Below are 91,285 nucleotides of genomic sequence, written 5' to 3' on the forward strand. Positions count from 1 at the left end.
GGCATACGAGATTTCTGCCTGTCTCGTGGGCTCGGAGATGTGTATAAGAGACAGGGTGGAGGGGTTGCGGTACCTGGCATGAGGGCGCTCCGACATGAGGGAAGGACCCGCCCGCGACCACTGTCGACGCTACGCCCCGGCCACGGCATCAGCGCGCGCAGGCCCGGCTGCGGCAGGCGGCCAGGGCTTGCTCAGCCGGCCGTCCAGGGCGCCTCCGGGAGCTTGGCGCCGCCGTCGTGCCCGGAGAACTCCACCGTGGTCGGGGTGCCCAGGCCCGCCATCCGCATCGTCACCCGCCGCAGCGCGCCGTCGCCGTCGACCCAGTACGTCAGCGGCGACCGGCCGCCGTCGGGCGCCGCGCCCTGGGCGCGCGGGCCGGCGAACCGGTCGTAGCTCCGGCCGTCGATCCGGTCGCGGCCCAGCCAGCGGGCCCCGGACTGGGCGAGCAGCAGCGGGTTGTCGGGGCGGTCGGCGCCGAGCTGGACCAGCAGGCTGAGCCCGGCGTCCAGTGGGTCCGCGGTGTACGAGCGCGGCGACCAGCCGGCCCGCGGCACGTGCTCGGCCTGCTGCCACGCCGGGCCGTCGACGCCGGCCGGCTCGGGGGCCAGCCCGAGGCCGCCGGTGTCCCAGACGATCAGCCCGTGGTCCAGCGGCCCGCTCGCCCCGGTGGTCTGGTAGCGGCCCACGCCCCGGTGGCTGCGGTAGTCCACGACGCCCTCGACGCGGATGGTGACGCCCCCGCCCTCGGCGGCCGTGAGCGTCACCCCCACCGGGCTGGCCTGGTGGAGGTTCAGCCGCGACAGGGCCAGCCGGGACGCCTCGTCCGTGGTCACCGGCCGTTCGGCGGCCTCGTCGGAGACCGTCCGGTAGACGGCCAGGCCGCCCGCCGCGGTGCCGCACACCACGATCGCGACCAGCGCCCGGAGCCAACGGCCCCGGCGCGGCCTGCGGGTGTCGGTCCTCGGCTTGCGGGCCATGCGGGTGCCTTCTCTCGTCAATCGGTCGTCGGACGGTCGGTCGTCGGCCGGTCAGTCGGTGGATCGGTCAGTCGGTCGGTCATGGCGGTCACAGCAGTCGGGCGGGCCCGGGGACCGTCGGTCCTCGAACCCGCCCGACCCGGCACCGGCGCACGGGGCGGCCGGTGCCGGAGTGCCCGGCTCAGACCCTAGTCCTGCCGGACGGCCCTGCGCCTACGGGCCAGCAGCACCAGCGCCGCGCCGAGGGTGAACAGCGCCACCGCGCCCACCGCGGCGTACGGGATCGCCTGGCTCGCACCGGTGTTGGGCAGGTGCCCGGGTGCGGGGCCCGGCGGGGCCGGGGGTGCCGGGGGTGCCGGCACCGGGGTCGACGTCGTCGGCGGCGGTGTCGGCGTCGGCGTCTCGGTCGGCGTCGGGGTCGGGGTCGGGATCAGCCGGTTGACGGCCGTCACCTCGACGCCGGCATCGAGGTTGTCGGAGGTGAGGACCAGCGGCCCGAACACCGTGACGTCGGGGGCCGAGTAGCCTGCGGGCGGGCTCAGCTCCTGCCAGTAGTACGTCCCCGGCACGCCGCTGCCGCCGCAGAGCCCGTCGGCGCCGGTCGTGCAGGGTTCGCCGACCTTGCTGTCGGACCTGTCGCCGGTCGGCTGCAGCCCGTCGGTGCCGTTGGTCTCGTGCCACAGCTGGAACTTGGCGCCCGCCAGCGGCTTGCCGTCCTGGTCGTGTTTGACCAGCCGCAGCGCGCCTTCCTGTTGGCGGAAGCCGAAGTCGTAGGTGTGGTCGTTCTCGCCGGGCCCGCCGGTGGTCAGCGCCCGTTCCGGGTACTTCCCGCCCGTCGGGACGATGCCCTTGGAGTCGACGAAGTGGTTGTCACCGACGTCGTGTTCGGTGGCCACCCACTGGAACAGCGGCCCGCCCTTGGCGTAGTCGGCCGGATTGTCCAGCTTGATCGTGTACTTGGTCCTCGGCTTGAGGCCGCCCTCGACGTTGCTGTCGTCGAAGTAGTACTCGCCGCGCGCCGTCGTCTTCGCCGTACCGACCGCCTTCCCCGACTCGTCGTACAGGTGGACGGTGGCGCCCGGCACCGGGCGCTGGCCCGGCAGTTGGAGGCCGCTGCGCTCCGGGTCGTACCAGACCCGGTTGCCGATCTGCAGCGGTGCCTGGTCGCAGAGCACTTCGAGGTCGCCCATCGCGGCGCCCTTGCCGAACGGCGGGACCTGCCCGACGGGGTTGAGGCGCAGGCCTCCGTCGGCCTTGCCGTCGCGCTTCTCGAAGGCCGCGCCGTAGCCGAAGGCCATGCCGTTGGTGTCGTAGCCCGACGTCGCGATGGAGTTCTCGGCCTTCGAGAACGCCATTCCGGCGTTCAGGGCGTTGTTGTGGCCGATGCGGTTGTTGTCGAAGAACCGGGTGCCCCGGGTCGTGGCCCCGCAGCCGTTGTTGGTGTCCAGCACGTAGGTGCCGTTCACCGGGCAGGCCTTGTTGAGGTCACCGCCGGGCAGGACGTTGGCCGTCGTGCCGGCCGTCGGTCCGGCCGCCGACTGGTCGCCGAAGCGGTCCCGGAAGGCGAGCAGCATCGAGCCGTCGGTCTCGAACGCGATCTCGGCCAACGCAGGCTCGGGGTTGGCCATGTAGCCGGTGCAGGTACGGCCGTTCTGCGTGGCCGGGAAGGCGTCCTGCCACGGGAACCAGCCGGCGCCGGGGCAGGGGCCGCCGACCGTGCTGCCGCGCGGGTAGTCGAGCGGCTGGTCCAGCACGGCGTTCTTGAACACGCCGGTGGCGGGGTCGAAGGGCAGCACCACGGCCCGCAGGTCCGAGGTCCTGCCGGTCGACTCGCCGGAGCAGACACCGCCGAGGTAGCCGGTGCCGTCCTGCAGGCCGAGGCCGTACGGACGCCAGTCCCCGGCGGCCGGGCAGCCCGGGTCGGGGATCGGGTAGGCGGCCTTGGGCTCGGCGGCCGTCGGCGCTGTGGCGTCGTAGCGGTAGAGCTTGCGGTCGTGGAGGTTGACGACGAACAGGTCCTTGCCGTCGTCGCTGATCTTGATGCCGCCCAGGCTCTCCTTGCCCACCGCGGGCAGGAAGGCGTCGTCGTTGCCCGGGCCGTGCGGCGTGCTGCCGGCGTCCGGGACGGTGGCGAACAGGGTGGTCTTCTTCTGCGCGGGGTCGGTCACGTAGATCGCGCCCGCACCGCCGGGGCCGTACGCGGTGGTGCGCTTGGCCGAGGCCGCGGAGAAGAGCCGCTTGTCGGTCCTGTTCCACGCGATGCCGTAGAGGTTGCCGGTCTGCTCGGCGGTGGCCAGATCGGTCACGGTCGCGTCGGTACCGGCCACGCCCCGGGCACTGTACGGGAAAGAGGCCAGCGTGTGCGCCGATTCGCCTTCCCTGGGCGCGGGTTGACAGGTCGTCACCAGCGGCGCGTTCTTCTGGCAGTAGTCACCCGGGCTCCACAGCCCGGTGGTGACCTCCGCCTTCTTGCCGCCGGAGAGGTCGACGAACTCCTCGTTGCTGCTCAGCTGGTTGGGCGCACCGGTCAGGCCCTGGCGCGAGGCGAAGGCCGGGAACAGCACACCCGGCTTCGGATTCACCACCTGGACGCGGTACTTGCCGCCGGTCACCTTGCTCGTCGCCGGCGCCAGCGTCACCGTGCCGTCCGCCGCCGTGGTGCCCTCGATCCCGGCGCCCGCGTCGTCGGTGAGCGTCACCTTCACGCCCGCCATGCCCGGTTCCAGTGCGGGCGTCCACACCCCGCTGGTGTCCACGGCCCGGATCACCCGGACCGTCACCGTCCCGTCGCCGGTCTGCGGGAAGGCCGACGGGGCCGCCGCCAGCGAGCAGGCGCCGATCGCGACGGCCAGCGCCACCGCCCCGCCGAGCGTGCGGCCGCCGAGGTCACCCGGCCGCCGCCGGGCCGGGCCGCGCGCGGCGCCGGCCGTTCGTTCACTTGTCGTCGTCATCCCTGCTCTCATCGTCACGTTGGGCACTTTCCGGTGGGGCCTGCCGACCGACCTCGCGAGGGAGTTCGTGAGTGGCGGAAAGCCGCCATTGTTAACGGGAGCTTAAAGCGCCACCACACAAGTTCGCAGGAAAACAAGGAACTCTGACGGATCACCAGTCGTTTCGACGGCCGTCGCGGCACTGCGTCCCACGCCCGGCATCGGGCCGCTGACCTGCGAAGGAACGCCACCCCTGCCCCGACCGCACCCCCGGGCACCGCAGGAACCCGTCATCCGTCGAACACATTTCCCGCCGAATCTGCACACGCCGCGGCCCAACCCACTCGCCCCACCGGCGACTTCCGCCTCGGCCTCACCCCGCCTCAGCCCCGCCTCAGCCCCGTCTCAGCCCGCGAGCGGCGGGTTGAGGCGGGCGAAGGCCTCCTGCCGCCGGTACGGGAAGTACGGGTACGGCGCGGTGCGGGCGCTCGCCGCGTCGAGACGGGCCACCTGGTCGTCCGTCAGCGACCAGCCGACCGCGCCGAGGTTCTGGCGCAGCTGCTCCTCGTTGCGGGCGCCGATGATGACCGAGGAGACGGTCGGACGGCGCAGCAGCCAGTTGATCGCGATCTGCGGGACGGTGCGGCCGGTCTCGGCGGCGACCTCGTCCAGGGCGTCGACCACCCGGTGGAGCAGCTCGTCCTCGACCGGCGGGCCGTAGTCGGCGGTGTCGTGCAGTCGGCTGCCGGCCGGGAGCGGCTGCCCGCGCCGGATGCGGCCGGTGAGGCGGCCCCAGCCGAGCGGGCTCCAGACCAGGGCGCCGACGCCCTCCTCCTGCGCGAGCGGCATCAGCTCCCACTCGTAGTCGCGCCCGACGAGGGAGTAGTAGACCTGGTGGGAGGCGTAGCGGGGGCGACCGTGGCGGTCAGCGAGGGCGAGGGACTTCATCAGCTGCCAGCCGGAGAAGTTGGAGACCCCGGTGTAGCGGATCTTCCCGGCCCGGACCAGGTCCTCCAGGGTGGCCAGCACCTCCTCGATCGGGGTGCCCGCGTCGTAGGCGTGCAGCTGGAAGAGGTCCAGGTAGTCGGTGCCGAGGCGGCGCAGCGCGTCGTCGACGGCCCGGGTGAGTCGGGCCCGGGAGGTGCCGGCGTCCTGCGGGCCGGTGCCGGTGGGCAGGCCGGCCTTGGTGGAGATCAGGACCTGGCCGCGGCGGCCGCGGACGGCTCGGCCGAGCACTTCCTCGGACGCGCCGTCGGAGTAGACGTCGGCGGTGTCGAAGAGGGTGACCCCGGCGTCGATGGAGATGTCGAGGAGACGGCGGGCCTCCTGGACGTCGGTGGTGCCCCAGGCACCGAACAGCGGGCCGCGGCCGCCGAAGGTGCCGGTGCCGAGGCTGAGCGCGGGGACCTTGAGTCCGGACGCGCCGAGGCGGCGGTATTCCATGTCGGCGACGGACATTCCCATGGCTGCTCTCCCCTCGAAGCCCCTAATGGGACTCTCGTTCCGTTAGGATGCTCCGAACCTAGCAGACTCCACTCATCTAATGGAACAGGAATCCCGTTAATGGCTGCCGAACCCGCCGAGCCCTCCACTCCGGGCACCCTCCGCCCCGGCGGCCGGACCGCCCGGGTCCGCGCCGCCGTCCTGCGGGCCGCCGAGGACGCCCTGGTCGAGCACGGCTTCAGCGGCCTCGACCTCGGCGACATCGCCCAGCGGGCCGAGGTCGGCCGCACCACCGTCTACCGCCGCTGGGGCAGCACCACCGCGCTGGTCGCCGACCTGCTCGCGGACATGGCCGAACAGTCCCTGCCGCGCACGCACAGCGGCTCCCTCGCCGAGGACCTGCGGGCCAACGCCCGGCTCGTCCAGCGCACCCTGGCCGACCCCCGCCAGGGCGCGCTGTTCCGCGCGGTCATCGTGGCGGCGAACTGCGACGCGGACGCCGCCGAGGCGCTGCGGCACTTCTACCGGCGCCGGGTCGAGGAGTGGGCGCCGTGCGTCACCGAGGCCGTCGAGCGCGGCGAACTCCCGCCGGACACCGACGCGCCGGAGGTCGTCCGGGCCGTCTCCGCGCCGCTCTACTACCGGATGCTCACCACCGCCGAACCGCTGGACGAGGCCGCCGCCGACCGCGCCGCCGAGGCCGCCGAGGCCGGCGCCCGCGCCGGGGCGTACCGGCGAGAAGGCTGACCGCCGACAGCTCGGCCGCGGCGGCGCGGTCGGCGGCGCTCCCCCGGTCGGAGTCGAAGCCGGCCGCACCGACAGCGAGGGCCGCCGGGGTCACCCCCGACGGCCCTCACCCGGCTGCGGCCTGACGATCTAGAAGAAGCCGTCGTCCTCGTAGTAGTTGTTGACGACGACCTCGGGCCCGTCGTCGTCGAACGCCTCGTTGAGCAGCGCACCGCCGACCAGACCCGCCGCGCCCGCGCCGATCAGGGCGCCGGTGCCGAAGCGGCGGCCGCCGCCCTGGGCCTGCTGGCCGGGCGCCTGTGGGTAGCCCTGCTGCGGGTAGCCCTGCTGGGGAACCGGCTGCGGGTAGCCCTGCTGCGGGGTGTAGAACGGCGGGGCGGTGGTCTGCACCCGCTGGGCGCAGGCGGCGCAGGTCTCGATCTGGCGCGGCACGCCCCACTGCGGCGACCACAGCACCGCCGTCGTGCCGGCGCCGTGCGAGGGGTCGAAGAAACACGTCACGGGGGAACTCCCTGCTCCTGGCTGGGTCTGCGGAACGGCGGGCGCGGCGGCGGGCACCACCGGCGCGGGTACCGGTGGCGCGGGCGGCGCGGCCGGTACTGCCGGCACGGCGGGCTTCACCGGAGCCGGCGCGGGCGCCGGCGCGGGCTGCAGGACGTCCACGCCGAAGTCCGCGGCGATGCCCGCGAGCCCCGTCGCGTACCCCTGCCCGACCGCCCGGAACTTCCAGTCCGTGCCGTGCCGGTACAGCTCGCCGAACACCATCGCCGTCTCGCTGCCGGCCTCGGACGCCACGTCGTAGCGGGCCACCTCGACGCCGCCGTCCGGGTCGGTGATCCGGACGTACGCGCCGCGCACCTGCCCGAAGCTCTGGCGCCGCTGCGCCGCGTCGTAGATCGCCACCGCGAAAGCGATCTTCTCCACGTCGGCGGAGACCTCCGCGAGCCCGACCTCGATCTGCTCGCGGTCGGCGCCGCCGCCGGAGCTGCCCTGGTGGCGGACCGAGCCGTCCGGGCTCCGCAGGTTGTTGAAGAAGACGAAGTTCCGGTCCGAGCCGACCTTCCCGTCCGCCCCGCACAGCAGCGCGCTGGCGTCCAGGTCGTACCCGGCCCCGGCCGTCCAGCCGAGGCCGACCCGGACCACCCGGAGACCGGGGGCCTGCTTGCCCAGGGAGACGTTGCCGCCCTTCGTCAGGGCCACACTCATGGGCTTCCTCCACCACCGTACGAGTACCGCTGTAACCTCTGTCCGACCACGACAACGCTGTAGAAGTCGCGCCGGTTCCCGGCCCGGCGCTCAGGAACGCGTCACCGCCGGACGGGCGGGACCGGCGCCGGACGGGCCGGGATCAGTACCGGACGGGCAGTTCCAGCAGCCCGCGGGCCCGCAGGGTGGGGCGGTGGCGCAGCCGCTCGACCGGGACGTCGAGGGCGAGCGCGGGGAAGCGGCGCAGCAGGGCGGTCAGGGCGATCGCGGTCTCCATCCGGGCCAGCGGCGCGCCGAGGCAGTAGTGGATGCCGTGGCCGAGGGCGAGGTGGCCGTTCTCGCGGCGGCGCAGGTTGAGCCGGTCGGGGTCGGTGAACTGCCCGGGGTCGCGGTTGGCGGAGCCGAGCGCGAGCAGCACGGTCTCCCCCGCCGGGACGGTGACGCCGCCGATGGTGACGTCCTCGCGCGGGAAGCGGCGGATGGCCAGCGGGGCGGGGCCGTCGAAGCGGACGAACTCCTCGACGGCGCCGTCGATCAGCTCCGGTTCGGCGCGCAGGGCGGCGAGCTGCTCGGGGTGGGTGAGCAGGGCCAGGACGGCGTTGGCGATGAGGTGGACGGTGTTCTCGTAGCCGGCGAAGAGGATGAGGAAGGCGAGCGAGGTCAGTTCGTCCTCGCTGAGCCCGCCGCCGCCGTCCTGCTCGTCGCGGACGGCGATCAGGTCGGAGAGCAGGTCGTCGCCGGGCTCGGTGCGCTTGCGCTCGATCAGGCCGGTGAAGAAGCCGAGCATCGCCTTGACGGCGGCTCGGGCCGCCTCCGGCTGCTGGGGATCGGGCGTGATGAGGGTGTCCGTCCAGGCGCGGAAGTCGTGCCGGTCGTCCTCGGGGACGCCGAGCAGGTCGCAGATGACGGTGATCGGCAGCGGTGCGGCGTACGCGGCGAGCAGGTCGGCGCGGCCCGACGGGGCCATGGCGTCGAGCAGTTGACCGGCGACCTGCTCGATCGGGGCGTGCAGGGCGGCGATCCGGCGCGGGGTGAAGGCCCGCACGACCAGCCGGCGGATCCGGGTGTGGTCGGGCGGGTCCATGTTGAGCAGGTTGGCGTCCAGCGCGGGCGGCAGCGCGAAGCCGCGGTAGTTTCCGGGCGCGGCGTGCGCCTTGTCGAGGGCGAGCCGCGGGTCGGCGAGGGCCTGGCGCACGTCGGGGTAGCGGGTCACCAGCCAGAAGGGCAGGCCGTCCGGGCCGACGACCCGGTGGACGGGGGCGTCGGCGCGCAGTCGGGTGTAGCCGCCGTACGGGTCGGCGATCAGGGACGTCAGGGTGAGGTCGGGCGCTGTCACCGGCCCAGCCTACGGGGGTGGCGGCGGCACTCTGGCGGGGCGTCAGGACCGGACTTATTGTCAGGTGACATGACACTTATTCGTCGGACCGCCGCACTGGCCGCCGCCCTCGCCGGAACCCTCGCCGCGCTGCTCGCCCCCGCAGCCGCCCAGGCCGACCCGACCGGCTGCCGCACCACCGCCGCCGCCCCGACGGATGCCGAGCAGGCCCGCCTCCAGGACGCCCGCACCGCCGCCTTCACCGAGCGCTCCGGCCTGCGCGACCTCCTCCACCGCTTCCCCGCCGCCCTGTGCGCCGCCCACGACGCCCGCCGCGCCGAGCGGGTCGTGGACGCCTGGGGCCGGGCCCTGTGGCAGGCCGGCGTGGACCGCGCCCAGGGCCGGCGGCCCAGCGGCGAACTGCCCGCCCGCGACGACCGCCCGCTGTACTGGACCAGGCTCGCCATGACCGTCCAACTGGCGCACTGGCAGCCCGGGTTCGAGGTCGACCGCACCGAGCTCCGGGCCCGGTTCGAGGACGCCTCGCGCGGCCTCGACAGCGGCTTCAGCTCCGCGCACGGCATCCGCCGGATCTTCGTCAGCGGCTTCGACCCGTACGGGCTGGACGCCGAGCCGCGCCGCGCCAACCCCTCCGGCGCGGCCGTCCTGCAACTGAACGGTCAGCGGATCACCCTCGCCGACGGCAGCACCGCCGAGGTGCGGGCCGTCGTCCTGCCGGTCCGTTACGGCGACTTCGACCGGGGGATCGTGGAGCGCGCCTTCGGCCCGCATCTGCGCCCCGGCCCGCAGTCCGCCGACCTGATCACCAGCATCAGCCAGGGCTACCCCGGCGAGTTCACCCTGGAGGCCTGGGCCGGCCGGGCCCGCTCCGCGGACCCGTTCACCGACAACGTCCGCGCGCTCTCCGGCGGCACCACCGCGCACCCGGTCGACGCCCCCGGCCTGGCCCCCGGGCCCCAGTTCATCCGGACCACCCTGCCCACCGACGCCATGACGGCCGTCCAGCAGCCCTACCCGGTACTGCTCAACACCCCCGTCACCGAGATCCCGGCGGGCGCCACCGACCCCGTGGTCCCGTCCGACGGCCCCACCCCCGGCTCCCGCGCCGTCGCCGGCGGAGGCGGGGGCTACCTCTCCAACGAAGTCGCCTACCGCTCCAACCGCCTGCGCCTCGACCTCGCCCCCGACCTCCCCGGCGGCCACCTCCACACCCCGGTCCTCACCGGCCTGCCCACGGACCAGGACCGCCTCACCGCACCGGAGTTCGAGCAGAACGAGGCCGCCATCGCCGACCAGGTCCGCGCCATCCTGAGCAGCGCCCGGCTCTGAGCAGCCACCGGGGCGGGCCGCTGTCCACCGGGCCCGCCCCGCGCCGCGACGCCCCGCGCTACGCCGGCCGCCTGCCGCCCGCCGGGGCGGCGAAGCGCGTCCCCGCCGCCCGGGCACGCGAGGCGGCGATCTCCGCGTGGGCGGCCTCGCGGCCGGCCCAGTGGGAGCCCTCGACGGACTTGCCGCGCTCCAGGTCCTTGTACACGCGGAAGAAGTGGGTGATCTCCAGCAGGTCGAACTCCGGCAGGTCGCCGATGTCCCGCAGCGCCGCGTACCGCGGGTCGCGGGCCGGGACGCAGAGCACCTTCTGGTCCGGGCCGCGCTCGTCTCGCATCACCCACACGCCCACTGCCCGGCAGGTGAGCACGCACCCGGGGACGGCCGGTTCGCCGCCGAGCACCAGGGCGTCCAGCGGCTCACCGTCGCCGCTGAGGGTGCCCTCGACGTAGCCGTAGTCGGTGGGGTAGCGGGTGGCCGTGAACAGGGTGCGGTCGAGACGGATCCGGCCCGCCGCGAAGTCCATCACGTACTTGTTGCGCGACCCCTGCGGGATCTCGATCATCACCTCGAACTCCACCGCGGCCTCCTCCTCGGCTCCTGGGGAGCACCCCGGACTCCCGGAACGATTGTCGGCCGTTCGGGCACCGGCCGAAACCGCCTCCGCCGTTCGGCGGAGTCCACCGGGGCACCGCCGCGGCCGCTGCGGTGAGCGCGCGGCGCAGCGGCCCGCGCCTCATCGGAGGGTCGGTTTCCAGGGGCCTTCCTCGGGGCGGGCCTCGCTGTCCGTCCCGGGCCAGGGCGGCATGGTGACGGCCGTGATGCGCAGCGGCCCGTCGGAGTCCTCGTCCGCCCGGAACTGGAAGGAGGTGCCGAGCGGTATCGACGCCGCGGTGCCGGGTACGAGCCGTACGGTCTCCTCCCGTTCGCCCTGGCGGCGCCAGAGCTCGCCGCTGCCCGAGGTGACGTGCCACAGCTCCTGCACGGTGGCGTGCGACACGGCGTGGGTGACCTGCCCGGGGGCGAGCACGAACACCGCGAGGCTCCCCTGCCCGTCCACCACCAGCAGCGGGCGGACCTCCGCCCCGTCCGGGGCGGTCACCGCGGGTGCCCCGCCCGCGTCCGCGGTCCGGAACGGCTGCTGCCCTGACCGATTGCTCATCCGACGACCTGGCCTCTCCCGTGTGCCCGAGTAGCGTGGTCCCGTCCCCCACCGCCGATGGGACCACGGCCACGGGCCCGCCCGCCAGAGCGCCCTATCCGGGGATCACCCTGCTCTCCGTCCCGAAGTCGCGCACCGCCTCGGTGACGATCGCCTCCAGGCGGGCGTGGTGGGCGCCGCGCCAGTAGGCCTGGCCGCAGTCGGTGCACTGGGCGAAGGCGTCGTAGGAGCGTTCGGTGCCGTCCCGCAGTTGCTCGCGCACCGAGGTCTTGGTGACGGCGCGCAGCGTGCCGTTGCAGGTGGTGCAGCGGCTCCAGGGGGCGAGCGGCGGTGCGAAGCGGGAGAGCACGTCGCGCAGTTGCTCGGCGGGGCGGTGGCTGTAGACGTAGGCGCCGGCCCAGAGCTCGCGGCGGCGCAGCAGGCCGCGGTCGCGCGAGAGCAGGACGCGCTGTTCGGCGGCGGAGCGGGCGGCCAGGGCGGCGTCGCCGATGTCGGGGTTCTCGTAGGCGGCGTCCACGCCGAGCAGGCGCAGTCGGCGGGTGAGGGTGCCGAGGTGGACGTCCAGGAGGAAGCGCGGCGGGGTGGGCGAGGGCTGCGGCCTGGTCACGGCGTGCACGGCGACGTGTTCGCCGTCGGCCGGGACGTGTGCTTCGGGCACGGCCTGCCCGTCCACCAGCAGGGCGCCGACCTCGGTGAGCGGGACGCCCAGGGACTCGACGACGTGGCCGAGCGTGGAGGTGCCGTCGGTGCGCAGCGAGGTTCGGCCGGCCCGCCGGGGCGCGGAGACGAAGAGGTGCAGCTCGGGGGCGAAGTCGAGCCAGATCTGGGGTCGGTCCACGCGGCCAGCATGCCAGCGTGCGGCGGGCGGGGGCCACCGGTTTCCCGGCCCCCGCCGATCACCGGGCCACCGCGGCGGTGTCAGGCCCCCGGCGCGGCGGCGTCCGCCGGCACCGGCGAGGGGGGTGCCGTGTGCCGGTCGCGGTCGCACTCCGCCCACCGGGCGACCGGCCCCATCGCGTAGCCGGCCGCGAGGAAGACCGCGCCCAGGACCAGCCAGCCCGCGAGGCCGCCGTCCAGCAGCAGCGTGGTGAGCAGCAGCGGCCCGAGGGTGCGGGCGACGGCGACGCCGGTGCCGAAGAAGCCCTGGTACTGGCCGATCCGCTCCGGCGGTGCGAGGTCGAAGCCGATCTGCCAGGAGCCGGCCGACTGCCGCATCTCGCCGGCCACCTGCAGCACGGACGCCGCGACGAGCAGCGCGCCGACCGCCCACACCGGCACGTCCAGCGCGGACAGGCCGAAGACAGCGCAGCAGCCGAGCAGCAGCACCCCGGCCGAGCGGACGGCGCGCGCGGCCGAGTCCAGCCCGGTGACGTCGCGTGCCGCCCGGACCTGGAAGGCGAGCACCGCCAGGGTGTTGAGCACGAACAGCGCCGATCCGAGCCAGCCGATCCCGGGGGCGCGCTGGGCGATCCACAGCGGGATGATCAGGCTGAGCAGCGGCATCCGCAGCAGCAGGACGGCGTTGACCAGGGTGACGGCGGCGTAGCGCCGGTCGCGCAGTACGGCCAGGCGCGGTCCGGTGCCCGACTCCTGTGGGGCGGGCGGGACTTCGGGCAGGCGCCGGAGGACGAGCGCGCCGATCAGCAGGCCGATCGTGGTGATGACGAAGGCGCCCAGGTACGCGTCCCGGGTGCCGACGCTCAGGGCGATGCCACCGACGGCGGCGCCGACGGCCAGGCCCCCGTTGAGGGTTGACTGGAGGTGGGCGAGCAGGCCGGTGCGTTCGGCGGGCGGAACGAGTCCGGCGACGAGTGCCTGCCGGGCGGCGGTGAGCCCGGACTGCGCGGTGGCGTAGAGGCAGACCGCGAGCAGGAACAGCGGGTAGGAGCGGATGACCAGGAAGGCGGCGACGACGGCCGCCGCGGCGAGCCCGAGCGCCACCGCGGTCCGGCGCGGGCCGCGGCGGTCGGCGAGGTGGCCGAGCGGGACTCCGGCGACGGAGCCGAGCGCCCAGGCGACGGCGAGGCCGATTCCGAGGGCGGTCGGTGACATGCCGACGACGCGGGTGAAGTAGAGCGCGGAGCAGGTGTAGTACGCGCCGTCGCCCACGGCGCTCGCCAACTGGGCTGCGGCCAGGGTCCGCTGGGGCCCTGCGGGTGGGAGGGCGCCCCACCGGGCGGCTCGGTCGGTCGGCACGGCTCTCCTTCGTGGTGACGGACCGTCACCGATCCCCCGAGAGCCCCCGTCGGCCGGCCACCCTCGGACGGGCGACAGCAGCAACGCACGGACGGGCGGCGCGCGGCCCGGGGGTTCACAACCGTCGGCAACGGTGCGCCACCACCCTAGGCAGAAACTGGCCCAACCGACAGGTCCAGTGATCAAGGAATTTCCTGGGCCACTTCCGACCGCCGCCGCAACGCCGACCGAGCGCTGAACCCGCGTGCGACAGCGGCTCGTTGGGCCCTCCGGCCGCTTTGGGGGCGTCCCATCGGAGCCTCGCCCGCGCGGCCGAAGCGCCGTCCGTACCCGCTCCGAATCCGCTCCCGCCGAGCGTTGCAAAAGCCCGACCACCCAATTCAGGGGCCAACTTTGACCGTGTTGACCCGTCAGTAGCGCCCTCTTATGCTCAACGGCGTTCGCGATCCGGCAGCGGAGTCAGGGCCGTCGTGCCCCTCCGATCCCGGCGCCGCTCCGGCTCGAAGGATGCCTCCCATCAGTACCTCCATCGCCTCCTCGGACCCCACCGGGCGCACCGGCGAGGCCCCCGCAGCGGAACCCACCGGTCGTCGACGCTTCCTCACCTACCTGCTGGCCGCGCCCACCCTCACCGTCGCCACCCGCGTCGGCCTCGACGCCGCCGCACCCGCGGCCGCGCGGGCCGCCGAACGCGCGGCGCAGGCCCGGGCCGCCGACGCGCCGCCGCAACTGCTCGGCCTGCCCGGCGTTCCGGACATCCTCGACCTCGGCGACGCGATGATCCTCGCCGGGCTGCCGACCTCCCACCTGCTGGTGCTGGAGGTCACCCCCGCCGGGCGGGCCCTGCTGTACCTTCCCCGGCTGGAGGTCGGCCAGGGCCTCACCACCGCGATGGCCATGCTGGTCGCCGAGGAGTTGGACGCCAAGCTCACCGACGTGGACGTCCCGCTGTCCGACGGGCGCCCGGAGCTGCTCTTCAACCAGCTGACCGGCGGCTCCAACTCGGTGCGCTCGCTGTACGACCCGGTGCGCGGCGCGGCCGCCGCCGCCCGGGCCCGGCTGGTGACCGCCGCCGCCAGGCGCTGGAACGTTCCCGCAAGCTCCCTGCGCACCGCCGACTCCGCCGTGCTCGCCCCCGACGGCCGCCGGGCCGGCTACGGCGAACTCGCCGCCGAGGCCGCCGCCGTGGTCCTGCCCGCCGTCCCGGTCACGCCCAAGCCGGCCGACCAGCTCCGCCTGGTGGGCCGGCCGACCGGCCGGATCGACGCCCGCGACATCGTCACCGGCCGCACCAAGTACGCCGGGGACCTGCAGATCCCGGGCGCCGTGCCCACCGTGGTCGCCCGCCCCACCACCGTCAACGGCACCCTCAAGTCCCTGGACGCCTCCGCCGCCCGCACCATGCCCGGCGTGCTCGGCGTGGTCCGGATCCCCAGCGGCGTCGCCGTCCTCGCCGAGACCTTCGACCAGGCGCTCAAGGCCCGCGACGCGCTGCGCACCACCTGGAACCCCGGCCCGGCCGCGGACCTCTCCACCGAGGACGTCCGCGCCCGGCTGCGCGCCGCCCACCTGCCGTTCCTCGTCCCGCCGCTGCTGACCCAGCACCTGGACGGAGAGTTCGACTTCGCCTTCGTCAACCACGCCCCGATGGAGGTGCTCACCGCCGTCGCCGACGTCCGGCCCAACCGGGCCGAACTGTGGTTCGCCGCACAGAGCCCGATCCTCGCCCAACAGACCATAGCCGCCGAACTCGGCCTGCCGCAGAACGCCGTCACCGTCCACGTGGTGCGCGGCGGCGGCTCCTTCGGCCGCAGGCTGTTCTTCGACGCCGCGCTGGAGGCCGCCCAGATCTCCAAGGCCGCCGGCCGACCGGTCAAGCTCATGTGGACGCGCAACGACGACATGCGCCACGGCCGGATGCGCCCGGCCAGCCACCACCGGATCCGGGCCACCTACGGCCTCGGCCAGGTACTCACCTGGGAACACCGCGCCGCCACCGTCAAGACCGACCTCGGCCACGGCCTCGGCGAGACGCTCACCGCCGCCGGGTTCAACCTCTCGCTCGCCGGGCTCAGCCTCGCCCAGGCGTTCTTCCTCCTCACCGAGAAGAACCCGTACAACGTCGGCATCCCCACCCAACTGCTCGCCGAACTGCCGCTGGACCTGCACACCGGCAGCTGGCGCTCGGTCTACTCGGGCACCGTCCGGGTGGCCGACGAGATCATGATGGACGAACTCGCCCGCCGGATGGGCCAGGACGAGCTCGCCTTCCGCCGCGCCCGGCTGCGCAGCGCCGCCGGACGGGCCGTACTGGACACCGTCGCCGCGAAGGGGAACTGGGGGCGCCCGATGCCCCCCGGCCAGGCGCAGGGGATCGGCTACCACGACGAGAACGGCGGCATCGCGGCCTACCTGGTCGAGCTGGACGCCACCGACCGCGCCAACCCCAGGGTCACCAAGGCCGTCGTGGCCGCCGACGTCGGCCGGGTCATCAACCCCACCGGCCTGGAGGCCCAGCTGACCGGCGCGCTGGTCGACGGCATCTCGGTGATCCTGCAGGCCGGCAACCACCTCGACAACGGCGCCTTCCGGGAGGGCAGTTACGGCGACTTCCACTACGCGCGGCAGCGGCACACCCCGCCGGTGGTCGAGATCCACCTGATGCCGCCGAGCGGCGCGCCCGGCGGCGCCGGCGAGCTGGGCGTCCCGGCGGCCTCCGCCGCGGTCGCCAACGCGTACGCCCGCGCGACCGGCACCAGCCCGCGCTCCTTCCCCGTCAACTTCTGACCCCGCTCGCCTTCCGAGCCCGTTCGCCTCCCGACCCCGTTCGCCGTCCGCAGCTTCCGACCGTCCAGAGCCGAGGATCCCGACTCCCCATGCCCACCCACACCTTCGTCCTCAACGGGCAGCCCGTCACCGTCGAGGCCCCGGACGACATGCCACTGCTCTGGGTGCTGCGCGACAAGCTCGGCGTCACCGGCCCCAAGTACGGCTGCGGGGTGGGCGTCTGCCGCGCCTGCACCAGCCACCTCGACGGCCAGGAGTTCCAGCCCTGCACCCGGTCCGTCAAGGACTGCGCCGGACACGCCGTCACCACCATCGAGGGCCTCGCCGACGGCGACACCCTGCACCCCGTCCAGGAGGCCTGGCTCACCTGCGACGTCGCCCAGTGCGGCTTCTGCCAGCCGGGCCAGATCATGGCGGCGGTCGCCCTGCTGCGCCGGACGCCGAACCCGACGGACGCCGACATCGACCAGATCCAGAACGTCTGCCGCTGCGGCACCTACCCGCGCATCCGCGAGGCGATCAAGCAGGCGGCCGCCCGACAGGCCACGACGCCGTAACACCGCACCGGCCGCCCTGCCCTGCCCTGCTCCGCTCCCGGACGGGCCGCTCGTTGTTTCAGCAGGATCCCGCCGCTACCCGACGACCGGCGCCGCCGGGTCGCGCCCGAAGAACGCGGCGAGCCGGTCGTACGGCGGGGCGTCCTCGGGGACGTCGACGGCGGGGCCGAAGGCGTGCTGCTCCTCCTCGGCGCCCCGGTACTCGGGCTTGAGCGCGCCGCCGGCCCAGTCGAGCGCGGCGAGCGCGACCTCGTGGTCCAGCCCCTCGGTGGACTGGCCGGTGGCTCGGGCCAAGTCCCATCCGTGGACGGCGAATTCGGCGATCTGCTGGTCCACCGGGAAGCGGGCCGGCAGGGTGCCGACGCCGGGCACCTCCAGAGTGCCGTCGAGATCCCCGGCCGCACGCCAGGCGTCGACCAGTTCCTCGGCCCCGGCCTCGAAGGCGTGCAGCCAGTCCTCCTCGACCCGTCCGAAGGGCTGCGACCAGTCCGGCCGGCCGCCCTTCGCCCGAACGGTGAACTGCCGCAGGTCGTAGAGCAGATGGCTGACCAGGTCGCCGACGTCCCAGGAACGGCAGGGGGTCGGGTGGCCGGCCAGTTCGATGCCGGTGCCGTCGATCAGCCCGGCGGTCTGCGCGAGGGCCCGGGCGAGCAGGCCGATCGGGTCGTCCGCTGCGGTCATGGCACACCTCTCGGTCGGGGCACGGGTCGTGCCGGGCGATCGTAAGCGCGAGCGCCGACCACCGCCCGGCACGACACCGCACGCGTTCCCGTTCCCGTTCCCCTGCCCGTTCCCGTTCCCCTGCCCGGCGGGTGTCGGGGCTCAGGCCGGCGGACCGTCAGGCCGCGAAGCCGCCGTCGACCGCCAGCTCCGCGCCCGTCACGTACCGGCCGTCCTCGCCCACCAGGTAGGCGACGGCGGCCGCGACCTCCGCGCCGGTGCCGAAGCGGCCGAGCGCGGTGAGCCCGCTCTGGAACTCCGCCGACGGGCCGTCGGCCGGGTTCATCTCGGTGTCGATCGGGCCCGGGTGGACCAGGTTCGCGGTGATCCCGCGCGGGCCGAGCTCCCGGGCCAGCGCCTTGGTCAGGCCGATCAGAGCGGCCTTGCTGGTCGCGTACAGCGTGGCGCCGGGGAAGGCGACCCGCTTGGCGATGCAGCTGCCGATGGTGACGATCCGTGCGCCGTCGGCCAGGTGCGCGGAGGCCGCCTGGGCGAACAGGAACGGCGCCCGGACGTTCACCTCCAGCACCCGGTCGACGTCGGCCGCCGCCAGCTCGCCGATCGGGCCGAGGACGCCGACGCCCGCGTTGTTCACCAGGACATCCAGCCGCCCGAACCGCTCGGCCACCGCCGCCACCACGCCGTGCACCGCCTGCGGGTCGGCGCTGTCCGCCCGGAGGGCCAGCCCGGTCCGCCCCATCGCGGTGATCTTCGCGACGACCTCCTCGGCCCGCTGCGCCTCGCCGTGGTAGGTCAGGACCACATCGGCCCCGTCCTCGGCCAGCCGGAGCGCGATCGCCGCCCCGATCCCCCGGCTGCCGCCGGTCACCAGGGCCACCTTGCCGTCGAGCTGGGCCGCGCCGTTCACGCCGTCCACGCCGTTCATCGTCATATCTCCAGAACTCCTCGTTCCGATCTCGGACATGACTCGATCCTGGCCCGTGGCGCTTCAAACCTCCGGCGGCATTCGGACGTCGCGTTCAACGTTCAACAATGCCTCGACACGCCCCCACACCCCCGCGCACGCCGCCTGCCGGTCGTACGAGTCCACCGCCGGCCGCCCCGTACAGTTCGGCAACGCGAGCCGGTCCGAACTGCCGCGGAACGCACCGCGCCGAGCGGCTGCCCCAGGCAGGGGGCAGCCGCTCGGCCGGGTTGCGGGGCTGCGTCGGAGGGCCGGGTCCTGCGCTCCGCCGCAGGCTCGCCGAAAGGATCCGCGGGACGATCAGGGCCCGTCAGGCGGTCGGGGCTGTCAGACCGTCAGGGTCTGGCCCGGGAAGATCAGGTCCGGGTCGCCGCCGATGGTGCCCACGTTCCTGCCGTACAGGCTGTCGGTGTCGGTGCCGAACTTGGCCGCGATCTCGCTGAGGGTGTCACCGCTCTTGACGGTGTAGCTGCCACCGTCGGCGGTGTTCTTCGGCGCGACCGGCGCGGACTGCACCGGCTTGGCCGACGGCCGGCCCTTCGTCGCGTCCGCGGCCTGGGGCGCCTGCTGCGGCTTGGCGGCGGGCTTGGCCGCCTTGGTGGCCGGCTTGGCCGCCTTGGTGGCCGGCTTGGCGGGCTTGGCCGCCGGGGCGCCGGAGCCCTCCGAGGTGTCGACGGCGGGGGCGCCGCCCTTGCTCAGACCCGCCTTCTGGGAGCAGACCGGCCAGGCGCCCGGACCCTGCGAGGCGAGGACCTTCTCGGCGACCGCGATCTGCTGGTCCTTGGTCGCCTGGTTGGCCTGGGGGGCGTACGCGGTGCCGCCGTACGCCTTCCAGGTGCCGGGGGTGAACTGCAGTCCGCCGGCGAAGCCGTTGCCGGTGCTGATGCTCCAGTTCCCGCCGCTCTCGCACTGGGCGACGGAGTCCCAGGCCGAGGCGGTAGCGGCGGAGGCCGAGGTGGCCGTGACGAGGCCGGCCACCGGCAGGGCCGCGACGGCGGCTCCCGCGATGACCGCCATCCGCACGCGGTGGCGCTTGGTGGCGGTGGTGTCGGTGGCAGCGGCGGTCTCGTGACGGGGATTCATACAAGTCCTCTCGACAAGTCCCGGGCGGGCAGACGGAACCAGGCCCGGGACATGGGCCGGTCGTTACGCTCACCTCACTCGACGGGCGGCCGCGCACGTGTCGGACGTGCCGTGCCGCCCCGGTCACCTCCGCTCGCCGACGGCTCGTTCGAGCCGGTCTGATCGGCGGTCACCGCCCTTGCGCCGTGGGTCAGTCGGCGGGCGGTGCGTCGGGGTGAACCCGGGTGGCGCTCGTTGCGCCGCCAATGAAGCTAGGGGCATCCCCGGGGCGCGGCAAGCAATTCTTGGACTTCGCAGGTCAGTTGACTGTTACCGGCGGTATCGATCAAGAAACCTTGCCCGGTTTGACCAGGTTTGACCGCATTTTCAAGATCAGATGATCGATATCCGTGCTTGCGCTCACACCTGTCCGTTCGCGACACCGGGTACACCATCAACCCGCCGCGACTATGTGCTGACGCACCGTCACTGCCGTAGCCGGAGTTCCCGACTCCGCCCGGCCGTCGAGTGGCATCCACCACACCCGACACCGTCCGTCATCGAACGGATACGTTCAGCTCCGGCCGCCGAGCTCCGCATCCCGCGCCAACAGCGCCGCCTGGACCCGGTTCTCGCAGCCCAGCTTGGCCAGGATCCGGCTCACGTACGTCTTCACCGTCGCCTCGCTCATGTGGATCCGTGCCCCCGCATCGGCGTTGGACAGGCCCTCGCCGAGCAGCGCCAACACCTCCAGCTCACGCCCGGTGAGCACCTCCAGCCGGCGCCGGGCCGCGGCACTGCGGGCGGCCAACGAGCCGCCGGGCCCGGCGGCCAGCGAGTCGACGATGTGCCGGGTGGCGGCCGGGGAGAGGAAGGCGTTGCCGCCCGCCGCCGCCCGGACGGCCTGGATCAGCTCGTTCGGCGCGGTGTCCTTGAGCAGGAAGCCGGCTCCGCCCTCGGTCACGGCGCGCAGGACGTTCTCGCGCTCCCCGAAGGTGGTGAGGATCAGCGCCCGCGCCCCGGGCGCGACCCTCGACAGCTCCCCGAGCGCCGTGAGCCCGTCCATCACCGGCATCTGGATGTCCAGCAGCACCACGTCCACCCGGTGCGACCGCGCCAGCTCCAGCGCCTCCCGACCGTCGGCCGCCTCCGCGACCACCTCGATGTCGTCGGCGGAGCCCAGGATCATCCTGATCCCGGCCCGGATCAGCGGCTCGTCGTCGGCGACGAGGACTCGGATCACGCTGGTCATTCCCCTCGAACGGTGCTTCGACTTCGGCACCATCCTCACATCTCCGCCGAGCCGGTCCGCCCCGACCCCCGCCCCGACCCCGATCCCGGGCCGACGGCCCTCAGTTCTTGGTGACGTACTCCTGCTTCTCCGCCAGCGCCCCGTCCTTGAAGCAGAACCGCGCCACGTGGTCCTCGTCCCAGGCGACGTCCGACTGGTCCGCCAGGAGGAACCACCGGCAGTTCGAGCCCTCCGGCGGGGTCGGCCCGGTGCCCTTGTACTGGTCGCTGAAGAAGCTGCTGCCGGGCGGCAGCTCACGCGCCACCTCGGCCTCCGGCGCACCGACCCGGATCCGCTCGTACGCCGTCTCGCTCACCGTCGCGTCCCGGGCGCCGCCGACGAAGGCCACCACGCCCCAGATCATCAGCCCCAGCACGGTCAGCCCGACCGCCACCACACCGACCGCGCAGCCCAGCGCCGGGCTGCGCCGCCTGCCCTCCGCCGCACCGGCCGGCGACAGGCCCTCGAACACCCAGTCGTCCGCGCCGGCGGCGGCCGCGGCGCCCTCCCCGGCGCCCTCCGCCGCCTCGTACGGCAACACGGCGGCCAGCCGGAAGCCCTGCTCGGGCGTCGGCCCGGCGTGCACCATGCCGCCGACCAGCCGGGCGCGCTCCCGCAACCCGGTCAGCCCCTGACCGCCGCTGACGGCCGGGCCCGCACCGGCGCGCACGCCCACGAGCTCCGGCGTGCGTGCGTTGGTCACCTCCACCACCAGCGCGTCCGGCTCGTACCGGAGCGCGACGCCGATCGGTGCGCCGGGGGCGTGCTTGTGCGCGTTGGTGAGCGCCTCCTGCACGATCCGGTACGCCGCGTGGTCGACCGCGGCCGGCAGCGGGCGCCGCTCGCCCTCCCGGGAGAGCGCGATCTCCGCCCCGGCCGCCCGCGAGGACTCCACCAGAGCGTCGATCCCGTCCACCCCGCCCCGGGCGGGCCCCGCGGCCGCCGCCCCCGGCGTCGGCGGCAGCGCCGTCGACTCGTCGTGCAGCACCCCGACCACCTCGCGCAGCTCGCGCATCGCCGCGACCGCCGCCTGCCGCAGCACACCGACCGCCTCCCGCTGCCGGTCGGTGAGCGTGCGGTCCACCTCCAGCGCGCCGGAGTGCACGGAGATCAGCGCCAGCTGGTGGCCCAGGCTGTCGTGCATGTCCTGGGCGATCCGGTGCCGCTCGCGCAGCCGCGCCTGGTGCACCACCATGACCCGCTCGCGCAGCAGCTGGTCGTTGCGCTCGCGCAGCGCGTCCAGCAGGGCGCGCCGCTGCGCGCGGTAGCGGCCGTAGAGCGCGGGCAGGACGGCGAGCACCAGGAAGCCGCCGAGCGACAGCCCGAGGACCAGCTTCGGCGAGGTCGTGGCGGCGTCCTTCAACACGCCCGTCACGGTGAACAGCAGCCAGCCCAGCACGAAGGTGCCGACCAGCGTCCAGACCCGGCGGATCCGCGCCCCGGCCGTCCAGCCCGCGCAGATCATCAGCAGCACCGGCCCGCCCGACCAGCCGGTGGCGGCCGCGGCGGCGAGCAGCACGGTGGCCGGAAGGCCCCGCCGCAGCACCCACAGCACCGCGACGCCGACACCGAAGGGCACGGCCAGGCCGCTGCCGGCGGCGAGCTCCAGCAGGGCGGCGAATCCGCCCATCAGCAGGGCGAGCGCGGCCTCGCCCACCACCCGCCGGGGCCGCCAGGGCCCGGGCAGTGCCGTCCGTACCGCCTTCTTCCAGGCCCGCGTGATCGCATCCACCCGTCGAGGCTAACCAGCCGACCGGAGCCCGCGCCGTCCACCTTCGTCGCCGCCGGCACCGACGAAAGTCGCCTGGTCGCACCACGACGGTCGCGCATGCCGACGGCCGCACACACCGACAACCGCGTGCACCCGGCGCCGGCTCAGCCGAAGGCCGTCAGCAGCAGCGCCACGTCGTCCACCCGGCCGGTCGAGCCGACCTCCCGCAGCAGCCGATCGGCCGCCTCCTCCAGCCCCTCCCCCGCCGCGCCCCGGGCCAGCGCGGCCCGCAGCCGCTCCACGCCCTGGTCGATCGCCACCGCCGGGTCCTCGACCAGGCCGTCCGTGTAGAGGGCCAGCAGCGCGCCCGGCCGCAGCCGCAGCTCGCTGACCGGGTAGACGGCCCGCTCGTCCACCCCGAGCAGCGGCCCGCCCGCCACGTACAGCGCCTCCGCCCGCCCGTCCGGGTGGCGCAGCACCGGCGGCATGTGCCCGGCCCGGGCGATCCGGGCGGTGCCGTCGGCGGGGGTGAGCCGGACCAGGCAGCAGCTGGCGAGCAGCCCGGGGTCGAGGTCGAGCAGCAGCCGGTTGGTGCGGGCGAGCACCTGGTCGGGCGGCTCACCGCCGGTCGCGAAGGCGCGGACGGCGCTGCGCAGCTGGCCCATCGTGGCGGCGGCGGCGACGCTGTGGCCCTCGACGTCGCCGATCACCAGGGTGACGTCCCCGCCGGTGACGATCGCGTCGTACCAGTCGCCGCCGATCTCCATGCCCTGGGTGCCGGGCAGGTAGCGGGCGGTGATCCGGATGCCGGGCACCTCGGGGAGCCGGTGCGGCAGCAGCGCCTGTTGCAGGCCGCGGGCGAGCGCGAACTCGGCGTCGTACAGCCGGGCGCGCTCCAGGGCCTGGGCGATGAAGCCGCCCAGGGCGGTGAGCAGGCCGCGGTCCTCGGCGCTGAACGGGCGCGGGCGGTCGAAGCCGAGGATGCAGCTGCCGACCGGGCGGCCGGAGGCGATCAGCGGCAGGAAGGCCCAGGCGCCCATCTCGTCCAGGGCGAGGCCGGGGTAGGCGGCGGTGAGGTCGCGCACCGACTCGAAGAAGATCGGGGTGCCGGTGCTGAGCGTCTCCGCGCCGGGGACCCTGGCGTCGATCGAGGTGCCCTCGAAGCTGTCCAGGAAGCCGTCCGGGTAGCCGGCCTGGGAGACCAGGTGCAGGTGCTGGTCGCGCACCGCGTAGATGGCGAGCTCCTGGCCGCCGAAGGCCGGCAGGATCTCGTCGGACACCGCCCGGCAGACGTCGCGTACGGTCACGGCCTCGGTGAGCGCGCTGGCGAGCTGGAGCAGGTGGTGGGTGGCGCTGAGGCCGGTGCGGGCGCCGGGCGGCGGGGTGGCCGGCGGCTCGGCGCCCCCGGGCGCGGACCCGAGCGCGGGCCCGGGCCCGGGCCCGGGCCCGGACTCGAACCCCGACTCGGACTCGGACTCGGCGGAGACCACCCGGCCGGTGACGCCGTGCGCGTCGGGGTACAGCGAGAAGGCGAGCCAGCCGCCCGGCGGGCGGGCGGCCAGGAAGACGGTGGGCCGCTGGGAGATCAGGGCGGCGCGGTAGCGGTGCTCGTAGAAGGGGTCGGCGAGCCAGGGCAGCACCTCCCAGGGGTGGTGGCCGATCAGGTCCTCGCGGCGGGCGCGGAACAGCGGCTCGGTGGCGCGGTTGGCGTAGGTGATCCGGCCGTCCAGGTCGAGCGAGAACACGCCCTCGCGCAGCCGCTCGACGGCGGCCGCGGCGGCGGTCAGGCTCCGCACGTCCAGTACGGCGCCGACCAGGTGGGTCCGGCCGTCGGAGATCGCCGCGGGCACCCGCGCCCACAGCTCCACCGGGTACGGCACACCGTCCGGCCCGAGCACCCGCACCCGCACCGCCAGCACCTCGCCCTGCTCCAGGGCGGTGCGCGCGGCGGCCCGGAAGGACGGCAGGTCGCCGGGCGCGACCCGGCGGTTCAGGGCGGCCACCGTGCCGTCGAACTCCCCCGGCCCGAAGCCGAAGATCTCCCGGAACTGCGCGTCGGCGGCGAGCGCCCCGGTGGCCGTGTTCCAGTCGAACAACCCGACCCGGGTGGCCGGCACCGACGGCGGCGGCAACTCGACCACCGCCGCCTCGCCACCCCACTCCACCGACTGCCCAGCCGCCTCCAACTCCGCCAGCCCGCCGCCCAGTTCGTCCGCGACGGCGGCGAGCTGCGGGCTCGCCGACTCCGGCACCCCGTCGTCCGAGGCGGGCCACAGCGCGCTCAGCACCCCGAACCGCTCGCGGCCGTGCGAGACCGCCACGCAGGCGGAGGCGAAGTCGTACGGCAGGCCGACCGCGAGCTGCGGGAAGCGCCGCATGGTGTCCTCGCTGTCGGACAGCACGATCCCGTGCCCGGTCCGGAAGCAGACCGCGACCGGCAGCGGCCCGGCCGCCGCGATCCGCCGGAACGGGCTCATCACCGACAACGGCACCCCCGCGATCGTGCGCAGCACCAGGGACCGGCGGTCCGGCGAGCGCAGGTACACCATCGCGCCGTACGCCCCGGTGGACCCGAGCACCCGGCGCACGGCCTCCGCGAGCAGCTCGTCCCGCCGGTGCTCCACCTGCCCGGCCGTCTCCGGGACGGACCGGGCCGGCGCCCCGCGCGCCTGCGCGTCGGCGCCGGGCCCCGGCGGCCGGTCCGGCCAGGACCGCGCCCCACGGGCCCCACCGGTCGCATGCGGATGGCGCATGCTCTTTTGCTACGCCGGGCCCGGAACCGTGTCAAGGCGAGCCGACCCCGGCCCGAGCTGCCGGGCCGCCCCTCGTGCACCAGCATGGACGCCATGCAGAGCGCGTCCCGCCGCACCACGGTGGTCAACCTCAAGGGCCACCGCGACGATCCCGGCTACGCCGACGTCGTCTACGTCGGCCGGGCCATGCACCGCGGCGGCTGGCACCTCACCGAATCACCCCTGCACTGCCCGTACCGCCCGGGCCCCGACCTCACCCGCGAGCAGATGGTCACCGAGTACCGCGCCTACCTCCTCGCCCGCCCCGAGCTCCTCGCCCTCGTCCCGCCCCTGCGCGGCCGCCGCCTCGGCTGCTGGTGCGCCCCGCTCCCCTGCCACGCCGACGTCCTCGCCGACCTCGCCGACCACCCCGCGGAGCAGCCCTGACGGCCGGCGCGCTCAGAGCCCGGAGAGGTCCACGACCACCGGGTACGGCACCACGGCCTTGACCAGCCCGGTGAACAGTTCCCCGGCCCGGTACGAGCCCTGGGCCGCGTCCAGCACGTAGGTGTGGACGATCGGCACGCGGTCGGCGGCCTGCTCCACCCGCCAGTAGAACGGGATGCCCGCCTTGGCGTACTGGTCCAGTTTGACCACCCGGTCGGTGGTCTCCGAGCCCGGCGAGACGACCTCGACCAGCAGCAGCACGTGGCCGGGTCTGGTCGGCGACTCGTCGATGGTGTCCGCGCGGTAGACCACCACGTCCGGCCGACGGTTGTTCAGCGGCACGTCCTGCAGCCGGACGTCGAAGTCGGTGTCGGCGTTCCACTCCGCGCCACCCGCCTCGTCCAGGGCGTTCGCCAGGAACCGGGCGAGCCGGTTGTGCCGCTTGGAGGCACTCGGGGACACGACCACCATCCCGTCGACGATCTCGATGCCCGCGCACTGCTCATCGGTCCAGGAGTCGTACTGCTCACTGGTGATCTGCCGGTGCATCCACTCGGGTGCGATCATCTCGGCCGTCACGGCGTACCTCCCCTGGGCTGCTGGGCGGGCCTGCGTGCTGTGTGCCACAGCCTAGTACGGGCGCCGCGGGGGTCTCGGACGGTTCGGGGCCGTTCGATATCCTCCGGGCGAGTGGCGGGACGAGGCCGCTGCCGGTGGGGAAGCGAGAGCGGTATGCAGTCGCCGTCGTCCGAGGGGGCCGCGCGCGGGGCGTCGTGGCAGTGGGACGGGGAAGCCGACGACGGCGGGGAGGCGCCCGGGGACGTGATCGGGGGCGGCGGGGACGGGCCGCGCCTGAACCGGCGCCGGCTGCTGATCGGGGCCGGGGTGCTCGCGGCGGGCGGGGCCGTGTGGGCGTTGGGCCGTTCGGGTGCGGGCGATGCGCTCCCCTCCCCGAGGCCCCCGAGGCCGCAGCCCACCGCGCTCTCCGGGCCGACGCCGGTGTGGACCTACCGCGGCGCCGAGGCGATGACCCCGGAGCGGCTCACCGACCCGCCGGGCCGCCCCGTCTACCTGTCCAAGAGCGGCCTGCAGGTCCTCGACCCGGCCCGCGGCACCGCCGCCCGGCTGCTGGTCTTCGACCCGCCCCCCAGCCGGGACTGGCCGAGCGACCTCGACATGCTCGGCAAGGTCGTGATCGGCCCCGACCTCCTCTTCACCACCACCTACGAGGGCCACCTGGAGGCCCGCCACTTCACCGACCCCGCCGCCGACTGGAGCCTGCCGCTGCCCGACGAGCTCCAGGGCGGCCGGACCCGGCTCACCGGCTACGACCGCGGCGTCCTCTACGGCTACTCCTGGGGCCACCCCTGGGAGGTCGACACCCGGCCGCAGAGCCGCCTCTTCGCGCTCAGGGTCGCCGACCGAACCTTCCTGTGGTCCGTCCCCACCGAGACCGAGGAGCAGCCGATCACCCCCGCCACCGTGACCGGCGGCCACCTCCTGGCCTGCGTCCGTTTCCTCGGCAACCGCGCCGAACTGGTGGCCCGGGACGCCGCCACCGGCCGCCAGCTGTGGACCGCCCCCGGCGACGAGGACCTGCGCTGGTGCGCCACCGGCTCGCAGGAGGTGTACGTCCCCGACGGCAACGGCGGCGTGCGCATGCTCCGCCCCACGGGCGAGCCGGGCTGGACCCACTCCCCCGCCCGGGGCGAGTCCTGGCGGGCGCTGCCGCCCGTCCCGGACGGCCCGCGGGTGTACGTGGCACGCGACGTGGGCATCGTCACCTGCCACGACGCGAGCACCGGCGCGGTGCTCTGGTCCTGCCGGCTGCCGTTCCTGCTGGACCGCCGCAGCCATCCGGTGGTCGCCGGCGACATGCTGTTCGTGCCGGGTACGGCGGCCGGCGGGGTCAGCGCGATCCACACCTCCACCGGCGAGCCGGCGTGGACGTTCCGCGACTCCGGCCCGGGCCGGGACGTCTGGAGCCTCGCCGTCGACGCGGACCGCCTCTACGCGGGCCACGACGACATCCTGCACGCCCTCCCGCTGCGCTGAGCGACTCCACGACCCGGCAGGATGGCCCGATGCGGATTCGCCCGATCTCCCCCGACAACCTGGCCGAGCTGCTCGCCGACCGCATCACCGCGCTGCCCGACGCCGACGGGCGCCGCGTGCGGGTGGCCGTGGACGGCGCCGGGGCCGCCCGCCCCGGGGACCTCGCCGACGCCCTGGTGGAGCCGCTGCGGCTGCGCGGCCGGCCGACGCTCCGGGTGTCGGCGGCGGACTTCCTGCGCCCGGCCTCGATCCGGCTGGAGTACGGCCGCCACGACGCGGACGCCTTCCACGACCTCTGGCTGGACGACGGCGCCCTGCTGCGCGAGGTCCTCGACCCGCTGGAGCCGGGCGGCAGCGGCCGCGTGCTGCCCTCCCTGCGCGACCCGGCCACCGACCGCTCCACCCGCGCCTCGTACACCCAACTCCCGTCGAACGGCGTGCTGTTGCTGGACGGCCCGCTGCTGCTCGGCCGCTGGCTGCCGCTGAACCTGACCGTCCACCTCGCCCTCACCCCGGCCGCCCTCGCCCGCCGCACCCCGGCCGACGAGCACTGGACCCTCCCGGCCTTCGCCCGCTACGAGGCCGAGACCGTCCCCGCCGAACTCGCCGACCTCACCGTCCGGATGGACGACCCGCGCCACCCCGCCCTGGTCGAACAGCCCTGACCCGCCGCGTCACCGGCCCTGCGACCGCCCCCGGCCCGGTCGGGCGGGCTCCGGGGCGGGGCCGCGCTGGCAGTACGGGCACCAGAACACCGCCCGGTCCCGCGGGGGCGTGCCCTGACGCCCGGTCACCACGGGGGTGACGCAGCGCGGGCAGGGCCGTCCGGCCCGGCCGTAGACCCAGTGCTGGTAGCCGGGCCTGGTGTCGCCGGTGGTGATGTGGCCGGGGCGCATCCTGTTGGCCTCCAGCATCTGCCGGGCCCGTTCCACCAGCCGGTCGGGGTGCGGGAGTTCGCCGACCTCGGTCCACGGCGTCACCCCGGCCACGAAGCACAGCTCGTTGGCGTAGACGTTGCCGATCCCGGCCAGGTTGCGCTGGTCGAGGAGGGCCTCGATGACCAGGCGGCCCGGGCGGGCGAGGAGGCGGCGGACGGCTTCGACCGGGTCCCAGTCGGGGCCGAGCAGGTCGGGGCCGAGGTGGCCGACGGCGCGCTGTTCGTCGGCGGTGCGCAGCAGCTCGACGACGGGGAGCCGGTAGCCGACGGCGGTGCCCCGGTCGGTGCCGAGGACGGCGCGGATCTGCCAGGCGGGGCCGCCGGTCCAGCGCTCGCCGGGGCGGTAGACCTCCCAGCGGCCGTCCATCCGCAGGTGGGTGTGCAGGGTGAGGCCGCCTTCGAGGCGGGTGAGCAGGTGCTTGCCGCGCGGGGCGACCTCCAGCACCCGGCGGCCGGCGAGCTCGGCGGTCGCGTGTGCGGGCACCCGCAGGTCGGCGCTGGTCAGCAGCTGCCCGGCGAGGGCCTCGTGCAGCCGGGCCGCCACGCGGAAGACGGAGTCACCTTCTGGCATGTCTCCATCCTCTCCCGCGCGGCGGCCCGGCGACGATCCCGGTGGCGGCCCGGCGACGACCCCGGTGCGCCGCGGCCCGCCTACTGCGCAGCCCGGCTACTGCGCGGCCTGCCCATCCCGGACGACGACCACCGGGCACGGCGCGTGCTCGGTGAGGTGGCGGCTGACCGAGCCGAGCAGGACGCCGGAGAACCCGCCGAGGCCGCGGTTGCCGACGACGAGCAGCGCCGCGCCCTTGGCCGCCTCCAGCAGGACCGTGGCGGCGCCGCCCGGCATCACGGTCTCGCTGATCCGCACGCCCGGGTCGTCGCCGACCACCCTGACGACGCTCTCGGAGAGGATCCTGCCCGCGAGCTCCTCGGGGTTGAGGGCATCGACGGCCGGCACGCTCTGCTCGGCCCAGCCGTAGAAGGCGGGGTACTCCCAGGCGGCGATCGCGCTGACCGTCCCGCCGACGGCCATCGCGTAGTCGACGGCCCAGCGCAGCGCCTGCTCCGAGGCGGGCGAGCCGTCGACGCCGACGACGATCCGGGGACTGGCACTCATGCCCTTGCTCCTTCGGTTGGCCGGTGGGGTACCGGTTCGGCCCCATCCCTTCGAACATGGCTCAGAGAGGTCTGCTGCTGACTCAACCGCGGTACGCCGCCCACGAGTTCGCCATCCGCTGGACCTGTCCGGGGGTGAACCTGGTCATGCAGGAGTCGTAGCTGTAGTCCATGAAGTTGTGGATCGGGTCGAGCCCGGGGCCGGGGCAGGTGTCGCGCCCCTCGGGGCAGCCGAAGGCGGCGCTGCGCTCGGCCGGGGTGTCGTCGACGTAGTCGCCCGGGGCCAGGCAGCCGCCCTGGAAGGTGTGGAAGAGGCCGAGCCAGTGGCCGATCTCGTGGGTGGCGGTGTTGCCCTGGTCGTAGTGGGTGGCGGAGCCGCCGGGCAGGGAGTCGTCGAGCACCACCACGCCGTCGTCGGTCGGGTTGGACTGGTAGGTGTTCGGGAACGTCGACCAGCCGAGCAGGGACTGGCCGAGCCGGGCGGCGTAGAGGTTGAGGGTGCCCCGGCCGCCCTTGCGCAGGGCGCTCTTCATCGCCTGCTCGGCGGCCGAGCCGGGGGTCATGCCGGTGTACCAGGCGGCGTTGTCCGTCCAGTCGGTGCCGGCCAGCTCGAAGTGGAACTGGGTGGGGGTGTTGCCCTCGCCCTGGCCGCCGTAGGTGGCGTTGAGGTGGTCGATCTGGGCGGCGACGGCCGCCTCGCCCAGCTTCCCGGTGTCCCCGGCGTGGATCACGTGCAGGTAAACGGGGACGGTGGTCGCGGCGCCGATCTGCCGATGGGCGGCGCCGAGCCGGGCGAGCCGCGCGTCGAGGTCGGCCTGCATCGCCCCGGCCTGCGCGGCGCTGACGGCGTTCGGGTCCTTCCCGGCCTGGCTGCCGGCCGGCCTGCGGGCCGCGGCCCCGGCGGCTGCGTCGGCTGCGTCGGCCTCCGCGCCGTCGCACACGGTCGTCGGGGCGACGGCGGCGCGCTGCGGGGCCGGTGCCGCGAACTGGCTCAGTCCGGCGGCCGCGACCAGCGCGGCGGCGCAGGGGAACAGGCGGGGGGCACGCGAGCGCACCCGGACGGAACGACGCATCTGCGCTCCTGACGGGGGGAGTTGACGGAGTCTCGGCCGCACCCGGCAGGCCGGTGCCCGCCGGCGCGGTGCCCGGCACGGACTCGCCGAGACTACGACGCCGTGAAGTCGATCTCCCGCAGGGCGCGCGCGGCGGCCCGGTCGAGTACCACGGCGGACGCACAGTCGGCCGGCAGCCGCCCGGCCCCGAGGATCCGCCGCCGCAGCCGGGCCACCACGGCCCGGTGCCGGGCGAAGGCGTAGCGGGAGACGGCGCGCCCGCGCCGCCGCTGCCCGTCCAGCGCCTCGGCCGGGTCGACGTCGAGCAGCAGCAGGTGCACCCGGCGGCCCTGCCGGCCGGCGGCCCGGGCGAGCCAGGCCCGCACCCAGGGCAGCGTGCCGCAGTCGTGCACCACCAGCGGACCGCCGTCCAGGACGGCGCGGCGCAGCCGGCGGTAGTGCGCGAGCCGGGCGAGCGGGCGGTAGAGCGCGTACGGGAGGCGGCCGGGCAGCCGGGCCGCGTACTCGTCGCGCACCAGCTGGGAGTCGATCAGCGGGGCGCGCACGCAGCGGCGCATCAGGGTGCTCTTGCCGCTGCCGGGCAGGCCGGTGACGACCAGGACGTCCCCGGCGGGGTAGCGCAGGGCCGCCGGGCCGGGGCCGCGCAGCTCGTGCAGGACGGGCGGGTCGTGGGAGGGCGGCAGGACGACCCGCTCCCCGGCGGGGCGCGGCGGCGGCACCCGTGGCACCGCCGCCGCCCGCACCGTTCTCGTCCCGCTCACCGGTTCTCCCCCCGCCGTTCCCTGCTCAGGAGCATGGCGCATTCCCAAGAGCGAGTAAAGGGCGGAGGTCGGGGGCGGGCCCTGCGCCGCCGGGCCTGTTGCAGGACCGGGCCTGTTTCCGGACCATTCCGTCACGGACCCGGCCGCCACGGCCCCGGCCGGTCATGAGCCGGTCAGGTGCTACTCGTCACCGGGTGCCGGTCGTCAGCCGAGCTGCGGGGCGACCCGGGAGGCGATCAGCTCCAGGTGGTCGAGGTCGGCCAGGTCGAGGATCTGCAGGTAGATCCGCTCGCTGCCGACGGCGGCGTACCGGCCGATCTTCTCGGCCACCTCGTCCGGGGTGCCGGCCAGGCCGTTGGCCTTCAGCTCGTCCACGTCGCGGCCGATGGCGGCGGCCCGGCGGGCCACCTCGGCGTCGTCCCGGCCGACGCAGGCGACCAGCGCGTTGGAGTAGACCAGGCCGGCGGCCGGGCGCCCGGCCTGCTCGACGGCGGCACGGACCCGGCCGAACTGGGCGGCGGAGTCGTCCACCGAGGCGAACGGCAGGTTGAACTCGTCGGCGAAGCGGGCGGCCAGGGCCGGGGTGCGCTTGGGACCGAGGCCGCCGACCAGCACCGGGATGCGGTCCTGGGCGGGCTTGGGCAGCGCGGGCGAGTCGGTCAGCGTGTAGTACTGCCCGGCGAAGTCGAAGGTGTCGCCGAGCTTGGTGTTCCACAGGCCGGTGATGATCGCCAGCTGCTCCTCCAGCCGCCCGAACTTCTCCTTGGGAAAGGGGATCCCGTAGGAGGTGTGTTCGGCCTCGTACCAGCCGGCGCCGAGGCCGAACTCGACCCGGCCGCCGCTCATCGCGTCGACCTGGGCGACCTGGATCGCGGTGACGCCCGGCAGCCGGAAGGTGGCGGCGGTCATCAGGGTGCCGAGGCGGATGGTGCTGGTGTCGCGGGCGAGGCCGGCCAGGGTGATCCAGGCGTCGGTGGGGCCGGGCAGGCCGTCGACGTCGCCCATCTTCAGGTAGTGGTCGGAGCGGAAGAAGGCGCTGAAGGCGCCGAGTTCCTCGGCGGTGCGGGCGACCGTCAGGAGGGTTTCGTAGCTCGCGCCCTGCTGGGGTTCGGTGAAGATGCGGAGATCCATGCGGGCCATTCTGGTACGGACCGCCCGCCCGTGGACACAGGGAACCGGCCGGACCACGGAACGTACCGGCCACCGGGCGCGGGTGGCCAAGGTCTCAGCACGGAACCGTCACGGCCCTGCGATCCCGTCCCCGGGCTCGCCTACCGTGGACGGATGTTCGCGACCCCCGACGAATCCTTCCGGCGTTCCCAAGACGAGCCGGCCGGCTGCCCGCTGCCCGGCATCGTGACGGCGTTCACGCCCCGGCTGGCCGAGTTCGCCTTCGAGCCCGGCTTCGTCGCGGCGGTCGACCAGCACGCGGCGATGCTGCGCGAGCTGCTGTACGCGCAGGGGCCGGAGCTCGCGCCCCGGCCCCTGGACCGTGCGGAACTGTCGGACTACGCGCTGGGCTTCCTGGACGCGCTCACCGAGATCGGCTGGCGGGAACCGGTCGGCTACGACTACGCCGTGCTCCGGCTGACCGCGATCTGCTGGCTGGTGCGTGAGCAGGGCCTGCTGGAGGTCTGACGCCCCGCTGTCCCCCTTCGTGGATACCAGGCGGCCGTCCGGCCCGCCCGTGCCCGCTGTCCGGGATGCTTTCCCCGGGTGAAGGTTCCCTCCGCCCGCGCGGTTACAGTGGCGGTCCGGAGGACGAACGACGGGGCGGGACGGACAGGACGGTGCGGAAGTGAGCGGTACGGCAGCGGACAGCGCGGTGGGACACCGGGCGCTGCACTGGCGGATCCGCCCGGAACGGGCGCGGGCCGCCGTCCTGGTGCTGCACGGCGGCGAGGAGCACAACCTCGACCGGCCCGGCCGACTCAACCTCCCGCTGCTGCGGATGCACGGCTTCCTGCGCGCACTCACCAGGGCGACGGCCGGCCGCGAGGTGGCCGTCGGGACCGTCCGCTACCGCCACCGCGGCTGGAACGGGCCCCGCGCCGACGCCGCCCGGGACGCGGTCGCCGCGCTCGACGAACTGGCCTCGCAGCTGGGGCCGGTGCCGACCGTCCTGATCGGCCACTCGATGGGCGGACGCGCCGCGCTGCAGGCCGGCGGGCACCCGTCCGTCACCGGCCTGATCGCCCTCGCCCCCTGGTGCCCGGCCGAGGACCCGTGCGAACAGCTGGCCGGCCGGGACGTGCTGATGCTGCACGGCGACCGCGACACCGTGACCGCGCCCGCCGACACCCACGCCTTCGCCGCCCGCAGCCGCGCCGCCGGCGCCCGCGTCTGCGGCTACACCGTCACCGGCAGCGGCCACGCCATGCTCCAGCGCGTGCCCGACTGGCACCGCGCCACCACCCGGCTCACCACCGCCCTGCTCGGCCTCCACCCGCTCCCCACCGAGACCGCCTCCGCGCTCACCCTGCCGCCCGCCTCCGCCGAGGCCCTCACCCTCCCGCTCCCCCGCCAACCCCGCCGCGCCCCGGCCCTCCCGGCCAACCCCTGAGCCCTGCGCCCCTGCGCTTGGTCGGACCCGCGTGCTTCGTCGGACCCGGCCTAGAGGACGTGGCAGAGGGCTGTGGTGAAGACCGCGGTGACCCACGTCCACAGGACGGCGAGGGCGATGTGGGCGGCGGTGCGCAGCGGGTCGCCGCGCCAGAGCTTCGGGGAGAAGACGGCGAATTCGAAGAGCCAGCGCAGGCCCCAGAAGAGGGTCTGGCCGGCCAGCAGGGCGGTGGCGAGCCGGGTGCCGGAGAGCAGGTCGGGGGCCAGGCAGAGCGGGAGGAGGCCGAGGAAGACGCAGGCCAGGCCGATGAAGAAGAGGTGGGCGTAGGAGACCTGGCGGGTCAGGAGGGTGGTCCCGGACAGGTCGGCGGGCCAGCCGATGGCGCGGGGCAGCACCGCGTGGACCAGGCCGACGGTGACGAGGGCGGCGCCGACCAGGCGCAACTGGCCTTCGAGGGTCAGGAGTTCGGTCATGATGCGGGCTTTCGGCGGGTGCGGGTGGTGCGCTCATCATGGCGTACGACTTTGAACGTGTTCAGCTCGGGGTCGGGGCGCAGAGCGGCACACGCCCGGAGCGGTGACGGCGGGGCCGTGGTCGCAGGGCGGTGGCGGCGGGCCGTGCCGCGGGTCAGGCGGGGTCGTCCCCGGCGGGCGGGGACGGGAGGCGGCCGGCCAGGAGGGCCCGGCCGAGCGGGGTGGGGCGATGGGTGACGGTGCGGCCGGTGCGGTCCTTGGCGGTGAGTCCGGACTCGGCGAGGACGGTGGCGTGCTCGCTGGCGGAGGCCGTGGAGATGCCCAGGGCGGCGGCCAACTCCTTGGTGGAGCAGGGGCCGTGGACGGCGACGGCCTCCAGGGCGGCGGCCCTGGTCTGACCGAGCAGGGCGGTCAGGGTGCGGCTGGGGGTCGGCTCGGTCTCGGCGCGCAAGGGTCCACCGATCCGGGCCGGGTAGAGGAGGACGGGCTGCTGCGCCGGATCCTCGAAGCGGGCGATGACGGGCCGTCGGGGGCCGAACACGCAGGGCTGGAGCAGCAGTCCGCGACCGTCCAGCCGCAGGTCGTGCCGGCAGCGCCCGGCCAGCGGGAAGCTGAGCACCGGGCGGCGCCAGGACACCGCCGGGTGCAGCGAGCGCAGTACCTGGTCCGGCTCGGTGATCCGGCGGCGGCGCCCGTGCTCGGTGGTGACGATGGTCTCGATCTGCCGCCGGTAGGGGTCGATCGCCCGGGTCTGGTAGTCGGCGGTGACGTTGCCGAGCAGCCTCCTGGCCCGGCGGTCGCCGGCCGCCACGCCGCGCGCGAAGGCGCTCAACTGCCGTTCGCCGCCGACCGATCGCAGGTGGTCCCGCAGCGGCTCCCCTGGCCCCTCGGCGGTGGCGCTCTCGGTGGCGCCCGGATCGCGCCGCACGGTGAGGAACTCCGGGATCGCCGAGGCGGTGTAGAGGTCGAAGAGCAGCGCGGTGCGCGGGTTCCAGGAGGCCCGCAGGTGGTCCCGCCAGGCCTGGAACCGCGGATCGCGCTGCCCGCTCACCAGGGCGTGCACGCTGAGGGACAGCTCCATCGACATGTCCGGCCGCTCCGCCACCCGGATCCGCTCCAGGTCGTCCGCGCCGAAGAGTATTCGCAGCACGGACGCGATCGTCACCCGGAACCGGCGGCGCCGCAAGACTGTTCGGCGAGGACCGAACCCTTGACGGACCCGGATGGTGTGGACCCGGCTTGCCGCGGACTCGGCTTGTGCGGACCCGGCTTGCGCGGACCCGGTGGCGTCAGCCCAGGTCGGCCGGCGACTCCACCACGACCCCGTAGAGGTCCCCGGTCGTCGCCAGCGCGCTCCGGTGCACCTGGGCGGCGGTCAGCTCGGTGCCCGCCGAGGCCAACGGCCGGGTCCGCGCGCTGGCCGCCCGCTCGCGCCGGGTGTCCAGCGTCTGCGTCGGCGCCCACCTGCTCGCCGCAGCCGGGCTACTGGACGGCAAGCGCGCCACCACGCACTGGTCCACGGCCGGCCAACTCGCCGCCGAGCATCCGGAGATCGAGGTGGACGCCGACCCGATCTTCATCCGCCAGGGCGAGATCTGGACGGGCGCGGGCATCAGCGCCTGCCTGGACCTCTCGCTCGCCCTGGTCGCCGAGGACTTCGGCGAGGAGCTGGCCCTGCGGGTCGCCCGTCAACTGGTGATGTACCTCAAACGCCCCAGCGGGCAGAGCCAGTTCAGCGTCCCACTGGAGCCCGTCTCGACCACCCGGCGGATCGAGGAGCTGCGCCACCACATCCTGCGCAACCTCACCGAGCGGCTCACCGTCCCCGACCTCGCCGCCCACGCCCACGTCAGCGAACGGCAGTTGACCCGCATCTTCAAGACCGAGCTGGGCACCACCCCGAACGCCTACGTCGAGTCGGCCCGGGTCGAACGCGCCCGCCACCAGCCGGAGTCGGGGGACGCCACGCTCGAACGCATCGCCACCGCCTGCGGGTTCGGCACCAATGACACCCTCGTACGGGCCTTCCGCCGCCGGCTCGGCACCACGCCGACCGAGGACCGGCAGCGCTTCCGCACCACCGCCACTGCGACTGCCGCCGACGTCACGGCAGCCGGACGGTGAACACCGTACGGCCGGGCCGGCTGGCCGCCTCCACCGTGCCGCCGTGCGCCCGCACGACGGCCCGGACGATCGCGAGCCCCAGCCCGGTCGAGCCGGTGGCCCGGGAGCGGGCCCGGTCGCCCCGGACGAAGCGCTCGAAGACCCGGCCGAGCAGCTCCGGCGCGATCCCCGGGCCGTCGTCCGTCACGCTCAACTCGGCCTGACTGCCGCTGTCTTCGCGTCGAAGACGCAGCTCGACCCCGGTGCCGGGCGGGGTGTGGGTGCGGGCGTTGGCCAGCAGGTTGGCCACCACCTGGCTCAGCCGGTGCCCGTCCCCGCGCACCAGCACCGGGTCCTCGGGGAGCGCGAGGCGCCAGCGGTGGTCCGGCCCGGCGGCCCGGGCGTCGGCCACCGCGTCCAGGGCGATCCGGGTCAGGTCCACCTCCTCCGCGGCCAGCGGGCGGCCCGCGTCCAGCCGGGCGAGCAGCAGCAGGTCCTCGACGATCGCCCCCATCCGCACCGCCTCGGCGTCGATCCGCTCCAGCGAGTGCCGTACCGGCGCCGGTACGGCCCCGGGGTGGCGCAGCGCCAACTCGGCGTGGCCGCGCACGGCCGCCACCGGGGTGCGCAGCTCGTGGCTGGCGTCGGCGGCGAAGGCGCGCAGCCGCTCCTCCACCGCGTGGCGCCGGGCCAGGGCGTCGCCGACGTGGCCGAGCATCCGGTTGAGGGCCGCGCCGACCCGGCCGACCTCGGTGCGCGGATCGGCGTCCGGCACGCGCTCGGCCAGCAGGACCTCGCCGCTGGCGAGCGGCATCGCGCTGACCCGCTCGGCCATGCCCACCACTCGTCGCAGCGGGCGCAGCGACCAGCGGACCCAGAGCGCCCCGGCCGAACCGGCCACCGCGACGGCGATCGCGAAGACCGTCAGCTCCAGGGTCTCCAGCCGCCGGACGGTGTCCTCCGCCGGGCGCAGCGGCAGTCCGCTGACCAGCACGTCGCCGTCCCGCCCGGCGACCGCCCGGACCCGGTAGCGGCCCTGGGCCCCGCCGAGGTCGAGGGTGCCGGCCGGGCCGCCGACCGGCAGGGCGGCCAGCACCCGCTGCTGGGCGGGGGTGAAGGAGATCCGGTCGTCCTCGTCGTCGGGGCCGTCCGCGTCGTCGGCGTCGCCGTCGACCACGCCCGCCGCGGTGATCCGGCCGCCGAGCAGCCGTACGCCGAGGGTGCCCGGGGTCTGCGCCCGGGTGTCGGGGCCGACGCCCTGGCCGGTGTGCTCCAGGCTCGCGGCGTAGCGGCCGCCGGACTCGGCGAGCTGCTGGTCGAGGCGGTCGACCAGGAAGTGGCGCAGGGCGGCGGTGGTGGCGAAGCCGACGGCGGCGCAGGTGACGACGAGCAGCACCAGCAGGCCGGCGATCAGGCGGGCGCGCAGGGTGCGGGGTACCGGCCGGAGGCGGGGCCCACGGGGGCGGCCTGCGCGGAGGCGGGGCTTCACGGTGCGGCCTTGATCAGGTACCCCGCGCCGCGCACCGTGTGGATCATCGGGCTGCGGCCGGCGTCCACCTTCTTGCGCAGGTAGCTGATGTACAGCTCGACGATGTGCGCCTGCCCGCCGAAGTCGTACGACCAGACGGCGTCCAGGATCTGCGCCTTGCTGAGCACCTGGCGGGGGTGGCGCATCAGATGGGCGAGCAGCGCGTACTCGGTCGGGCTGAGCTCGACGGTCTCGCCGCCGCGGGTCACCTCGCGGGCCCGGTCGTCCAGCACCAGGTCGCCGAGCACCAGCGCGTGCGCGGGCGGTTGCCCCGAGGCGGCCTGCGGGGTGGCCGCCTGGGTGGCCCGGCGCAGCAGGCCGCGCAGCCGGACGACCACCTCGGCCAGGCTGAACGGCTTGGTCACGTAGTCGTCGCCGCCCGCCGCGATGCCCTCGATCCGCTCCTCGACGGCGTCCCGGGCGGTGAGGAAGAGCACCCGCACCTCGGGCCGCTCGGCGTGGAGGCGGCGCAGCACCTCCAGGCCGTCGAGGTCGGGCAGCATTATGTCGAGCACCACGGCGTGCGGCCGCCAGGCCGCGGCGGCCTCGACGGCGGCCAGGCCGGTGGTCGCGCCGCGCGCCTGCCAGCCCTCGTAGCGGACGGCGCCGCAGACCACCTCGACCAGGTCCGGCTCGTCGTCGACGACCAGGACGCGCCACTCGGGGCGGTCGGCGCTCTCGTCCATGCTGCTCCCTCGGGCTCGCGCTGCGCGGCGCTCATTCTGGACCGCCGCGATGAGAAACCCCTGAGACCTCGGGGAGCCGTTCGCGGCCTACACAGCGGCTCTGACCAGCGGTTTCTCCCTCATACGGGGGCGCGGCGGCCGGGCCCGTTCAGAGGCGGTTCAGAGCTTGCGGTGCGATCGTGGTCCGCCTCGGCGGCACCCGCCGCCGGGCCCCGAGGAGGTTTCCCGAGGAGGTTCCCGATGAGCACTGCCGCCGCACCGGAGTCGCGGCCGGCGCCCGCCGGCCGGGGACGCCGGGCCGCGCTGCGCCCGCCGTTCGCGCTGGACCCGGCCGCCGCGCTCGCGCTGATCGCCGCGGGCGGGCTCGGGGTGCTCGCGCTGTGGTGGGTGAGCACCCCGGCGGTCGTCGGTGCGGCCGGCTGGCTCACCGGCGCCGGCCGGATCACCGGGCTGCTCGCCGGGTACGCCGCGCCCGTGCTGCTCCTGCTGATGGCCCGGCTGCCGCCGCTGGAACGCGGGGTCGGCGCGGACCGGCTGGCGCGCTGGCACGCCTTCGGCGGGCGCTGGCTGGTGGCCGCCGTGTCGGTGCACGTGCTGACGACCGTCTGTGGCTACGCCCTGACCGACGGGCGCGGCGCGCTCGGCGAGGGCGTGGAGATCGTCCTCCACTACCCCGAGATGATCAAGGCCACCCTGGGCACCCTGCTGCTGCTCGGCACCGGCGCGGTCTCCGCCCGGGCGGCGCGCCGCCGGCTCCCGTACGAGGCCTGGTACTACCTGCACCTGGCGACGTACCTGGCGGTCGCACTCGCCTTCTCCCACCAACTGGCCACCGGCGCCGACCTCGGCGGCGGCCCCGGCCTGGCCGCCTGGTACGCGCTCTACTCCGGCACGGCGGCACTGCTCGGCTGGTACCGGCTGGCCCGGCCGTGGCTGCTCGACCGGCGGCACCGGCTGCGCGTCGCCGAGGTGCGGCCGGAGGGCCCCGGCGTGGTGTCGCTGTTCCTGACCGGGCAGCGGCTGGACGAACTCCGCGCCGAGCCCGGCCAGTTCTTCCGGCTCCAGTTCCAGGCGCCCGGCCTCCGCTGGGCCGCCAACCCGTACTCGCTGTCCGCGCCGCCGCACCCGCGCTTCCTCCGCTTCACCGTCAAGGAGCTCGGCGGGCACAGCGCGGCGGTCGCCACCCTGCGCCCGGGCACCCCGGTGCGCGCCGAGGGCCCGTACGGCGCGTTCACCGCGCGGCGGCAGCGACAGCGCCGGGTGCTGCTGCTCGGGGCAGGCGTCGGGATCACCCCGCTGCGCGCCCTCTTCGAGACGCTGCCGGGCGAGCTGACGCTGGTCCAGCGGGCCCGGCGGGCCGAGGACGTGCTGTTCCGGGCGGAGCTGGCCGACGTCGCCCGACGACGCGGCGCGGTCGTGCACGAGCTGCTCGGCTCCCGGGAACAGGTCGGCGACCTCGGCGCCGCGCTCGCCGGGCTCGTCCCGGACCTCGCCGGGCACGAGGTCTACCTGTGCGGCCCGGAGGCGCTGGCCGAGGAGGCCGTCCTGGCACTGCGGGCGGCCGGGGTGCGGCGCGGACGCATCCACCACGAGAACTTCTCCTTCTGAGCCTTCCGAGCCCGCCCGGGTTCCCGACCACCAGGAGCATCGATTCCCATGCGCCGAGCCGTCGTCACCAGCGCTGCCACCGCTGCCGGGGTGGTGCTGCTGCTCTCCCTCAAACCGCACGAGGCGGCCGGGCCGACCCCGGTGATCGGCTCGGGGTCGGGCGCCGGGGCCGGGGCCGGGTCTGCGGCCGGGGCCGGGTCCGGGGCCGATGTCTCGCAGCCGTCCCCCGCCCCGTCCGGCTCCGCTGCGCCCGCCGCGCCCGCCGGGGCGACCCGGAAGGTCAGCGGCGACACCGTCAACACCCGGTACGGCCCGGTGCAGGTCCAGGTCACCCTGGCCGGCAGCCGGGTCACCGCCGTCGACGTGGTCAAGTACCCCAACGCCGAACGGCGCGACCGCGAGATCAACAGCTCCGCCCTGCCGGTGCTCAACCAGGAGGCGATCTCCGCGCAGAGCGCACAGATCGACGTGGTCAGCGGCGCGACGTACACCAGCGACGGGTACGTCCGCTCACTGCAGAGCGCCCTCGACCGGGCCAAGGGCTGAGGACACCGTGCTCCGCCACGCCGAGCCCGCGATGGGCACGGTCTTCTCGATCGCCGTCCGCGACCCCGGCCCGGGCACCGCCGCCGTGCTGGACCGGATCGCCGAACGGCTGCACCGCATCGACGCGGTGTTCTCCACCTACCGGCCCGAGAGCGACATCAGCCGCCTCGACCGGGGCGAACTGGCCCTGGACGACTGCGATCCGGAAGTCCCCACCGTCCTGGCCGCCTGCCGCGACGTGGCCGCGGAGACCGGCGGCTGGTTCACCGAGCGCCCCGGCGGCCGGCTCGACCCCAGCGGCTGGGTCAAGGGGTGGGCGGTCGAGGAGGCGGCCGCCCTGCTGCGCTCCTCCGGTGCCCGGCAGTACTGCGTCAGCGGTGGCGGGGACGTGCAGACGAGCGGCGGGCCGTGGCGGGTCGGCGTCGCCGACCCGGGACGGCCGGGCCTGCTCGCCGCCGTCCTGGCGGGCCGCGACCTCGCCGTGGCCACCTCGGGCACCGCCGAGCGCGGCGCGCACATCATCGACCCGCACACCGACCGCCCGGCCACCGGCCTGGCCTCCCTCACCCTGGTCGGCGCCCCTGGCACCGGCATCGCCCGTACCGACGCCTGGGCCACCGCCGCCTTCGCCATGGGCCCGGACCGCGCCCTCGCCTGGGCGGCCCGGCAGCCCGGCATCGAAGCCCTGGCCGTCCTGCCGGACGGCACCAAGCGCTGGACCCCCGGCCTGCCCGGCCACCTCCCGGCGATCGGGCCCGCGGACTGGCAGTCCGCCGTCTGCTGACGGCGGCGAGGCGCGGCGGGCTCATGAGAGGAGCTCATGGGGTGGGCCCATGAGGCGGCCTCATGAGGGTGACTCCATGAGAGGAGTTCATGCGCCGACCCATGAAGCAGTCTCATGCCGCCACCCCATGAGAGAACCTCATGTGCCGGCGCTACGCCCGCTCCTGCTGCGCCGCCCGCCAGGCCTCCCAGGCCACCAGCGGGGCCAGGTAGGACCAGCGGCGCGAGCCGTCCGGGCAGGCGCCGCCCTCGACCAGCTCGGACACCGAGCGGCGGGTGAACGGCACCCAGACCGCCATGTCGTGCTCGAAGGTGCTGTGGCAGGCCTCGCGGCGGCGGTCGATCTCGGCCGCGTCGAGCCGTGCCCGGACAGTGGCGACCAGCGTGTAGCAGGAGGCCGGCTCGCTCCAGCCCAGCCAGGTGATCACCGTCGGCCCGACATCGGCCGGCAGCAGCCCCAGCTCCTCCTCCAGCGCCCGGTGGACCAGCGCGTAGAAGTCCTCGGCGGCGCCCGGCTCGTCCCGGTACTTCATCGTCTCGTTGATCCCGACCGTCCACTGCGCCGGGAAGGTCCTGACGGCCAGCGAGCGGCGCAGCAGCAGCAAGCGGCCCGCACGGTCCCGCACCGCGACGCAGGCGCTGACCATCGTGGGCGGCGCCGCGGCCACGAAGCTCGTCAGGCCCTCGTCCAGCGCCTCGCGCAGCAGCCGGCCCGCCTCCGGGTCCTCCCGGCCCAGCCCGGTGGTGGCCATGCACTCCGCGTAGTCGCTCTCGGCGATGGCCACCTCGCACACCCGGGCGGCGCTGTGCTCGCCGTGATCGACCGTCAACCGCGTGATGTACGCGGTCCGGCCCGCCGCCCCGGCCGCACGTTGGCGCGCCACCTCCTCGGCCCACCCGACCCGGTCCAGCACGTGCGGGCGTACGACCCGACCGTCGTATGAAGTCACCAGCCTGCCCGGGGTCAGCGGCCGGGCGGCCGACCAGGTGATCAGCGGCGCCAGGCCGTCCGCCCGGACGTCGTGCGCCCGGGCCGCCGCCGACAGGCTCGCCCGCCGGACGCGCGGCGTCGGCACCCGTGAACCGAGGCGCGAGCCGCCGTACTTGGCGAAGTCGTACACCAGATTGGTCAGCATTCCGAGCAACAGGGCTCCGCCGAGCCCCAGTAGCCACTCCACCCCGGTTCCCCCGCCTCCGTGATCCGCCCGGCCCCATTGTGGGGTTCGTGGCGCGCCCGACGAAAGGCCCCGCCCGGGGCGAAAGGGCCCCGCCCGGCAAAGGGCCTCCGCCACCGCCCGGTCGCCGCTACGACGATCCCCCTCCGCCGCCGGGTCAGCCGTCGGCTGGGCACCGACCTCCGCACGCCGTACCGCGGCCCGGCGCCCCTCCGCGACCCCGCGGTCCGCAAGGACCTGCTCCGGCTGCACGCCCACGGCATCACGGGCACCGCACTGTGCCGGCGCCCTAGCCCTCTGCAGCCACGCCTTCAACTGGCTGACCGCGCCGATTTGGTGGCGGCTCCTGCCGAACGAGCACGACGCCGTCATCCTGCTGAACGTCGACTCCTGGCCGATGGCCGCCGCAGCGGCAACGGGCGGGCCCGGCTACGCCGCCGCCCTGACCGCCCTGCCGCCGCACGTCGCTCGCGCAGCGCGTCCACGAGCTGACGGCGAGCCGGTCCGAGGCCCTGGACGCGCACGCCGCCGAACTGCGGCGGATCGAACGGGACTTGCACCACGGTGCCCAGGCCGACCTGGTGGCCGTCTCGCTACGGCTCGGCGTGATCCGCTGGGCGCTCGCGCAACACCCCGATCAGGCCGCGGAGTTGGTGGACTCCACCCAACTGGTGGCCGCGCAGGCCCTGGAGTCCCTGCGCGCCCTCGTCCGCGGCATCCACCCGCCGGTACTCGCCGACCGCGGCCTCACCGAAGCCGTCCGCTCGCTCGCCGTCCACTGTGCCGTCCCCACCCGGACCGACCTCGACGAGAGGGCAGGACCGCCGCCCCGCGCACCCGCCGACGAGGCGCTGACCAACGTCGCCCGGCACGGCGGCGCCGCCACCGCCCTCGTCCGGCTGCGGATCACCGCCGACGCGATTGCCATCCGGGCCCGAGGACTACGGCAGGGGCGGCGCCGCCGAAGGCACCGGCAGCGGGCTCCCCGACCTCCGATGCCGGGTCGCCGCCTTCGACAGCACCAAGTGGACATCCCATGCGGATCCTGATCGCCGAGGACAACGCCCTGCTGCGCGAGGGCCTGGTCCTGCTGCTGGCCGGCGAGGGCCACGAGCTGTGCGCGACCGTCGAGCACGGCGACGACCTGCTGCCCGCCGTGCTCGACCACCGCCCGACGTCGCCGTGGTCGACGGACGACCGGCTGCCGCCGAGCTCATGGCCCGCCACACCGGCACCGACCGCCGACTCCGAACGTCGAGGGTCGAGGGTCGAGGGCGGATTCACGCCAGCCCAACCCCCTGCCGCCCTGGTGGACTTGGCACCCATCCACCACCCACGGACAGGACCTCCGGCATGCCCGACACAGTTCTCCGGCCGACCCCGCACACCCCCGGCAGCTCCTCCTCCGGGCACAGGGCCCGGGCGCGGGGCGGGGGTTGGTTCGCCGTCGTCGCGGTGACGACGGGTGTGTTCTCCATCGTCACCACCGAGATCCTGCCGATCGGGCTGCTGACTCCGATCGGCGCCACCTTCCGGATCTCCGACGGCACGGCCGGGCTGATGATGACGCTGCCGGGCATCGTCGCCGCGGTGGCCGCGCCCGTGGTGACGGTCGCGACGAGGCGGGCCGACCGGCGGACGATGCTGTGCCTCCTGCTGCTGGTGCTGGCACTGGCGGACCTCCTCGGCGCGGTGGCGCCCGGGTACTGGGCGGTGCTGGTCGCCCGGGTCGCGCTGGGGCTGGTGATCGGGGCGTTCTGGTCGATCGGTTCGGGGCTCGCCCCGCGTCTGGTCACGCCGCGGTGGCAGGCCAGGGCCAACACCGTGTTCTTCTCGGCCGTTCCGCTCGGTTCGGTCCTGGGTGTGCCCGCGGGCGTCTTCCTCGGGGAGCTCGCGGGCTGGCGCGCCGCGTTCCTGGCGATGGCCGCACTGACCGTGCTCACCCTGGCCGCCCTGCTGGTGTCGCTGCCGCCGCTGCCCCCGCTGACCACGACCGGCCTGGGCGTGCTGCGCGGGATGCTGGCCGGGCGGGGCACCCGCACCGGCATCGCGGTGACCTTCCTGATCGTCCTGGCCCACTTCGGCAGTTACACCTACGTCACCCCGTTCCTCGCGGACACCGTCCACGCCGGGCCGGCCCTGGTCACCGGCCTGCTGCTGGCCTACGGCGCCGCCGGGCTGCTCGGCAACCTGCTGGCCGGCGGGCGCGCGGCGCGGGCGCTGCGCCCGGTGTTCGGCACGGCCGTCCTGCTGCTGGCCGCCGCGACCCTGCTGCTGCCCGTCCTGGGCACCGGCGGGCCGGGCGCAGCCGTCCTGCTGGTGGTGTGGGGCGTGGCGTACGGCGCCGTCCCGGTCTGTTCGCTGACCTGGTTCCTCGCCGCGGCGCCGCAGGCCCCGGAGGCGGCCGGTGTGGTGTTCACCTCGGCGTTCCAGGCCACCATGTCGATCGGTGCGCTGACCGGCGGCCTGGTGGTGGACCGCAGCTCCCCCGCCACCGTCATGCTGCTCGGGGGCACCGTCGCGCTGCTCGCCGCCGCCACGGCCTGGGGGTACGGGCACCGGGTCGGCCCCCAGCCGGTGCCCGTAGCGCGCCGCTGAGCCCGCGCGCCCGACCCCGCCCGACCCCGCTCGCCTGCGCCCGCGCGCCCGGCCCACCCGCCTGCGCCCGCGCGACGCGCCCTGGTCGGGGGCGCTGCCCGCGGCGAGAATGCCCGAGCGCCGTCCGCCCGGTTCCCCGGACGGGCAGTACCACGGACGGGCAGTGCCCCCGCCGGGGCGGTCCCGGGCGGGTGACAGGCAGGTGACGGCGCGAAGGGCGGCGATCGGGATGGGCCCCGGGTTCCACGGGCGGTTCGGCGGCTACCAGCACGAGATCTACCTGAACGGACTCGCCGGCGTGCTGCCGACGATGCCGATGACCTTCGCGGAGCTGGAGGCGCGGGTGCAGGGCGCGCTGGCCCCGTCGGTGTACTCCTACGTCGCGGGCGGGGCGGGCGACGAGTCCACCCAGCGGGCGAACGTCGCCGCCTTCGACCGGTGGGGCCTGGTGCCCCGGATGATGGTCGGCGCGAGCCGGCCGGACCTGTCGGTGGACGTGTTCGGCCTGCGGCTGCCGTCGCCGCTGTTCATGGCGCCGATCGGGGTGATCGGCCTGTGCGCCCAGGACGGCCGCGGGGACCTCGCCACCGCCCGGGCCGCCGCCCGCACCGGGGTGCCGATGGTCGCCTCCACCCTGGCGGTGGATCCGCTGGAGCAGGTGGCCGCCGAGTTCGGCGACACCCCCGGGTTCTTCCAGCTCTACATCCCCTCCGACCGGGCGCTGGCCGAGAACCTGGTGCACCGCGCCGAGGCTGCCGGTTTCAGGGGCGCCGTCGTCACCCTGGACACCTGGGTCACCGGCTGGCTCCCGCGCGACCTCGCCACCGCCAACTTCCCGCAGCTGCGCGGCCACTGCCTGGCCAAGTACACCACCAAGGCGCTCGCACTCGGCGCCACCGCCGTCGGCGTGGGCCGCCCGTACGCCTACGGCCTGGCCCTGGAGGGCACCGACGGCATCGTGCACGTGCTGCGCTCGCTACTGGCCGAGGCCGACCTGATCATGGCCATCGACGGCTACCCCACGCTCGCCGACCTGCGCGCGGACGGCGCCCTGCGCAGGATCTGACCGTCCGCACCCGCACGGCCGTTCCGCGTCCTCGCGAACTGCCGTAGCGTGGCCGGATGAACACGAACGCGTCCTCGCGGTACGACGTCGTGATCGTCGGCGGCGGGCACAACGGGCTGGTGGCGGCGGCCTATCTGGCGCGGGCCGGGCAGCGGGTGCTGGTCCTGGAACGGCTGCCCCGGGTCGGCGGGGCGGCCGTCTCCACCCGGGCGTTCCCGGGTGTGGACGCCCGGCTGTCGCGCTACTCCTACCTGGTCAGCCTGCTGCCGCGGAAGGTGGTGCGGGACCTCGGGCTGCGGCTGGACCTGCGGCGGCGCCGGATCGCCTCGTACACCCCGACCGTGCGCGACGGGAAGCCGACCGGCCTGCTGGTGGACGCGGGCGACCCGGGCCGTACCGGGGAGTCGTTCCGGGCGCTGACCGGCGCCGACCGCGAGTGGCAGGCCTGGCAGCGCTTCTACGAGATGACCGGGCAGCTCGCCCGACGGGTGTTCCCGACGCTCACCGAGCCGCTGCCCGACCGCGCCGAGCTGCGTCGCCGCGTGGCGGACGACGACGCCTGGACGGCCCTGTTCGAGCGGCCACTCGGCGAGACGGTCGAGCGGACCTTCACGGACGACCTGGTGCGCGGCGTCGTCCTCACGGACGCGCTGATCGGCACCTTCACCCACGCCCACGACCCCGCGCTCCGGCAGAACCGCTGCTTCCTGTACCACGTGATCGGCAACGGCACGGGCGACTGGGACGTCCCGGTCGGCGGGATGGGCGCGGTCACGGCCGCGCTGGCCGAGGCGGCGCTGGCGGCCGGCGCGCGGATCCGGACCGACTGCGAGGTCACCGCGATCGCCGCCGACACCGACGGCGACGGCCGCGGCGACGCCGAGGTGGCGTTCCGACACCGGGACGGCGAGGCGATGGCGGTGGCCCGCCGGGTGCTGGTGAACGCCGCACCGGCGACGCTGGCCCGGCTGCTCGGCGAGGACCCGGGGCCCGCACCGGAGGGCGCCCAGCTGAAGGTCAACATGGTGCTGCGCCGCCTGCCGCGCCTGCGGGACACCGCCGCGGACCCGCGCGAGGCCTTCGCGGGCACCTTCCACATCGCCGAGGGCTACCGGCAGTTGGAGACCGCGTACGCCGAGGCGCAGGCCGGCCGACTGCCCTCGGCGCCGCCGTCCGAGATCTACTGTCACACTTTGACGGACCCGTCGATCCTGGGCCCGGAGGCCGTCCGGCAGGGGCTCCAGACGCTGACCCTGTTCGGACTGCACATGCCCGCCCGGCTGTTCGGCGACCCGGCGACGGACCCCACGGCCAAGGAGCGCGCGCTGGCGGCGAGCCTGGCGCAGCTGGACGCGGTGCTGGCGGAGCCGATCGCCGACTGCCTGGCGACGGACGCCGACGGCCGGCCCTGCATCGAGGCCAGGACGCCGCCCGAGCTGGAGCGGGAGATCGGGCTGCCGGGCGGCCACATCTTCCACCGCGACCTCGCCTTCCCGTTCGCCGACGGGGAGGTGGCGGGCGCCGCCGCCCGCTGGGGCGTGGCGACCGGCCGCCCGAACGTGCTGCTGTGCGGCGCGGGGGCCGTCCGCGGCGGCGGCGTGAGCGGCATCCCGGGGCACAACGCGGCCCAGGCCGTCCTGGCGGACCTGGCCCGCCGCTGAGCCGGGCCGTCCTGGCGGACCTGGCCCGCCGGGCACCCATGGCGACCGCCGGACACCCACCGTGACCACCGGCCACCCGCCCGGGCACCCGCCGCGACGGCCCGATCGCCGTCCGGCCCCGTGCCGCAAGAAGCCGCAACAAAAAGCCCGCACCCCTGGCAGGTCACTTCCCGTGGCGGTTTACTGAGAGTGAGCAGGGCAGGAGGGAGGCCTCCGATGGAGTGTCCGCACCCACCCGGGTTCCACGTCGAGGTCCGTGAACGCTACATGGCCGCCGTAGCGGAGGTGACCCGGCTGGTCCGGGCCGTTCCCGAGGACGGGTGGTCGACGCCCACGCCCTGTCGGGACTGGGACGTCCGCACGCTGGTGAACCACCTTGCCGCGCAGCACCTTTGGGTCTGCCAGGCGGTGTCCGGCTACACCCCGCAGACGATCGGCCACCGCTTCGACGGCGACGTGCTGGGCCGCAACCCGGTCGGCGTGTGGGTGATGGCCGCCGACAGTGCAGTGCGCGCGCTCCACCAACCGGGCGCCCCGGACCGCCTGGTGCACCTGCCGTACGGGGTGCGCGACGTCGGCGGGTACGCCCGCGAGCTGACCGCCGAGACCGTCGTACACGGCTGGGACCTGGCCCGGGCGCTGGGCGAGAACGGCCGGATGCCGCCGGGCGCCGCCCGGTACGCGCTCACCGAGTTCCAGGGCTACCGCCACCTGGCCCGCACCGGCCTGTTCGACCCGCCGCTCGGCACGGCCCCCGGGGCCGACGCCCAGGAGCAGCTGCTGGCCCTCACCGGCCGCGACCCGAACTGGTCCTACGACGCCCTGCGCTGAGCGGTCCGTCATCGCCCCGACCGGCCCGCGGACGCCCCGACCAGCCCGCCAACGGCCGGTCCCCGCACCCGGATTCGGATTGGATCCGCGTGCGAGGACACGGCCGCGGGGCCGGAGTGCCGGTCGTCAGGCCCGGGCGAGCACCCAGGCGCCGAGGCCGTTGCAGCCGCCGGCCTGGTAGGTGGTGGCGCGGAAGCCGGGCGGCACGGGCGAGCCCGGGCAGGTCCACAGGCCGGCGCGGGCGATGTTGTGGAACCAGGCGCCCGCGCCGTCACAGCCCGCCTGCAGGTGACCCGTGATCACGTAGCCGGCGACGACCGGGGAGCCGGAGCAGGTCCAGATCCCGTCGTGCGGGAGGCCGTGCTGCCAGGCGCCGATGCCGCCGCAGCCGGCCCGCAGGTGGTTGGTGATGACGTAACCGGGCACGACCGGCGAGCCGGAGCAGGTCCATATGCCGTCCTTGACGAGGCTGTGGCGCCAGGAGCCGATGCCCCGACAGCCGTACGTCGTGTGGTCGGTGATCACGTACCCGGCCACCACCGGGGAGCCGGAGCAGGTCCAGATGCCGTCCTTCGCCGGCTGCTGGTACCAGGAGCCGAAGCCGCCGCAGCCCGCGCCGTCGTGGTCCGTGATGACGTTCCCGGCGTCGACGGGCTGCCCGGAGCAGGCCCACTTGCCCGGGCCGCCCCATGCGGGCTTGGCCTGTGCCACGGACATGCCGGAGACCGTGCCGCCCAGGACGACGGCCGCGACCAGCGCGAACGCCGCCGCGGCGGCTCCGATCCCCCGGCGGACGACCGCGGTCGTCGCACCCTTCCACAGCTGACGGACATTCATATCGGTTCACTCCAGTCGACGGAGGGCGAGGGAAGCGTCCCGCCCGCCGGGCGCCCGGCCGCGGAACGAGAGTCACCCTATGAGGTGACGAGATGAGAGTTCAGTGGAGATTCCAAAAAATCCGCCCCCGGGAGCCGGCTTGTCCGAAACCCGCCACCCAACCCTCTCTGCCCGCCCCTCACCACGGGTGACCGAGCCGGGCGGCACGCCCCCGCGAGGCGCCCGGCGGCCGCCTCCGCCCGGGTGACACCGCGCCCGGACGGGCGCATGGTGGAAGCAAGGACGTTGCGGACGACCGCCACCGGATCCGCCGCCCGAGGCCCCTTCCACGCCCGGGCGCTTCGCGTACGGACAGACTGCCCGGCCCGGCGCCGCGACGGTGGCGCCCTGTCAGATCCGGGAGGCAGACATGTCCATGGTGCTCATCACCGGCTCCTACCAGGTCCTCCACGACCGGCCCGACGGCGACACCGTCCACTTCCTGCCGCAGGACCCGGGCTTCTGGTTCGAGGTGCCCGGCCGGAACCGGGTCTCGCGCGACGAGAACGGCGGTGGCTCGCTGCGGCTGGACGCGATCGACGCGCTCGAAACCCACTACAAGGGCGTCGGCCCGGACTTCGCCCACCAGCCGCTCGGGCTCGGCGCGCACGCGGCCCGCGACGAGCTGCTGCGCTGGCTGGGGTTCACCGACGTCGTGCAGGACGACACGGAGAAGGTCACCTCCTCCACGCCGGCGTCCGTGCCCGGCTACATCCTCACCGGCGGTGCCGACCTCTTCCACCGCTGTGTCGCCCTGGTCGGGCGCGGCACCGCGCCGAGCGTCGGCGACCCCCCGAAGCCGGCGAAGAGCGGCTTCCGGCTGGACGTCACCGTCGACATGCTGCACGAGACCGCCAACCACCACCTGCTCTCGCTCGGGCTGGTCTACCCGACCTTCTACCAGAACCTGCCCGACAACCTGCGGGCGGACCTGACCGCCACCTCGAAGCAGGCCCGGGCGGCCATGGCCCCCGGCAGCGTCTGGCTGAACGACGTGACCACCAGCGGCGCGAAGATCGAGAACATCGAGTCGATCACCGAGGACCTGGTCCTGCTGCCGAAGCTGTTCCGTCGCCTCGTCGACTACGTCCGGCTGTTCGGCCCGGGCCTGGGCTGCCTGCCCGCCTTCCTGGCCGGCGGCACCGACGAGTTCACCCTCCCCGACCACCCCAAGCCCCTCACCGGCCTGCAGAACGTGGTCGAGGTCACCAACACCTCCACGGTGCGGATGACGCATCCGATCGAGGACATCCTCTTCACCGAGAAGTAGCTTCACGGGCAAGTAGCTTTACCGGCAGGCAGCTTCACGGGCAGGCAGCTTCGGCACGAAGGAGCGCAACGGGGGTGCAAGCGGCCCGTCGTGAGCGCCTGGACCGGTGCCGGGCTCCGGGACCACCATCGGAGGATGCACGCACTGCGCTCCCCCCTGGCGGCCACGAGCCCCACCGTCCCACCCCGGTTCCGCGCCTACGGGGCGCGGCAGTTGGAGCAGCTCGCGCGGCGGTTCGGGCTGTCCGCGGAGGTCCGCCGGACGGTCGAGCTGGTCTCGCGGGTCCTGCCGTTCCGGGTCAACGACTACGTGCTGTCGGAGCTGATCGACTGGCGGCGCGTCCCGGAGGACCCGATCTTCCAACTGGTCTTCCCGCAGGAGGGCATGCTGCCCGCCGAGGACCTGCGCCGGCTGGCCGCGCTGCCCGACGGCTCGACGGCGCAGGCGCGCGAGGCGGTGCGGGACATCCGGTACCGGCTCAACCCGCACCCCTCCGGCCAACTGGAGTTGAACGTCCCGAGCCTGGACGGGCAGCGGCTGGCCGGGGTGCAGCACAAGTACGCGGAGACGGTGCTGTACTTCCCGCAGCAGGGCCAGAGCTGCCACTCCTACTGCACGTACTGCTTCCGCTGGGCCCAGTTCGTCGGCGACGCCGACCTGCGGTTCGCCGCCGAGGGCCCGGAGCAGCTGGTCGGGTACCTGCGCGCGCACCCCGGGGTGAGCGACGTCCTGGTCACCGGGGGCGATCCGCTGGTGATGTCCACCGAGCGGCTGCGGCGCCACCTCGAACCGCTGCTGGCTGTGGAGAGCGTGCGGACCATCCGGATCGGCACCAAGGCGGTCGCCTACTGGCCGCACCGCTTCGTCACCGACCGCGACGCGGACGACCTGCTGCGGCTGTTCGAGGAGGTGGTCACGAGCGGTCGCACCCTCGCCGTGATGGGCCACTACAGCCACCCGCGCGAGCTGGCCCCCGAGATCGCCCGCCGCGCCGTCGCCCGGATCCGCGGGACGGGCGCGGCGGTGTACTGCCAGGCGCCGCTGATCGCCCGGGTCAACGACGATCCGCGGCTGTGGACCGAGCTGTGGCGCACCGAGTTCGCGCTCGGCGCCGTCCCGTACTACCTGTTCGTCGAACGGGACACCGGGCCGCACGAGTACTTCAAGGTGCCGCTGGCCGAGGCGGTGCGGATCTTCGCCGAGGCGTACCGCGGGCTGCCGGGGCTGGCCCGGACGGTGCGCGGGCCGGTGATGTCCGCCGCGCCCGGGAAGGTGGTGGTCGACGGGGTGGAGGAGGACGCGCAGGGACGGTTCTTCCAGCTGCGGCTGCTGCAGGCCCGCGATCCGGAGCTGGTCGGCCGCCCGTTCCGGGCCCACTGGTCGGCGAGCGCCGCCTGGCTGGACGAGCTGCGGCCGGCCGACGGGGTGCCGGACGCGATCCGGGCGGCGATCACGCCCGCACCGCCTGAAGCACCCGTGGCACCCGCGCAGCCCACCACCGACCGACAGTTTCCGGAAGAGGCCCTGGCATGACCGAGCACAGCGACCGGCACGTCTCGCCGAACATGGCGCTCGACCAGTTGGTGGCCCGGCGGCGGGCCGAGGGGGCGCGGATCGTCCACCTGGGCTTCGGCGAGTCCGGCCTGCCCGTCTTCCCGCCGCTGGTCGAGCGGCTGACTGCCGGGGCCGGGCGCAACGGCTACGGCCCGGTCGCGGGCGCTCCGGACGTCCGGGCCGCCGTCGCCGGGTACTTCTCCCGGCGCGGCACGCCCACCGACCCGGAGCAGGTGGTCATGGCCCCCGGCAGCAAGCCGCTGCTGATGGCACTGCAGCAGGTGCTGCCCGGTGACCTGGTGCTGCCCGCGCCGGCCTGGAACACCTACGCCCCACAGGCCGAACTCGCCGGCAAGGCGGTGGTGCGGGTGCCGATCCCGGCGGAGTGCGGCGGGGTGCCCGAGCCGGCGGCGCTGCGCGCGGCGGTGCGGGCGGCTAGGGCTGCGGGCCGGCGGCCCGGCATCCTGGTCCTCACCCTGCCCGACAACCCCACCGGCACCCTGGCCGGCCCGCGGCTCGTCACCGAACTGTGCGCGGTGGCCGCCGAGGAGGAGCTGACGGTCGTCTCCGACGAGATCTACCGCGACCTCGTGCACGATCCCGCCCGGCCGTTCCTCAGCCCGGCGGAGGTCCTCCCGGAGCGGACGATCGTGCTCACCGGGCTCAGCAAGAACCTCGCGCTCGGCGGCTGGCGGATCGGGGCGGCCCGGTTCCCGGCCGGCGCCTGGGGGCGTGCCGTCCGCGACCGGGTGACGGGCTACGCGAGCGAGGTGTGGTCGACCCTCGCCGGGCCGATGCAGGAGGTGGCGGCGTACGCCTTCGCCGAGCCGCCCGAGCTGCGCGCCCACCTCGCCGCCTCGACCCGGCTGCACGGCGCGGTGGCCCGGGCGGTGCACCGGATCGTGCTCGACTCGGGCGCCGACTGTCGGGCCCCGCAGGCCGGCTTCTACCTCTACCCGGACTACGGGCCGCTGCGCGAGGAGCTGGCCGCGCACGGCGTGGGCGACTCGGCCGGGCTGCAGCACCACCTGCTGGACCGGGCCGGCATCGCCGTCCTCGCCGGGCACCACCTGGGCGACGACCCCGGCGCGCTGCGCCTGCGGATCGCGACCAGCAAGCTCTACGGCGAGACCGCCGCCGAGCAGTGGCAGGCGCTGGAGAGCGCCGATCCGGCCGCCCTGCCGCAGGTGGCCCGGCAGTTGGACGTCATCGAGCGGGGGCTGTGCGCACTGGCCGTTGCGCCGCGCGGGGCCCGCGCGGCGCAACGGCCGGCCTGATCGGCGGAGCCCGCGTCAGCCGTGCTCGCGGACGGTCTCCCGGAGGCCGTCCGCGAGCGAGCGCACGATCGGGTAGCGCAGGAAGGAGTAGTGGTCGCCCGGCGTGCCCCGCACCTGAAGGTCCGGCACGTACGGCTGCCAGGTCTCCCGGATGGTGCTGCCGATCCAGGCGGGCAGCGGGCGGTGCGCGGCCTCGTACAGGGTGACGGGGAACTCCACCGGCGCGGGCGCGTACGCCAGGACGGCGGTGCCGATGCCCCGCATCACGGTCAGGTGGCGCACCAGGTCCGCGCCGGCGATCTCGTGCAGCTCCGGCGGGATGTTCAGCTGCTCCAGGCCCGCCGCCACGTCCTGCGGCAGTCCGGCCGGGGCGTGTCCCTCGGCGAGCCGGGTCAGCAGGCCGTCGATCGTCGCGATGTTCCCGCGCACGCCCTCCCGGTACTCGGCCGTGGGCAGGATGCCGTCCAGGGCGAGGACCCGGACGGCGTGCCCGTCCGCGTGGAGCAGCCGGCCGGTCTCCAGCGCCAGGACCCCGCCGAAGGACCAGCCCGCCAGCAGGTACGGCCCGTGCGGCCGGTCGGCGAGGATCGCCTCGCGGCAGCTGCGGGCCATGGTCGGGATGTTCCACTGCGCCGCGTCCGGCCGGTCCCACCAGGACAGTTCGATCCCGAGCAGCCGGGCGTCGGCGCTCAGGGCGCGGGCCAGCGGGACGTAGCCGGTGACGTTGCCCGCGATCACGGGGAAGCAGAGGACGGTGTGCGCGGCGGTGCTGTCGTTCAGCGGGGTGAGGGTGGCGTGCCCGGCCGCCGCGGCGGCGCCGTCGAGGCCGTCCCGGCCGAGGTGCGCGGTGATCCGGGCGATGGTCTGGTGGCGGACCATCATCCGGGGCGTCAGGTGGATGCCCAGGCGGCCCGCCCGGTGGACGGCCCGGATGCTGAGGACGGAGTCGCCGCCGAGTTCGTAGAAGTTGTCGTCGGCGCCGACCCGTCCCACATTCAGGATCTGTTCCCAGATCCGGGCCAGCGTCTGCTGCACGGGCCCGGCCGGCGCCACGTACGCCCGGTCGGTGTCCGGCCGGGCGCCGTCGGGGGCGGGCAGCGCCCGCCGGTCGACCTTGCCGTTCACGGTCAGCGGCAGCGCGTCGACCGCCACCACCGCGGGCACCAGGTACTCCGGCAGCCGCTCCCCGGCCCGGCGGCGCAGCGCCGCCGCGTCGACCGGGCGGCCCGGTTCGGCGGGGGTCACGTAGGCGACCAGCCGCCGCTGCCCGGGCACGTCCTCGCGGGCCAGCACGACCACGTCGCCGACCGTGCCGTCGGCGCGCAGTGCGGCCTCCGCCTCGCCCGGTTCGACCCGCACGCCGCGGATCTTCACCTGGTCGTCGGAGCGGCCGAGGAACTCCAGGTCCCCGTCGGGGCGCCACCGGGCCAGGTCCCCGGTGCGGTACATCCGGTCGCCGGGCGGCCCGTACGGGCAGGCGACGAACCGTTCCGCCGTCAGGTCGGGCCGGCCCAGGTAGCCGCGGGCCAGGCCGACGCCGGCGATGTACACCTCGCCGGGCACGCCGACCGGCACCGGGTTCAGGTACCGGTCCAGCAGGTACACCCGCTTGTTGGCGATCGGCCGGCCGACGACGTCCTCGGTGCGCTCCGCCCAGTCCTCGGCGGCCGGCCAGTAGGTGCTGGTCATGGTGCACTCGGTGGGGCCGTACTGGTTCACCAGGGCGCCCGGCAGGGTGCGGCGCCCGTACTGCCCGGCGAGCCGCAGGCTCTCGCCGCTGGCGACCGTCAGCCGCAGCGATGCCAGGGCGTGCTCCGCCTCGGGCAGCGCGAGCAGTTCCCGCAGCTGGGACGGGACGGTGCTGAGCAGCACCTCCACCCGGTGGCGCTCGACGCACTCGGCGATCGCGACCGGGTCGAACGGGCCGTCCTGCGGGGCGAAGACGGCCGTGGCGCCGCAGCTGAGCGGGCCGAGCAGGTCCCGTACGGAGGCGTCGAAGCCGATGGACGCCAGCTGCAGCACCCGGGTGCCGGGGGTGATGCCGTAGCGGGCGGTCACGAAGGACAGGTAGGCCGTCACGCCCCGGTGCTCGGCGGCGACGCCCTTGGGGGCGCCGGTGGAGCCCGAGGTGTGGACCACATAGGCGAGGTTGCCGGGCCCGGCCGAGGGTGCGGGATCGGTGTCCGGGCGGGTGGCGAGGGCGGCCGCGTCCCGGTCCAGGCAGACGGCCTCGGTGTCGACGCCGAGCCGCTCCCGGAGCACCTCCCGGGTGACGAGCAGCGCCGCGCCGGTGCCGGCCAGCAGGGCCGCCAGCCGCTCGCGCGGGTGCACCGGGTCCAACGGCACGTAGCCGGCACCGGACTTGAGGATGCCGAGCAGAGCGACGGCCAGCTCGGGGCCGCGCTCCAGGCAGACGCCGACCAGGGTCTCCGGGCCGGCGCCGGCCCGGACCAGGTGGTGCGCGAGCCGGTTGGCGCGGCGGTTCAGCTCGCCGTACGTCAGCTCGCCGTACGTCAGCCCGGTGGTCGCTCCGTCGGCGGCGTCCGCGATCAGCGCGACGGCCTCCGGGGTGCGGGCGGCCTGCTCCTCGAACAGCTGGTGCACGCACCGGTCGTCCGGGTAGGGCGCGGCGGTGTCGGTCCACTCCTCCAGCAGCTGCCGGCGTTCGGGCCCGGTCAGGACGGACAGCTCGGAGAGTCGGCTCTCCGGGGCGGCCGCGATCCCGGCCAGCAGGGTGGCGAGGTGGCCGGCCATCCGCGCGACGGTGCCGGGTTCGAAGAGGTCGGTGCTGTACTCGATCACGCAGTCCAGCTGCCCGTCGCGCTCGTTGACGGAGAGCGTCAGGTCGAACTTGGCCACCTGCTGCTCCCACTCCCCGGGCGTCACGGTGAGCCCGTCGAGCGCCAGCGGTGTCCTCGGGGCGTTCTGGAGCATGAACAGCACCTGGAACAGCGGGTTTCGGGCGAGGTCGCGCTCCGGGCGCAGCTCCTCCACCAGGCGCTCGAACGGCAGGTCCTGGTGCGCGTAGGCGCCGATCGCGCTCTCCCGGACCTGGGCGAGCAGCCCGGTGAAGGTCGGGTCGCCGGCCAGGTCGGCGCGCAGCACCAGGGTGTTGACGAAGAAGCCGACCATCCCCTCGGTGTCGGCCCGGTTGCGGTTGGCGATCGGGGTGCCCACCGCGATGTCGTCCTGGCCGCTGTAGCCGGCCAGCAGGGTCTGGAAGGCGGCGAGCAGCGTCATGAACATCGTGGCGCCCTCGCGGTGCGAGAGTGTGCGCAGTGCCTCGGTCAACTCCGCTGGCAGGGTGAACTCGTGGCCCGCGCCGCGGCCGGAGCGCACCGCCGGGCGGGGCCGGTCGGTGGGCAGCTCCAGCGGGGTGAGGCCGTCCAACCGCTCGCGCCAGTACTTCAGTTGGCCGTCCAGTACCTCGCCGCGCATCCAGTACCGCTGGCGCACCGCGAAGTCGGCGTACTGGATCGGCAGCGGCTCCAGCGGGGACGGCAGTCCCCGGCTGAACGCCCGGTAGAGGGCGGCGAGTTCGCGGTTGAGCAGGCCCATGGCCCAGGCGTCGGCGGCGATGTGGTGCACCGCGAGGACCAGGACGTGCTCGTCGGAGCGCACGCGCAGCAGCCGGGCGCGCAGCAGCGGGGCCACCCCGAGGTCGAACGGCCGGGCGGTCTCGGCGGCCACCAGGGCCGACACCTCGGCCTCCGCCCGGTCGGCGGGCAGGGCGCTCAGGTCGGTCACCGGCAGGGCGAGGGCGGCGGGTTGCTCGATCACCTGGACCGGGACGCCGTCCTCGGCCTCGAAGCGGGTGCGCAGCACCTCGTGTCGGGCGACCAGCTCCGTCAGCGCCCGTTCCAGCGCGCCGGTGTCCAGGCCGCCGGTCAGCCGCAGCACCCGCAGGATGACGTACTCGGCGCTGTCCGGGACGAGTTGGTCCAGCAGCCAGAGCCGCTCCTGCGCGAAGGAGGCGCGCAGCGGCCCGTTCCGCAGCACCCGCCGGATCGGCGGCATACCCAGCACCGGCTCGGCGTCCGGGCCCTGGTCGCCGCCGGCGCTGACGATCTCCGCCAGGCCGGCCACGGTCGGGGCGGCGAAGACGCTCTGCACGCCGAGGCCGTCGCCGAACTCCTGGCGCAGCTGGGAGACGGCCTGGGTGGCCAGGAGGGAGTGGCCGCCGAGTTCGAAGAAGTTGTCCTCGGCGCCGACGCGTTCGACGCCGAGGACCTGCTCCCAGACCCGGGCGATGGACTGCTGCACCGGGGTGGCCGGCGCGACGTACTCCTGGCCGGTGCGCGGCCGCGCGGCGTCGGGGGCGGGCAGGGCCCGGCGGTCCACCTTGCCGTTGGCGGTCAGCGGGACGGCGTCGATCACCACCGTGTGCGAGGGCAGCATGTAGTCCGGCAGGCGCTCGCCGGCCCGTCGGCGCAGCGCGGACAGGTCGACCTCGGCACCCGGCGCGGCGGGGGTCACGTAGGCCACCAGCCGGCGGTCCCCCGGCACGTCCTCGCGGGCGATCACGACCGCGTCGCCCACCAGGCCGCCGGCCCGCAGCGCCGCCTCGACCTCGGCCGGTTCGATCCGGAAGCCGCGGATCTTCACCTGGTTGTCGGAGCGGCCGAGGAACTCCAGCTCGCCGTCGGCGCGCCACCGGACGAGGTCGCCGGTGCGGTACATCCGGTCGCCGGGCGGCCCGTACGGGCAGGCGGGGAAGCGTTCGGCGGTCAGGGCGGGCCGGTTGAGGAAGCCGCGGGCCAGCCCGGCGCCGGCGATGTACAGCTCGCCGGGCACGCCGACCGGCACCGGGGCGAGGTTGCGGTCGAGCACGTACACCCGGGTGTTGGCGATCGGGCGGCCGATCGGGACGGCCGGCTGCGACCCGCAGTCCGGCCCGACGTCCGCGCCCAGTGTCCAGATGGTCGTCTCGGTCGGCCCGTACAGGTGGGTGAGCCGGCGGACCTTGGGGCGGGTGGCGGCCGCGAGCGGGGGGTCGAGCGCCTCGCCGCCGAGCAGGACGTGCAGCCGGTCGGAGAGGTCGGGCAGTTCCTCGACGACCAGCCGCCACAGTGGCGGGGTGGCCTGGAGGACGGTGATGCCGCTTTCGGCGAGCAGGGCGGCGAGTTGCGCAGGCGCGGTGGTCTGCTCGCGGGTGGCGAGGTGGACCTGGGCGCCGTGCAGCAGGGGCAGCAGCAGGTCGACGCTGGACATGTCGAAGGTGTACGGGGCGACGGCCAGCAGCCGGTCCTCGGGGCCCAGCCGCAGGACGTCCTGCATCGCGAGCAGCCCGTTGACCAGGTTGTCGTGGCGGGTCTGGACGCCCTTGGGGGTGCCGGTGGAGCCGGAGGTGTAGACGATGTAGGCGAGGTCGCCGGGGGTGGCCCGGGGCGACGGGGCGGCCTGCGCGGCGTCGTCCTGCGCGGTGTCGTCCAGGCAGAGCACCGTGCGGCCCTGCGCGGCGGGGATCCGCTCGGCGAGGTGCCGCTCGGTGAGGACGACCGGGGCGGCGATGTCGGCCAGCAGCAGGGCCAGCCGCTCGCGCGGGTGCGCCGGGTCCAGGGGCACGTAGGCGCCGCCGGACTTGAGGACGGCCAGCAGGGCGACGACCAGGTCGGGGCTGCGCTCCAGGCAGAGGCCGACCAGGGTCTCCGGCCCGACGCCGGCCCGGAGCAGCCGGTGCGCGAGCCGCTCGGCCCGCTCGTCCAGCTCCCGGTAGGTCAGGGCGCGCTCGCCGCAGACCACGGCGGTGCGCTCCGGGGTCGCGGCGGCCTGGCGGGCCACCAGCTCGTGCACCCGGGTGTCCGGGAAGCGCGCCGCGGTCCGGTTCGCTTCGGTGAGCAGCCGGTGCTCCTCGGCGTCGGTGAGCAGCGGCAGCCGGGAGACGGCGGTGGCCGGGTCGGCCGCCACGCCGGCCAGCAGGGTCAGGTAGTGGCCCGCGATCCGTTCGGCGGTGCTCCGGTCGAACAGGTCGGTGGCGTACTCCAGCGTCCCGGTGAACCCGGCCGCGGTCTCGGCGAGTTCCAGCGAGAGGTCGAACTTGGCGACGTCCCAGTCCAGCGGCTCGGCGGCGACCGAGATCCCGGGCAGCGCCCAGGCGTGGCCGGCGGCCTGCGGGTCCTGCATGTTGAACATGGTCTGGAACAGCGGGGTCCGGGACAGGTCGCGGTCGGGGGCGAGGTGCTCGACCAGCCGCTCGAACGGGAGGTCCTGGTGGTCGTAGGCGGCCAGCGCGGTCTCCCGGACCTGGGCCAGCAGCTCGGCGAAGGTCGGGTCCCCGGCGAGGTCGGCGCGCAGCACCAGGGTGTTGACGAAGAAGCCGATCAGCCCCTCGGTCTCGGCCCGGTTGCGGCCGGCCACGGGCGTGCCCACCGCGATGTCCGCCCGGCCGCTGTACCGGGCCAGCAGCACCTGGAAGGCGGCCAGCAGGCCCATGAACGGGGTGACCCGGTGGGCGCGAAAGGCCTCCTTCAGCCGCTCGGCGAGCGCGGCCGGGATCCGGAAGGAGAGGGTGGCGCCGCGCGCCGACCAGACCGCCGGGCGGGGCCGGTCGGCGGGCAGCTCCAGCGGGGTCGGATCGGCCAGCTTCCCCGTCCAGTAGGCGAGTTGCTCCGCCAGCACCGGCCCGTCCAGGGACTCCCGCTGCCAGATCGCGAAGTCCGGGTACTGGACGGGCGGTTCGGGCAGCTCGGGCTTGCGGCCTTCGAGGTGCGCCGCGTACAGCAGGCTCAGTTCGTCGACGACGATGCCGATCGACCAGCCGTCCGCGACGATGTGATGGAACGTCAGAGCCAGCAGGTGCTCCGCCGGGCCCTGGCGGTACAGCATGGCCCGGAACAGCGGGCCGCGCTGCAGGTCCATCGGGGCCGTCGCCGCGGTCGCGGCCTCCCCCGGGCCGGCTGGTGCCTCGGCCACCCGCAGCACGTCCGGGCCCGGGTCGAGCACCAGCTGGCCCGGGCGGCCGTCCCGCTCGCCGAAGACCGTGCGCAGCGACTCGTGCCGGGCGACCAGGTCGGCCACCGCGGCGGACAGCGCCGGGACGTCCAGCTCCCCGGTCAGCCGCAGCACCACGGGGATCAGGTACTCGGTGCCGCCGGGGGCCAACTGGTCCAGGAACCATAGCCGTTGCTGGGCGAAGGAGAGCGGCAGCAGGACGTCGTTCGGCATCTGTTCCCCTTGGTCCGATTCAACCTGATCAGAATTCGACGGGCGCCCCATCCGGCCCCGGGTCGGTGTCCGGGCCCGGATCGGCGGTGGCGGCGCCCGCGATGTGCGCGGCCTGGGCGCCGACCGTCCGGTGCCGCAGGAGTTCCGCGATGGTGAGCGCCGCCCCGGTCCGGACGAGAATGGCCCGCTGCAGCCGGATGGCCAGCAGGGAATTTCCGCCGCAGTCGAAGAAATCCCGCTCGGAGTCGGCGGGGGCGGTCCCGAAGACATCGCCCCACGCCGCCCGGACGTCCTCCAGTATCCGCTGGCTCAATTCGAAAATCACCCCCTCCCCTTTTCCTGAACGACGACCCCGAACGACCCCCTGAACGACGGCCCTGAACGACGGCGCCGAACGACGACGGAATTCCGGCCGGAGGAACTCGGCCGCGTCACCCCTGCCAGGCGCGCCAGAGGCCCGCGTAGGCGCCGTTCTTGGCGAGCAGTTCCTCGTGCGTGCCGAACTCGGTGACGCGGCCGTCGTCGAGCACCGCGATCCGGTCGGCGTCCTGCGCGGTGTGCAGCCGGTGCACCACGGCGATCACCGTACGGCCGCTGGTCACGGCCGCCAGTGAGCGTTCCAGGTGCCGGGCGGCCTGCGGGTTCAGCAGCGAGGTCGCCTCGTCCAGGATGAGGATGTCCGGGTCGGCGAGGAGGAGCCGGGCGAGGGCCAGTTGCTGCACCTTCGCCGGGTCCAGCACCTGTCCGCCGGGGCCGATCCCGCTGTCCACGCCCAGTTCCTCGGCCCACTCCCAGGCGTCGACGGCGCGCAGCGCGTCGGCGATCTCCTCGTCGCCGGCGCCCGGGCGCGCGATGGTCAGGTTGTCGCGCAGGGTGCCCCGGAAGACGTGGTGTTCCTGGGTCACCAGGGCCACCGTGCCGCGCCGCTCGGCGGGGGCGAGGCCGGCCACCTGGCGGCCGCCGACGGTGATGCCGCCGGTGTCCGGGGTGTAGATCCCGGCCAGCAGCTTGGCCAGCGTCGACTTGCCGGCCCCGGACGGCCCGACCACGGCCAGCCACTCGCCCTGGCGGATGGTCAGGTCGATGCCGCGCAGCACGTCCTGGCTCGGCTGGTAGGCGTAGCGGAGGTCCCGCACCTCGATGTCGCGGGCCCCGGTGGTTCGGGCCTCTGCGGACCGCGCCCCGTCGCCCTGCGCCGCGCTGCCCGCGCCGACGGGCGTCGGGGCCGGTGCCCGGAACCGCGCCATCCCCAGCAGCCGCGCCAGCGACGCGCCCGCCGACTGCAGCGAGTCCAGCCAGAACATCAACTGGTCCAGCGGGTTGAGCAGTTGCGAGGCGTACAGGGTGCCGGCGGTGACCGCGGCGAGGGAGACCTCGCCGTGCAGGTAGAGCGTGCCGCCGAAGATCAGCATGGCGGCCACCGGCAGGGCGTAGCTGGTGTCGCAGAGCGGGAGGAAGACGTTGCGCAGCCGCAGGGTGTAGCGCTCGGCGGCGTAGGAGGTGGCGATGGACTCGTCGACCAGGTCCATCCGGCGGGCGGTCAGCCGCAGCGCCTCGACGGTGCGGGCTCCCTCCACGGTCTCGGCCAGACTCTCGGTGAGCCGGGAGTAGGTGGCCGCCTGCCGCAGGTAGCCCTGGTGCGCCCGGCGCAGGTACCAGCGGGCGGCGCCGTAGAGCACCGGCACCGAGAGCAGGCAGGGCAGCAGCAGGAGGGGGCTGATCAGCACCAGGGCGCCGAGGGTGAAGCAGACGATGCCGACCGAGGTCATGGTGGCCGGGATCGCGGCGCGGATGGCGCTGGACAGCTGGTCGATGTCGCGGGTGGTGCGGGTGATCAGGTCGCCGGCGTCGGCGTCCTCCACCGTCTCCGGCGGCAGTCCCAGCAGGTCGGAGACGAACTCCTCGCGCAGGTCGGCCAGGATCTTCTCGCCGAGCCTGGCCGCCGCGTACTCGGCGAGCCGGACCAGCACGGCCTGGGCGGCCAGGCAGCCGAGGATGAACAGCACCAGGCGCAGCACGGTGTCCTGGCCGTGGGTGACGTCGGAGACCAGGGTGCCGAGCAGCCAGGGGGCGAACAGCCCGGCGACGGCGGCGAGCGCCTGCAGGCCGACCACCAGGGCGAACTCGCCGCGGTGGGCGAGGACGGCACGCCGCGCGTACGCGGCGAGTTCACGGTTCGAAGCGACGGGCAGCTCACTCATGCCGCGGCCGTCCAGCGCTCGACCAGTTCGCGGTAGCGGTCGTCGGCCATCAGCGCCTCGTGGGAGCCCTCGGCCGCCACGCCGCCGTCCAGGACCAGGGCGACGTGGTCGGCCTGGTGCAGCAGCAGGGTGCTGGTGGTGAACACGACGGTGGCGCGCCCGCGGCGCAGTCGTGCGATCCCCTCGGCCATCCGGTTCTCCGTGTGTGCGTCGACGGCGCTGGTCGGGTCGATCAGGATGAGCACCTCGGGGTCGGCCATCAGGGCGCGGGCCAGCCGCAGGCGCTGTTGCTGGCCGCCGGAGAACTCCCGCCCCCCGGCGGCGATCTCGGTGTCGAGCCGGTCGGGCAGGGCTTCCACGATGTCCCGGGCGGCGGCCGCGTCGACGGCGGCCCAGAGCGGGTCGTCGGAGTCGCCGGCCCGCAGCCGGTCGGCCGGGTCGAGTTCCCGGCGCAGCGGCCCGGCGAACAGGTGCTCCTCGGCGGTGGCGACCAGGATCCGTTCGCGGACCGCGGCCAGCGGCAGCGCGGTCAGCGGCACGTCGGCGTAGGTCGCCGCGGAGTCGACCTGGCGGCCCAGCCGGTCGGCCAGCGCGACCGCGTCGGCGGAGGAGCAGACGACGGCGGTCAGGCCCTCGGCGGGCACCCGCAGGCCGGAGTCGGGGTCGGCGAGGACGCCGGGGCCCGGTACGGCGCCGGTGTCCGGGCCGGGGGCGAGGTCCGGGGCCGTACGGAGCAGCCGGACGACGTTCTCGGCGGCGACGTGGCCCTGCATGGCCTTGGAGACGGCGAAGGTGATCTGGTTGGTGGGGATCACCAGGTAGGTGGCGTACCCGTAGAAGGCCACCATCTGTCCGGCGCTGAGCCTGTCGTCGAGGACGAGTTCGCCGGCCAGGGCCACCACCCCGGCGAGCAGCAGGCTGGGCAGGAAGGTCCGGGTGGCGCCGAGCACGGCCGAGGCGCGGCCCTGCCGAAGCGCGGTGGCGCGCAGGCGCTGGGAGCCCGCCCGGTAGCGGGCGGCGAACTGCTCCTCGCCGCCGATGCCGCGCAGCACCCGCAGTCCGCGCACGATGTCGACGGCCTGGTCGGCGAGTTCGCGCTGGTGGGTGCGAAGTTGGCCCTGTCGGTTGCGCAGCACCCGGGCGAGCCGGGTGGTCACCACCAGCATGATCGGCACCGCGACCAGCACGAGCAGGCCGACCTGCCAGGAGGCGACCAGCATGAACACCGCGACGGCGACGAAGCCGACCAGCCCGCCCACGCCGCGGGCGCCGACCTCCAGCGCCTGGCCGATCAGGCCGATGTCGGAGACGCCGACGGTGACCAGGTCCCCCGCCGAGACCTTCCGGCCGACGGTGGTGCCCAGCTCACAGGCCTTGCGAGTGACGAACTGCATGGTCTCGTAGCCGGGTTCGACCCGCAGCCGGGTCTCCAGGCGCTCCACGAACACGGCGGACAGCGCGGAGAGCACGCCCGTCCCGAGCACCGCCAGCCCCCAACCGACCAGTGCGGTCTGGTCCCTGGCGACCAGGCCCTGGTTGATGGCCTGGCCGATCACGGCGGGGGTGAGTCCGAGCCCGGCCGCCCACCCCATGTTGGCGAGGCAGTCGAGCAGCAGGACCCGCCGGTGGCGGACGGCCATCCACAGCAGGTACCGCCACGGGCCGCGCAGGTCGGGGGTCCCGGGTGCCCGGTCGAAGAAGTCACGCACCGCTCAGCCCCTTCGCCGGGTGAAGCCTGCCCCACACATGCGCCTCCATCTCAGGTCGTCGGCACGGCAATTAACCGCGGAACGCGCGTGATCTGTCCATCGTCCAAGGCCTGGGGCCTGACGGCGCGCGTTCAACTGTCAGACATTCTCGGTTGAACGAAGGCGGGTCCCCGCTCATTCGGCCCGCCGGTAGACGGAGATCACGTTACTGGCCGCCGGGGCGCTGGAGTCCGCGCGCCAGGAGCCGCCCCGCCAGTTGGCGATCCGCTGGACCAGCCGCAGCCCGGCCAGCCGGGCCATCAGGTCCAGTTCGGAGGGCAGCAGCATCCGCTGGGCGATCTGCCGGACGCGGTGCCCGTCCCCGTCGACGTAGAGCACGTCCTGGTCCAGCAGCAGTGACTTCCAGTCGAAGCGCTGGGTGCTGATCGCCATGCCGGCGCCGGCCAGCCGCAGGGTGCTGATCCGCTCGCCCTCCTCCATCGCCCGCAGCGGCGGGTGCAGGTTCTCCACCACCAGGCTGCCGCCGGGCGCGAGGTGGGCGGCGGCGTTGCGGACGACGGCGAGCTGGGCTTCCTGGGTGGTGAAGTGCAGCAGCAGGTTGTAGACGCAGACCACCAGGTCGAAGCGCCGCTCGGTGGTCCAGCTCTGCGCGTCGCCCAGGGCCAGGGTCAGGTTGTCCGGCAGCGGCCGGCGGCCGGCCGCGGCCAGCATCTCGGCCGAGTTGTCCACGCCGAGCACGCTGCGGGCCTTCCCGGCCAGCGGGACGGCCAGGCGTCCGGTGCCGACGCCGAACTCCAGCACGTCACCGCCGGCCGCCAGTTCGGCGAGGTAGGCGACGGTGAGCGGGGTGTCGATCCGGGCGTGCTCGGTGTCGTACCGGGCGGCCTGGTCGGCGTCCCAGATGATTTCCTCCATGTGTGTGCGTTCCCTCCGGTTCGCTCGTCCTCAGCGGCCGAGCCACGGCCGCCACAGTTCCTGGTCCAGCAGGTGCGGCACGGTCGCGAACTGCTGCTCCCAGTACCGCCGTACGCCCGTGCGCGCGGCGGGTGCGGCCGGGTCGGTGCGGGCCGCGCCGGCCGCGGGCAGTGCGACCGAGGCGAGCGGGCCGATCCGGGCTCCGCGCGCGGCCTTGGCGTCGTGGGATCCGGAGCCCAGGTGGAGCCCGCGCAGGCCGGTCTCGTAGCAGTACCGGAGCGGCTCGTAGATCACCACGTTGAAGTACGGGTAGGCGCCGGCGGCCGCGTCGTGGTCGAAGCCGGAGGCCCGCAGGTAGAGCCACTCGCCCCAGCGGTAGGCGAGCGCCATCCCGACCGGTACCGGCCCGCGCCGGCAGACGAACAGCACGCCGTGGCCGCCGAGGGCCGCGTACTGCCGCTCGAAGCGGGTGCGCAGGTCGGCCTCGTCCTCCTCGACGCCGTACTTCTCGTTGCCCAGCCGGGCGAAGCGCGCGATCAGATCGAGCTCCTCGCCCGGGTCGGCGCGGACGGTGCTCAGGCCGTGGGCGGCGTAGCGGCGCAGTTCCTTGCGGGTGGTCTTGCGCCGGGTGGGGCTGAGGGCGGCGAGGTAGTCGTCGAAGCCGCGGCCGGGGGCGGGGAGCCAGGCGTCGCCGCTGTAGCCGACGACCGGGGCGAGGTCCCCCGCGTAGCCGGTGACCTGGCGCAGGCCCCGTTCGGTGAGGTGGAGGAGGTAGGCGTGCGGGCGGCCCTCCGCCGCGGCGAGGTCGGCCAGCCGGTCGAGCAGGGCGGCGACGGTGGCGCGCCGCCCGGCCTCGGTGAGCCGGTCGGCGAGCAGCACCTCGGTGCGGTAGCCGCTGCGGCTGCCGGCCACGCAGTACCGGCCGTCCGGGCCCGGGGCGGCCGCGCGGAAGACGGCGCCCGGGTGGTAGTAGCGGTTGGGCTCGTCGGCCGTCAGGTAGACCGGCAGTGCGCCGGCCGGCCCGGTGTCGTCGTGGGCCAGCAGGTAGCGGCACCGCCCCGGGGTCTCCTGTTCGACGAGGGTCAGCCACGCGTGGGAGGCGTACAGCCCTGACCGGGCGGCCACCGCCGCCCAGTCCGCCGCCGGCACCGTCGCGAGCGTGTCGTGCACCCGCACCTGCACCCGTACCTGCATCGTGACGAAATCCCCTCGTGAATTGCCGGGCCCCACCGGTCGGCGGCGGCGGAATCCCGGCGCGGAACGGCACGGAATTGCGCGCCGGACGGCCGGTTCTGGAAATGTGCGCCGCTTGCACGCCGGACCGTCTGTGGCATCATCCGACGGGGCGGGAATCGAGCTGACGGTCACTCAACCGCCATGTTTTCCAGGGAGGGCTGAGATGGCAAGGGTTCTCATCGGCAACGACTGGGACGAAAACCTCGGCAGGCACGCGGACGGGGCCGTCTGGTGGGTCGACCATTTCGTCTGGTTCGCCCGGGACCACGATGTGCTGGTCCTTCCGCAGGCCCCGGAGGAGGCATTTCTCCGGTACGTGACCGAGCACACCGGAGTCGACCGGGAAACGCTCACCGTCGTCGTTCCGCCGAAGGAATCCACGTCGAGTGCCGGAATGCTCACCGGCGAACAGCTCACCGATCCGCGGCTGGCCGCGGAGGTGCTCGCCGCGCTCGACGGGCGGCCGGTGGACGAGGTGTTCCCGATGTGGCCGCACACCTCGGTGGCGGTGCTGGCCGAGCGGCTGGACGCCCGCGCCGTGCTGCCCGGGTACGCGTTCCTCGGCCAGGGCGGCGGCGCCGTGGCCACCAGCAAGGCGGTGTTCCGCGCCGCCGCGGCGGGCGCGGGCGCGCCGCTGCCCGCCGGCGCGGTGTGCGCGGACCTCCCGGCCGCCGAGGAGGCCGTCACCCGGCTGATCGAGCAGGGCCACAGCGTGATGGTGAAGCTGGAGTACGGCGCGGGCGGCGGCGGCAACGAGGTGCTCAGCCCGGTCGACGGGACGCGGCCGGTCGGCGCCCGGCGGACGGTGCACCTGACCGACCGGGCCGCGGTGCGCCGGTACCTGGCGGAGCACTGGGCCTGGCTGACCGACGACGGGGCCCATCTGCTGGTCGTGGAACGGTACTTCAGCGGCAGCCGCGCCTACTACGCCGAGTTCCGGATCGAGGACGAGGAGGTCGTCCTCGGCGGGCTCGGCGAGCTGATGCACGCCCCGCGCTACCTGGCCGAGGTGACCCCGCCCGAGCTCGACGCCGAACTGCAGGCCGCGCTGATCGACGGCGGCCGCAAGGTCTGCGCGCCGCTGCACGCCATGGGCTACCGGGGCAATCTGAGCGCCGACGCGATCATCACCCCGGACCGGCAGGTGCTCTTCACCGAGTGGAACGGCCGGATCACCAGCTCGACGCACGCCTACCGCATCCTCGGCGAGGTCGTCGTCGGCCCCGGCTACACCAAGGACCGGGTGCTGCTCACCAACGTGTGGCCGCGCGGCTGGGCCACCCCGTCCTTCGAGGCGATGCGCGACGCCATCGCCGGCGCGGGGCTGGCCTACGACCCGGCCACCCGGACCGGCGTGATCGTCGTGAGCGGCCACAACCCGGACCGACTCGGCGCGACCTACTGCACGGTGGCGGCCGACCTGGACGACGCCTGGGAGGTCAACGAGCGGCTCGGCGAGCTGTTCATCCCCGCCTGAGCCGCTTGAGCCGCCCGAGCCGGCCGAGCCGCTTGACCGCTTGAACCGCTTGAACCGCTTGAACCGCCTGAGCCGACCTGCCCGACAGGAGCGCAGCAATGACGCGGCAGCAGACCGCACACCCCGGCGGGCAACCGACGGACGACATCCCGCCCGCCCCCGACGAGACCCCGGTCCGCCGGTTCCGCGCGACCGCCGCCCGGTTCGGCGACCGGCTCGCCGTGCACGGCCCCTCGGGCCGGTGGACCTACCGCGAACTGGACGCCGTCTCCGACGCGTTGGCGGCCCGGATCCGGCCCGCCGCCGGCCCCGGCGACCGGGTCGCGCTCTGGTGCGGCCACGACATCGCGGCGGTCGCCGCCGTGCTGGCGGTGCTCAAGACCGGCGCCGCGTACGTCCCGCTGGACCCGCAGCAGCCCAAGGCGCAACCGGCCGTCCTCGCCGCCACCGCACCGACGCTGCTCCTCACCGACGCCGCCCACGCCCGGGCGGCCGAGCGCGCGGCCGAGGGGCTGCCGGTGCTCGCGGTCGCCGGCGACGACGCCGGGGGCGACGCCGCGGGCCCGGCGTTCGCGCCGGAGGACGCGGCCGGGGCGGCCGCCCGCGTCCTGCCGGACGGCGACACGGAGACCAACCGGGAGGTGCTCGCGCAGGCGCTCGCCTTCGCCGGGCGGCTGAGCCTCACCCCCGAGGACCGGATGCCGCTGGTCGCCCGACACGCCCTGGACGGCTCGGCGCCCGAGCTGTTCGGCGCCCTGCTCACCGGTGCGGGCCTGCACGTCCTCAACCCGTACGCGGCCCCGCCGGCCACCCTGCTGGGCGACCTCGCCCGGCACCGGGCGACCGTGCTGCACTGCACCCCCGACCTGCTGCGGCTGTTCCTGGTCCAGTCGGAGGCCGGCGCGCCCGCACCGGCACTGCGGGCGGTCGCCGTGGCCGGTGGCGGCGAGGCGCTCGATGACGGCGAACTGTCCGGTATGACACGCCACTTCCCCGGGGCCGAGCTGGTCCCCGGGGCGGCCGGCGGGCGCCGGCCCGAGCCCGCCGAGGCCGAGGTGCTGCTGCGCGCCCACCCGACGGTGCGGCACGCGGCCGTGCCGGCCGACCCGCAGGCCCCGCCCGGCCACCGCCTGGTCGGGTACGTCACCTCGCCCGGCCCGCAGGGCGCCGCGCCCGAGGAGCTGCTGCGCTACCTGCGCGCCGCGCTGCCCGAGCACGCGGTGCCGCAGCGGATCGTCGTGCTGCCCCGACTGCCGCTGGACCCTTCCGGCCGGCTCGACCGTTCGCGGCTGCCCGCACCGCGGGCGGCGGAGCCGGACGGCGCGCCGCGCACCGAGCAGGAGCGCCGGGTCACCGAGCTCTGGTGCGAGGTGCTCGCCCGTGACACCGCGGCCCTGCCGGACGAGTTCTTCGCCAGCGGCGGCGACTCCGCCCGGGTCATGCGGTTGCTGCAGCGGGTCAGGGCGGAGTACGGCGTGGCCGTCTCGGTGCCGGCCTTCCTGGCCGCCCCGACCCTGGGGACGCTCACCCGGCTCGTCGCGGCCGCGGTGGCCTGACCGGAACCGAAACACGAACCGCTACACGAACCGGAACACGAACCGAACCGAGAACCGAACCGAGAACCGACACAAGAACCGCAGAAGGAGGCAGGCCCGTGCGCCTGAACAGCTACGACGGTTGGTCCCCGCTCCAGGAGGTCGTCGTCGGATCGGCCGAGAACTACACGACCCACGAAACCGAACTCTCCTTCAAGCTGTTCTTCTACGACCAGCTCTCCGAGCAGAAGTCCTTCTACGACCGGCAGTACTACCCGGTGATCTCCCCGCGCGGCGCCGGGCAGGGCCCGGAGGCGAGCGCGCAGTCGCCCATCAAGAAGCGGTACGTGGAGGAACTGAACGAGGACGTGGAGGGCATCGCACGGACCCTGGAGTCCCTCTCGGTCACGGTGCACCGGCCGATGCCGCTGGCCGACGTCAGCAGTGTGGAGACGCTGGCCTGGCCGGCCGCCGTGCTGCCGCCGCTGAACATCCGGGACAACACCCTGATCCTGGGCGACGAGATCATCGAGACCCCGCCGCAGGTGCGGTCCCGGTACTTCGAGACGCAGCTGCTGAAGAAGGTGTTCCAGGGCTACTTCGAGCAGGGCGCCCGGTGGACGGTGATGCCCCGGCCGATCATGACGGACGCCTCCTTCGACCCCTCGTACGCGGAGCGCTCGCCCGGCGGGCCGGCCGAGTTCATCAAGGAGCCGGCGTCCTCGCCGTACGACACCGGCTTCGAGATGATGATCGACGGCGCGCAGTGCCTGCGCCTGGGCCGGGACCTGATGATCAACGTGTCGACGGCCAACCACGCCCTGGGCGTCGACTGGCTCGAACGCCACCTGGCGGGCCGGTTCCGGATCCACCGCGTCTCGATCACGGACAACCACATCGACAGCATGGTGCTCGCCCTGCGGCCGGGCCTGCTGCTGGTGCGCACCCCGCGGGTCGCGGAGCTGCTGCCCGAGCCGCTGCGCAAGTGGGACATGATCTTCGCCCCGGAGCCGGAGATCAACGCCTTCCCGTCCTACGACGATGACGACCTGGTGCTCACCAGCCCGTACATCGACCTCAACGTCCTGTCCGTGGACCAGGAGACGGTCCTGGTCAACGAGGCCTGCCCGGAGCTGATGCGGACCCTGGAGCGGCACGGCTTCACCGCCGTCCCGGTCCGCCACCGGCACCGCCGGCTGTTCGGCGGCGGCCTGCACTGCTTCACCCTGGACACCGTCCGCCGCGGCTCGACGCCCGAGGACTACCTGAGCTGAATCCGGAGACAACTGAGGGGCGGTCCCGTCGCGGGACCGCCCCTCAGCCGTGCTAGCCGGCGTCGCGCGGGACCAGGCAGTCGATCGGCGGCTGCCGGCGCGGGATGTGCGGCACGCGTTCCAGGCCGAGCCGGATCCGCAGCCAGGCCCACAGGTCCAGGTGCGGCTTGCGGCTGCGGTGCCGGAAGGTCTCGCCGGTGTCCTCCTGGGCGACGGTCCGCAGCACGGTGTCGCCGGCCTCGAACACGGTGAGGATCTCGGCCAGCCGGTCGATCGCGAGGTGCACCGAACGGTCGTACAGGTGCTCGTCGTTGTCCTGCGGGAGGACCTCCGGGCGCACCACCTCGACCAGTTCGCCGCCGTCCAGCCGGGAGGTCACCAGGTGCAGGCTGGCACCGATGCGCCGGTAGTCCTTGCGCAGGAAGGCGAAGAAGACGCAGTGGTTGCCCTTGTACTGCGGCAGGTACCCGCCGTGGATGTTGATCATCAGGCCGCCGGCCTCGATGACCGGGCGCTTCAGGTAGGTCGTCCCACAGACGATGGTGACGTCCGGTTCCAGGCCCTTGAGGAACGCCACGGCCTCCGGTGCGTTGATCCAGTCGACCGACAGCACCCGCTCCGGCTGCGGCGCCGGGGGCGTGAGCGCGGCGAAGTAGCGGCGCCGGTAGGCGGATCGGCCGGTGTAGCGCTGGCGGCGGACCTGGTAGGCGCGGGCGACGGCGTCCGTCCAGGCGCGCCGCGCCCAGAGTCGGCGCTGCTGTGCGGCGCCCGGTTCGATGACGAGGCCGACGAGGTCCAGGTCTCGGGCGATCCTGGCGACGAGGTAGCGGTGGTGCGGGTCGTCGGAGCAGAGCACGGCCACCCGCAGCCGCGCGCCCGGGGCCTCCCGGGTGAGGTGCCACTCGTTGCCGTTGCGGCGTTCCACGCTCATCGCAGCACCTGCCCGGCCGGGAGGACAGCAGAGGCGGCGGAAGCTGCGGAGGCAGCAGCGGAGGCGGCAGGGGTGCGCGGCCGGGCGTGGCCGTCCCCGGTGGGGTGCAGGAACCGCTCCAGGCGCAGCGGGTGGTACAGCTCGTGCATCGGGTGGGGCCGTCCCTTCAGGGCGGCGACGACGGCCTGTGCCACGCTCGGCGCCTGGGCGAAGCCGCCCGTGTTGTGGCCACCGGTGATGACACCGACCCCGTCGGCGGTGGTCGGCAGCGTCTCCAGGACGCCGAGGTTGGCGGAGGTCCAGGGGCGGACGCAGACCCGGCGGCTGCGCCGGAGCGAACCGTCGGCGCGGGCCCGGGCGTACGCCTGCGGGAAGAACTGCCGGCAGGTGTCCTCGACGGCGGCGAACATCCGCTCCAGGGCGGCGGGTTCGATGTCGGCGGGGTCGGCGCCGGTGTAGCCGTAGCCGGAGCCGACGATCAGGACGGGGCGGCCGCGGCCGTCGGTCCCCAGCGTCACGTTGGCGTCCTCGGTCAGGTGACCGCGCCGGGCGATCTTCAGCGAGTGGCCCAACTCGGGCTCCAGGTTGGGGAGTTCCATCCAGACGCCGAGCACGCCGTGGATCCGGCCGGCCGAGCGGGTGCCGGTCAGCAGCTCCCGGCCGTAGGCCCCCGGGGAGAACACGTAGCTGTCGGCCGTCACCACCTCGCCGGGCAGGCGCAGGCCGTGCAGCCGCCCGTCGTCGGCCCGTTCCAGCCGCTCGACCGGGGTGGACCAGCGGAACACCGCCCCGGCGCGCTCCAGCCAGGTGACCAGCCGGGCCATGAGGGCGTGCACGTCCACCGTGAAGCCGGGCACCTCCAGGCCGCCCGCCAACTCCCCGGTGGCACCGGCGAGTCCGGGGTGGCGCCGGCGGAGCTCCTTCGGGTCGAGGACGCCGCGCAGGGCGCCGAGGCCGGCGTGGCGCTGCGCCGACTGCTCCAGCTGCGCGCCGTCCGTGTAGAGCCGCAGGATTCCCGGCGCGTACCCGACGTCCTGGAAGAGGCCCGGGCACTCCTCCCGCAGCGTGCGCCAGAGCTTGCGGCTCTCCCGGTTGAACGAGAGAATGTCGTCATTGTAGATCTGGGCCAACCATCCTGGGACGCCCTCGAATTGGGAGACCCAGCGCTCCTCCTCGGCGGTGAACGGCGTCGCCTTCACCTTCCAGCCCCGGGCGTCGAGGGAGCGGCGGAAGACCCCGTTGACGAACGGCCGGTCGGCGGCCGTCCTGGCGTGGTAGTCGTCGGCCTCGGTGAGGGTGAACATCCGGGCTCCGCCGCCGCCGCGGCTGCAGCCGTACGCCGACCAGTGCAGCGCCGTCCTCGGGTCGGGCCGCGCGTCCAGGATCCGCAGCCGGTGGCCGGCGCGGACCAGGTACCAGGCGGTGAGCAGGTTGACGACCCCGGCGCCGACCAGGACGACGTCGCGGCCGGGGGCCTGCGCCAGCGCGACCTGCTCGCCGCCCGTGCGGAGGTGCTGCTCGGCGTGGCGCAGCGCCGTCAGGAAGGCCCCGGTCGGCGGGCCGAGGGCCTCGACCAGCGGCAGCGCGGCGTCCGTCGGCCCGAACGGGGTGCCGACCGGCCCGAACGGGGCCGGCGCTGCCTCGAACGCCCGTACCGTCACCAGGTCCTGCGCCGACGGCCCGGGGCCCGCGGCCGGGGCCTCCCGGGCGTCGGCGACGACGACGGCCCGCCGGGGATCGGTGACGAACCCCGCGCGGTCCCGCGGGTCCGTCCCGTCCTCGACGAGGTCGCGCACCGCGCGGTTCACTGGGCCGGTTACGACTATGGGCATGGTGGTTCCCTGGTTCCCTACGGTCATTCGTTCCGACGTTCATTCGTTCCGGGGTTCGTTCCGGGGTTCGTTCCGGGGTTCGGCGGGCCAGGTGGTCAGGCGAGGCGCTCGACGGCCAGCGAGGACCAGGAGTTGGGGCCGTCGCCGAAGGCCAGCACGTGCTCGCCCGGCCGGATCCCCCCGCGTTCGGCGCAGTGCGCCAGGGAGACCAGGCTGTCCGCGGAGAAGCAGTGCCCGTACTCGGCCATCGGGCCGATCAGCAGGCGGTCGAGCGGTACGCCCATCGCCGAGCAGAGGAACTCCTGGGCGACAGTGCGGTAGTTGGGGAAGATCAGGTGGTCGAAGTCCTCGACCGCGCGGCCGCACTGCCGGGCGATCTCCCCGGTGCCCGCCACGGCCAGCGCGACCGTGGCCAGGATCCGGCCGCCGGCGCCCGCCCCGGCCCCGGCCTCCGCGTCGGTGACGGTGGAGACGCCGTGCACCGCGAACCGCACGCCGTCCGCGGCCGGTTCGCCGCCCGGTCCGCCCCCTGGCTCGCCGCCCGCCTCCCCGGCGGTGACCAGGCAGGCCACGGCGCCATCGCTGACCACGGAGAGCGTGTCGGCCTGGCTGCGGTCCCCGTCCAGCACCCGGTCCGCCATCAGGAGCAGCACCCTGTGGTGCTCGCCCGAGCCGAGCGCCTGCCCGGCGAGGTGCAGGGCCGGGCCGAGGTTGCCGCAGTCGTGCCCGGAGACCCGCAGGTACCGGGTGGCGGGCAGGCCGAGTTCGCGGACCAGGTGGGTCAGCGAGTCGCTGCTGCCGTGGTCGTTCTCGCTCACGTAGACCAGCAGGTCGGGCGGTTCGGCGGCGGCCTCGACGGTGCGGGCGCCGGCCGCCGCGGCGAGCTGCCAGATCTCCCGCTCGCTCGCCCGGTACCAGCTCAGTCCGGTGTCGGGGGCGAGCAGTTCGGGCGCCAGGCGGTCGGACAGTTCGGCGATGGGCCGCCGCTCGCCGTGCACGTACGCGAGGGCGGAGAGCTGGAGGGCGGCGGAGAGCTGGAGGGCGGAGGGCTGGAGGGCGCTCATCGGGCGCCGCCGGAGGTCACGTCCATGAGACCACGGTGCGGTCGTCGATGAAGCCCATCAGGAAGGACAGGTTGGTCCGGTTCCCGGTGCTGGCGTCCACGGCGTGCACGTAGGCGCCGTTGAAGACGTAGACGTCCCCGGGCCCGACCTCGATGCGCAGTTCGTCGAAGCCGGTGAGAGCGTCGGCCGGGTAGGAGAACCCGGTGTGCTCGATCCCCAGCCGCCGGCGGCTCTCGTCGTCGGGGCGGATGTTCCAGATCACCAGCCGTCCGCCCGCCTCGTTCTCGACGCACATGTTGACCGCGCAGACCTCGTGGTCGCGCACGCCCTGGATCTCGAAGCCGGCCTGCCGGGGGTCCGCGCACTGCGCCTCGTCCTCGTGCGGTTCGAGGGCGAAGCTGCCCTCCTTGTCCCAGGCCCGGACCAGCGCCGGGCAGGCCTCGGCGCCCTCGTGTTCGGCGATCCTCAACACGGCGCCGTGCCGGGCGAGTTCGGCGGCCAGCCCGGAGCGGAAGGAGTGCCAGGGCGAGCCGGGCACGTCGAGCACCTCGCGGACGTCCACGGTGATCCGCGCGGTCTCGGCGAGGTAGGTCCCGGTCGACTTGTTCCAGTGGTACGAGCCGATGTAGTGCGAGGGCTCGCCCTCGCGGTGCCGGCGCGCCGGGCTGGACCAGAACCGGGCGACCGACTCCTTCTGCGCCTCGGCCGGGATCACCCCCCGGAACATGACGCCGAGCCGCCGGCCGTGCAGCACCTCCAGGACCAGCCCTGGGTCGAACTCGGTCCGCTCCTCCAGGCGGAAGAACTCCGGATCCGCCTGGAATCCGGCGACTGGACGGGATTCTGGACTCACGGTCGAACCGCCTTCCCGTTGGCGTGGCTGGGGTATGTCGAGCACGGCGTCGGTCGCCTCACGCCCTCGGCCCGCGGCGCACCGCGAAGGTGTCGCCCACGACGTAGCCGTCCAGGCCGTGCTCCTCGCCGTACCGGACCAGGTCGCTGGTGCGGTTGATGAATCCGCGTCCGGAGAAGTTGAGCGAGGTGTTGCACAGCACGCTGAACCCGGTCAGGTCGCGGAAGGCCGTCAGCAGCCCGGCGATCTCCGGGTTCTGCTCCGGGGTCACCGTCTGCGCCCGGGCAGTGCCGTCGACGTGGGTGACGGCCTGCAGCGCGTCGGAGGTCACCTGGCTGAAGTAGAGCATCCACGGGTCGGGGACGGAGCCGCTGAACCAGCGCTCGGCGTCCTCCTCCAGGCAGATCGGGGCGATCGGCCGGTACCCCTCGCGCTGCTTGATCTTGTTGAGCCGGGTGGTGGTGTCGCGGCTGAACGGCGCGGCCAGGATGGAGCGGTTGCCGAGCGCGCGCGGGCCCATCTCCCAGCGGCCCTGCGCCCAGGCGACCACGTTCCCGTCGGCGATGAACCGGGCCACCTCGGCGAAGTCCAGCGGCCGCACGTCGTACCGGGCCGGGTCGAAGGAGGCGTCCTCGACGAAGGCGTCGCCGGCGTAGACGTCCCACTCCACCGCGGCCGAGCCGGTGTAGTGCAGCTGCGCGTCGATGGCCGTGCCCAGGGCCGAGCCGCTGTCGTTCGGGCACGGCGGCACGAACACCTCGGGGAACAGTCCGCACTCGCGCCAGCGGCGGTTCCACTCGCAGTTGAGCGCGCAGCCGCCGGAGATCAGCAGCGGATAGCCCGCGGTGAGCTCCTTCGCGGCGTAGTCGTGGAAGCGCTCGAAGATCGCGTCGGAGAGCCGGGCCGCGACGTCCTTGTACTCCTGGGACTCCACGCCGATGTCGTGGAACGGGGTCCAGGTCATCTGGTCCTTGGCCAGGCTGAGGATGATCTGGTCCTGGTTCAGGATGAAGTCGATCAGCTCCCGCTCGACGGCCGTGGGGCCGCCCGGCCGGGCGAAGCCGGTCAGGGCCATCTGCTTGCCGGCGTCCTGGAGGCGCAGCAGGCCCTTGTTCGCGGGGAAGCGCGGATCGGCGAGGGCGAACAGGTAGGCGTACTTGTTGCCCGGGTCCGCCATGACATGGCGCAGGTGGGTCACCGCGCCGTGCTCGTCGACCAGGTAGAAGGAGCCGATGTTCCCCTCCCAGACCAGGCAGTAGCAGGGCTGCCCGGGCCGGAAGGAGGAGAGGCCGAGCGCGGTCATGATGTGCGAGCGTTCGTGCGTGGACGAGAAGATCCGCACGTCCTTGCCGAAGAACCGGCCGGCCTCGTCCGTCACCGAACCCGGGCCGACGCCGAAGTACCCCGTCCTGGACGGCGGTTCGACGGAGAACGCGCCCTTCACCCAGCCACCGACCGCCACGGCGTCGGGGATCCGGCCGAGCCGTTCCGCGGCCAGCAGCAGCACCTCGGCCGTCAGCCGGTCGTAGCGCGGGAACGAGTCCTTCTCGGCCTCCAGGGAGAACAGCAGCCGGCCGTCCTCGATCGCGGCGATCGCACCGTCATGTCCTTCTTTGAATCCCAGAACCAGCATCCTGCCCACCTCCGTGCGGCCTGCCTGCGTCGAGTTCGACCAGGGCCGTGCGATCGAGCTTTCCGTTGTGCGTCCGGGGGAACGAGTCCACGATCACGAACCGGGACGGGACCATGAAATCAGGCAGCTTCCCGGCCGTATAGCCGCGCAGATCGAGGTCGGCGAACGCTGCTCCGGCCTGGTGGCCCGCCTGCCGACGAGGCTGCTGACGAATCGTCAGATAGGCGACCAGGGTGCGGTTTTCCGCCCGGTCGCCGGCGGCCAGGACGACGGCCCCGGTGACGTCGGGATGCGCCGCCAGCACCGTCTCGACCTCGGCGGGATCGACCCCGGCCCCGCGGATCTTCACCTGTTCGTCGGCCCGGCCGACGAACTCCGACACCCCGTCGCCGTACCGGCGTACGAGGTCGCCGGTGCGGTACATCCGACCGCCCGGCGGGCCGAAGGGGTCCGCGACGAAGCGTTCCGCGGTCAGCCCGGGCCGGCCGAGGTAGCCGTGGGCCAGCCCGACGCCCGAGGCGTACAGCTCGCCGACCTCCCCGTCGGGCACCGGGCGCAGCCGCTCGTCCAGGACGTGGACGGGCTTGCCGGCCAGCTCCCGGCCGATCGGCACCGACGGGCGGCCGGCGTCGGAGGGGGCGACTCGGTGCGTCGTCACGAAGACCATGCACTCCACCGGCCCGTAGCCGTTGACGAAGCGCAGCCGCGGGAACCGCCGGACCACCCGCGCGGCGTGCTCGGGCGAGAGCGCCTCACCGCCGACCAGCAGGTCCCGCAGCCCGGCGAAGACCTCCGGACGGGTGTCCATGATCACGTGGAACAGGACGGTCGGGAGGTTCATCGTGGTGATGCCGTGCCGGGCGACGAGTTGCTCCATCCGGAGCGGATCCGGGCTCCCCGGGTGGATCACGCAGGCGCCGCCGGACAGCAGCGGCCCCCACAGTTCCAGCGCGAAGGCGTCCCAGGAGACCGGCGCGCACTGCAGCCAGACGGTCTCCGGGCCGAAGCGGGTGTAGTGCTGGCCGAGGACGGTGCCGACGATCGCCCGGTGCGGGGCGGCGACCACCTTCGGGCGGCCGGTGGAGCCGGAGGTGAAGATCACGCAGGCGGTGTCCCCCGGCCGGGCGCGGGCGGCGCCGTGGGGCGGCGCCGGGCCGGTACCGGTCCCGGTGTGGCCGTCCGGGTCGGTCCCGCCAGGGTCGGCCAGGGGGACGAAGCCCGCCGCGGTGCCGAGCCGGTCCGCGTCCGCCGCCGTACGGGCGAGCAGCACAGCCGGGCCGGCGTCCTCGGCCATGGCGCGCAGCCGCTCCACCGGGAAGGCCCGGTCCAGCATCAGGTAGCCGGCCCCGGCCTTCAGCGCGGCCAGGATGGCGACGACCATCTCCGTGCCGCGCTCCAGGTGGACGCCGACCAGCTCCCCGCGCCGTACGCCCGCGGCCACCAGGCGGCGGGCCAGTGCGTCCGCCCGCTCGTCCAACTCGCGGTAGCTGAGCCGTTCTTCGCCGCAGGTCACGGCCAGGGCGGCGGGGGCGGCGGCGGCCCGCTCCTCGAAGACCTCGTGCAGGCACCGTTCGGTCGGCGCCCCGGGCCGCCAGGACGGCAGGTCCGCGTTGAGTCCGGTGTCGGGGGCCACCGCTACGCGCCCCGGCCGGTGCCGGTCGGCCCGGCGGGCCGGCGGGAGATCGGCGGCAGCGGGTCCTTGCGGTCCTCGCGGGCCGCGCTGCCGAGCCGGCGGGCGATGCCCGCGACCGTGGGTTCGTCGAAGAACTCGCGGACGCCGAGCCTGGCCCCGAGCACCGAGCGGATCCGGCTGACCAGCCGGGTCGCCGCCAGCGAGTGCCCGCCGAGCAGGAAGAAGTCGTCGTCGACGGCGATCGGCGTGCGCTGGAGCACCTCGGCGAACAGCCCGCAGAGGGTCTCCTCCAGGGGGGTGCGGGCGCCCCGGTCCGCCGCCGGGGACGGCTCCGGGGTTTCGGACTGGTCGGGCGGCTCCGGCGTTTCGGACGGCGGCCGGAGGGCCGGGCGGCGGTCGAGCGGGAAGTCGAGCTCGGCCCGGCCGATCGGCGCGCCCGGGTCCGCGGCCGCCGCTTCGAGCAGGCGCAGCAGGCCGCGGGCCAGGTGCCGGGCGGTGTCCCGGTCGAACAGGTCCACCGCGTAGGCGAGTACGCCGTCGATGCCGCCCGGTCCGCCGCTCGCGCCCTTGGTCTGGTTGAGGTCGAAGACGAGGTCCAGGGTGCCGCTGTCGGTGTCGATGCTCTCGTGTCGGGCGCGGACGCCCTTCAGGTCCAGCGCGTTCTCCACGCCGTCGTAGAAGGCGATCGAGACCTGGTACAGCGGGTTGCGGTCGATCGACCGTTCCGGGTTGAGCGCGTGCACGAGCTTCTCGAAGGGCAGGTCCTTCTGCTCGAAGGCGACGAGGTCGGTGTCCCGGACGCGGCTCAGCAGGGTCCGGAAGTCCGGGTCGCCTGAGGTGTCGGCGCGCAGCACCAGGGTGTTCACGAAGAAGCCGACCAGGTCGCCCAGCGCCTCCTCCCCCCGGTCCGCCACCAGGGTGCCGACCGGGATGTCCGTCCCGGCGCCCAGCCGGGTCAGCAGCGCGGCGATCGCGGCGTGCAGCACCATGAACACGGTGGCCTGGCCCTCGCGGGCCAACTCCTGGATGCGGCCGTGCAGTTCGGGTTCGATCCGGAAGGGCACGGTGCCGATCACCCGGCTGGGGACGGCGGGCCGGGGGCGGTCCACGGGCAGGTCCAACTCCCGGGGGATCTTGGCCAGTTCGGTGCGCCAGTGGGCCAACTGCCGGGCCAGCGTGCTCTCCGGGTCGTCCTCGTGCCCGAGGACGGCGCGCTGCCACACCGCGTAGTCCCGGTACTGGACCTGCAGCGGGGGCCGGCTCGGCGCGGCGCCCGCCAGCCGGGCCTCGTAGGCCTGGGCGAGGTCCCCCCAGAACGGCCCGGCCGACCACGCGTCCCAGGCGATGTGGTGGAACACCAGCAGCAGCACGTGCTCCTGCGGTGCCAGGACGAACAGCCAGGCGCGCAGCGGGCGGTCCACCGTCAGGTCGAAGCCCCGCCCGGCGGCCTCGGCCACCGCGGCGCGTACCTGCTGCTCGGTCGACGCGGCCACCACCAGGCCAGGACGGCCCTCCTCGGCGGGCAGCACCCGCTGCTGCGGGTCGCCGTCGACCAGCGGGAACACCGTGCGCAGGACCTCGTGCCGCGCCGTCACGTCCCCGAGTGCCGCCTCCAGCGCCCCGGCGTCCAGCGGGCCCGAGAGTCGGAACGCCTCCGCCGAGTTGTGGGCCGCCGAGAATCCCTCGACCTGGTTCAGGAACCAGAACCGCTCCTGTCCGAACGACAGCGGCGCCGCCGACATGTCCCCTCCGTCTCCTGCTGGTTTTCTGCCTTCTGCCTTCTTCTGCTGCCAGGCCGTCGAGGTCGGGCCGTCGAGGTCGGGCCGTCGGGGTCAGGCCGTCAGGCTCGCCGGCCTCAGGTCGGTCCAATTCCGCTCGATGAATTCCAGGCATTCCGCCCGGCTCGCCGCCGTGCGGGCGATCCGCCAACCGGCGGGGGCTTCGAGGAATTCGGGCCAGAGCGAATGCTGCCCCTCGTCGTTGACCAGCACCACGAAGGAGGCCTCGGGGTCGTCGAACGGATTCAATTCTCCACCTTTCCACGCACCTTGATCCTGCCTCGGCATCCCGACCACTACATCCGACCGGCCCGGGCGTGCACAAGCTTTCCCCGGCTCCTCACGCGGGCCTCGTTCAACTGTGATGTCCTGTCAGTTGCACGACTCCACACCGCATTTCGGCGCCTTCCCGCCCGGAAATGCCGCGCCCCACCGCCCCTGTCACTCCACCGGTCTGACCGCCACCGGCCGGGCCGCGCTGTGCACCTGCCCGCCCGCCACCACGACCGCCCGGACGGCGTGCTCGTGGTGCGCGAAGGCGTGCCCCCCGACCTCGACCTCGGCCCGCACCCGGACCGGGCTCCCGGGCACCAGCAGCACCCGCTGCGGCTCCGGTACGACCAGGCCGCGCGCCGCCGCCTTGGCCACCTGGACCAGCACCGCCGCCGGCAGGCCCTCCCCCGCCCCCTCGGCCGCCATGACCGTCACCTCGACCTCCACGGTGCCCGGGCTCGGCCACACCGGCGGGCAGTCCAGCCGGATGCCCCGCACCGGCGCACCGGCGGGCAGGTCGAGCACCGGCCCGCAGCGGTGGCAGGCCCACACCTCGCGCCGCAGCTCCGGGTAGGCGGGGTGCCGGCCGGTCACGGTGGCCGTCGGCCCCCCGCAGTACGGGCAGCGCCCGCCGCCGGGCACCGCGGTGGTCTCCAGGAAGTCCTCCCAGACCTCGTTCAACGAGGACTCGCTGACCTGTCCGAAGTCGTGCAGGTCGAGCGCCACGCCGTACTCGGTCTCGGCGACCAGCTCCAGCAGCCGCTCCACCGGGTCGCCCTCGGTGTCCGTCCGCAGCACCGACGGATCCCCCTTGAGCGCGGCCACCGCCGCACCGACCCGCGCGTCGAGCCCGGGCAGGCCCTCGGCCGGCAGCAGCCCGGCCAGCGGCAGCTCGCGCAGCGCCCGGATCGCCCGGCCGGCCTGCCGCAGGCGGGCCCTCGCCCTCTCCTCCGCGGCGGAGTCCCCGCGGTCGAGCAGCGCGGCGAGGTCCGCCAGCCGGGCCGGCCCGGCCCCCGGGACCGGCACCACCCAGGGGAGGCCGAGCACCAGGTGGTACGGCACCTCCCGGCCACCGGCCTGCCGGTTCAGCAGAACGCCGAGCTGGCCGACGGTGGCCCCGGCGGCCGCGGCGCGGTGGGCGAGCCGGTTGAGCCGCACGTCCGGGACCATCCGGTGCACGGCCCCGATGAAGGCCGCTGCGCCGCCCCACGCGAAGGCGTCGGTGAGCCGGTAGTCGGCGGCCACCAGGCCGTCGCCGGGCCGCCAGGACGTGCAGCTGTTGGCGAGGACCACGTCGGCGCGGATAGCCCGGGCCGGGATGACGTCGGCCGCGTCCAGGCCCGGGCGGAAGCACTTCCCGGTGAAGGCGCAGCCGGGCGCGGCGTCGGGCACCGGTCCCTGCCCGGGTGTGCGGGCGGCGTGGGCGCCGCAGACCACGGTGTCGGCGAGGACCAGGGCGTGTTCGCGTCCGGCCACGGCGAAGGACACCAGGCCGTGCCGCCGCCCGGTGAGCAGCGGCGCCACCACCTCGGCATGGGCGTCGGCGCCCGTCACCCAGTGCAGGCCGGGCACCTCCTCGCGCTGCGGGCCGCCCCACGGGGCGATGCACAGCTGGGGGTGGTCGGGCGGCGGTCGCAGGCCGGCGCCGAGGCCCTTGGCGATCAGCCGGCTCAGCTCCTGCGGGCTCCGGCCGGACACCACGCCGAGCGCCGCCTCGCCGCGGCCGGCGCGGCGCAGCGCGGCCGTCGCGTCGAGGGCTTCGAGCAGCAGGTCCAGCGACAGCTCGTCGGCGAGTGCGGCGAGCACGACGTGGTCGGCGGCGGCGTCGAGCGCCGGCAGTTCACGGGGCGCGCAGGCGACGAACGTCCCGCCGACGCGCTCGGCGAGCGCGTCGCCCAGCGGGGCGGCGGCCGAGCCGGGCGGGGTCAGCACCAGCACCCCGCCGGTCGGGAGGGCCGGCGTGGCCGGGTCAGCCTGGGCGGCCGCCTCGGCGAAGCCGTCGCCGAATCCGCCGAGCACCGGGATGCGCCCCGGGTCCCGCAGCGCGGCGAGGTAGCCGGCCGGGTCGGGATGCGCCGAGTACGCCGGGTGCGGCGGGCCGACGGTCACGGCGTCACCGCGGCCACGTCGACGGTGAATCCCCCCGGCCGGCCGACCCGGGAGGCGATCCGCCGCACCTCCAGGTGGTCGGCGGCGACCTGCGCCGGGTCGGGGTCGGCGAGCACCGCCACCCCGAGCTTGTGCGCGTCCATCAGGTCCAGGGTCTCCGGCACCTCGTCGCCGTCCTCGACGTTGACCTTGAGGTGGTAGCAGCTCGGCAGCGCCGTGATGGCGTCCAGGCCGGCGATCCCGCTGATCCGCCCGGCCGAGCGGACCGAGAAGAACACCACCAGGACGGTCATCTCCAGGTCGTAGTCCGGGCGGACGGCGCTCTCCCCGGCCAGGTGGCGCACCGCGCGGTCGATCAGGTTGTCGCCGGTGGCCAGTTGGCAGGCCCAGGGCTGCGCCCCGCCCGGTGGCCGGGCGTTGACCTCCATCAGCAGCGGCCCGCGGTCGGTGAGCATCACCTCGGTGTGCGCGACGCCGAACCGGACGCCGAGGGCGTCCAGCACCTGCCGGGTGTAGCGCAGGAGTTCGTCGTGGCCGGGGGCGTCGTGGGGGACGAACTCCATGCTCTCGTAGATCGCCATCCGGCCGCCGGAGTGCAGTTTGCGGTACCGGACGATGTCGGTGACGGTGTGCACGCCGTCGTGGCTGAAGGTGTCGACCGCGTACTCGACGCCGGTGACGTACTCCTGGACGACGACGTCGGTGAGCTGGATGCCGTGCCGGCTGACCCCGCCGGCCAGCCCGGTGACGGCCTCGCGCCAACCGGCGCCGCCCGGGTGCCTGGTCACGCCGTCGGTGCCGGAGGCGTTGGCGGGCTTGACGACGAGGTCGCGCCCGGCCAGGTTCCGCGCGCGCAGCCAGTCGGCCACCTGCTCCGGGTCCCGGGTGCAGAGGGTCTCGACGATCGGCAGTCCGGCGGCGGCCACGGCGGCGTACATCTCGCCCTTGTGCCAGCGGGCGGCGGCGAGTTCGGGCCGGTTGGCGCGGTCGGGGGTGAGTTCGGCGGCCAGCCGGTCGGCGAGGCGGACGCCGTGCTGCTCGCCGGGGAGGACCGCGACCGGCGCCAGCGGGCGCAGCCGCTCCAGGACCGGGTCGAGCAGCCCGGGGGTGATCGGCGCGGCGTCGTCGGCGCCGTATTCGAGGTGGTGGTCGAAGTCCTCGGCCCGGAAGGAGGCGGCCAGCGGGGCGGCCGAGCGCAGCGTGACCCCGCAGGTCGAGAAGCCGGCCCGGCGCAGGGCGGGCGCGTACATGTTGCCGGAGGAGTAGGGCTCGACGATGACGACGACGGGGCGGCTCACTTGGCCCCCCGGGTGGCGGGCTGGTCGATCCGGGCGGCCAGCAGCTCGACGGTCGGGCACTCGAAGATGTCGCCGATCAGGACCCGCTTGCCCAGCTCGGTGCGGACCTTGGAGATGACCCGGGTGGCCAGCAGGGAGTGGCCGCCGAGGTCGAAGAAGTCGTCGGTGACCTCGATCTGCGGGATCGCCAGCACCTCCCGCCAGATGCCGAGCAGCGCGATGGCGGTCTCCGTCAACCCGGCTGCCGAGCCCGGCTGTTCGGCCGCTCGCTCGGTGTCGGTCTCCGCCCGGTCCGGCGGCGACACCTCCAGGGCGGCCCGGTCCAGCTTGCCGGTCGGGGTGAGCGGCAGGGCGGGGCGCGACACGAACCGGGCGGGCACCATGTGCTCGGGCAGCAACCGGGCCGCGTGCTCCCGCAGTTCCCGCGCGGTCGGGGGACGGGCCTGGTCCCGGGCGACGACGTGCCCGACCAGGCTGCGGCCGGCGGCGTCCTCGTGCAGGGTGACGGCGGCCTCGCCGACCTCGGGGTGCTCCAGCAGCCGCGACTCGACCTCGCCCAGCTCGACCCGGTGGCCGCGGATCTTCACCTGCTGGTCGGCCCGGCCCAGGAACTCCAGCGAGCCGTCCGGCCGGTGGCGGGCCAGGTCGCCGGTCCGGTACATCCGGCTGCCGGGCTCGGGGGCGAACGGGTCGGCGACGAAGCGCTCGGCGGTCAGCCCGGGCCGGCCGGCGTAGCCCCGGGCGACGATCGGCCCGCCGACGTACAGCTCGCCGACCACGCCGGTCGGGGTCGGCTGGAGGGCGTGGTCGAGCAGGTACACCGAGGCGTCCGTGATCGGACGTCCGATGGACGGCAGGCGCGGCCAGTCGGCCGGGTTCCCGCGCAGCCAGTGGGTGGTGGCCACGCTCGTCTCGGACGGGCCGTAGCCGTTGCGCAGCACGCAGCCGGGCAGCTGCTCCAGCCAGCGCACCAGGTCGGGTGCCATCACCAGCTGCTCGCCGCCGGTGACGACGGTACGCAGCCGGGTGACCCTGCGCCCGTCCGGGCGGGCCGCCCAGTGCGCGATGTTGAGCAGGCCGGAGTAGGGCGCCTCCAGGTGCTCGATCGCCTCGCGCTCCAGCAGGTCGAGCAGCGCCTCGGGCTCGCGCCGCACGGCCTCGTCGGGGAGCAGGACGAGGCGGGCTCCGGCGTGCCAGGCGCCGAAGATCTCGCAGAACGAGGCGTCGAAGCTCAGCGCGCTGAACTGCAGGACGTGCGCGCCGGGTTCGATCGCGGTCGCGTCGACGTACCAGTCGATGATCCGCACCAGCGCGCGGTGCGGCATGGCGACGCCCTTGGGGCGGCCGGTGGAGCCGGAGGTGTGCATCACGTAGGCGAGGTGTTCGCCGTGCACCGGGTTCTGCGGGTCGCCGGCCGGTCGGTCGGCGAGGTCGCAGTCGGCGAGGTCGTGGATCTCCCACGCGTGGATCCCGCGCTCGTCGATCCCGCGCTCGTCGATCCCGCGCTCGTCGATCCCGCGCTCGTCGATCCCGCGCTCGTGGATCCCGCGCTCGTCGATCTCCCGGTGGCCGCCGGCCAGTTCGGCGAGCCGGGCCGCGTGCGGGGCCTCGGTGAGCACCAGCCGGGGCGCGCATTCGGCCAGGGCCTCGGCGGTGCGGGCGGGCGGCGCGGCGACGTCCAGCGGCACGTAGTAGCCGCCGGCCTTGAGCACCGCCAGCATCGCGGTGAGCATCCCCACGGTGGAGCCGCCGTAGAGCGCCACCGCGACCTCCGGGCCGACCTGCCGCTCGCGCAGCCAGTGCGCCAGCCGATTGGCCCGAGCATTCAACTCCGCGTAGTTGAGGGTCCGTTCGGCCTGGACCAGGGCGACGGCCGCCGGCGTCCGCTCGGCCCAGGCCTCCACCAGCCGGTGCACCAGCGGCGCGCCGGGCACCGAGGAGCCCGTACGGCACCACGCGCCGAGCAGCAGGGCCCGTTCGGCGGGCGGCAGGACGGCGGTCCGCCCGACCGGGACGGCCGGGTCGGCGAGGACGGCGGCGAGCAGGGCGTGCCAGCGCGCGGTCCAGCGCGCGACCTCCTCGGGGCGGTGATCGAACCGGGTGTGCAGGCCCTCGGGTGACCGGCGGACGGTCAGCGCGGGCTGCCCGTCCAGGTCGTCCGCCGGGCTGTCCGCCGCCGGGCTGCCCGCCGTCCCTGCTCCGGGCCGCAGGTCGATCCGCAGGCCGGCCGACCCCGCCGCCGACGAGACCGGCGACTGCTTGCGCAGCCGGGCCAGCAGTTCGGCGAAGGACGGGTCGTCGGCCAGCTCCACCCGGTGAGCCCTGGTCGCGCCCAGCTCGCCCGGCTCGCCCGTACGCACCGTCGCCTCCGGCTCCGGCCCGCCGCCGTGCCGCAGCGCGAGCACCGCGAACGCGGCGAGCAGCGTCAGCTCCTCCGGCACGTCGTACGCCCGGCTCAAGTCGGCGATACCGCAGGCGAGTTCGTCCGGCAGGAGATCGGACGGTGCGTCCGGGAGACCGTCGGAGCGCGGGACCGTGCTCCCGGTCGTCGTGGGGTCGAGGCCCTCGGCCATGGCCATGCGGCTCCTTCACGTGTCGAGTCGAGGGGCCCGGCGCGCTGGACCGGACTCGACGCCCGCGCAACGCCTCGCATCGCCTCGCATCGCCGAACGGCGGATCGGACGACGACTTCCGCCGGGCCGGCAGGGCGGAACGGCCGGGAAGCGTGGAGCTGGGGTGAACGTCGGCCGGAAGCCAGTAACGGCGAGGGCACGAGCATTCGTCAAGGCTGGTCGGATTCCACGGGGGTGCCACCGATTGCCGCCGAGCATCCCCGGAGGGCGGGCAACTGACAGGTTGTGGCAGTTGAACACACCGCGTTGAACACACCGCCAGGAGCGGTTCGGAACCGGCCCCCGACCGAACGGGCCGGGCGACCCTACCCGAATGCGTCCGGCAATTCCACCGGTGCAGAATTGCCCGTCGAACGCCCGCTCCGGCGACCCTTGACAGGGCCTCGGGCCGTGATGAGCCTGGGAAGAATGGATGAGCCGAACTATGTGCTGGGCAATGTCCGCGACGATCCGCTCTGGAACTCCGGCGACTGGGACGGATTCAGCCGGTTCTGGGAGAATCTGCCACTGGACGGCCACATGGGGGACGGCGGGACGTACCGGCGCCGGAAATACTCCGCTATTTCGTACGAACTGGACGGCGGCGCGATCCGGCCGCTCGACACCGGGGGCTTTCTGCAGAGCAAGGAGATCAACCGGCTGAACGGCGGTGTCGTCCGCCGCTTCGAGCCGGTCGACCGGAGACTGCTGGACACCCCCGTGCTCCGTCGGCTGCTGGCCCGCTTCGCCGCACGCATCGCCGACGGCGTGCCGGACGACCGGCCGGCCGCCCCGGTCCGCCGGGTGAACCTCCACCAGCACCGGATCACCGCCACCGGGGTGGAGCCCGGCAACCCGACCCCCGAGGGCGTCCACCGCGACGGCGTCGAGCACATCGTCATGATGCTGGTCGCCCGGAGGGACGTCTCGGGCGGGACCAGCACCCTGTACGACAACGCCGGAACGCCGCTGCTCACCCGCACCATGACCGAGCCGGGCGACTTCATCCTCCTCGACGACCGCACCTGCCTGCACTCCGCGTCCCCGGTCGCGGTGGCCCCGCCGGCCACCGAGGGGCACCGCGACATGTTCTTCCTCGAATTCTGCTGACCTCGGCGTTCGGCCGACCTCGGCGCCCTGCCGACCTCGGCGTCCGGCCGCCAGTCGGGCCGTGCCATCCCGTAGCCCACCGCGACTTCCGTTGACGGAGACCGACGCCCCATGAGCCCGGTACACCCCGCCCCCACCCCCGACCTCCTCCGCGCGATCTGGTGCGAACTCCTCGGACTGGACCGGGTCGACGACGAGGCGAGCTTCTTCACCCTCAGCGGCAGCTCCGTCGACGCGCTCCGCCTGGTCGACCGGGTCCGCACCGCCTTCGGGCTGGCGATCACCGTCCGGACGGTGATCGAGGCGCCGACGGTGGCCCTGCTCGCCGAGGCCCTCCGTTCGGCCCCGCCGGCCCCCGCCCGGCCGAGCCTGACCGAGAGCAGGCGCGCCGAGTGAGCCGAGCACGGACGGCCGGGCCGCGCCGTCCCCCGGACTGACCGGGCCCGGCGCGGCCCGACCGGGCCCAGCACACACCTGATCAGCCCTGCCCTCGCCCGCGACGAGCGGCTGCCGCTGATCGGGAGACGAGCACCACCAACGGGGGGAACGGGGATGAACAGCGATCACATTGCCGCGCCCGCGCGGTCCGACCTGGGGCGCGCCTACCGCGAGCGATTGGCCCGCGACGCGGTCCGGATCGACGACCTGACCGGGGAGGCGACCGCCGACCGGCTGCTGCGGATCACCTACCGCGGCAGGCTCCTTCCGACGCCGGTGTTCCTCTCCGCCGCCGAACGGGCCGCGCTGGTACGGGACCTCGGGACGGTCCACCGCCTGCTGACCGAGTTGCCCCAGCGCCTCCACGACGGCTCGGTGGGCGCCCTGGCCGACGCCCTCGGCCTCACGCCCTCGCAGCGGAGGCAGCGGACCCTGCTCCTCAAACCGGTCCTCTCGCACCGCGGCATCGGCATCGTGCCCGGCGAGGAGCCCGACCGGCCCTAATCGACCCGGTCTCGGCCACTCTCAATATTATTCCCGCAACGAGATTTCTTCGTGATATTGCCGTACGCCCGCAACATGTGCAATTCACCCGGAAACGTCCACGCCATATCTGCCGGTTTGGCGAGGCTTTCCCTGGGTACCCGGCGCGCGGCCGGTCGACGCCGACGACCAGGCCAAACCGCCCCCAGGGAATCCCCGACGATCACCCTTGACATGCCCCAGCCCACAAAATACTCTCCGATACGGAGGTGAATCAGCCGGAAGGCAAATGAAAGTGCCCGATATTATGCGGCACATCACCGGTCAGCCGACGGCGCATATTCAGGCGGAACTAATCAGCACCGACTTCCCCTGCGGTTTCCATTCGTCCAGTGAAGGTGAAATTGCACAGCGAAGGGCGTTCGACCCCCACTCCAGACAGTGCCGTCCAGATCGCTCGTCGTTCATGGAAGATGACGGTGGAAACCGTCCGGATCGACCGGATCCGGCCGGCCGACTCCCCCCGACTCGACGGCGAGGACCCCGACCACATACGACTCCTGGCCGAATCCGACGCCACCCTCCCGCCGATCCTGGTCCACCGCGAATCCATGCGGGTCATCGACGGGATGCACCGGCTGCGCGTCGCCCAGTTACGCGGAGACACCGAGGTGCCCGTCGAGTTCTTCGACGGCACCGAACTGGAGGCCTTCATCCGGGCCGTCCAGCTGAACGTCACGCACGGACTGCCGCTCTCGCTCGCCGACCGCGAGTCCGCCGCCGCCCGCATCCTCGAATCCGGCGACAGCTGGTCGGACCGGGCCATCGCCCGGATGACCGGCCTCAGCGCCCCCACCGTCGCCCGGATCCGAGCCCGCTCCCTGCCCGACGACCACGCCGAGGCCCAGTCCAGGATCGGCCGCGACGGCCGGGTGCGACCGCTCAACACCACGGCCGGCCGCCTGCGGGCCGGCGAACTCATCGCCTCCGAACCGAACCTGAGCCTGCGTGAGATCGCCAGACGAGCCGGGATCTCCGTCGGCACGGCCCGGGACGTCCGGAAACGCCTGAGCCGCGGCGAGGACCCGATCCCGGCCCGCTTCCTCCCCGGCCCGCACCCGGCACCCGACCCCGCTGCCGGACCGCTCGACCCCTCCGGCCCCCCGGCCGCCGATCCCGGCCCCGACCCGATGGACGGTTCCTACGTGTCCGACCTCAACAGCCTCCAGAAGGACCCGTCCCTACGGCTGACCGGCAGCGGCCGGTTCCTCCTCCGCTGGCTCAGCTTCCACGCCATCAGCCAGGAGAACCGCGCCAGCCTCATCAGGTCGCTCCCGGCGCACAACAAGGCCCGGATCGCCTACATGGCCAAGTGTTGTAGCCGCTGGTGGGCCGAATTCGCGAACGATCTGGAACAGCCGCAGGAACTCCGCGACATCCCCAAGACCGGCTGACCCGCATGTCCGGGGCCGGCCGACCCGCCCGTCCGCCGCCCGGAAGCGCCGGTAAACGCGAAGAACCCCCATCCGGGACCCGGATGGGGGTTCTTCAGAAGAATTGTTCGGCGGCGTCCTACTCTCCCACAGGGTCCCCCCTGCAGTACCATCGGCGCTGTGAGGCTTAGCTTCCGGG

General features: G+C 74.6%; 70 protein-coding genes, 1 rRNA gene and 2 pseudogenes. 28 read left to right on the plus strand and 45 right to left on the minus strand.

Going from position 1 to position 91,285, the window contains the following annotated elements:
- Window positions 1-191 precede the first annotated feature (191 nt).
- From OP86_RS07780 to OP86_RS07790, 3 genes are all read right to left on the minus strand, one after another.
- A complete protein-coding gene (locus OP86_RS07780; RefSeq protein WP_030061664.1) occupies window positions 192-977 on the minus strand; it encodes a hypothetical protein in 786 nt (261 codons plus the stop codon).
- 188 nt (window positions 978-1,165) lie between these two features.
- The gene (locus OP86_RS07785) at window positions 1,166-3,928 is read right to left on the minus strand and encodes an SdrD B-like domain-containing protein (RefSeq protein ID WP_078653565.1); all 2,763 of its coding nucleotides are present in this window, start codon (window positions 3,926-3,928) and stop codon (window positions 1,166-1,168) included.
- A gap of 384 nt (window positions 3,929-4,312) precedes the next feature.
- Window positions 4,313-5,350 carry an aldo/keto reductase gene (locus tag OP86_RS07790; protein ID WP_033331329.1) on the minus strand — a complete coding sequence of 346 codons (1,038 nt, stop codon included), beginning with the start codon at window positions 5,348-5,350 and terminating at the stop codon, window positions 4,313-4,315.
- 120 nt (window positions 5,351-5,470) lie between these two features.
- On the opposite strand from OP86_RS07790, the gene OP86_RS07795 reads away from it, so the two are divergent.
- Complete coding sequence (locus tag OP86_RS07795; protein WP_033331293.1) at window positions 5,471-6,097, plus strand: TetR/AcrR family transcriptional regulator; 627 nt, start codon at window positions 5,471-5,473, stop codon at window positions 6,095-6,097.
- 654 nt (window positions 6,098-6,751) lie between these two features.
- Here the strand turns inward: OP86_RS07795 and OP86_RS37850 are convergent.
- Window positions 6,752-7,303: pseudogene (locus OP86_RS37850) on the minus strand (TerD family protein); the annotation flags it as partial.
- A gap of 142 nt (window positions 7,304-7,445) precedes the next feature.
- Complete coding sequence (locus OP86_RS07805) at window positions 7,446-8,639, minus strand: cytochrome P450 family protein (RefSeq protein WP_030061670.1); 1,194 nt, start codon at window positions 8,637-8,639, stop codon at window positions 7,446-7,448.
- 69 nt (window positions 8,640-8,708) lie between these two features.
- Between OP86_RS07805 and OP86_RS07810 the strand changes: the two genes are divergently transcribed.
- Window positions 8,709-9,968: a pyroglutamyl-peptidase I gene (locus OP86_RS07810; RefSeq protein WP_033331294.1), complete on the plus strand. Its 1,260-nt coding sequence runs from the start codon at window positions 8,709-8,711 to the stop codon at window positions 9,966-9,968.
- Between the two features lie 58 nt (window positions 9,969-10,026).
- Here OP86_RS07810 and OP86_RS07815 read toward each other — a convergent pair whose 3' ends face one another.
- The 4 genes from OP86_RS07815 to OP86_RS07830 form a co-directional block, all read right to left on the minus strand.
- Window positions 10,027-10,545, minus strand: a complete 519-nt coding sequence (locus OP86_RS07815) for an inorganic diphosphatase (protein ID WP_051829822.1) — start codon at window positions 10,543-10,545, stop codon at window positions 10,027-10,029.
- A gap of 156 nt (window positions 10,546-10,701) precedes the next feature.
- Window positions 10,702-11,127, minus strand: coding sequence for a cupin domain-containing protein (locus OP86_RS07820; protein ID WP_078653566.1), 426 nt, complete (start codon window positions 11,125-11,127; stop codon window positions 10,702-10,704).
- A gap of 94 nt (window positions 11,128-11,221) precedes the next feature.
- Entirely contained in the window at window positions 11,222-11,965 is a 744-nt protein-coding gene (locus tag OP86_RS07825) for a Mut7-C RNAse domain-containing protein (protein WP_033331296.1), read from the minus strand.
- A gap of 80 nt (window positions 11,966-12,045) precedes the next feature.
- The gene (locus OP86_RS07830) at window positions 12,046-13,323 is read right to left on the minus strand and encodes an MFS transporter (protein ID WP_030061675.1); all 1,278 of its coding nucleotides are present in this window, start codon (window positions 13,321-13,323) and stop codon (window positions 12,046-12,048) included.
- Window positions 13,324-13,830: 507 nt separating this feature from the next.
- On the opposite strand from OP86_RS07830, the gene OP86_RS07835 reads away from it, so the two are divergent.
- Window positions 13,831-16,110: a xanthine dehydrogenase family protein molybdopterin-binding subunit gene (locus OP86_RS07835; RefSeq protein WP_078653567.1), complete on the plus strand. Its 2,280-nt coding sequence runs from the start codon at window positions 13,831-13,833 to the stop codon at window positions 16,108-16,110.
- Between the two features lie 89 nt (window positions 16,111-16,199).
- Window positions 16,200-16,667 (plus strand): (2Fe-2S)-binding protein, encoded by a 468-nt coding sequence (locus tag OP86_RS07840; RefSeq protein WP_030061677.1) that lies wholly within the window; start codon window positions 16,200-16,202, stop codon window positions 16,665-16,667.
- Window positions 16,668-16,742: 75 nt separating this feature from the next.
- Here the strand turns inward: OP86_RS07840 and OP86_RS07845 are convergent, their stop codons facing one another.
- The 6 genes from OP86_RS07845 to OP86_RS07870 form a co-directional block, all read right to left on the minus strand.
- A complete protein-coding gene (locus tag OP86_RS07845) occupies window positions 16,743-17,348 on the minus strand; it encodes a TIGR03086 family metal-binding protein (protein WP_033331298.1) in 606 nt (201 codons plus the stop codon).
- Window positions 17,349-17,505: 157 nt separating this feature from the next.
- On the minus strand, window positions 17,506-18,273 hold the full coding sequence (locus tag OP86_RS07850) for an SDR family NAD(P)-dependent oxidoreductase (protein ID WP_051829837.1): 768 nt from the start codon (window positions 18,271-18,273) through the stop codon (window positions 17,506-17,508).
- 366 nt (window positions 18,274-18,639) lie between these two features.
- Window positions 18,640-19,395 (minus strand): LysM peptidoglycan-binding domain-containing protein, encoded by a 756-nt coding sequence (locus OP86_RS07855; protein WP_033331300.1) that lies wholly within the window; start codon window positions 19,393-19,395, stop codon window positions 18,640-18,642.
- A 553-nt stretch (window positions 19,396-19,948) separates the two neighbouring features.
- Window positions 19,949-20,617, minus strand: coding sequence for a response regulator transcription factor (locus OP86_RS07860; RefSeq protein ID WP_030058777.1), 669 nt, complete (start codon window positions 20,615-20,617; stop codon window positions 19,949-19,951).
- A gap of 109 nt (window positions 20,618-20,726) precedes the next feature.
- The gene (locus OP86_RS07865; protein ID WP_051829823.1) at window positions 20,727-22,397 is read right to left on the minus strand and encodes a sensor histidine kinase; all 1,671 of its coding nucleotides are present in this window, start codon (window positions 22,395-22,397) and stop codon (window positions 20,727-20,729) included.
- Window positions 22,398-22,540: 143 nt separating this feature from the next.
- Window positions 22,541-25,129 (minus strand): SpoIIE family protein phosphatase, encoded by a 2,589-nt coding sequence (locus OP86_RS07870; RefSeq protein WP_078653569.1) that lies wholly within the window; start codon window positions 25,127-25,129, stop codon window positions 22,541-22,543.
- 93 nt (window positions 25,130-25,222) lie between these two features.
- Here OP86_RS07870 and OP86_RS07875 point away from each other — a divergent pair, with 93 nt between their 5' ends.
- On the plus strand, window positions 25,223-25,555 hold the full coding sequence (locus OP86_RS07875; RefSeq protein WP_030058770.1) for a DUF4326 domain-containing protein: 333 nt from the start codon (window positions 25,223-25,225) through the stop codon (window positions 25,553-25,555).
- Window positions 25,556-25,567: 12 nt separating this feature from the next.
- Here the strand turns inward: OP86_RS07875 and OP86_RS07880 are convergent, their stop codons facing one another.
- Window positions 25,568-26,134, minus strand: coding sequence for a Uma2 family endonuclease (locus OP86_RS07880; protein WP_030058769.1), 567 nt, complete (start codon window positions 26,132-26,134; stop codon window positions 25,568-25,570).
- Between the two features lie 153 nt (window positions 26,135-26,287).
- Here OP86_RS07880 and OP86_RS07885 point away from each other — a divergent pair, with 153 nt between their 5' ends.
- Entirely contained in the window at window positions 26,288-27,610 is a 1,323-nt protein-coding gene (locus tag OP86_RS07885; protein ID WP_030058767.1) for an outer membrane protein assembly factor BamB family protein, read from the plus strand.
- A 29-nt stretch (window positions 27,611-27,639) separates the two neighbouring features.
- Window positions 27,640-28,275, plus strand: a complete 636-nt coding sequence (locus OP86_RS07890; RefSeq protein ID WP_033331303.1) for a nucleoside/nucleotide kinase family protein — start codon at window positions 27,640-27,642, stop codon at window positions 28,273-28,275.
- A 9-nt stretch (window positions 28,276-28,284) separates the two neighbouring features.
- Here OP86_RS07890 and OP86_RS07895 read toward each other — a convergent pair whose 3' ends face one another.
- From OP86_RS07895 to OP86_RS07915, 5 genes are all read right to left on the minus strand, one after another.
- On the minus strand, window positions 28,285-29,118 hold the full coding sequence (locus tag OP86_RS07895; RefSeq protein ID WP_030058761.1) for a DNA-formamidopyrimidine glycosylase family protein: 834 nt from the start codon (window positions 29,116-29,118) through the stop codon (window positions 28,285-28,287).
- Window positions 29,119-29,214: 96 nt separating this feature from the next.
- Entirely contained in the window at window positions 29,215-29,664 is a 450-nt protein-coding gene (locus OP86_RS07900) for a universal stress protein (protein ID WP_030058760.1), read from the minus strand.
- Between the two features lie 82 nt (window positions 29,665-29,746).
- Window positions 29,747-30,736: a zinc metalloprotease gene (locus tag OP86_RS07905; RefSeq protein WP_078653570.1), complete on the minus strand. Its 990-nt coding sequence runs from the start codon at window positions 30,734-30,736 to the stop codon at window positions 29,747-29,749.
- Window positions 30,737-30,828: 92 nt separating this feature from the next.
- A complete protein-coding gene (locus OP86_RS07910; RefSeq protein WP_030058755.1) occupies window positions 30,829-31,539 on the minus strand; it encodes an AAA family ATPase in 711 nt (236 codons plus the stop codon).
- Window positions 31,540-31,701: 162 nt separating this feature from the next.
- Window positions 31,702-32,628 (minus strand): LLM class F420-dependent oxidoreductase, encoded by a 927-nt coding sequence (locus OP86_RS07915; protein ID WP_030058753.1) that lies wholly within the window; start codon window positions 32,626-32,628, stop codon window positions 31,702-31,704.
- Between the two features lie 153 nt (window positions 32,629-32,781).
- On the opposite strand from OP86_RS07915, the gene OP86_RS07920 reads away from it, so the two are divergent.
- Together OP86_RS07920 and OP86_RS07925 are read left to right on the plus strand one after the other, a co-directional pair.
- A complete protein-coding gene (locus OP86_RS07920) occupies window positions 32,782-33,135 on the plus strand; it encodes a DUF6401 family natural product biosynthesis protein (protein WP_051829824.1) in 354 nt (117 codons plus the stop codon).
- 160 nt (window positions 33,136-33,295) lie between these two features.
- Window positions 33,296-34,060 carry an alpha/beta hydrolase gene (locus OP86_RS07925; protein ID WP_063832323.1) on the plus strand — a complete coding sequence of 255 codons (765 nt, stop codon included), beginning with the start codon at window positions 33,296-33,298 and terminating at the stop codon, window positions 34,058-34,060.
- A gap of 50 nt (window positions 34,061-34,110) precedes the next feature.
- Here OP86_RS07925 and OP86_RS07930 read toward each other — a convergent pair whose 3' ends face one another.
- Together OP86_RS07930 and OP86_RS07935 are read right to left on the minus strand one after the other, a co-directional pair.
- Window positions 34,111-34,533, minus strand: coding sequence for a hypothetical protein (locus tag OP86_RS07930; RefSeq protein WP_030058746.1), 423 nt, complete (start codon window positions 34,531-34,533; stop codon window positions 34,111-34,113).
- Between the two features lie 154 nt (window positions 34,534-34,687).
- Window positions 34,688-35,683 carry an ArsR/SmtB family transcription factor gene (locus tag OP86_RS07935; RefSeq protein ID WP_063832325.1) on the minus strand — a complete coding sequence of 332 codons (996 nt, stop codon included), beginning with the start codon at window positions 35,681-35,683 and terminating at the stop codon, window positions 34,688-34,690.
- A 254-nt stretch (window positions 35,684-35,937) separates the two neighbouring features.
- Here OP86_RS07935 and OP86_RS07945 point away from each other — a divergent pair.
- Window positions 35,938-36,657: pseudogene (locus tag OP86_RS07945) on the plus strand (GlxA family transcriptional regulator); the annotation flags it as partial.
- On the opposite strand, the gene OP86_RS07950 reads toward OP86_RS07945, so the two are convergent.
- Together OP86_RS07950 and OP86_RS07955 are read right to left on the minus strand one after the other, a co-directional pair.
- Window positions 36,638-38,125, minus strand: coding sequence for a sensor histidine kinase (locus tag OP86_RS07950; protein WP_051829826.1), 1,488 nt, complete (start codon window positions 38,123-38,125; stop codon window positions 36,638-36,640). The pseudogene OP86_RS07945 and the gene OP86_RS07950 overlap by 20 nt on opposite strands.
- A complete protein-coding gene (locus OP86_RS07955; protein WP_030058736.1) occupies window positions 38,122-38,850 on the minus strand; it encodes a response regulator transcription factor in 729 nt (242 codons plus the stop codon). Before OP86_RS07955 ends, OP86_RS07950 begins: the two co-directional genes overlap by 4 nt.
- Window positions 38,851-39,090: 240 nt before the next feature.
- Between OP86_RS07955 and OP86_RS07960 the strand changes: the two genes are divergently transcribed.
- The 3 genes from OP86_RS07960 to OP86_RS07970 are packed head-to-tail and all read left to right on the plus strand — an operon-like array spanning window position 39,091 to window position 41,788.
- Complete coding sequence (locus OP86_RS07960; RefSeq protein ID WP_033331306.1) at window positions 39,091-40,458, plus strand: ferredoxin reductase family protein; 1,368 nt, start codon at window positions 39,091-39,093, stop codon at window positions 40,456-40,458.
- Between the two features lie 48 nt (window positions 40,459-40,506).
- Entirely contained in the window at window positions 40,507-41,004 is a 498-nt protein-coding gene (locus OP86_RS07965) for an FMN-binding protein (RefSeq protein WP_030058733.1), read from the plus strand.
- Window positions 41,005-41,035: 31 nt separating this feature from the next.
- Window positions 41,036-41,788, plus strand: a complete 753-nt coding sequence (locus OP86_RS07970; protein WP_051829839.1) for an FAD:protein FMN transferase — start codon at window positions 41,036-41,038, stop codon at window positions 41,786-41,788.
- A gap of 151 nt (window positions 41,789-41,939) precedes the next feature.
- On the opposite strand, the gene OP86_RS07975 is transcribed toward OP86_RS07970, so the two are convergent.
- Entirely contained in the window at window positions 41,940-42,965 is a 1,026-nt protein-coding gene (locus OP86_RS07975) for an NUDIX domain-containing protein (protein ID WP_157849689.1), read from the minus strand.
- Window positions 42,966-43,516: 551 nt separating this feature from the next.
- On the opposite strand from OP86_RS07975, the gene OP86_RS37855 reads away from it, so the two are divergent.
- From OP86_RS37855 to OP86_RS08000, 5 genes are all read left to right on the plus strand, one after another.
- Window positions 43,517-44,011: a sensor histidine kinase gene (locus tag OP86_RS37855; protein WP_051829827.1), complete on the plus strand. Its 495-nt coding sequence runs from the start codon at window positions 43,517-43,519 to the stop codon at window positions 44,009-44,011.
- Between the two features lie 304 nt (window positions 44,012-44,315).
- Window positions 44,316-45,560: an MFS transporter gene (locus OP86_RS07985; protein ID WP_051829828.1), complete on the plus strand. Its 1,245-nt coding sequence runs from the start codon at window positions 44,316-44,318 to the stop codon at window positions 45,558-45,560.
- A gap of 229 nt (window positions 45,561-45,789) precedes the next feature.
- A complete protein-coding gene (locus OP86_RS07990) occupies window positions 45,790-46,626 on the plus strand; it encodes an alpha-hydroxy-acid oxidizing protein (protein WP_033331312.1) in 837 nt (278 codons plus the stop codon).
- Between the two features lie 56 nt (window positions 46,627-46,682).
- On the plus strand, window positions 46,683-48,287 hold the full coding sequence (locus OP86_RS07995; RefSeq protein ID WP_030058716.1) for a phytoene desaturase family protein: 1,605 nt from the start codon (window positions 46,683-46,685) through the stop codon (window positions 48,285-48,287).
- Window positions 48,288-48,503: 216 nt separating this feature from the next.
- On the plus strand, window positions 48,504-49,118 hold the full coding sequence (locus tag OP86_RS08000) for a TIGR03086 family metal-binding protein (protein ID WP_030058714.1): 615 nt from the start codon (window positions 48,504-48,506) through the stop codon (window positions 49,116-49,118).
- A gap of 126 nt (window positions 49,119-49,244) precedes the next feature.
- Here the strand turns inward: OP86_RS08000 and OP86_RS32830 are convergent, their stop codons facing one another.
- The gene (locus OP86_RS32830) at window positions 49,245-49,955 is read right to left on the minus strand and encodes a hypothetical protein (protein WP_051829829.1); all 711 of its coding nucleotides are present in this window, start codon (window positions 49,953-49,955) and stop codon (window positions 49,245-49,247) included.
- Between the two features lie 409 nt (window positions 49,956-50,364).
- Between OP86_RS32830 and OP86_RS08010 the strand changes: the two genes are divergently transcribed.
- From OP86_RS08010 to OP86_RS08020, 3 genes are all read left to right on the plus strand, one after another.
- The gene (locus OP86_RS08010) at window positions 50,365-51,264 is read left to right on the plus strand and encodes a hypothetical protein (RefSeq protein WP_030058712.1); all 900 of its coding nucleotides are present in this window, start codon (window positions 50,365-50,367) and stop codon (window positions 51,262-51,264) included.
- Window positions 51,265-51,399: 135 nt separating this feature from the next.
- Complete coding sequence (locus OP86_RS08015) at window positions 51,400-52,797, plus strand: KamA family radical SAM protein (RefSeq protein WP_051829840.1); 1,398 nt, start codon at window positions 51,400-51,402, stop codon at window positions 52,795-52,797.
- Window positions 52,794-54,095, plus strand: coding sequence for a pyridoxal phosphate-dependent aminotransferase (locus OP86_RS08020; protein ID WP_033331314.1), 1,302 nt, complete (start codon window positions 52,794-52,796; stop codon window positions 54,093-54,095). The genes OP86_RS08015 and OP86_RS08020 overlap by 4 nt, the downstream gene beginning before the upstream one ends.
- 15 nt (window positions 54,096-54,110) lie before the next feature.
- Here OP86_RS08020 and OP86_RS08025 read toward each other — a convergent pair whose 3' ends face one another.
- The 6 genes from OP86_RS08025 to OP86_RS08050 all read right to left on the minus strand — a co-directional run bounded on the left by OP86_RS08025 (window position 54,111) and on the right by OP86_RS08050 (window position 67,278).
- Window positions 54,111-61,259 carry a non-ribosomal peptide synthetase gene (locus OP86_RS08025; RefSeq protein ID WP_051829830.1) on the minus strand — a complete coding sequence of 2,383 codons (7,149 nt, stop codon included), beginning with the start codon at window positions 61,257-61,259 and terminating at the stop codon, window positions 54,111-54,113.
- 28 nt (window positions 61,260-61,287) lie between these two features.
- Window positions 61,288-61,584: an acyl carrier protein gene (locus OP86_RS08030; protein WP_030060891.1), complete on the minus strand. Its 297-nt coding sequence runs from the start codon at window positions 61,582-61,584 to the stop codon at window positions 61,288-61,290.
- 106 nt (window positions 61,585-61,690) lie between these two features.
- Window positions 61,691-63,460, minus strand: coding sequence for an ABC transporter ATP-binding protein (locus OP86_RS08035; RefSeq protein WP_030060890.1), 1,770 nt, complete (start codon window positions 63,458-63,460; stop codon window positions 61,691-61,693).
- Window positions 63,457-65,169 (minus strand): ABC transporter ATP-binding protein, encoded by a 1,713-nt coding sequence (locus OP86_RS08040; protein ID WP_030060889.1) that lies wholly within the window; start codon window positions 65,167-65,169, stop codon window positions 63,457-63,459. Before OP86_RS08040 ends, OP86_RS08035 begins: the two co-directional genes overlap by 4 nt.
- 174 nt (window positions 65,170-65,343) lie before the next feature.
- A complete protein-coding gene (locus OP86_RS08045; RefSeq protein ID WP_051829831.1) occupies window positions 65,344-66,084 on the minus strand; it encodes a class I SAM-dependent methyltransferase in 741 nt (246 codons plus the stop codon).
- Between the two features lie 30 nt (window positions 66,085-66,114).
- Window positions 66,115-67,278 carry a GNAT family N-acetyltransferase gene (locus OP86_RS08050; protein ID WP_033331316.1) on the minus strand — a complete coding sequence of 388 codons (1,164 nt, stop codon included), beginning with the start codon at window positions 67,276-67,278 and terminating at the stop codon, window positions 66,115-66,117.
- 205 nt (window positions 67,279-67,483) lie between these two features.
- Here OP86_RS08050 and OP86_RS08055 point away from each other — a divergent pair, with 205 nt between their 5' ends.
- The 3 genes from OP86_RS08055 to OP86_RS08065 all read left to right on the plus strand — a co-directional run bounded on the left by OP86_RS08055 (window position 67,484) and on the right by OP86_RS08065 (window position 71,606).
- Window positions 67,484-68,797 carry a preATP grasp domain-containing protein gene (locus tag OP86_RS08055; protein ID WP_030060884.1) on the plus strand — a complete coding sequence of 438 codons (1,314 nt, stop codon included), beginning with the start codon at window positions 67,484-67,486 and terminating at the stop codon, window positions 68,795-68,797.
- A gap of 98 nt (window positions 68,798-68,895) precedes the next feature.
- A complete protein-coding gene (locus OP86_RS08060) occupies window positions 68,896-70,353 on the plus strand; it encodes an AMP-binding protein (protein WP_033331318.1) in 1,458 nt (485 codons plus the stop codon).
- A 98-nt stretch (window positions 70,354-70,451) separates the two neighbouring features.
- A complete protein-coding gene (locus OP86_RS08065) occupies window positions 70,452-71,606 on the plus strand; it encodes a glycine amidinotransferase (RefSeq protein ID WP_030060881.1) in 1,155 nt (384 codons plus the stop codon).
- A gap of 52 nt (window positions 71,607-71,658) precedes the next feature.
- On the opposite strand, the gene OP86_RS08070 is transcribed toward OP86_RS08065, so the two are convergent.
- The 11 genes from OP86_RS08070 to OP86_RS08120 form a co-directional block, all read right to left on the minus strand.
- Window positions 71,659-72,537, minus strand: coding sequence for a formyl transferase (locus tag OP86_RS08070; protein WP_106973361.1), 879 nt, complete (start codon window positions 72,535-72,537; stop codon window positions 71,659-71,661).
- A complete protein-coding gene (locus OP86_RS08075; protein ID WP_157849691.1) occupies window positions 72,534-74,369 on the minus strand; it encodes an NAD(P)/FAD-dependent oxidoreductase in 1,836 nt (611 codons plus the stop codon). Before OP86_RS08075 ends, OP86_RS08070 begins: the two co-directional genes overlap by 4 nt.
- Before the next feature lie 95 nt (window positions 74,370-74,464).
- Entirely contained in the window at window positions 74,465-75,433 is a 969-nt protein-coding gene (locus OP86_RS08080) for a 3-oxoacyl-[acyl-carrier-protein] synthase III C-terminal domain-containing protein (RefSeq protein ID WP_030060878.1), read from the minus strand.
- A 16-nt stretch (window positions 75,434-75,449) separates the two neighbouring features.
- A complete protein-coding gene (locus OP86_RS08085) occupies window positions 75,450-76,286 on the minus strand; it encodes a hypothetical protein (protein ID WP_030060877.1) in 837 nt (278 codons plus the stop codon).
- A gap of 58 nt (window positions 76,287-76,344) precedes the next feature.
- Window positions 76,345-77,919: a carbamoyltransferase C-terminal domain-containing protein gene (locus OP86_RS08090; protein ID WP_030060876.1), complete on the minus strand. Its 1,575-nt coding sequence runs from the start codon at window positions 77,917-77,919 to the stop codon at window positions 76,345-76,347.
- Entirely contained in the window at window positions 77,888-79,552 is a 1,665-nt protein-coding gene (locus OP86_RS08095) for an amino acid adenylation domain-containing protein (protein WP_051829833.1), read from the minus strand. Before OP86_RS08095 ends, OP86_RS08090 begins: the two co-directional genes overlap by 32 nt.
- Window positions 79,553-79,554: 2 nt before the next feature.
- The gene (locus OP86_RS08100) at window positions 79,555-81,294 is read right to left on the minus strand and encodes a condensation domain-containing protein (protein WP_033331323.1); all 1,740 of its coding nucleotides are present in this window, start codon (window positions 81,292-81,294) and stop codon (window positions 79,555-79,557) included.
- A 90-nt stretch (window positions 81,295-81,384) separates the two neighbouring features.
- Entirely contained in the window at window positions 81,385-81,579 is a 195-nt protein-coding gene (locus OP86_RS08105; protein ID WP_030060872.1) for an MbtH family protein, read from the minus strand.
- Window positions 81,580-81,771: 192 nt separating this feature from the next.
- Window positions 81,772-83,712, minus strand: coding sequence for a hypothetical protein (locus tag OP86_RS36490; RefSeq protein WP_033331325.1), 1,941 nt, complete (start codon window positions 83,710-83,712; stop codon window positions 81,772-81,774).
- Entirely contained in the window at window positions 83,709-85,010 is a 1,302-nt protein-coding gene (locus tag OP86_RS08115; RefSeq protein WP_051829834.1) for an ATP-grasp domain-containing protein, read from the minus strand. Before OP86_RS08115 ends, OP86_RS36490 begins: the two co-directional genes overlap by 4 nt.
- Window positions 85,007-87,589, minus strand: coding sequence for a non-ribosomal peptide synthetase (locus OP86_RS08120; protein WP_051829835.1), 2,583 nt, complete (start codon window positions 87,587-87,589; stop codon window positions 85,007-85,009). Before OP86_RS08120 ends, OP86_RS08115 begins: the two co-directional genes overlap by 4 nt.
- Before the next feature lie 462 nt (window positions 87,590-88,051).
- Between OP86_RS08120 and OP86_RS08125 the strand changes: the two genes are divergently transcribed.
- The 4 genes from OP86_RS08125 to OP86_RS08140 all read left to right on the plus strand — a co-directional run bounded on the left by OP86_RS08125 (window position 88,052) and on the right by OP86_RS08140 (window position 91,107).
- A complete protein-coding gene (locus tag OP86_RS08125; RefSeq protein ID WP_157849692.1) occupies window positions 88,052-88,732 on the plus strand; it encodes a 2OG-Fe dioxygenase family protein in 681 nt (226 codons plus the stop codon).
- Between the two features lie 111 nt (window positions 88,733-88,843).
- Window positions 88,844-89,128, plus strand: coding sequence for a phosphopantetheine-binding protein (locus tag OP86_RS08130; protein WP_030060865.1), 285 nt, complete (start codon window positions 88,844-88,846; stop codon window positions 89,126-89,128).
- 156 nt (window positions 89,129-89,284) lie between these two features.
- On the plus strand, window positions 89,285-89,674 hold the full coding sequence (locus OP86_RS08135; RefSeq protein ID WP_030060864.1) for a hypothetical protein: 390 nt from the start codon (window positions 89,285-89,287) through the stop codon (window positions 89,672-89,674).
- A 452-nt stretch (window positions 89,675-90,126) separates the two neighbouring features.
- Window positions 90,127-91,107 carry a ParB/RepB/Spo0J family partition protein gene (locus OP86_RS08140; RefSeq protein ID WP_030060863.1) on the plus strand — a complete coding sequence of 327 codons (981 nt, stop codon included), beginning with the start codon at window positions 90,127-90,129 and terminating at the stop codon, window positions 91,105-91,107.
- Between the two features lie 105 nt (window positions 91,108-91,212).
- Here OP86_RS08140 and rrf read toward each other — a convergent pair.
- Window positions 91,213-91,285, minus strand: a 5S ribosomal RNA gene (rrf, locus tag OP86_RS39130); the annotation flags it as partial.

Origin of the sequence: Streptomyces novaecaesareae (assembly GCF_000716875.1) — a bacterium.
In the GTDB taxonomy this organism is placed as follows: domain Bacteria; phylum Actinomycetota; class Actinomycetes; order Streptomycetales; family Streptomycetaceae; genus Kitasatospora; species Kitasatospora novaecaesareae.

What these genes read in the sequence shown, in the direction of transcription:
- OP86_RS07780 (WP_030061664.1), bottom strand. Translation starts at nt 977, where the DNA reads ATGGCCCGCAAGCCGAGGACCGACACCCGCAGGCCGCGCCGGGGCCGT.
- OP86_RS07785 (WP_078653565.1), bottom strand. Translation starts at nt 3,928, where the DNA reads ATGACGACGACAAGTGAACGAACGGCCGGCGCCGCGCGCGGCCCGGCC.
- OP86_RS07790 (WP_033331329.1), bottom strand. Translation starts at nt 5,350, where the DNA reads ATGGAATACCGCCGCCTCGGCGCGTCCGGACTCAAGGTCCCCGCGCTC.
- OP86_RS07795 (WP_033331293.1), top strand. Translation starts at nt 5,471, where the DNA reads ATGGCTGCCGAACCCGCCGAGCCCTCCACTCCGGGCACCCTCCGCCCC.
- OP86_RS07810 (WP_033331294.1), top strand. Translation starts at nt 8,709, where the DNA reads ATGACACTTATTCGTCGGACCGCCGCACTGGCCGCCGCCCTCGCCGGA.
- OP86_RS07820 (WP_078653566.1), bottom strand. Translation starts at nt 11,127, where the DNA reads ATGAGCAATCGGTCAGGGCAGCAGCCGTTCCGGACCGCGGACGCGGGC.
- OP86_RS07835 (WP_078653567.1), top strand. Translation starts at nt 13,831, where the DNA reads ATGCCTCCCATCAGTACCTCCATCGCCTCCTCGGACCCCACCGGGCGC.
- OP86_RS07840 (WP_030061677.1), top strand. Translation starts at nt 16,200, where the DNA reads ATGCCCACCCACACCTTCGTCCTCAACGGGCAGCCCGTCACCGTCGAG.
- OP86_RS07845 (WP_033331298.1), bottom strand. Translation starts at nt 17,348, where the DNA reads ATGACCGCAGCGGACGACCCGATCGGCCTGCTCGCCCGGGCCCTCGCG.
- OP86_RS07850 (WP_051829837.1), bottom strand. Translation starts at nt 18,273, where the DNA reads ATGAACGGCGTGGACGGCGTGAACGGCGCGGCCCAGCTCGACGGCAAG.
- OP86_RS07855 (WP_033331300.1), bottom strand. Translation starts at nt 19,395, where the DNA reads ATGAATCCCCGTCACGAGACCGCCGCTGCCACCGACACCACCGCCACC.
- OP86_RS07870 (WP_078653569.1), bottom strand. Translation starts at nt 25,129, where the DNA reads ATGCGCCATCCGCATGCGACCGGTGGGGCCCGTGGGGCGCGGTCCTGG.
- OP86_RS07875 (WP_030058770.1), top strand. Translation starts at nt 25,223, where the DNA reads ATGCAGAGCGCGTCCCGCCGCACCACGGTGGTCAACCTCAAGGGCCAC.
- OP86_RS07885 (WP_030058767.1), top strand. Translation starts at nt 26,288, where the DNA reads ATGCAGTCGCCGTCGTCCGAGGGGGCCGCGCGCGGGGCGTCGTGGCAG.
- OP86_RS07890 (WP_033331303.1), top strand. Translation starts at nt 27,640, where the DNA reads ATGCGGATTCGCCCGATCTCCCCCGACAACCTGGCCGAGCTGCTCGCC.
- OP86_RS07895 (WP_030058761.1), bottom strand. Translation starts at nt 29,118, where the DNA reads ATGCCAGAAGGTGACTCCGTCTTCCGCGTGGCGGCCCGGCTGCACGAG.
- OP86_RS07900 (WP_030058760.1), bottom strand. Translation starts at nt 29,664, where the DNA reads ATGAGTGCCAGTCCCCGGATCGTCGTCGGCGTCGACGGCTCGCCCGCC.
- OP86_RS07905 (WP_078653570.1), bottom strand. Translation starts at nt 30,736, where the DNA reads ATGCGTCGTTCCGTCCGGGTGCGCTCGCGTGCCCCCCGCCTGTTCCCC.
- OP86_RS07910 (WP_030058755.1), bottom strand. Translation starts at nt 31,539, where the DNA reads ATGCGCCATGCTCCTGAGCAGGGAACGGCGGGGGGAGAACCGGTGAGC.
- OP86_RS07915 (WP_030058753.1), bottom strand. Translation starts at nt 32,628, where the DNA reads ATGGATCTCCGCATCTTCACCGAACCCCAGCAGGGCGCGAGCTACGAA.
- OP86_RS07920 (WP_051829824.1), top strand. Translation starts at nt 32,782, where the DNA reads ATGTTCGCGACCCCCGACGAATCCTTCCGGCGTTCCCAAGACGAGCCG.
- OP86_RS07930 (WP_030058746.1), bottom strand. Translation starts at nt 34,533, where the DNA reads ATGACCGAACTCCTGACCCTCGAAGGCCAGTTGCGCCTGGTCGGCGCC.
- OP86_RS07955 (WP_030058736.1), bottom strand. Translation starts at nt 38,850, where the DNA reads ATGGACGAGAGCGCCGACCGCCCCGAGTGGCGCGTCCTGGTCGTCGAC.
- OP86_RS07960 (WP_033331306.1), top strand. Translation starts at nt 39,091, where the DNA reads ATGAGCACTGCCGCCGCACCGGAGTCGCGGCCGGCGCCCGCCGGCCGG.
- OP86_RS07965 (WP_030058733.1), top strand. Translation starts at nt 40,507, where the DNA reads ATGCGCCGAGCCGTCGTCACCAGCGCTGCCACCGCTGCCGGGGTGGTG.
- OP86_RS07970 (WP_051829839.1), top strand. Translation starts at nt 41,036, where the DNA reads ATGGGCACGGTCTTCTCGATCGCCGTCCGCGACCCCGGCCCGGGCACC.
- OP86_RS07985 (WP_051829828.1), top strand. Translation starts at nt 44,316, where the DNA reads ATGCCCGACACAGTTCTCCGGCCGACCCCGCACACCCCCGGCAGCTCC.
- OP86_RS07990 (WP_033331312.1), top strand. Translation starts at nt 45,790, where the DNA reads ATGGGCCCCGGGTTCCACGGGCGGTTCGGCGGCTACCAGCACGAGATC.
- OP86_RS07995 (WP_030058716.1), top strand. Translation starts at nt 46,683, where the DNA reads ATGAACACGAACGCGTCCTCGCGGTACGACGTCGTGATCGTCGGCGGC.
- OP86_RS08000 (WP_030058714.1), top strand. Translation starts at nt 48,504, where the DNA reads ATGGAGTGTCCGCACCCACCCGGGTTCCACGTCGAGGTCCGTGAACGC.
- OP86_RS32830 (WP_051829829.1), bottom strand. Translation starts at nt 49,955, where the DNA reads ATGAATGTCCGTCAGCTGTGGAAGGGTGCGACGACCGCGGTCGTCCGC.
- OP86_RS08010 (WP_030058712.1), top strand. Translation starts at nt 50,365, where the DNA reads ATGTCCATGGTGCTCATCACCGGCTCCTACCAGGTCCTCCACGACCGG.
- OP86_RS08015 (WP_051829840.1), top strand. Translation starts at nt 51,400, where the DNA reads ATGCACGCACTGCGCTCCCCCCTGGCGGCCACGAGCCCCACCGTCCCA.
- OP86_RS08020 (WP_033331314.1), top strand. Translation starts at nt 52,794, where the DNA reads ATGACCGAGCACAGCGACCGGCACGTCTCGCCGAACATGGCGCTCGAC.
- OP86_RS08025 (WP_051829830.1), bottom strand. Translation starts at nt 61,259, where the DNA reads ATGCCGAACGACGTCCTGCTGCCGCTCTCCTTCGCCCAGCAACGGCTA.
- OP86_RS08035 (WP_030060890.1), bottom strand. Translation starts at nt 63,460, where the DNA reads ATGAGTGAGCTGCCCGTCGCTTCGAACCGTGAACTCGCCGCGTACGCG.
- OP86_RS08045 (WP_051829831.1), bottom strand. Translation starts at nt 66,084, where the DNA reads ATGGAGGAAATCATCTGGGACGCCGACCAGGCCGCCCGGTACGACACC.
- OP86_RS08050 (WP_033331316.1), bottom strand. Translation starts at nt 67,278, where the DNA reads ATGCAGGTACGGGTGCAGGTGCGGGTGCACGACACGCTCGCGACGGTG.
- OP86_RS08055 (WP_030060884.1), top strand. Translation starts at nt 67,484, where the DNA reads ATGGCAAGGGTTCTCATCGGCAACGACTGGGACGAAAACCTCGGCAGG.
- OP86_RS08060 (WP_033331318.1), top strand. Translation starts at nt 68,896, where the DNA reads ATGACGCGGCAGCAGACCGCACACCCCGGCGGGCAACCGACGGACGAC.
- OP86_RS08070 (WP_106973361.1), bottom strand. Translation starts at nt 72,537, where the DNA reads ATGAGCGTGGAACGCCGCAACGGCAACGAGTGGCACCTCACCCGGGAG.
- OP86_RS08075 (WP_157849691.1), bottom strand. Translation starts at nt 74,369, where the DNA reads ATGCCCATAGTCGTAACCGGCCCAGTGAACCGCGCGGTGCGCGACCTC.
- OP86_RS08080 (WP_030060878.1), bottom strand. Translation starts at nt 75,433, where the DNA reads ATGAGCGCCCTCCAGCCCTCCGCCCTCCAGCTCTCCGCCGCCCTCCAG.
- OP86_RS08090 (WP_030060876.1), bottom strand. Translation starts at nt 77,919, where the DNA reads ATGCTGGTTCTGGGATTCAAAGAAGGACATGACGGTGCGATCGCCGCG.
- OP86_RS08100 (WP_033331323.1), bottom strand. Translation starts at nt 81,294, where the DNA reads ATGTCGGCGGCGCCGCTGTCGTTCGGACAGGAGCGGTTCTGGTTCCTG.
- OP86_RS08120 (WP_051829835.1), bottom strand. Translation starts at nt 87,589, where the DNA reads ATGGCCATGGCCGAGGGCCTCGACCCCACGACGACCGGGAGCACGGTC.
- OP86_RS08125 (WP_157849692.1), top strand. Translation starts at nt 88,052, where the DNA reads ATGGATGAGCCGAACTATGTGCTGGGCAATGTCCGCGACGATCCGCTC.
- OP86_RS08130 (WP_030060865.1), top strand. Translation starts at nt 88,844, where the DNA reads ATGAGCCCGGTACACCCCGCCCCCACCCCCGACCTCCTCCGCGCGATC.
- OP86_RS08135 (WP_030060864.1), top strand. Translation starts at nt 89,285, where the DNA reads ATGAACAGCGATCACATTGCCGCGCCCGCGCGGTCCGACCTGGGGCGC.
- OP86_RS08140 (WP_030060863.1), top strand. Translation starts at nt 90,127, where the DNA reads ATGACGGTGGAAACCGTCCGGATCGACCGGATCCGGCCGGCCGACTCC.